This window comes from Bacillus sp. M5A3_1b (assembly GCF_053345335.1).
The window spans coordinates 170,642-285,984 of sequence record NZ_JBKEZY010000007.1; the positions used below are offsets into that span (position 1 = coordinate 170,642).

The 115,343-nt window shown below is 36.0% G+C and carries 124 protein-coding genes, 2 pseudogenes and 3 riboswitches (2 of these 129 running past the window's edge); of the genes and pseudogenes, 42 read left to right on the forward strand and 84 right to left on the reverse strand.

All coding sequences use genetic code 11. The features are described 5' to 3' along the window. From ACLBWW_RS20560 to ACLBWW_RS20570, 3 genes are all read right to left on the reverse strand, one after another. Window positions 1–405 carry the beginning of a coproporphyrinogen III oxidase gene (locus ACLBWW_RS20560; RefSeq protein ID WP_002007015.1) on the reverse strand. It extends 1,086 nt beyond the left edge of the window, so 405 of the gene's 1,491 nt are visible here — the first part of the coding sequence; it begins with the start codon at window positions 403–405; its stop codon lies beyond the left edge, outside the window. Between the two features lie 142 nt (window positions 406–547). Continuing rightward, window positions 548–3,418: a SpaA isopeptide-forming pilin-related protein gene (locus ACLBWW_RS20565; protein ID WP_447614208.1), complete on the reverse strand. Its 2,871-nt coding sequence runs from the start codon at window positions 3,416–3,418 to the stop codon at window positions 548–550. Window positions 3,419–3,811: 393 nt separating this feature from the next. Further along, complete coding sequence (locus tag ACLBWW_RS20570) at window positions 3,812–4,684, reverse strand: Cof-type HAD-IIB family hydrolase (protein WP_098079886.1); 873 nt, start codon at window positions 4,682–4,684, stop codon at window positions 3,812–3,814. A 134-nt stretch (window positions 4,685–4,818) separates the two neighbouring features. Here ACLBWW_RS20570 and ACLBWW_RS20575 point away from each other — a divergent pair, with 134 nt between their 5' ends. Next, window positions 4,819–5,436, forward strand: coding sequence for a DNA-3-methyladenine glycosylase (locus tag ACLBWW_RS20575; protein WP_048545626.1), 618 nt, complete (start codon window positions 4,819–4,821; stop codon window positions 5,434–5,436). A gap of 152 nt (window positions 5,437–5,588) precedes the next feature. Here ACLBWW_RS20575 and alsD read toward each other — a convergent pair whose 3' ends face one another. Both alsD and alsS read right to left on the reverse strand, forming a co-directional pair. Then, window positions 5,589–6,347 (reverse strand): alpha-acetolactate decarboxylase, encoded by a 759-nt coding sequence (alsD, locus tag ACLBWW_RS20580; protein WP_048545628.1) that lies wholly within the window; start codon window positions 6,345–6,347, stop codon window positions 5,589–5,591. A 16-nt stretch (window positions 6,348–6,363) separates the two neighbouring features. Then, window positions 6,364–8,052 carry an acetolactate synthase AlsS gene (alsS, locus tag ACLBWW_RS20585; RefSeq protein ID WP_048545630.1) on the reverse strand — a complete coding sequence of 563 codons (1,689 nt, stop codon included), beginning with the start codon at window positions 8,050–8,052 and terminating at the stop codon, window positions 6,364–6,366. Window positions 8,053–8,451: 399 nt separating this feature from the next. Here alsS and ACLBWW_RS20590 point away from each other — a divergent pair, with 399 nt between their 5' ends. Together ACLBWW_RS20590 and ACLBWW_RS20595 are read left to right on the forward strand one after the other, a co-directional pair. Further along, window positions 8,452–9,009, forward strand: coding sequence for a DUF1700 domain-containing protein (locus ACLBWW_RS20590; RefSeq protein WP_048545633.1), 558 nt, complete (start codon window positions 8,452–8,454; stop codon window positions 9,007–9,009). A gap of 24 nt (window positions 9,010–9,033) precedes the next feature. Next, entirely contained in the window at window positions 9,034–9,630 is a 597-nt protein-coding gene (locus ACLBWW_RS20595) for an NDxxF motif lipoprotein (protein ID WP_048545635.1), read from the forward strand. A 41-nt stretch (window positions 9,631–9,671) separates the two neighbouring features. On the opposite strand, the gene ACLBWW_RS20600 is transcribed toward ACLBWW_RS20595, so the two are convergent. After that, the gene (locus tag ACLBWW_RS20600; protein WP_048545636.1) at window positions 9,672–10,028 is read right to left on the reverse strand and encodes a YlbF/YmcA family competence regulator; all 357 of its coding nucleotides are present in this window, start codon (window positions 10,026–10,028) and stop codon (window positions 9,672–9,674) included. A 141-nt stretch (window positions 10,029–10,169) separates the two neighbouring features. Continuing rightward, the gene (locus tag ACLBWW_RS20605; RefSeq protein ID WP_053078528.1) at window positions 10,170–11,306 is read right to left on the reverse strand and encodes a DUF445 domain-containing protein; all 1,137 of its coding nucleotides are present in this window, start codon (window positions 11,304–11,306) and stop codon (window positions 10,170–10,172) included. A gap of 134 nt (window positions 11,307–11,440) precedes the next feature. Between ACLBWW_RS20605 and ACLBWW_RS20610 the strand changes: the two genes are divergently transcribed. Together ACLBWW_RS20610 and ACLBWW_RS20615 are read left to right on the forward strand one after the other, a co-directional pair. After that, a complete protein-coding gene (locus ACLBWW_RS20610; protein WP_048545641.1) occupies window positions 11,441–12,493 on the forward strand; it encodes a YheC/YheD family protein in 1,053 nt (350 codons plus the stop codon). A gap of 20 nt (window positions 12,494–12,513) precedes the next feature. Further along, window positions 12,514–13,974, forward strand: a complete 1,461-nt coding sequence (locus ACLBWW_RS20615; RefSeq protein ID WP_048545643.1) for a YheC/YheD family endospore coat-associated protein — start codon at window positions 12,514–12,516, stop codon at window positions 13,972–13,974. Window positions 13,975–13,990: 16 nt separating this feature from the next. Here ACLBWW_RS20615 and ACLBWW_RS20620 read toward each other — a convergent pair whose 3' ends face one another. After that, window positions 13,991–14,236: a hypothetical protein gene (locus ACLBWW_RS20620; protein WP_000510463.1), complete on the reverse strand. Its 246-nt coding sequence runs from the start codon at window positions 14,234–14,236 to the stop codon at window positions 13,991–13,993. 437 nt (window positions 14,237–14,673) lie between these two features. On the opposite strand from ACLBWW_RS20620, the gene sasP reads away from it, so the two are divergent. Then, entirely contained in the window at window positions 14,674–14,877 is a 204-nt protein-coding gene (sasP, locus tag ACLBWW_RS20625; protein ID WP_000013349.1) for a small acid-soluble spore protein, SasP family, read from the forward strand. A gap of 51 nt (window positions 14,878–14,928) precedes the next feature. Here sasP and ACLBWW_RS20630 read toward each other — a convergent pair whose 3' ends face one another. The 5 genes from ACLBWW_RS20630 to ACLBWW_RS20650 form a co-directional block, all read right to left on the reverse strand. After that, entirely contained in the window at window positions 14,929–15,663 is a 735-nt protein-coding gene (locus tag ACLBWW_RS20630) for an amino acid ABC transporter ATP-binding protein (RefSeq protein ID WP_000623593.1), read from the reverse strand. Between the two features lie 28 nt (window positions 15,664–15,691). Beyond that, complete coding sequence (locus tag ACLBWW_RS20635) at window positions 15,692–16,390, reverse strand: amino acid ABC transporter permease (RefSeq protein ID WP_033657688.1); 699 nt, start codon at window positions 16,388–16,390, stop codon at window positions 15,692–15,694. Beyond that, on the reverse strand, window positions 16,377–17,174 hold the full coding sequence (locus tag ACLBWW_RS20640) for an amino acid ABC transporter substrate-binding protein (protein WP_046957228.1): 798 nt from the start codon (window positions 17,172–17,174) through the stop codon (window positions 16,377–16,379). Before ACLBWW_RS20640 ends, ACLBWW_RS20635 begins: the two co-directional genes overlap by 14 nt. A gap of 271 nt (window positions 17,175–17,445) precedes the next feature. Continuing rightward, complete coding sequence (locus tag ACLBWW_RS20645; RefSeq protein WP_098222788.1) at window positions 17,446–19,446, reverse strand: ABC transporter ATP-binding protein; 2,001 nt, start codon at window positions 19,444–19,446, stop codon at window positions 17,446–17,448. Next, a complete protein-coding gene (locus tag ACLBWW_RS20650; RefSeq protein ID WP_048545647.1) occupies window positions 19,443–21,203 on the reverse strand; it encodes an ABC transporter ATP-binding protein in 1,761 nt (586 codons plus the stop codon). Before ACLBWW_RS20650 ends, ACLBWW_RS20645 begins: the two co-directional genes overlap by 4 nt. A gap of 590 nt (window positions 21,204–21,793) precedes the next feature. Here ACLBWW_RS20650 and gapN point away from each other — a divergent pair. The 5 genes from gapN (at window position 21,794) to ACLBWW_RS20675 (ending at window position 27,754) form a co-directional block, all read left to right on the forward strand. After that, complete coding sequence (gapN, locus tag ACLBWW_RS20655; protein ID WP_087985762.1) at window positions 21,794–23,233, forward strand: NADP-dependent glyceraldehyde-3-phosphate dehydrogenase; 1,440 nt, start codon at window positions 21,794–21,796, stop codon at window positions 23,231–23,233. Between the two features lie 178 nt (window positions 23,234–23,411). Beyond that, window positions 23,412–23,599, forward strand: a riboswitch (Lysine riboswitch). A gap of 146 nt (window positions 23,600–23,745) precedes the next feature. Then, a complete protein-coding gene (locus tag ACLBWW_RS20660) occupies window positions 23,746–25,170 on the forward strand; it encodes an amino acid permease (RefSeq protein WP_098721468.1) in 1,425 nt (474 codons plus the stop codon). A gap of 60 nt (window positions 25,171–25,230) precedes the next feature. Next, a complete protein-coding gene (locus ACLBWW_RS20665) occupies window positions 25,231–26,430 on the forward strand; it encodes an ABC transporter permease (RefSeq protein WP_098068540.1) in 1,200 nt (399 codons plus the stop codon). A gap of 280 nt (window positions 26,431–26,710) precedes the next feature. Beyond that, window positions 26,711–27,226: a type 1 glutamine amidotransferase domain-containing protein gene (locus ACLBWW_RS20670; RefSeq protein WP_098068539.1), complete on the forward strand. Its 516-nt coding sequence runs from the start codon at window positions 26,711–26,713 to the stop codon at window positions 27,224–27,226. Window positions 27,227–27,550: 324 nt separating this feature from the next. Next, complete coding sequence (locus ACLBWW_RS20675) at window positions 27,551–27,754, forward strand: hypothetical protein (RefSeq protein ID WP_001063863.1); 204 nt, start codon at window positions 27,551–27,553, stop codon at window positions 27,752–27,754. Between the two features lie 51 nt (window positions 27,755–27,805). Here the strand turns inward: ACLBWW_RS20675 and ACLBWW_RS20680 are convergent, their stop codons facing one another. Then, window positions 27,806–29,068 carry an MDR family MFS transporter gene (locus tag ACLBWW_RS20680; RefSeq protein WP_447614209.1) on the reverse strand — a complete coding sequence of 421 codons (1,263 nt, stop codon included), beginning with the start codon at window positions 29,066–29,068 and terminating at the stop codon, window positions 27,806–27,808. Window positions 29,069–29,173: 105 nt separating this feature from the next. Between ACLBWW_RS20680 and ACLBWW_RS20685 the strand changes: the two genes are divergently transcribed. Continuing rightward, complete coding sequence (locus ACLBWW_RS20685; RefSeq protein ID WP_048545660.1) at window positions 29,174–30,913, forward strand: SgrR family transcriptional regulator; 1,740 nt, start codon at window positions 29,174–29,176, stop codon at window positions 30,911–30,913. A 21-nt stretch (window positions 30,914–30,934) separates the two neighbouring features. Here the strand turns inward: ACLBWW_RS20685 and ACLBWW_RS20690 are convergent, their stop codons facing one another. Continuing rightward, window positions 30,935–31,480, reverse strand: a complete 546-nt coding sequence (locus ACLBWW_RS20690; RefSeq protein WP_048545661.1) for an NAD(P)H-dependent oxidoreductase — start codon at window positions 31,478–31,480, stop codon at window positions 30,935–30,937. A gap of 23 nt (window positions 31,481–31,503) precedes the next feature. Continuing rightward, on the reverse strand, window positions 31,504–32,043 hold the full coding sequence (locus tag ACLBWW_RS20695) for an ester cyclase (protein WP_048545662.1): 540 nt from the start codon (window positions 32,041–32,043) through the stop codon (window positions 31,504–31,506). A 169-nt stretch (window positions 32,044–32,212) separates the two neighbouring features. Between ACLBWW_RS20695 and ACLBWW_RS20700 the strand changes: the two genes are divergently transcribed. Next, a complete protein-coding gene (locus ACLBWW_RS20700) occupies window positions 32,213–32,551 on the forward strand; it encodes a winged helix-turn-helix transcriptional regulator (RefSeq protein ID WP_000997915.1) in 339 nt (112 codons plus the stop codon). A 186-nt stretch (window positions 32,552–32,737) separates the two neighbouring features. Here the strand turns inward: ACLBWW_RS20700 and ACLBWW_RS20705 are convergent, their stop codons facing one another. The 5 genes from ACLBWW_RS20705 to ACLBWW_RS20725 all read right to left on the reverse strand — a co-directional run bounded on the left by ACLBWW_RS20705 (window position 32,738) and on the right by ACLBWW_RS20725 (window position 36,318). Continuing rightward, window positions 32,738–33,940 carry an MFS transporter gene (locus ACLBWW_RS20705; protein ID WP_048545666.1) on the reverse strand — a complete coding sequence of 401 codons (1,203 nt, stop codon included), beginning with the start codon at window positions 33,938–33,940 and terminating at the stop codon, window positions 32,738–32,740. A 211-nt stretch (window positions 33,941–34,151) separates the two neighbouring features. Further along, window positions 34,152–34,730, reverse strand: coding sequence for a TetR family transcriptional regulator (locus ACLBWW_RS20710; protein WP_001993037.1), 579 nt, complete (start codon window positions 34,728–34,730; stop codon window positions 34,152–34,154). A 151-nt stretch (window positions 34,731–34,881) separates the two neighbouring features. After that, entirely contained in the window at window positions 34,882–35,196 is a 315-nt protein-coding gene (locus ACLBWW_RS20715) for a DMT family transporter (RefSeq protein ID WP_000539670.1), read from the reverse strand. Between the two features lie 2 nt (window positions 35,197–35,198). Next, window positions 35,199–35,543 (reverse strand): DMT family transporter, encoded by a 345-nt coding sequence (locus tag ACLBWW_RS20720; RefSeq protein ID WP_447614210.1) that lies wholly within the window; start codon window positions 35,541–35,543, stop codon window positions 35,199–35,201. Between the two features lie 415 nt (window positions 35,544–35,958). Further along, window positions 35,959–36,318, reverse strand: coding sequence for a MerR family transcriptional regulator (locus tag ACLBWW_RS20725; RefSeq protein ID WP_048545671.1), 360 nt, complete (start codon window positions 36,316–36,318; stop codon window positions 35,959–35,961). A 137-nt stretch (window positions 36,319–36,455) separates the two neighbouring features. Here ACLBWW_RS20725 and ACLBWW_RS20730 point away from each other — a divergent pair, with 137 nt between their 5' ends. After that, complete coding sequence (locus ACLBWW_RS20730) at window positions 36,456–37,226, forward strand: SDR family NAD(P)-dependent oxidoreductase (RefSeq protein ID WP_447614211.1); 771 nt, start codon at window positions 36,456–36,458, stop codon at window positions 37,224–37,226. A gap of 65 nt (window positions 37,227–37,291) precedes the next feature. Here the strand turns inward: ACLBWW_RS20730 and ACLBWW_RS20735 are convergent, their stop codons facing one another. Together ACLBWW_RS20735 and ACLBWW_RS20740 are read right to left on the reverse strand one after the other, a co-directional pair. Beyond that, window positions 37,292–37,747, reverse strand: a complete 456-nt coding sequence (locus ACLBWW_RS20735) for an N-acetyltransferase (RefSeq protein WP_098068535.1) — start codon at window positions 37,745–37,747, stop codon at window positions 37,292–37,294. A 128-nt stretch (window positions 37,748–37,875) separates the two neighbouring features. Beyond that, a complete protein-coding gene (locus ACLBWW_RS20740; protein WP_048545677.1) occupies window positions 37,876–38,370 on the reverse strand; it encodes an Lrp/AsnC family transcriptional regulator in 495 nt (164 codons plus the stop codon). A 205-nt stretch (window positions 38,371–38,575) separates the two neighbouring features. On the opposite strand from ACLBWW_RS20740, the gene ACLBWW_RS20745 reads away from it, so the two are divergent. Further along, a complete protein-coding gene (locus ACLBWW_RS20745) occupies window positions 38,576–39,487 on the forward strand; it encodes a DMT family transporter (RefSeq protein ID WP_447614212.1) in 912 nt (303 codons plus the stop codon). Window positions 39,488–39,520: 33 nt separating this feature from the next. Here the strand turns inward: ACLBWW_RS20745 and ACLBWW_RS20750 are convergent, their stop codons facing one another. From ACLBWW_RS20750 to ACLBWW_RS20790, 9 genes are all read right to left on the reverse strand, one after another. After that, window positions 39,521–40,006 (reverse strand): PRK06770 family protein, encoded by a 486-nt coding sequence (locus ACLBWW_RS20750; RefSeq protein WP_048545679.1) that lies wholly within the window; start codon window positions 40,004–40,006, stop codon window positions 39,521–39,523. Beyond that, window positions 40,006–40,407 carry a nuclear transport factor 2 family protein gene (locus tag ACLBWW_RS20755; protein WP_048545680.1) on the reverse strand — a complete coding sequence of 134 codons (402 nt, stop codon included), beginning with the start codon at window positions 40,405–40,407 and terminating at the stop codon, window positions 40,006–40,008. Before ACLBWW_RS20755 ends, ACLBWW_RS20750 begins: the two co-directional genes overlap by 1 nt. A 155-nt stretch (window positions 40,408–40,562) precedes the next feature. Then, a complete protein-coding gene (locus ACLBWW_RS20760) occupies window positions 40,563–40,967 on the reverse strand; it encodes a DoxX family protein (RefSeq protein ID WP_001077749.1) in 405 nt (134 codons plus the stop codon). Between the two features lie 160 nt (window positions 40,968–41,127). Beyond that, the gene (locus tag ACLBWW_RS20765; protein WP_447614213.1) at window positions 41,128–42,192 is read right to left on the reverse strand and encodes a DUF871 domain-containing protein; all 1,065 of its coding nucleotides are present in this window, start codon (window positions 42,190–42,192) and stop codon (window positions 41,128–41,130) included. Window positions 42,193–42,240: 48 nt separating this feature from the next. Then, window positions 42,241–43,605: a PTS transporter subunit EIIC gene (locus ACLBWW_RS20770; RefSeq protein ID WP_447614214.1), complete on the reverse strand. Its 1,365-nt coding sequence runs from the start codon at window positions 43,603–43,605 to the stop codon at window positions 42,241–42,243. A 24-nt stretch (window positions 43,606–43,629) separates the two neighbouring features. Beyond that, window positions 43,630–44,514 carry an N-acetylmuramic acid 6-phosphate etherase gene (gene murQ, locus ACLBWW_RS20775; protein ID WP_048545685.1) on the reverse strand — a complete coding sequence of 295 codons (885 nt, stop codon included), beginning with the start codon at window positions 44,512–44,514 and terminating at the stop codon, window positions 43,630–43,632. Between the two features lie 156 nt (window positions 44,515–44,670). Beyond that, complete coding sequence (locus ACLBWW_RS20780) at window positions 44,671–45,534, reverse strand: MurR/RpiR family transcriptional regulator (protein WP_048545687.1); 864 nt, start codon at window positions 45,532–45,534, stop codon at window positions 44,671–44,673. A gap of 29 nt (window positions 45,535–45,563) precedes the next feature. Continuing rightward, window positions 45,564–45,878: a hypothetical protein gene (locus ACLBWW_RS20785; RefSeq protein ID WP_001223248.1), complete on the reverse strand. Its 315-nt coding sequence runs from the start codon at window positions 45,876–45,878 to the stop codon at window positions 45,564–45,566. Window positions 45,879–46,003: 125 nt separating this feature from the next. Continuing rightward, complete coding sequence (locus tag ACLBWW_RS20790) at window positions 46,004–47,227, reverse strand: cation:proton antiporter (RefSeq protein ID WP_052767423.1); 1,224 nt, start codon at window positions 47,225–47,227, stop codon at window positions 46,004–46,006. Between the two features lie 180 nt (window positions 47,228–47,407). Between ACLBWW_RS20790 and ACLBWW_RS20795 the strand changes: the two genes are divergently transcribed. Then, complete coding sequence (locus ACLBWW_RS20795; protein WP_048545688.1) at window positions 47,408–48,811, forward strand: amino acid permease; 1,404 nt, start codon at window positions 47,408–47,410, stop codon at window positions 48,809–48,811. A gap of 28 nt (window positions 48,812–48,839) precedes the next feature. On the opposite strand, the gene ACLBWW_RS20800 is transcribed toward ACLBWW_RS20795, so the two are convergent. The 3 genes from ACLBWW_RS20800 to ACLBWW_RS20810 all read right to left on the reverse strand — a co-directional run bounded on the left by ACLBWW_RS20800 (window position 48,840) and on the right by ACLBWW_RS20810 (window position 51,769). Beyond that, a complete protein-coding gene (locus tag ACLBWW_RS20800; RefSeq protein WP_001174844.1) occupies window positions 48,840–49,010 on the reverse strand; it encodes a hypothetical protein in 171 nt (56 codons plus the stop codon). A gap of 12 nt (window positions 49,011–49,022) precedes the next feature. Beyond that, window positions 49,023–49,226, reverse strand: coding sequence for a hypothetical protein (locus ACLBWW_RS20805; RefSeq protein WP_000391503.1), 204 nt, complete (start codon window positions 49,224–49,226; stop codon window positions 49,023–49,025). An 80-nt stretch (window positions 49,227–49,306) separates the two neighbouring features. Then, a complete protein-coding gene (locus tag ACLBWW_RS20810; RefSeq protein WP_048545690.1) occupies window positions 49,307–51,769 on the reverse strand; it encodes a LamG-like jellyroll fold domain-containing protein in 2,463 nt (820 codons plus the stop codon). Between the two features lie 308 nt (window positions 51,770–52,077). Between ACLBWW_RS20810 and ACLBWW_RS20815 the strand changes: the two genes are divergently transcribed. Continuing rightward, window positions 52,078–52,545: an S-Ena type endospore appendage gene (locus tag ACLBWW_RS20815; protein WP_048545694.1), complete on the forward strand. Its 468-nt coding sequence runs from the start codon at window positions 52,078–52,080 to the stop codon at window positions 52,543–52,545. Between the two features lie 101 nt (window positions 52,546–52,646). Here the strand turns inward: ACLBWW_RS20815 and ACLBWW_RS20820 are convergent, their stop codons facing one another. The 5 genes from ACLBWW_RS20820 to ACLBWW_RS20840 all read right to left on the reverse strand — a co-directional run bounded on the left by ACLBWW_RS20820 (window position 52,647) and on the right by ACLBWW_RS20840 (window position 55,054). After that, window positions 52,647–53,000: a DUF3992 domain-containing protein gene (locus ACLBWW_RS20820; RefSeq protein WP_048545696.1), complete on the reverse strand. Its 354-nt coding sequence runs from the start codon at window positions 52,998–53,000 to the stop codon at window positions 52,647–52,649. A gap of 16 nt (window positions 53,001–53,016) precedes the next feature. Then, entirely contained in the window at window positions 53,017–53,397 is a 381-nt protein-coding gene (locus ACLBWW_RS20825) for a DUF3992 domain-containing protein (protein ID WP_048545698.1), read from the reverse strand. A gap of 108 nt (window positions 53,398–53,505) precedes the next feature. Continuing rightward, a complete protein-coding gene (locus ACLBWW_RS20830) occupies window positions 53,506–54,111 on the reverse strand; it encodes a DedA family protein (protein ID WP_000435010.1) in 606 nt (201 codons plus the stop codon). An 11-nt stretch (window positions 54,112–54,122) separates the two neighbouring features. Beyond that, window positions 54,123–54,404 (reverse strand): YkvA family protein, encoded by a 282-nt coding sequence (locus ACLBWW_RS20835; RefSeq protein ID WP_000733852.1) that lies wholly within the window; start codon window positions 54,402–54,404, stop codon window positions 54,123–54,125. Window positions 54,405–54,691: 287 nt separating this feature from the next. Next, window positions 54,692–55,054 carry a VOC family protein gene (locus ACLBWW_RS20840; protein ID WP_000446755.1) on the reverse strand — a complete coding sequence of 121 codons (363 nt, stop codon included), beginning with the start codon at window positions 55,052–55,054 and terminating at the stop codon, window positions 54,692–54,694. 108 nt (window positions 55,055–55,162) lie between these two features. Between ACLBWW_RS20840 and ACLBWW_RS20845 the strand changes: the two genes are divergently transcribed. From ACLBWW_RS20845 to brnQ2, 4 genes are all read left to right on the forward strand, one after another. Next, window positions 55,163–55,378 carry a spore coat associated protein CotJA gene (locus ACLBWW_RS20845; RefSeq protein ID WP_048545701.1) on the forward strand — a complete coding sequence of 72 codons (216 nt, stop codon included), beginning with the start codon at window positions 55,163–55,165 and terminating at the stop codon, window positions 55,376–55,378. An 8-nt stretch (window positions 55,379–55,386) separates the two neighbouring features. Beyond that, window positions 55,387–55,650: a spore coat protein CotJB gene (locus ACLBWW_RS20850; protein WP_048545702.1), complete on the forward strand. Its 264-nt coding sequence runs from the start codon at window positions 55,387–55,389 to the stop codon at window positions 55,648–55,650. A gap of 12 nt (window positions 55,651–55,662) precedes the next feature. Next, window positions 55,663–56,232: a spore coat protein CotJC gene (gene cotJC, locus ACLBWW_RS20855; RefSeq protein WP_000265283.1), complete on the forward strand. Its 570-nt coding sequence runs from the start codon at window positions 55,663–55,665 to the stop codon at window positions 56,230–56,232. Window positions 56,233–56,450: 218 nt separating this feature from the next. Continuing rightward, window positions 56,451–57,767, forward strand: a complete 1,317-nt coding sequence (gene brnQ2, locus ACLBWW_RS20860) for a branched-chain amino acid transport system II carrier protein BrnQ2 (RefSeq protein WP_098068529.1) — start codon at window positions 56,451–56,453, stop codon at window positions 57,765–57,767. Between the two features lie 38 nt (window positions 57,768–57,805). Here brnQ2 and ACLBWW_RS20865 read toward each other — a convergent pair whose 3' ends face one another. The 3 genes from ACLBWW_RS20865 to ACLBWW_RS20875 form a co-directional block, all read right to left on the reverse strand. Continuing rightward, on the reverse strand, window positions 57,806–58,810 hold the full coding sequence (locus ACLBWW_RS20865) for an ABC transporter permease (RefSeq protein WP_098123739.1): 1,005 nt from the start codon (window positions 58,808–58,810) through the stop codon (window positions 57,806–57,808). A 1-nt stretch (window position 58,811) separates the two neighbouring features. Continuing rightward, on the reverse strand, window positions 58,812–59,678 hold the full coding sequence (locus tag ACLBWW_RS20870; RefSeq protein ID WP_447614216.1) for an ABC transporter permease subunit: 867 nt from the start codon (window positions 59,676–59,678) through the stop codon (window positions 58,812–58,814). An 88-nt stretch (window positions 59,679–59,766) separates the two neighbouring features. Beyond that, on the reverse strand, window positions 59,767–60,501 hold the full coding sequence (locus ACLBWW_RS20875) for a YwaF family protein (protein ID WP_098633624.1): 735 nt from the start codon (window positions 60,499–60,501) through the stop codon (window positions 59,767–59,769). Between the two features lie 211 nt (window positions 60,502–60,712). On the opposite strand from ACLBWW_RS20875, the gene ACLBWW_RS20880 reads away from it, so the two are divergent. The 4 genes from ACLBWW_RS20880 to entC all read left to right on the forward strand — a co-directional run bounded on the left by ACLBWW_RS20880 (window position 60,713) and on the right by entC (window position 65,517). Next, window positions 60,713–61,816 carry an efflux RND transporter periplasmic adaptor subunit gene (locus tag ACLBWW_RS20880; protein WP_048545709.1) on the forward strand — a complete coding sequence of 368 codons (1,104 nt, stop codon included), beginning with the start codon at window positions 60,713–60,715 and terminating at the stop codon, window positions 61,814–61,816. Further along, window positions 61,813–62,487: an ABC transporter ATP-binding protein gene (locus tag ACLBWW_RS20885; RefSeq protein WP_000609100.1), complete on the forward strand. Its 675-nt coding sequence runs from the start codon at window positions 61,813–61,815 to the stop codon at window positions 62,485–62,487. The genes ACLBWW_RS20880 and ACLBWW_RS20885 overlap by 4 nt, the downstream gene beginning before the upstream one ends. Window positions 62,488–62,489: 2 nt before the next feature. Continuing rightward, a complete protein-coding gene (locus ACLBWW_RS20890; protein ID WP_098068394.1) occupies window positions 62,490–63,668 on the forward strand; it encodes an ABC transporter permease in 1,179 nt (392 codons plus the stop codon). Window positions 63,669–64,125: 457 nt separating this feature from the next. After that, window positions 64,126–65,517: a cell wall-binding protein EntC gene (entC, locus tag ACLBWW_RS20895; protein WP_447614217.1), complete on the forward strand. Its 1,392-nt coding sequence runs from the start codon at window positions 64,126–64,128 to the stop codon at window positions 65,515–65,517. A 100-nt stretch (window positions 65,518–65,617) separates the two neighbouring features. On the opposite strand, the pseudogene ACLBWW_RS20900 reads toward entC, so the two are convergent. From ACLBWW_RS20900 to ACLBWW_RS20935, 8 genes and pseudogenes are all read right to left on the reverse strand, one after another. Continuing rightward, window positions 65,618–65,740: pseudogene (locus tag ACLBWW_RS20900) on the reverse strand (HEAT repeat domain-containing protein); the annotation flags it as partial. A 92-nt stretch (window positions 65,741–65,832) separates the two neighbouring features. Further along, a complete protein-coding gene (locus ACLBWW_RS20905) occupies window positions 65,833–66,918 on the reverse strand; it encodes a DUF871 domain-containing protein (protein WP_048545715.1) in 1,086 nt (361 codons plus the stop codon). Further along, window positions 66,908–67,186, reverse strand: coding sequence for a hypothetical protein (locus ACLBWW_RS20910; protein ID WP_000900031.1), 279 nt, complete (start codon window positions 67,184–67,186; stop codon window positions 66,908–66,910). The genes ACLBWW_RS20905 and ACLBWW_RS20910 overlap by 11 nt, the downstream gene beginning before the upstream one ends. Continuing rightward, window positions 67,162–68,472 (reverse strand): PTS sugar transporter subunit IIC, encoded by a 1,311-nt coding sequence (locus ACLBWW_RS20915; RefSeq protein WP_002063903.1) that lies wholly within the window; start codon window positions 68,470–68,472, stop codon window positions 67,162–67,164. The genes ACLBWW_RS20910 and ACLBWW_RS20915 overlap by 25 nt, the downstream gene beginning before the upstream one ends. An 82-nt stretch (window positions 68,473–68,554) precedes the next feature. Then, entirely contained in the window at window positions 68,555–68,860 is a 306-nt protein-coding gene (locus ACLBWW_RS20920; protein WP_000275649.1) for a PTS sugar transporter subunit IIB, read from the reverse strand. Between the two features lies 1 nt (window position 68,861). After that, complete coding sequence (locus ACLBWW_RS20925) at window positions 68,862–69,182, reverse strand: PTS lactose/cellobiose transporter subunit IIA (protein WP_048545720.1); 321 nt, start codon at window positions 69,180–69,182, stop codon at window positions 68,862–68,864. A 110-nt stretch (window positions 69,183–69,292) separates the two neighbouring features. Beyond that, the gene (locus tag ACLBWW_RS20930) at window positions 69,293–71,233 is read right to left on the reverse strand and encodes a BglG family transcription antiterminator (RefSeq protein WP_447614218.1); all 1,941 of its coding nucleotides are present in this window, start codon (window positions 71,231–71,233) and stop codon (window positions 69,293–69,295) included. Window positions 71,234–71,309: 76 nt separating this feature from the next. Then, window positions 71,310–72,398, reverse strand: coding sequence for a DUF871 domain-containing protein (locus ACLBWW_RS20935; RefSeq protein WP_001253361.1), 1,089 nt, complete (start codon window positions 72,396–72,398; stop codon window positions 71,310–71,312). A 473-nt stretch (window positions 72,399–72,871) separates the two neighbouring features. On the opposite strand from ACLBWW_RS20935, the gene ACLBWW_RS20940 reads away from it, so the two are divergent. From ACLBWW_RS20940 to ACLBWW_RS20950, 3 genes are all read left to right on the forward strand, one after another. Beyond that, window positions 72,872–74,074, forward strand: coding sequence for an MFS transporter (locus tag ACLBWW_RS20940; RefSeq protein WP_048545727.1), 1,203 nt, complete (start codon window positions 72,872–72,874; stop codon window positions 74,072–74,074). Between the two features lie 182 nt (window positions 74,075–74,256). Continuing rightward, window positions 74,257–75,246: an NAD(P)-dependent alcohol dehydrogenase gene (locus tag ACLBWW_RS20945; protein ID WP_048545728.1), complete on the forward strand. Its 990-nt coding sequence runs from the start codon at window positions 74,257–74,259 to the stop codon at window positions 75,244–75,246. A 510-nt stretch (window positions 75,247–75,756) separates the two neighbouring features. Beyond that, complete coding sequence (locus ACLBWW_RS20950) at window positions 75,757–77,412, forward strand: Na/Pi cotransporter family protein (RefSeq protein WP_048545730.1); 1,656 nt, start codon at window positions 75,757–75,759, stop codon at window positions 77,410–77,412. 33 nt (window positions 77,413–77,445) lie between these two features. Here ACLBWW_RS20950 and ACLBWW_RS20955 read toward each other — a convergent pair whose 3' ends face one another. Next, window positions 77,446–78,444: a YhdH/YhfP family quinone oxidoreductase gene (locus tag ACLBWW_RS20955; protein WP_048545732.1), complete on the reverse strand. Its 999-nt coding sequence runs from the start codon at window positions 78,442–78,444 to the stop codon at window positions 77,446–77,448. Between the two features lie 314 nt (window positions 78,445–78,758). Here ACLBWW_RS20955 and ACLBWW_RS20960 point away from each other — a divergent pair, with 314 nt between their 5' ends. Both ACLBWW_RS20960 and ACLBWW_RS20965 read left to right on the forward strand, forming a co-directional pair. Next, the gene (locus ACLBWW_RS20960; protein WP_048545734.1) at window positions 78,759–79,967 is read left to right on the forward strand and encodes an LCP family protein; all 1,209 of its coding nucleotides are present in this window, start codon (window positions 78,759–78,761) and stop codon (window positions 79,965–79,967) included. A 148-nt stretch (window positions 79,968–80,115) separates the two neighbouring features. After that, complete coding sequence (locus ACLBWW_RS20965) at window positions 80,116–80,556, forward strand: hypothetical protein (protein ID WP_000642361.1); 441 nt, start codon at window positions 80,116–80,118, stop codon at window positions 80,554–80,556. Between the two features lie 33 nt (window positions 80,557–80,589). Here the strand turns inward: ACLBWW_RS20965 and ACLBWW_RS20970 are convergent, their stop codons facing one another. From ACLBWW_RS20970 to ACLBWW_RS21015, 10 genes and pseudogenes are all read right to left on the reverse strand, one after another. After that, window positions 80,590–81,354 (reverse strand): sulfite exporter TauE/SafE family protein, encoded by a 765-nt coding sequence (locus tag ACLBWW_RS20970; RefSeq protein ID WP_048545736.1) that lies wholly within the window; start codon window positions 81,352–81,354, stop codon window positions 80,590–80,592. Window positions 81,355–81,387: 33 nt separating this feature from the next. Then, the gene (locus ACLBWW_RS20975) at window positions 81,388–81,867 is read right to left on the reverse strand and encodes a DsrE/DsrF/DrsH-like family protein (protein ID WP_048545738.1); all 480 of its coding nucleotides are present in this window, start codon (window positions 81,865–81,867) and stop codon (window positions 81,388–81,390) included. 72 nt (window positions 81,868–81,939) lie between these two features. After that, on the reverse strand, window positions 81,940–82,236 hold the full coding sequence (locus tag ACLBWW_RS20980; RefSeq protein WP_048545740.1) for a rhodanese-like domain-containing protein: 297 nt from the start codon (window positions 82,234–82,236) through the stop codon (window positions 81,940–81,942). A 14-nt stretch (window positions 82,237–82,250) separates the two neighbouring features. Then, window positions 82,251–82,610, reverse strand: a complete 360-nt coding sequence (locus ACLBWW_RS20985) for a rhodanese-like domain-containing protein (protein WP_048545742.1) — start codon at window positions 82,608–82,610, stop codon at window positions 82,251–82,253. Between the two features lie 30 nt (window positions 82,611–82,640). After that, complete coding sequence (locus ACLBWW_RS20990; RefSeq protein WP_048545744.1) at window positions 82,641–82,871, reverse strand: sulfurtransferase TusA family protein; 231 nt, start codon at window positions 82,869–82,871, stop codon at window positions 82,641–82,643. 26 nt (window positions 82,872–82,897) lie between these two features. Next, window positions 82,898–84,028, reverse strand: coding sequence for an MBL fold metallo-hydrolase (locus ACLBWW_RS20995; protein WP_048545746.1), 1,131 nt, complete (start codon window positions 84,026–84,028; stop codon window positions 82,898–82,900). Between the two features lie 101 nt (window positions 84,029–84,129). Continuing rightward, window positions 84,130–84,261: pseudogene (locus ACLBWW_RS21000) on the reverse strand (sulfurtransferase TusA family protein); the annotation flags it as partial. A 241-nt stretch (window positions 84,262–84,502) separates the two neighbouring features. Next, the gene (locus tag ACLBWW_RS21005; protein WP_000456206.1) at window positions 84,503–84,766 is read right to left on the reverse strand and encodes a metal-sensitive transcriptional regulator; all 264 of its coding nucleotides are present in this window, start codon (window positions 84,764–84,766) and stop codon (window positions 84,503–84,505) included. Between the two features lie 191 nt (window positions 84,767–84,957). After that, complete coding sequence (locus ACLBWW_RS21010) at window positions 84,958–85,542, reverse strand: DUF3238 domain-containing protein (protein WP_048545749.1); 585 nt, start codon at window positions 85,540–85,542, stop codon at window positions 84,958–84,960. Window positions 85,543–85,672: 130 nt separating this feature from the next. After that, window positions 85,673–86,257, reverse strand: a complete 585-nt coding sequence (locus tag ACLBWW_RS21015) for a DUF3238 domain-containing protein (protein ID WP_447614219.1) — start codon at window positions 86,255–86,257, stop codon at window positions 85,673–85,675. Between the two features lie 143 nt (window positions 86,258–86,400). Between ACLBWW_RS21015 and ACLBWW_RS21020 the strand changes: the two genes are divergently transcribed. Then, the gene (locus ACLBWW_RS21020; protein ID WP_048545753.1) at window positions 86,401–86,874 is read left to right on the forward strand and encodes a MarR family winged helix-turn-helix transcriptional regulator; all 474 of its coding nucleotides are present in this window, start codon (window positions 86,401–86,403) and stop codon (window positions 86,872–86,874) included. A gap of 62 nt (window positions 86,875–86,936) precedes the next feature. On the opposite strand, the gene ACLBWW_RS21025 is transcribed toward ACLBWW_RS21020, so the two are convergent. The 5 genes from ACLBWW_RS21025 to ACLBWW_RS21045 all read right to left on the reverse strand — a co-directional run bounded on the left by ACLBWW_RS21025 (window position 86,937) and on the right by ACLBWW_RS21045 (window position 91,906). After that, window positions 86,937–87,323 (reverse strand): DUF2606 family protein, encoded by a 387-nt coding sequence (locus ACLBWW_RS21025; RefSeq protein ID WP_048545755.1) that lies wholly within the window; start codon window positions 87,321–87,323, stop codon window positions 86,937–86,939. Further along, window positions 87,289–88,260, reverse strand: a complete 972-nt coding sequence (locus tag ACLBWW_RS21030) for a trypsin-like serine peptidase (protein WP_048545759.1) — start codon at window positions 88,258–88,260, stop codon at window positions 87,289–87,291. Before ACLBWW_RS21030 ends, ACLBWW_RS21025 begins: the two co-directional genes overlap by 35 nt. Before the next feature lie 175 nt (window positions 88,261–88,435). Further along, window positions 88,436–89,707, reverse strand: a complete 1,272-nt coding sequence (locus ACLBWW_RS21035) for a neutral/alkaline non-lysosomal ceramidase N-terminal domain-containing protein (RefSeq protein ID WP_098630966.1) — start codon at window positions 89,705–89,707, stop codon at window positions 88,436–88,438. Window positions 89,708–89,815: 108 nt separating this feature from the next. Continuing rightward, window positions 89,816–91,231: a stage V sporulation protein SpoVR gene (spoVR, locus tag ACLBWW_RS21040; RefSeq protein WP_001202729.1), complete on the reverse strand. Its 1,416-nt coding sequence runs from the start codon at window positions 91,229–91,231 to the stop codon at window positions 89,816–89,818. A 114-nt stretch (window positions 91,232–91,345) separates the two neighbouring features. Beyond that, window positions 91,346–91,906 carry a nitroreductase family protein gene (locus ACLBWW_RS21045; protein WP_048545762.1) on the reverse strand — a complete coding sequence of 187 codons (561 nt, stop codon included), beginning with the start codon at window positions 91,904–91,906 and terminating at the stop codon, window positions 91,346–91,348. Between the two features lie 232 nt (window positions 91,907–92,138). Between ACLBWW_RS21045 and ACLBWW_RS21050 the strand changes: the two genes are divergently transcribed. The 9 genes from ACLBWW_RS21050 to ACLBWW_RS21090 all read left to right on the forward strand — a co-directional run bounded on the left by ACLBWW_RS21050 (window position 92,139) and on the right by ACLBWW_RS21090 (window position 98,840). Beyond that, window positions 92,139–92,735: a hypothetical protein gene (locus ACLBWW_RS21050; RefSeq protein WP_048545764.1), complete on the forward strand. Its 597-nt coding sequence runs from the start codon at window positions 92,139–92,141 to the stop codon at window positions 92,733–92,735. 125 nt (window positions 92,736–92,860) lie between these two features. After that, entirely contained in the window at window positions 92,861–94,378 is a 1,518-nt protein-coding gene (locus ACLBWW_RS21055) for a spore germination protein (protein ID WP_048545766.1), read from the forward strand. Beyond that, the gene (gene gerYC / locus ACLBWW_RS21060; protein WP_048545768.1) at window positions 94,375–95,457 is read left to right on the forward strand and encodes a spore germination protein GerYC; all 1,083 of its coding nucleotides are present in this window, start codon (window positions 94,375–94,377) and stop codon (window positions 95,455–95,457) included. The genes ACLBWW_RS21055 and gerYC overlap by 4 nt, the downstream gene beginning before the upstream one ends. A gap of 12 nt (window positions 95,458–95,469) precedes the next feature. After that, window positions 95,470–96,579 (forward strand): GerAB/ArcD/ProY family transporter, encoded by a 1,110-nt coding sequence (locus tag ACLBWW_RS21065; protein ID WP_048545770.1) that lies wholly within the window; start codon window positions 95,470–95,472, stop codon window positions 96,577–96,579. A 45-nt stretch (window positions 96,580–96,624) separates the two neighbouring features. Further along, window positions 96,625–97,134, forward strand: a complete 510-nt coding sequence (locus ACLBWW_RS21070) for a PCYCGC domain-containing protein (RefSeq protein WP_048545771.1) — start codon at window positions 96,625–96,627, stop codon at window positions 97,132–97,134. A gap of 120 nt (window positions 97,135–97,254) precedes the next feature. Beyond that, a complete protein-coding gene (locus ACLBWW_RS21075) occupies window positions 97,255–97,503 on the forward strand; it encodes a YhdB family protein (RefSeq protein WP_001195461.1) in 249 nt (82 codons plus the stop codon). A 164-nt stretch (window positions 97,504–97,667) separates the two neighbouring features. Further along, window positions 97,668–98,087: a disulfide formation protein C gene (locus tag ACLBWW_RS21080; protein ID WP_048545773.1), complete on the forward strand. Its 420-nt coding sequence runs from the start codon at window positions 97,668–97,670 to the stop codon at window positions 98,085–98,087. Window positions 98,088–98,099: 12 nt separating this feature from the next. Continuing rightward, entirely contained in the window at window positions 98,100–98,552 is a 453-nt protein-coding gene (locus tag ACLBWW_RS21085; RefSeq protein WP_000738449.1) for a thioredoxin family protein, read from the forward strand. 72 nt (window positions 98,553–98,624) lie between these two features. Continuing rightward, the gene (locus ACLBWW_RS21090) at window positions 98,625–98,840 is read left to right on the forward strand and encodes a DUF1540 domain-containing protein (protein ID WP_001115398.1); all 216 of its coding nucleotides are present in this window, start codon (window positions 98,625–98,627) and stop codon (window positions 98,838–98,840) included. Between the two features lie 33 nt (window positions 98,841–98,873). On the opposite strand, the gene ACLBWW_RS21095 is transcribed toward ACLBWW_RS21090, so the two are convergent. From ACLBWW_RS21095 to ACLBWW_RS21105, 3 genes are all read right to left on the reverse strand, one after another. Then, window positions 98,874–99,125: a hypothetical protein gene (locus tag ACLBWW_RS21095; protein WP_000834190.1), complete on the reverse strand. Its 252-nt coding sequence runs from the start codon at window positions 99,123–99,125 to the stop codon at window positions 98,874–98,876. Between the two features lie 102 nt (window positions 99,126–99,227). Continuing rightward, window positions 99,228–99,992, reverse strand: a complete 765-nt coding sequence (locus ACLBWW_RS21100; protein ID WP_098048703.1) for a L,D-transpeptidase — start codon at window positions 99,990–99,992, stop codon at window positions 99,228–99,230. 68 nt (window positions 99,993–100,060) lie between these two features. Beyond that, on the reverse strand, window positions 100,061–100,927 hold the full coding sequence (locus ACLBWW_RS21105) for an SDR family oxidoreductase (RefSeq protein WP_048545777.1): 867 nt from the start codon (window positions 100,925–100,927) through the stop codon (window positions 100,061–100,063). Between the two features lie 201 nt (window positions 100,928–101,128). On the opposite strand from ACLBWW_RS21105, the gene ACLBWW_RS21110 reads away from it, so the two are divergent. Next, window positions 101,129–102,430, forward strand: a complete 1,302-nt coding sequence (locus ACLBWW_RS21110; RefSeq protein WP_048545779.1) for an NCS2 family permease — start codon at window positions 101,129–101,131, stop codon at window positions 102,428–102,430. Between the two features lie 111 nt (window positions 102,431–102,541). Here the strand turns inward: ACLBWW_RS21110 and ACLBWW_RS21115 are convergent, their stop codons facing one another. After that, a complete protein-coding gene (locus ACLBWW_RS21115; protein ID WP_048545781.1) occupies window positions 102,542–103,396 on the reverse strand; it encodes a patatin-like phospholipase family protein in 855 nt (284 codons plus the stop codon). A 128-nt stretch (window positions 103,397–103,524) separates the two neighbouring features. Further along, window positions 103,525–103,986, reverse strand: coding sequence for a MarR family transcriptional regulator (locus ACLBWW_RS21120; RefSeq protein WP_048545782.1), 462 nt, complete (start codon window positions 103,984–103,986; stop codon window positions 103,525–103,527). A 142-nt stretch (window positions 103,987–104,128) separates the two neighbouring features. On the opposite strand from ACLBWW_RS21120, the gene ACLBWW_RS21125 reads away from it, so the two are divergent. Next, the gene (locus ACLBWW_RS21125; RefSeq protein ID WP_048545784.1) at window positions 104,129–105,310 is read left to right on the forward strand and encodes an MFS transporter; all 1,182 of its coding nucleotides are present in this window, start codon (window positions 104,129–104,131) and stop codon (window positions 105,308–105,310) included. A 22-nt stretch (window positions 105,311–105,332) separates the two neighbouring features. On the opposite strand, the gene kdpDN is transcribed toward ACLBWW_RS21125, so the two are convergent. The 12 genes from kdpDN to thiS form a co-directional block, all read right to left on the reverse strand. After that, the gene (gene kdpDN, locus ACLBWW_RS21130; protein WP_088110144.1) at window positions 105,333–106,487 is read right to left on the reverse strand and encodes a KdpD-like non-kinase potassium sensor; all 1,155 of its coding nucleotides are present in this window, start codon (window positions 106,485–106,487) and stop codon (window positions 105,333–105,335) included. Window positions 106,488–106,543: 56 nt separating this feature from the next. After that, window positions 106,544–107,125, reverse strand: coding sequence for a K(+)-transporting ATPase subunit C (kdpC, locus tag ACLBWW_RS21135; RefSeq protein ID WP_048545788.1), 582 nt, complete (start codon window positions 107,123–107,125; stop codon window positions 106,544–106,546). Between the two features lie 16 nt (window positions 107,126–107,141). Further along, window positions 107,142–109,232: a potassium-transporting ATPase subunit KdpB gene (gene kdpB, locus ACLBWW_RS21140; protein ID WP_048545790.1), complete on the reverse strand. Its 2,091-nt coding sequence runs from the start codon at window positions 109,230–109,232 to the stop codon at window positions 107,142–107,144. Window positions 109,233–109,245: 13 nt separating this feature from the next. Then, the gene (kdpA, locus tag ACLBWW_RS21145; RefSeq protein WP_048545791.1) at window positions 109,246–110,913 is read right to left on the reverse strand and encodes a potassium-transporting ATPase subunit KdpA; all 1,668 of its coding nucleotides are present in this window, start codon (window positions 110,911–110,913) and stop codon (window positions 109,246–109,248) included. A 19-nt stretch (window positions 110,914–110,932) separates the two neighbouring features. After that, the gene (gene kdpF, locus ACLBWW_RS21150) at window positions 110,933–111,013 is read right to left on the reverse strand and encodes a K(+)-transporting ATPase subunit F (RefSeq protein WP_048545792.1); all 81 of its coding nucleotides are present in this window, start codon (window positions 111,011–111,013) and stop codon (window positions 110,933–110,935) included. Beyond that, window positions 111,010–111,114, reverse strand: coding sequence for a SipW-dependent-type signal peptide-containing protein (locus ACLBWW_RS21155; protein ID WP_000887892.1), 105 nt, complete (start codon window positions 111,112–111,114; stop codon window positions 111,010–111,012). Before ACLBWW_RS21155 ends, kdpF begins: the two co-directional genes overlap by 4 nt. A gap of 94 nt (window positions 111,115–111,208) precedes the next feature. After that, window positions 111,209–111,354, reverse strand: a riboswitch (cyclic di-AMP (ydaO/yuaA leader). A gap of 261 nt (window positions 111,355–111,615) precedes the next feature. Then, window positions 111,616–111,846: a hypothetical protein gene (locus tag ACLBWW_RS21160; protein ID WP_048545794.1), complete on the reverse strand. Its 231-nt coding sequence runs from the start codon at window positions 111,844–111,846 to the stop codon at window positions 111,616–111,618. Window positions 111,847–111,860: 14 nt separating this feature from the next. Further along, complete coding sequence (locus ACLBWW_RS21165) at window positions 111,861–112,247, reverse strand: hypothetical protein (RefSeq protein ID WP_048545796.1); 387 nt, start codon at window positions 112,245–112,247, stop codon at window positions 111,861–111,863. A gap of 94 nt (window positions 112,248–112,341) precedes the next feature. After that, a riboswitch (cyclic di-AMP (ydaO/yuaA leader) is annotated at window positions 112,342–112,489 on the reverse strand. Window positions 112,490–112,574: 85 nt separating this feature from the next. Then, window positions 112,575–113,396 carry a bifunctional hydroxymethylpyrimidine kinase/phosphomethylpyrimidine kinase gene (gene thiD, locus ACLBWW_RS21170; RefSeq protein ID WP_095205734.1) on the reverse strand — a complete coding sequence of 274 codons (822 nt, stop codon included), beginning with the start codon at window positions 113,394–113,396 and terminating at the stop codon, window positions 112,575–112,577. Between the two features lie 6 nt (window positions 113,397–113,402). Then, on the reverse strand, window positions 113,403–114,422 hold the full coding sequence (gene thiF, locus ACLBWW_RS21175) for a thiazole biosynthesis adenylyltransferase ThiF (RefSeq protein ID WP_048545799.1): 1,020 nt from the start codon (window positions 114,420–114,422) through the stop codon (window positions 113,403–113,405). Next, window positions 114,415–115,185, reverse strand: coding sequence for a thiazole synthase (gene thiG / locus ACLBWW_RS21180; protein ID WP_000931990.1), 771 nt, complete (start codon window positions 115,183–115,185; stop codon window positions 114,415–114,417). Before thiG ends, thiF begins: the two co-directional genes overlap by 8 nt. A gap of 2 nt (window positions 115,186–115,187) precedes the next feature. Then, a protein-coding gene (thiS, locus tag ACLBWW_RS21185) for a sulfur carrier protein ThiS (protein WP_048545801.1) crosses the window boundary here: on the reverse strand, window positions 115,188–115,343 show its 3' portion. The gene runs 48 nt beyond the window's last position; the window shows 156 of its 204 coding nt (coding positions 49–204); the start codon falls outside the window, past its right edge; it ends in the stop codon at window positions 115,188–115,190.

Genomic DNA, 115,343 nt, shown 5'->3' on the forward strand with positions numbered 1-115,343 from the left:
TTGGTGTGCTTCTTCTTTTGACATACCACTTTGAAGCATTTTATGAAGGAGTTTCGTCGGACGAACTCCTGTTAAAATGCCCCAACTTTGTTCAAGACCAGTTAACTGCTGAAGAACAGAAAGATATACATAAGAAACAACGTGCTTCACTTGCTTCATACGCTCTTTTTCATCTGTGAAAGCAGATAAATCTTTTGCGAAAGTTTCTTCATACACATTTCCAGTAGCAACATCTGTTAAACGAGCAGATGCTTTCACATTCTCTTCAATGTGTATATCAACAATAAGATTTGCTTCCTCTTGTTCAAATCCAATCGTACTATCTTCAAAAAATAAGCCGCCAATATTTTGCAGCGGACGTAAAAAACGATCATCTTGTAGCGTTTTAATTGAAATTAACAACATTATCACCTTTTCATTTGCAAACTCTCTTTAGTTTACTTGAAGGGCGTTTGCAGGTCAATACAGAAGGTTTTACCTTATTTCTTCTATTTAAAAACTTAAAGGCAGAAGAGATGACATTTCTCTTCTGCCTTTTATAAATCTATTAGCTATTTTTAGTCATAAATCTTAAACGCATTCCTAATAACACAAGAATTACACCTATAAATGGAAGGTAATTTGTATTATGCCCTGTAGCTGGAAGTTTTTGATCATTGGAACTGCCTTGCTCTTTTTCTGGTAAGTTAGGCTTTCCTACTTCTTCACCCGGCTTCTCTGTTTCTTCACCTGGTTTCTCTGTTTCTTCGCCTGGCTTTTCTGTTTCTTCACCTGGCTTTTCTGTTTCTTCACCTGGCTTTTCTGTTTCTTCACCTGGCTTTTCTGTTTCTTCGCCTGGTTTTTCTGTTTCTTCGCCTGGTTTTTCTGTCTCTTCACCTGGCTTTTCTGTTTCTTCGCCTGGTTTTTCTGTTTCTTCACCTGGCTTTTCTGTCTCTTCGCCTGGTTTTTCTGTTTCTTCACCTGGCTTTTCTGTTTCTTCGCCTGGTTTTTCTGGACCTTTTTCTTGTTCTTTTTCATTTGTAATTTCAAGATTTTTAACTTCTACTTTTTCATTAGAAATCTTAAATTTAATTTCCTTATCAGATAATTTATATCCTTCTGGTGCATGAACTTCTTTTAAAATGTAATCTCCAGGTTCTAACTTCTTAGAAATTGCTTTACCATTCTTATTTGTTGTTAATGTGTCTATTTTTGTTCCATCTTTCCAAATTTCAAACACTGCGCCAGCTAATGTTTTACCTGTATCATTAGCATCTACTTTTGTAATTTCTAATTGACCTGTAATTTCTTCTTTCACTTTTTCATTCAATACTTCTCGTTTCGCTACTTCATTCGCTACTACGTTTACTTCCACTTTTACTTCTACTGCTTTATAGCCTTCTGGCGCTTTCGTTTCTTCTAACGTGTACTTTCCTGGCACTAAGTTTTCGAATTTCACAACGCCATCTTTATTCGTTGTCTTCCCTTCTCCAACTACTTGACCAGTTTCATTTTTTAGCTTAAATTCTGCACCTTGTAGAACTTTTCCACTCTCTGCATCCTTTTTGATTACTTGTAAGCTTCCTAGTTCTTTTGCGTTTTCTATTTGTACTTGTACTACTTTGTTCGCTTCCACAACGACTTCAATTTCTTCTTTTAACAACTTATATCCTTGTGGTGCTTTCGTTTCTTTTAATGTGTACTTTCCTGGCTCTAATTTCTGAGAGATTACTTTACCTGTTTTGTCTGTTCGTAATGTCTCTATTTTTTTACCATCTTTGTACACTTCGAATTCTGCGTCTGATAATACTTTCGTTTTATCTTCTGCATCTACTTTTACGATTTCGAATTGACCTGTAGCTTTTTCAACAATTTTTTTATTCAACACATCTACAGTCACTGTATTATTAGCAGCTACATCAACATGAACTAAACTAGATGATAGTTCGTAACCTTTTGGTGCTTCAACTTCTTTTAATGTATATGTTCCAACTGGAAGTTGTTTTGATAAAGCTTCACCTTTACCATCTGTAATAATTGTTTCGACAACGTTCCCATCTTTATCTATAACATCAAACTTTGCACCTGGTAAAAGTTGACCAGATTCACTATCTTTTTTCAATAATTTAAATTGACCATTTTCTACTTTTTTCGTATTCTTCATAACAATTTTCATTACGTTTGTATTATCAATTGTTACTTTTACTGGTGTATCAACTTTTATATATCCCTCTGGTGCACTAATTTCTTTTACAAAATAATCACCAAATGGTAAATCTTTAACTTCCGCAATACCCTTTTCGTTTGTTGTAACAGTAGCCACAACATTATTATCTTTGTCTATAACATCAAATTTTGCGTCTTTTAAAACAATGTTTTCATCGTTTTCATCAACTTTTTTAATTTGTAAATTTCCTTTTTCAGCTGCCGGCTTTTTCCACTTTGGCCAGTTAAATTTAAAATTATGAACCTCAAATCCATCTCTTTGGTGTAATCCACCAACATAGGCTTGTCCGTTAATAGATCCACCCTTTGTATCTACAACTGCATTAGGTGCAAATACACTTCCTACTACACCATATCCTTTAGTTGTTATCTTTTTAGCATTAGGGAACACCCAAATGACTTTACTAGCTAACTCAGTAAAGAAGGAATTAGGGTCATATGCTTGAGAGGTATTAACTAATGTGAACCCGCCCTTATCTGTCGTATCATACAGGATTGCACCGCCACCAAAATTAACTTCTTCTGCATCTGAATGAATAACAATAAAATCTTTGTTACTTACATTTGGAAGATAAACATCACTTACATTAAATGTTTTCTTTCCATTTTGGCCTGAAGAAACATAAATATTAGGGTTATTTACATCTTCACCGATTCCAAAAGTCATACCAGGTTTTGGTTTATCAGTGTGTAATTGGCCCGCATCCTCAATTACGCTATCAACATCTTTTCTAAACTCTTTAAATTTAGCATCAATCTCCGCTTGCTCTTTATAAGAGATACGGTCATATGATGATTTCATTGCCCCTTCTGGATCACCATCTTTTGTCATCGCCACTGTTCCATCTTGAATAATTACTTGTCCTGTTCCCGCTTTCGTAAATTGACCACCTAGTAATAATGATGGATATCCTTCCTCTACCCATGTCGCTCCAGCTAAATTATTCGCTCCAGTTGCAGCCGCTAAGACTGTATAACTTGATGCGTTCATATTTTTTTGAATAGCCATCGCACCCTCAATATCCGCACTCGTTGCACTATGATCTCCAAAAATGATTGCATTGTAATAAGATACATCACCTAAACCTTTTAACTCTGTTGTAGCTGCCTCTGCTTTATCTGGTAAATGGATTAAAAAATTCATACATACTAGTAACATAACTATAAAACTACTACTTAATTTTTTTATTTTTTGATTAAATGATTTCCTCAAAAAATTCATTCCCCCTTTTATGATTCCTAAATTTATGAAAAGAAGCTCATTTCATATGTACCAAGCCTTACTCACATTAACTTAAAATAATCCATTTAAATAAACCAAAGAAACTCTACAACGAATTAATAACATTACTACAATTCATTTTTGAAATAATACGTGAACGAAACTATCATGCGGAAATGTTTTTACTTATGGGAGCTCAATAAAATTAATCTGAAGAATATTTCATGTGGTGTAACTTTTTTGGCAACATCATCCACTTTACAACAGTTTTCTAAAGGATTCAAGTGAATTGTATAGATTTCAGACACAATTAACTCGAGTAAAACGCTTTCAACCTTAGGATAAAACCAAAAGAAAAACGTAGCAAAAAGCTACGTTTTTCTTTCATCGTTTCGGTGTATTTTTATGATTCTTCAAAAATGGAAGCGGAAATTGCTTACGGAAATGTTCTTTAATCATATACTCTACACCGTTCTCACTATTTGAACGTGTAATCCAGTCAGCTGCTTGTTTTAGCTCTACAGGTGCATTTCCCATTGCTACTCCGAGCCCTACATTTTCAATTATTTCTAGATCTTCTAAACTATCTCCAATCGCAACCATTTCGTTTAGCGAAATATTTAAATGCTCTCCAAGCAATTGTAATCCGCGTAATTTTGATACATTTTGCGGCAAGATTTCTATTCGTTTTGAATCACACTCAATATACTCTATATCTTGGAATGCTTTTCGTAATGTATTTAGCCCTCGTTCTTTTTCACCTTTACTTTGGAAAATCACATCAATTTTCGGAGCAGCTACTGGATGATCACGAAGCGCATCACCTAACGAGTCTACAAATTGAACCGGATAAAATAACGGATCTGCACTCGATAATACAGTACGCGCAATTAAGTTTGGTGTATTTCTCTCCCGATTTCCGATTGAAAACCGTTCATGAGAAATGCGGACGTTACAATCGAAGTGCTCTAACACTTGCACAATGTTAAACGTCTTCTCTTCCGATAACCTTCTTTGAACGTACGGCTTATCTAACGTTGCTGAAACGAAAGCACCGCCATGTGTCACTAATATAGAATCTAATTTTAAAGCCTTTGCTACTTTATGAGCAGACTGAAAATTACGGCTCGTAAATAATGTAACGTATACGTCTTTTCTTTTCACAAATTCAATTGTTTCTCTTAATCCTTTTGCAATTTTTCCGTTGTTGTATAGTAGTGTCCCATCTATGTTAAGAGCTAGTAAGCGATAAATCATGTCGCACTCCCCCTCTTCGCTGTTGTACTCTATCCATAATTTATGAAATAAATGTAGCAAATAGAACGAGTTAGAATTACTACTGAAAATTTGGTTTACTATATACATATACACTCAGTAAAGGAGATAGTACAATGCAGGCACCTCCTTCCTTTTATGAAGGCGATACGTTAGAAATAGCAAAGAAATTAATTGGGCAGAAGCTTGTTCATATTGTAGACGGAATAAAGCGAAGCGGAATCATTGTTGAAGTAGAGGCATATAAAGGTCCCGATGATAAGGCCGCACATAGTTACGGCGGCAGACGGACGGATCGCACGGAAGTCATGTTTGGTGCACCAGGGCATGCTTACGTATATTTGATTTATGGTATGTATCATTGTTTTAACGTCATTACAGCGCCAGTTGGCACCCCACAAGGTGTTCTCATTCGAGCCCTTGAGCCAGTAGACGGGATTGAAGAAATAAAACTTGCACGATACAACAAAACCGACATTACAAAAGCGCAGTATAAAAATTTAACGAACGGCCCTGGTAAACTATGCCGTGCCCTCGGAATTACTTTAGAAGAACGAGGTGTATCGTTACAAAGTGATACATTACATATTGAACTCGTCCCAGAAGAAGAACACATATCATCACAATATAAAATAACAGCAGGACCTCGTATTAACATCGACTACGCAGAAGAAGCTGTGCATTATCCGTGGCGTTTTTATTATGAGGGGCATCCGTTTGTTTCAAGGAAATAAACGATATCAACGATTTTCCGAATATATCTATCGTAACTTACAATATATCAACGATTTTTCAAATATATCTATCATAACTCAAAATATATCAAAGATTCGACAAGCAATATTAATAAAAGAAGACTGTTCCACAATGGAACAGTCTCTCCCTTTTACTCCGCACCTTCCGCAGTCGCAATATTATCCTCTAAGTTTTCTCTTGATAATTCAGCCGTCATAAAGTCAGCTGTTTCTGGAAGTGCTAAATGCATATGAGCCTTTTGGCAAATTTGGATCGTACAGTTTTCAACAACATAATCGAAAACATGTCCGCCTCCGCTTCTTGCATCATCAATGTAATGTAAATGGAAACCAGCTACACCAATACCTTGCGCGTAATCTGGTGTCCAAAATCCAGCAAGCGTGCCTTCTGTATGTTTAAATGAAAAGATTGGTTGTGATTTCGTCACTTCAACGAGCGGTGTATACGGTTTTTCTTGTCTTGGAACAGTTCTCGTTCTTACTTCACGGAACGTACCGTCCATTCTAATAGCGTAAAATAAGTTTTTACTTGGCATTAATTCATGTAATAATGCCTCAACTTCTTCACGATTCATCGGACGCTCTACTGTATAACTCATTTCTTTTTCAAAAAATGTTACCGTCGCGAACGGTGTTGTTTCTTTCGGTTCTACTTTTTCTGCTGAACCGTCTGAACGTAAATGATAAAATTCGTTATCAAATGCAATCATTTCTCCATCTAATTGATCAAATGTGCCGATGCCGAAATCACCACGTTCTTTTAGTTCCTCAAAGCTAATCACACCATCGTATATACCATCTAATAGCGCAAGCATTGTAGATGTTTGATATACTTCATTACTCGTTTTCGTTCTTTTTGCATCAATATCAATGAATTGTGCAACAGTCATCTCAATCATGCCTCCATTAGTTTAATTGATTTGGTAATAATTTTTCGCTTAATTTAATGTTGTCACGGTAGTCAATTGGAATATCAATAATGACAGGACCTTCTGCTTCTAACGCTTCTCTCAATACACCTTCTAATTCATCTGGTGTATTGACACGAAGACCTAACGCCCCGAAACTTTCCGCATATTTCACAAGATCAACATCGCCAAACTCAGTAGCTGATGTTCTGCCGTATTTCATCATTTGTTGGAACGCAACCATATCGTACGTACCATCTCTCCATACGAGATGTACAATTGGAGCATTTAAACGTACCGCTGTTTCTAATTCCATCGAAGAGAATAAGAAACCACCATCACCTGACACGGAAACAACTTTCTTGCCCGGTTCAACTAAAGTAGCAGCAATTGCCCAAGGAAGTGCAACACCTAACGTCTGCATACCGTTACTAAATAATAGTCTACGTGGTTCATAAGAACGGAAACATCTTGCCATCCAAATAGAATGGGAACCGATGTCACATGTAACGGTTGTATCGTCACTAATTAAAGAACGAAGTGTACGAATCACTTGAAGCGGATGCGTAACACCTTCTGAAGCACGGTTTGGAACTTCTGCTTGTTCTGATAATTTCGCACGTAATCGTTCTAACACTGCTTCTGATTTCGAACTTAATACAAGTTTCGGTAATTTTTCTGCAATGCTATTTACAGTTAAAGCAATATCACCAATTAATTCGCGCTCTGGTTGGTAATCATGGTCGATATCTGCTTGATGGTCATCAAGATGGATAATCGTTCTGTCTCCAAGTTTATTCCAGAATTTCGGATCATACTCAATTGGGTCATAACCGATCGAAATAACAAGGTCTGCTTCTTCTAGTAAAATATCACCTGGTTGGTTACGGAATAATCCAACACGGCCGAAGAAATGATCTTCTAACTCACGCGAAATTGCACCAGCTGCTTGATATGTTTCAACGACAGGAAGTTCTGTATCCGCAATTAATTCACGAACGGCTTTCGTCACTTCATTTGTGCTCGCTCTCATACCGAGTAAAATAACTGGTAATTTCGCCGATTTTATTTTTTCTACTACATATGTAATTTCATGTGTGGGAGCGATTCCAAGCTGTGGCTTAGAAAGCGCACCGATAGACTCTACAGTCGTTTCAGCTGTCATAACGTCTTGCGGCAGACTTACTAAAGTAGCGCCTGGATTAGTGGAAGTCGCACTTCGGAATGCATTTGATAGTGCTTCTGGCACATTATCAGGATGCTCTACTTCTACGCTATATTTTGTGATTGGTTCGAATAGTGCAGCATTATCCATAGATTGATGCGTACGTTTTAATCTATCTGTACGCGGAACTGCACCAGCTAAAGCAACAACGGGATCACTCTCCGCATTCGCAGTAACAAGACCTGTCGCTAAATTTGATGTCCCTGGTCCTGAAGTTACAAGACATACGCCCGGTTTCCCTGTTAATCTACCAATAGCAGCTGCCATAAATGCTGCATTTTGTTCATGACGACAAACAATTAACTCTGGTCCTCTTTCTTGCAGTACATCAAATACAGAGTCAATCTTCGCTCCTGGAATACCGAAAACATGTGTAACACCTTGTTTAATTAAACAATCAACAACAAGATCTGCTCCTTTTGTTTTTGTCTTCACGTCGTTTGCTTTTACACCTGTACTCAAACTAATCATTCCTTTATTTCATAATGTGTGTAATAAAGATTTTTAATTTCACCTGGTTAATTAATGTGGTGAAGTATTATTTATCATTATATTACAAATGCATTATTTTTCCAACAATATGAATTTGACATCATTTTGACAACCAGTAAGGAATACGCTTACAACCCTTTATTTATCCTAAAATAATATTTTTAAAACTTCTCTAAAAATGTACAAAAAACTTCCATCTTGTCACAGTATTAAAAACATCACAGTACCTTGCAAAGAACACTAGTAAATGATATATTTGTAAATATTGGAATACCCATTAATTGGAACGCACTTTGTAATTCGTATCCCCCTTTCAAAATATAGCATTCTCAACTTTAATCCATCATTCTATAAAGGAAAGTGATTGTTATGAAGAAAAATGAATTTTTGGAACAACTTAGTTCTTCCCTGCAGAATATGCCTAATGCAGAAAAGAAAGATATTATTTCAGAGTATGAAACTCATTTTATCAGTGGTAAACAGGATGGGAAATGTGAAGAAGAAATTGCTAGAAAACTAGGAAACCCTAAAACGATCGCGAAAGAACTTACTGTTTCCTATGCAATACATAACGCTGATAATAAACGAAGCTTTAAAAATATGATAACCGCACTATTTTCTGTTATGAGTTTAAGTGTTTTAAACTTTACCTTTATCATTATCGCCTTTTTCGTACTACTCTTTTTATTACCGATTCTTCTAGCACTTATCATTGCTACTCCATTATTAATCATGTCACCTATTTTATTAATAGGGTTAGGGTTTTTTAAAGGGTTTCATCAAATAAGTTATTCCGATGTTTATAATGTGTTCATCGCTTTTTGCAGCGGTTTACTCATATCCGTCATATGTTATCAAATGATAAAACACCTATACGCAGCTTTAGTTAAGTACTTGAAATGGAATATAGCTATTTTACAAAGATAATAATGAATATAAAAGGAGATTAAAATGAAGAAGTATACTTTATATCTACTCATGTTACTTACAATTTTATTTCTATCAGCTTGTTCAAACAGTGCGCAACCTAAGGAAGAAAACGATGTACAATCTATTAAAGATGTTACGATTAAAATTCCAGAAACTATATTTAGTTCCTCAAAAAAGAATGAAATTATTGATGAAGATGAAATGAAACAAAATATAAAAACGTATTTAAATTATAGCGGAGAGTTATACGAAAACATCGTTCAACTTTCGTCAGCCATGTCTGATGAGAATGTCATGGAATCCGACCGAAAGAAATTACAACAACTTGTAGATTTAGCGCAACAAAACGATGCGAACTTCCATGATTTTATTAGTAACAATACGATCCCTGATGATTACAAACAGCCTTCGAAGGAAATTCATGATTACATTTCAGCATCTACAGCACTTTCAGTAGAGCTAGAGCAAGAATTAGATAAACTCGCGCAAGATGGTAACTTATTCAAAACTGATTTTTCTTTTACAAAACGCTTTGAGAAAGTGAATGGTAGGAAGCAAAAAGAAATTGAAACATTTTTGAAGGAAAAGAATATTAAGACGGAGTATTTCCACAAATAACAAACAAAAAAGACGCCCCTATACAGGGGCGTCTTCCACTATTACGCTTGTTGTTGCGCGTTATATAATTCTTCAAGTGGCTGCATGATAATTTTGTTAACGTCAGTGATAACGATGTTTAGGCGTTGTTCAGTTTCCATTAACTTTGTGATTTTAGCATCTTGTTGAATGCGAGCTACCACTTCTTGTGCTTTTTGGTTATCTTCTTCAGTGATTTCTTGACCTTGCATCATTTTTTGTTGTAGGCCAAGTTGCATTGTGCGGAACTCATCGAATAAGTTCTTTGAATTTGCATCACCTTGTACTGCTGCGTAGCTTGCTTTTAATGTTTGGAAATCTTCGTTTTCAGCGATTGCTTTTTGTAATTCATATGCAACATCATGAATGTTTTTTGTCATTTTATTTTTCCTCCTTTAGAAGGCTAGCGCTTGTCATGCGCACTGCCTTTTCAGTGCATTTACATACGCACTCTTCTTACCATATCAAACTATGCAAGAGATGTGAAGAAATTTCACTTTTATTTCTATGTACTTACCTTATTATTTAAGAAACAACAGTAATAATCCTTGCACAATTCCAATCATTCCGCCTAATAAGGCACCTAAATACGTAATCATTTTTAGTTCATTTTTTGTAATGGACAGCACTAAACCTTCTAGTCTCTCCGTTGAAAATGTGGAGACTTCTTGCTGGACAATTTCAGCCAAGTGGAGATTATTTAGTATACTCGCTACGTTTTCTGCTCCCCACTTCAAGCCTTTCGTTACTGCACTTGGAACTACCTTTTCCATAATTGTTTCTCGAACTGGCTCACATACTTGCTGCACAGATTGATTTAAAAATTTACTCACTGTTTCTTCAACTTTAACCGCTGACAATATGGAGCTTACAATCATTTCTTTTTCTACAAACGTTTCTACTTCTTTTACATCTCTTCCTTTTAACTTTTCCCACTCTTTTTGCAGTACGTCAGTTAAAAGCTGCTTTGTTCCATCTTGCCCTAAAAACTTAATGACTTCTGGCTGCACACGATCCACTACACTTACATTCCCTAAAAACATTCCGACTAAGTTAAGTAGCGTTCCCCTAGAAGCAAAGAAATCATCAATCATTTTTGAAAGACGTGCTTTCCCTTCTTCACTCTCAAAGAAATTAATTCCTCGCTCTAAAATAAATGCCGAGACATTTGGGATTGTATTCTCTATTTTTTCATGAACAGAATGAGGTAAAGCCTGTTCCCATGTATATGTATAATACTCTGCTAAAAATGCCTCTATTTTTTCTGTAATCACATGTTCGATTTTCCCGGTCGCCTCTTTTTCTACATACGCTACATTCCATTTTTCTAACATATGTCGTAACGACTGTTCATTCGTAATTACTTTATCCACTTCTACTTGTGTCCATTGAATTAAACCTTTTTGAAACTCTTCATTTGTTAATTTCTTTCCGATTCCTTCTGGCGTTAACAAATGTTCGACAACCATTTTTCCTAATTGAACAGCAAGTTCATCACGGCGCTTCGGAATTAACCCTGGTGTAAATGGAACTTGAAATTTTCCAATATAAATAGGGCGATGAGGACGAAATAACATTTTTATCGCTAAATGATTTGTAAATCCTCCAATAATCGCTCCGAGCCCTGTCGTCGTTAACATACTTAACCATATATTCATTACAATCAACCTTTCGCTTCTCCAAAACTATAGCATATCATCATACGGACAAAAGTATAATGGTATAAAAACGTATTTGCAATATATAGCTCTGCTTATTATGCCAACATTTTGTTAGTAAAGGAGTGATTTCGTTGGTTCTCGGTATTTTAACTTCTCACCCTCATTATGAGCAAATGTATTACACCGAAATCGCTAAACGCGCTCGGCTTTATCATAATGTCGTTGCCCAGTTTACGCCATTTGGTATTGATCCTAAAACAGACCTTGTCTCTGGTCTGATTTATGATACAGATACAGGAAAATGGAAAGAGCAAATATTCCCTATTCCTTCTTATATTTACGATCGTTCTTCTTTTAACGAGGAAACAGACTTCAATAAAGCACAATCAATTATTCACTCATTACACAACCGTCCTACCACTACCTTTTTAAATAACACACTCATTGACTTAAGCGAACTTCATGATTTATTTCTCACGAATAAAAAATTATCTCCTTATATACCAAAATTTGAAATAGCAACGATACAAAACATTTTCAAACTGTTATTAAAAACAAAAGATATTATTATACGGCCTACTAGCACACATTCCAATGAAAGTCTGTACCGGATCGCTTATAAAAATAAAACGTTTCATATCGATACGATAAATGATGACTATCATACTTCTACTCCAATCAAACGGACAGATGAATTTATATCTTGGTACAAATCTAACATACGATCAGCACGTTACATCACCCATACAATGCTACAACCACCCAATCAATTAACATACCCGCTTCATATTCGAACCATTTTGCAAAAAAATAAAGAACAGAAGTGGACTGCTATCGGCCAATTTATACAAAAAAGCTCATTTCCGAATCAACTTTTACTTTCGGCAACAGATGATTCCTCGCTGCATTCATTTTCAAAAATTAAATACGTACTATCTAGTACAGGTGTACAATTATTACAAGACGCTTTACATGACATTATAAATGAAGTGTTTCAAACATTAGATGAATCTTATTCTTCGTTATTCGAGCTAGAGCTTTCCACCATTATGGATCAAAAAGGGGCAATTTGGCTTATGTATGTCAACACGATTCCCCCGTACGAACATTACATTCGTCATAGTGATGCACTAGCCGAAAAAATATATCACGGACCACTAAAGTTTAGTCGCTTCACACCATAATGAAAGGAGGTAACACCATTTTGAAAGAGCACATATATACATTAAACATTTCAGATGAGCATCCAAATAGTATTACTTTACCTTATATTTTTTCCATTACACCACCAATTGCATCTCTTTCCTTCGGCGTACGCCATGTTGCAAGTGAAGAGGTGAAAATTCATTATTCCTTTACTCGCGAAATCATTATCGGAAAACAAATTGCAGAGAAACTTTTACTTCCTCATTCCACTACTATCCATGCATTCACGCAAAATGAAACCATTATTTTCGGACCATTAATCGGGATTTTTACAACTGGTTTTAACGATGACTCTTCTAATCCTTTAGGAAACCGTTCAACTTCTCTTGGCGAGTTACTAACGCCACCATTCACCTTACGACCATTTGTATTCGTTTTTGGTGTGCAACATATAAACTGGGAAGACGAAACAATTGAAGGATATTTCTTTCAAGAGGAACAGTGGATAAAGAAAAAAGTCCCTTTACCGAATGTCATTTACGATCGATTACCAAATCGGAAAGCCGAAAATTATAAACCGATCGTAAGAGCAAAAAGAAAGTTAGAGCATGACTATGCTATTCCATGGTTTAATCCAGGCTTTTTCAATAAATGGGAAGTGCATCAACTTCTTATGAAAGATGAATCCATTATTCCCTTATTACCAAATACGGAAGCTTTTCAACACTTCGAACAAGTAGAACGCTTTCTTGGCACGTATAAATCTGTTTACATGAAACCGATACACGGTAGCTTCGGGAGAAACATTCATCAAATATTTTACTCTCAAACAGAGAATTGCTACTACTGTCGTTATCGCGAAAATGAAGAAAATAAACTAAGAAAGTACCAATCATTAGAAACGCTTCTGAACCATGTATTAAAAGGACATGATTTAAAAAAGTTTATCGTACAACAAGGTATTTCCTTACTTCGCTTCGATGGGCAACCTGTTGATTTTCGCATTCATACAAATAAAAATCATTTTGGCCAATGGATGGTCAGTGCAATCGTTGCAAAAATTGCGGGCAAAGGTAGCTTAACAACGCATGTAAATAGCGGTGGCGATACGAAATTACTGCAAGAACTTTTTCCGGATTCAACGAAACAAGTTCAAATTGAAAATAAATTAAAACATACAGCCTTACAAATCAGTTACGCGCTCGATGAACAAGTAACCGGAAATATTGGAGAAATTGGTTTTGATATCGGCTTAGACTCGCAGGAAAACCCGTGGCTCTTTGAAGCAAACTCTAAACCTGGGCGAACTGTATTCCAAGATGAAAAGTTAAAAGAACAAAGTGAACTGACGCGCCAATTATTTTACGAATATGCCATCTACTTAACTGAACATTCTTTGCGCGATGCAAAAGAAAAAATGGCTCAAATAAAATCCGGAACTCCATCAAACACCGAACATATCCCATCCCCTATGATTCACTCACAAATACGAAAACAAAAACTTCCACCTCATTCATAAGGTGGAAGTTTTCTATTTACACAAGTTTCACTACAACCTCTGTTTCCACATTACACATCCCGCAATAAAAAACATGATTGCAGTACTCTTGTGAATTACTATGTGTTAAACCATCTACTGCACTTAATAATTCTTGATCCATATACGCACTATAATCGTCTATGTAATCTACAGTTTTCCCATAATCTTGGAGTATACCTTGGCAATTTTGACAAGAATATGTTTGTGATTCTAATGCGTTGCAAAGCGGGCAAATTCCCATCACGATTCCTCCATACGTTATCATTTACAAGCAGATTGAAGAGAGCATCTAGCCGTGCATAGGAGCGTCCTGTCCCCCTACTTAAAATAGAACTATAAAGTTGCTACCGATTTAATTTTAGTAAGTCATAAATAAGAAGTTAATGATTTGCCCCACAATAGCGGGATACAAAAAGAAAAACATATTTCATATCGCTCTTAGTTTAGCCTTCTTTCTAAAAAATACAACGATTACTCTTATTTCATAATTTACGAAATCACTAAGATTTTTTTACAAAATTTACAAATTATTATTTCGTATATCTTTCTAGGTAACATCCATACTATGAGTACAAACTTAATTACCGATGGATTAGCGCCAAACGGGGCGATAATCTGGTTCAAATCCAGCTAGTCCAACCAAAAAAATTTTTCTAACTCTAAGGAGGATATATTCCTATGGCAAACCAAAGTTCTTACAATCAATTAGTAGTACCAGGAGCAACAGCTGCAATCGATCAAATGAAGTACGAAATCGCTCAAGAATTTGGTGTACAATTAGGGGCAGATTCTACGGCTCGTGCTAACGGTTCTGTTGGTGGAGAAATTACAAAACGTCTAGTTGCAATGGCTGAGCAAAGCCTTGGCGGATTCCAAAAATAAATATATATGGCAAAAAGGTCTCAAGGCATATGCCTTGAGACCTTCCTTCATTTATTGCAACATTTGTAAAAACTTCTTCGTACGTTCTTCTTTTGGATTTGTAAATACATCTTCTGGTGTACCTTGTTCGACAACGACACCGCCATCCATAAAAATAACACGGTTCGCAATTTGATGTGCAAAGCGCATTTCGTGCGTTACAATCACCATCGTCATGCCTTCTTTAGCAAGTTCTTTCATTACTTTCAGAACTTCTTGAACAAGTTCAGGATCAAGTGCTGACGTCGGTTCATCAAATAGTAATACTTCCGGCTCCATCGCAAGCGCGCGAGCAATTCCAACGCGCTGTTGTTGTCCGCCTGATAATTGGAACGGATATAAGTCTACTTTATCTGCAAGACCAACTTTTTCAAGGAAATAGTTTGCTTTTTTCTTCGCTTCTTCTTTCCCCATCTTTTTCACTGTAACGAGCCCTTCCATTACATTTTGAAGTGCTGTTAAATGCGGAAATAGATTATGGTGCTGGAATACCATACCTGTTTGCGTACGAAGATTGACAATATCTTTCTTCGATACTTTTTGAGAGAAGTCGAGCTCTTTATTACCGATGCGAATATTACCAGCGTTCGGCGTTTCTAACACGTTGAGACAACGCAGGAATGTCGTTTTACCAGATCCCGATGGCCCGATAATAACAACAACTTCCCCCTTCTCAACTGATAAATCTATATGTTTTAGTACGGTATTATCTCCGAAACTTTTTTGTAAATGTTGAATTGAAATCATAAAAACAAAAACTCCTTTTATGAAAGGGTTATTTTAGAGTGTAACGTTCTGAACGTTTTTCTAATATTTGTTGCACAATAGATAATAAGAAGCAAATTGCCCAATAAATTAGACCTGCTTCGAAATAAACAATTAAAAACTCATAGTTCATTGCCGCAATTTCCTGCGCTTTTCGGAACATTTCTGTTACTAAAATTAACGATGCTAATGAAGTATCCTTCACTAAACTAATAAATGTATTCGAAAGCGGCGGAATAGATACTCGCGTTGCTTGCGGTAAAATAACACGTTTTAATGCTTGCGGGTATGTCATCCCAATTGTGTAAGCTGCTTCCCACTGTCCTTTCGGGATTGAAAGGATAGAAGCACGAATAATTTCAGATGCATACGCACCAACATTTAACGAAAATCCAATAACTGCTGCTGTATATGGCTCAACTTCAATATTAAGAGTTGGAAGACCATAGAAAATAATAAATAACTGTACAAGAAGTGGTGTTCCGCGAATGATAGATACATAGATACGAGCAATCCATTGTAAAATACGACTACCTGAAATACGTGCAAGCGCTGTTAACGTCGCAAGTATAATCCCGATAATAAATGTAATAAGCGTTAATGGAATTGTCGTAAATACAGCTTCCTTCAGCATAGGCATGAAGGAAGACTGCATAATATCTATCCAAGTAGACAATCGATCTGAAACCAACGCACTACTTAGATACATTTTCACCGAACCATTTTTTCGCTATTTTATCGTACGTACCATCTTTTTTCATATCTTCTAACGCTTTATTTACTTCTTGTACTACCTTGTCGCTACCTTTACGGAATAAGAATCCACTTTGTGACGCTTCTTTTTCTGTATCTACAATTTTAATTTTTGCATCTTTTTTCGTTTCTAAATAATTTAACACTGATAATTTATCATTAATTGTGAAATCAACACGGCCAGTGTTTAATAATTCTGCAGCTTGGCTAAAGCCTTCTACATTCGTAATTTCTGCACCATTTTTCTTAGCAATATCTGCATAGTTACTTGTTAAAGATTGTGCTGCTTTTAATCCTTTTACATCAGCAAATGTAGCAGGTTTATCTTTATCCTTCGCAATAACTAATACCGCTGAAGATGAAACATATGGGCTAGAGAAGTCATATTTCTTTTGACGATCTTCACGAATACCAACTTCATTCGCAACCATGTCGAAACGTTTTGCATCTAGACCAGCAAGTAAGCTATCCCATTGTGTTTCTTTAAATACAGGTTTTACTCCTAAACGTTTTGCAACTTCTTCTGCTAATTCAACGTCAAATCCAGTTAATTTATTACTTGAATCGTGGAATGTGAACGGTGGATATGTACCTTCTGTTCCAATTACAAGTTCACCACTTTGTTTTATCTTTTGTAACGCATCTTGATTAGCTGTATCTTTTTTCTCTTCTTTACCGCAGCCCGCTACAATCCCGATTGCTAATGTAGTTACTGCAAGTACTGAAAATAATTTTTTCATGATGGTAATCCTCCAAGTATTCTGATAGGAATTTAAAAACTATATTGATTGTATGCAATCTTGAACAATTTTTCAATGAAAATGTTCTTATTTAGTTTATCCTTTTTCTTCATAATCAAACAAAAGGGGAAAATAACGCTACATACAAAAAATAAGTAACATTTTTTAATATAGCATTTATAAAGAAAAAGGTAAAACAATACTTCTTATTTAACTGCCCTGATTCACTAAAAAAGAACTTGTGAAAATCACAAGTTCTCCTCCATACATATTAAGCGCTCTGGTTTCCTTCCATTTGCGTTTTGTACATATCGTAATAACGCCCGCGCTTTTTCATTAGTTCATCATGAGAGCCTTTTTCTAAAATCGTTCCTCTATCAAGCACAATAATTTGATCTGCGCTTTTAATTGTGGAAAGACGATGAGCGATAATAAATGTCGTTCTTCCTTTTTTCACAACTTCTAACGCTTGTTGGATCATCGCCTCTGTTTCTGTATCAATACTAGACGTTGCTTCATCTAAAATTAAAATGGCTGGATCAAAAGCGAGTGCTCTAGCAAACGAAATAAGCTGACGTTCTCCGGTTGAAAGTGTGCTTCCTTTCTCCGTAATTTCTTCATCTATATTGTTCGCAAACCGTTCAGCGCCAACATCACGCAATGCTTTTACGATGCGATCTTCTGAAATTTTTTCATTCTCTAAGCTTACATTAGAAGCGACCGTCCCGCTAAATAAAAACGGATCTTGCAGTACGATTCCCATATGTTCACGCGTTGCTTGTTTTGGCATCGCTTTTACATCGTGACCATCAATCGTAAGCTTCCCTTTTTCAAACTCATAAAACTGGAAGAGTACATTCATAATAGAACTTTTTCCTGATCCAGTATGACCGACAAGTGCCACTGTCTCTCCTTGTTTCGCTTCAAAAGAAATATTTTTTAGCACTTCATCTTTTCCATTATAAGAAAACGACACATTATCAAACTTCACATTTCCTTGTAGGCGAGGCATACGTTCCTCTTCTACTGCTTCCCCTTTTTCCTCTAACAATTCAAAAACACGTTCTGATGCAACACGCGATTGTTCTAAGTTAGCAAGCTGATTTACCATATTTGTAATTGGCGAGAACAATCGTGTTAAATAATCAACGAACGCATACAATATCCCTAGAGAAATGACGCCTGAAGCACTTAATGAAGCACCACCAAAATACCAAATCACACCTGTGAAAGCGATATTTCTTAATACAGACACTAAATTATGAGAAGTTGCTGCATTTAAATTCAAAATTTTATTTTGATACTTAAAATAATCGCCATTTAATTCTTCAAACTCTTTCTTCGTTTCACGCTCTTGACGAAACGCTTGAATAATCGGCATCCCTTGAATAGATTCATTCACTGTTCCGTTAATATCAGATAAACGTGAGCGCATTTTATGATTGTATACAGACGCATACTTTCTATAAAGAATTGCCCAAACAATTAAAATCGGGATGATAAGTAAACATAACGTCGCCAACTTTACATCGAGTAAAAATAGCGCAGCGAATATCCCGATAATATAAATGATACTAGAAACGAATGTCGCCAGTACCGTTACGTATAAATCACGAATGGCTTCCGTATCATTCGTAACACGCGATACAATTTTCCCTGCTGGTAAATGATCGAAATAACGAATCGGCAACGTTTGAATATGAGAAAAGACATCTTCCCTCATAATTTGAATAATTTTGTTCGCTGCCTTCTGTAGGAAAAATTGCTTTCCGTATGCAAATAATGAGACAACTACTAATAAAGCGAAATAACCACCACCAAGTAATAATAGGGGGTTTATTTCTGGTTTATAAAACGCAAACACTTCTTCTTTCGTTAATGCTTTCGCTTTATACACTTGCACTGCCTTACCATTTTGGACGGTAATCATATCATCTTTTACAGTACGTGACCCTTCATCATTCACTTTATTCGGTACAAAGTAATATTGAAAACCGACTTGCATCACGCGTACTTCTTTTCCTTTTTTCTCACCTTCCTGGAAGCGATCACTTCGCTTATAAAAGGCGCCATTATACGAAACAGCCTCTTCACTCTTTTCTGTTTCATACCAAGGTTTCTCTATCCCGACGATATGATCGTCAATCATCGTTTTCGCGACGAAAGGACCAGCAAGCTCTGCAATAACGAAAATAAATAACATTAGCATCGCTGCAAAAATTGTCCCTTTTACTTTCATCGCATATTGAAACAATCGTTTTGAAACGCTCATATTTTCACCCCACTATCCGCACTTTCATTTTCCCCTTGTTGTCTTTCAAACTGCTCAGCATACCAGCCTCCGCTTTGAATAAGCTGTTCATGCGTACCCTCTTCCATTACTTCTCCTTCATCCATAACGAGAATCCAATCCGCATGTTGTACGGCAGATAAACGGTGCGTCGTAATAATCGTCGTTTTTCCGCTTCTTTCTGTTCTTATATTTTCAATGATCGCTGCTTCCGTACGAGCATCAACAGCTGATAAAGAATCGTCCAAAATTAAAATTTCTGGATTTTGAATGACAGCTCGCGCAATTGAAATCCTTTGTTTTTGCCCTCCTGATAAAGAAACACCCTTCTCTCCAACGAGCGTTTCTAACCCTTCTGGTAAAAACTCTAAATCCTTTGTAAACGCCGCAATTTCAATCGCTTTCTCGAGTTCTTCTTCCGTCGCTTCTCGGTTTCCGAATAAAATATTTTCCCTCGCTGTTTTTGAGAACAAAATATGTTCCTGAGGTACATACCCAATCCATCCGAGTACATTTTCATTCGTTATGTTATCTAACGTCACATCAGAGACTGCAATATCCCCATCTCCAAGTGGGTATTGACGAAGAAGCTGGCGTACGAGCGTCGTTTTTCCGCTTCCTGTTTTTCCAACAACCCCAAGCGTTTCCCCTTGTTTTAATGTAAATGAAACCTTTTTTAAATTTGTTTCAGTTGATGAAGGATATGAAAAGGTAACGTCATCGAACTGAATATAATCCGGCTCTTGTACAAGCTTTGGATTTTTCGGATCCTTGACATCCGGTTCATACGCTAACGTTTCATTCACACGGTCTAATGAAGCATTTCCTCTTTGCATAACATTAATTAATTCGCCAATTGCAAACATCGGCCAAATCATCATCCCTAAATACACGTTAAATGAAACAAGTTCACCAAGTGTTACCTTTGATTGAAATACAAGATACGCGCCATACACTAAACCAATTAAATAACTAAGACCAACAAGCATTTTCACAGTTGGCTGGAATAATGCATCGATTCTAGCTACTTTCATATTTTTTTCGTATACGTCATCTCCTAAATGATGAAATCTTTCCTGATCCGCGTTCTCTTGTACGTATGCACGAATAACGCGCACACCAGCGATCGATTCAAGTACTTTATCATTCATATCTCCGAACGCATCTTGCGCAACTGTAAATCTCTCATGCAATTTCTTTCCATATATGTTCATCGCATACGCCATAATCGGAAGCGGTATAAGTGCCGCAAATGTAAGCTCCCAACTAATTGTAAATCCCATCATAAAGACAATCGTAAGCATATATAAACTCGAATCCACGAGCGTTAATATACCGAAACCAGCTGTCATAGCAATTGCTTTTAAATCATTTGTCGCTCTCGCCATTAAATCACCAGTACGATTTTTATGATAAAACGTCGGTGTCATCTTAAGTAAATGCCCCATAAATTTAGAGCGCATCGTCTTCTCCAGTACGAATGCTCCCCCAAACAATTGATGTTGCCAAACGAAAGTAAGACCATATCCAATTACCGTAACCCCTATTAAAATAAGAATAAATTGCATAATTGCTGCATTCGTTAACGTTCCTGTTTTTATATTATCAATCGTAACCCCTAACACTTTCGGGGGAATGACTTCAACTATATTTACAATTAAAAGAGCTCCAATGGCGATACTATATCTCTTCCAATGCTCTTTAAAAAACCATTTTAACTTTAGTAATACTGATAACAATGTAACCTCTCCCTTCTCGTTCTCGTTTCACTCCCATTTCTTTACCCACTATCCAGATCCATCACATTTACATTTCGTAATCCATACAGTCTCATCACATTTTTCCACCTTCCAAATTTTTATATAGTAACGTGGAAAATAAACAAAAAAAAGCATACCGCCGCTTGACGATATGCACAAAAATGCATAAAAGCGTACGTTACGATATACGCAACGTACGCTTTTTATAAGACAAAGATGCCTTATATATCCGCACGGGTTGCGTAATGATATGAATGTTTTCTGCCATTTAACAGAGCTAAGCCCATCACATTTACGATTACAATCATTACGCACACCCCCTTCATTTATTTTCCATTTATAATCTTACAACTTTATTGAGTATTCTGTCAATTGTTTTTTTTACAAACCGAATAAAAATATACGCTACATCATTTTGAAATAAGGGAATCTTCTGTAAGAAAGGGCATACAAAATAAAAAAAGAATAAGAAATCGTTTTCACAAACATTTCATTTGAAAAATGTTATCAAACACCCTACAATCACCTTATACTCACTCTTACAAGTTGCTATTTTAGGAGGACTAATCATGACAACTAGCAATACGTACAAATTTTATTTAGACGGAGAATGGAGAGAAAGCTCTTCAGGAGAAACAATCGAAATTCCATCTCCATACTTACACGAAGTAATTGGACAAGTACAAGCAATTACTCGCGGAGAAGTAGATGAAGCAATTGCATCTGCAAAAGAAGCTCAAAAATCATGGGCGGAAGCTTCTCTACAAGATCGCGCAAAATATTTATATAAATGGGCTGATGAGCTCGTAAATATGCAAGATGAAATTGCCGATATCATTATGAAAGAAGTCGGTAAAGGTTATAAAGATGCGAAGAAAGAAGTTGTTCGTACAGCTGATTTCATTCGTTACACAATCGAAGAAGCTCTTCATATGCACGGAGAAAGCATGATGGGCGATAGCTTCCCTGGCGGAACGAAATCTAAACTTGCGATCATCCAACGCGCACCCCTTGGTGTTGTATTAGCAATCGCACCATTTAACTACCCAGTAAACTTATCTGCTGCAAAACTTGCACCAGCATTAATTATGGGTAACGCTGTTATTTTCAAACCAGCAACTCAAGGTGCAATTAGTGGTATTAAAATGGTTGAAGCACTTCATAAAGCTGGCCTTCCAAAAGGTCTTGTAAACGTAGCTACAGGACGCGGTTCTGTAATTGGTGACTACTTAGTAGAACACGAAGGCATCAATATGGTATCGTTCACAGGTGGTACAAACACAGGTAAACATTTAGCGAAAAAAGCTGCAATGATTCCACTTGTATTAGAACTTGGTGGTAAAGACCCTGGTATCGTTCGTGAAGATGCTGACTTACAAGATGCTGCAAACCATATCGTAAGCGGTGCATTCTCTTACTCTGGTCAACGTTGTACTGCTATTAAACGTGTACTTGTACACGAAAACGTAGCGGACGAGCTTGTTAGCTTATTAAAAGCGCAAGTAGCTGAGCTATCAGTTGGATCTCCAGAACAAGACAGCACAATCGTTCCATTAATCGACGACAAGTCTGCTGACTTCGTTCAAGGCTTAGTTGACGACGCTGTTGAAAAAGGTGCAACAATCGTTATCGGTAACAAACGTGAGCGTAACTTAATTTACCCAACATTAATCGACCACGTAACAGAAGAAATGAAAGTTGCTTGGGAAGAGCCATTCGGCCCAATCCTTCCAATCATCCGTGTTTCTTCAGATGAGCAAGCAATTGAAATTGCTAACAAATCAGAGTTCGGCTTACAAGCAAGTGTCTTCACAAAAGACATTAACAAAGCATTTGCAATTGCTAACAAAATCGAAACTGGTTCTGTTCAAATTAACGGACGTACAGAGCGCGGCCCTGACCACTTCCCATTCATCGGTGTAAAAGGTTCAGGTATGGGCGCACAAGGTATTCGTAAGAGCCTTGAGTCTATGACACGTGAAAAAGTAACTGTATTAAACTTAGTTTAATCTTATATGTAGAAGCTGATCTAATTTTGGATCAGCTTCTTTTTATATCAAATAATTATTCATTCCTAATAACAAACTCTTCTCTATAATCTGATTATTACTATATCCATTGACGTATAAAAATTCATTTGTTACTCTTAAAGACGTTAATTTAATATTTAAATCCTCATTCGTATCTCGGTGAGGTAGAGGTTGCAGTCATTAAGAGTATCATTTCAGGAGATGTAGTGGCATTGATGAAGGAATGAGAAAGGAATGATTGCCGAAGTAAGCCCGTGTCCACCATGCACGCTTGCTGGGTCTGCATTTAATAAGTGCAGAACTGTCACAAACGAAACGTTTCGTTTGTGGAGAGCTATCGAGAGGTATGTCGTGGGTTTCTTATAAGATAGAAAGCATGTAGCGGCAAATTACGTGCTTTTTTTGTTTTGTTTGGGACTTCTCTTCTCTACTAAGAAGACATACATATCTCCTCGCTTGACTTGGTTATACTAACTTTGGAGGTATTTTCTATGCAACAAAAAAAATGGGGCTTTTGGGTATTAACAGCTTTCGTTGTCGGTAACATGGTTGGCGCTGGTATTTTCATGGTGCCAAGTACGTTGGCACAAACAGCAAGCCCTCTCGGTGTCACTTTAGCTTGGTTAACAACAGGGTTTGGTGTTTTAATGCTAGCTCTTGTTTTCGGTAATTTAGCAATTCGTCGTCCTGATTTAACGACAGGACCACAAAGTCATGCATATGCTTTATTCTCAACACCAAAAAAGAAAAAAATGGCTGGTTTCAGTATGGTATGGGGATATTGGGTTGCAAACTGGGCAAGTAACGTTGCCATCATTACATCTTTCGCGGGATATTTATCACTCTTTTTCCCAATTATGAAAGATACACGACTACTCTTTTCAATCGGCTTGTTCGATATAGAAGTCGGAAAACTAATTACATTTACGATTTGTTCCATCTTACTTTGGGGAACTCATATTATATTAACAAACGGTGTAAGCGGAGCTGGAAAGCTAAACTTCTTAGCAACAACAACGAAAGTAACTGGATTCCTTTTATTCATCGTCGTTACTTTATTTGCATTCGAAGCTTCTAAGTTTGGACAATGGTACACACCGATGATCGATAAATCAGGTGTATCACACGGCCTTCTTTCACAAGTAAACTTAGCTGCTCTTACAACGCTTTGGGCATTTATCGGAATTGAATCGGCAGTACTTTTATCAAACCGTGCTACCTCTCCTAAAACAGTAAAACGCGCAACAGTTGCAGGATTACTTATTACAGTTGCGATTTACTTAGGAATTACAATTTTAACAATGGGTGTACTTCACGTTGATAAATTACAAGCTTCTGAACGTCCATTAGCAGATGCATTAAACGCTGCAATGGGTCATGGCGGCGGGAAACTGATGGCATTACTTGCTCTTACTTCCCTATTCGGTTCTATATTAGGCTGGATTTTATTAAGCTCAGAAGTACCGTATCAAGCAGCAAAAGAAGGTTTCTTCCCTTCCTTCTTCACAAAAACAAATAAAAAAGGAAGTCCAATTTACTCATTACGATTAACAAACATTATGTCGCAAGTGTTCTTATTCTCAACATTATCAGGAACTATTGCGGAAGCTTATACATTCGTTATTACCGTATCAACACTGGCCTACCTCATTCCATATCTCGTTTCACCAATCTTCCAGTTAAAACTAGTCGCAACTGGTGAAACATATAAAAATGAAATGCGGGCAAGAATTACAGATGGCATAGTCGCAGTGATCGCACTTTGCTACGCACTATGGGTTATTAAAACCGGCGCATCCGATATAAAAACGTTCCTTCTCGGAATTGGTTTATTCGTAATCGGCTTTGCCTTCTATCCATTAATGAATCGTGATCAGAAAAAAAATAACGAAAAGAAAAACGAGCAAGTTGCATAACGCAATTTGCTCGTTTTTTCTTTTATAAAACATATATAATAGAACAAAGAGGTGAAAAACATGTCAATCGAATCGCTATGGAGCAGCCGCTTCCAACAACATATTCAAAATATCATTACATACTTTGCACGTATGATTAACGGTTTACTATATAGCTTTATCTTCGTTGCCTGTATAGGTGCTTACTATTATGCAAAGTTTCTTAAAACAGCTCCTTCTAAAGGACTATCTTTATTACTTATTACAATCGTCCTAACAGCGATTATAACGAGATGTCCTATCCGTACATTTATTCAAAAACCTGATGCTGTCTATTTACTTGCATTAGAAGAGAAACTAACGTCTTATTTTAAAAAATCTCTTCTATATAATTACATCATTCAGCTTTTTCCATTATTATTTACGTTCCTTATTCTCGTTCCACTTGCCCTGCAATCATTACAATTAACGGTACCTTTCTTATGTACAATCTTTATCATTTTAATGATTACGAAAGCTTGGAATATGTACATACATTGGATGTGGCGTGATAGCCATGAAAAAAACATATGGTTCATTATTCGTATTGCTTGTAACGCACTCATTATTTACATGCTGTTTTACTCAGCACATGTTCTTATATTAGGCGGATTACTCTTACTACTTGCTTTCCTACTTCTATATACGAAAAAACAGCCTACAAAACGAGTACCGTGGGATTACATAATTGAACAAGAAGAAAAAATGAACGTTCGTTTTTATCAATTTGCTAGCATTTTCACCGATGTTCCGCAACTGAATAAGCAAGTAAATAAAAGAAAATGGCTTACAAATTGGATTGAACCTTTATTACATAAAAAACGAGCAACTTTCTTCTATTTACATACACTCGCATTTTTACGCGGGAATGATTATTTCGGTATATATATCCGCTTAGGGGTAATCGGTGCCTTCGCCTTATATTTTATACCAAACATATACGCAAAAGGTGCTATCTCTTACATCGTCCTATATATGATTTCTATGCAGCTCCGTTCCCTGTGGAAATATTTTTCGGGAAATATTATTGTAGCATTATATCCAATTAATACTGAAAAACAAATGAATGAATTTCTTCGCTTAATCTTTATATTACTAAGCATTCAACTCATTGTATTTTCAATTGTTATACTCATTGCTACAGGTCAATTTTTACATAGCCTTATCATTATGATTATCGGGGTACTCTGGATCAAATTTATTATTGTACCAAAAACGAAGCAACGCGTTTCTGCGTTTTAACGAAAAGAATTATCTTAAAGCCAAGGAGAAAATAAATTATCTCCTTGGCTTTTTTATTTTTCTTCCTCAAACAAGAATCACCGGCATAACCGATATTTTATAATTTCACATAAAAAAACGATAATACATGTTTACGTCCTAACAAAAAGGGTATGTATTAAAGTAACAGGGCAAAGGAACTGGAGGGAATGAAAAAATATGAATTAAAGTTTCACTTTATAAAAGACATTGCTCAAGGATGATTCTGAAACCGATAATATAATGTAAGGAGCGGATTAGAATGAGTAAAAAAATTGCTACTTTAATAACAGATTATTTCGAGGACACAGAATACACAGAGCCAGCAGAAGCTTTTAATCAAAAGGGATATGAATTAACAACTATTGAAATGGAAAAAGGTAAAACAGTACACGGTAAACAAGGAAAAAGTGAAGTTGTAATTGATAAAGGTATCGATGATGTTTCTCCAGAGAACTTTGATGCCCTCTTCATACCAGGCGGATTTTCCCCAGATATACTTCGTGCAGATGAACGTTTCGTTCGCTTTAGCAAAGCATTTATGGATGCGAAAAAACCTGTTTTTGCTATTTGTCACGGCCCCCAATTACTCATCACTGCCCAAACGCTTGAAGGACGTGATGTGACTGGATATAAATCCATTTCGGTCGATTTAAAAAATGCCGGTGGAAATTTCCATGATAAAGAAGTCATCGTATGCCAAAATCAATTAGTTACAAGTAGACAACCGGAAGACATCCCAGCGTTTATTGAAGAATCGTTGCGTATATTAGGATAGCTACTTTGGTTAACTAACCTCCTTTTATTTACATGAAAATAATTAATCAGTGGAGTTTTATTCATCCCCCACTGATTAATTAGCCCTCACCAACTGGTCGTTTACAGAAAATCCGACCACCACAAATAGCGGGATAAATAAAAAGAGTGTAATCCAAAAGTGTAGTTTTAATGGCCTTTTGGGTTACACTCTTTTCTCATCCCAAAATTTCTTATCACTTTTCATAGGCAGTTCTCATATAGTGAAAATGACTATATAATTCCTATCCATAAGTTAAATAACGATTTCGCACATATATAAATACAAAAGATGGGAGCCTTATTTATGAATAACAATCCACCTTCAACGCCCCCAAATCCAACGGAAACGAATAATAATGAAGTGAGCTTACAAACGTTACGCGTCATCGGACTTATTGTACTGATTAGTGGCTACATATTAGTCGCTCTTTCTGAAGTAGGCACATTAAAGAATCTTTTGCTACAGCCTAACACTACTCCAAATTTAGCTGAAGTAGATCCGTTCTAAAAATTATATAAAAAGCGAGTCCCAGTATAACTGGTTCGCTTTTATATAGTTTCATCCAATTTGAGAAACATTTCTCTCATCCTCATACTTCTCTTTCCCTATCGCCTTCATAAATAATAAAATACTGCTCATGCCAACGATAAAGTACAGAGCACTCATGCCCCAAGATGCAAGAAATGAGCCTATCATAACACCTAATGCCCCGTTCATTTTTGCCACTTGAAAGACCATTCCGTTAATCGCCATATAAGAACCTCTTGCCTCGTTTGGCACCATATCTGCCATTATAGATTGACGTACTGGCACATACATCATCTCTCCTACCGTTTGGAAAAGCCCTGCGATTAATAAGATCCATAAACTATTGCTCGTTCCGAGTATTGTAAAGCCAATCGTATAAATGAATAAACCTACATATAAGATTTTCAAATCATTGAAGCGTTTCAGCATTTTAATAAGAAGCGCCGAACATAACACAACTAAAATTGTATTCTCTGCTGAAATCCAGCTCATCATTCGAATACCTGTTAAATCAAACGTAACACCATTCCAAAAGAAAAAGTGCACCGTTTCAAATTCCTGCTGCAAACGTACTCCTAAATAATTATTAACCTGAAACTCTAAAGATAATGTGCATATACTTGCTGCACAAAAAATTAGAAATGCTCTATCTTTCATCACGGCTTTATAACTATCCGCCATATCTTTTAATACATTTTTCTTCTCTACCGTTTTTCGTGCTACATACACTTCTTCCATATATACGGCCATCACATATAATGTAATAACTGCAATAACTGTTAATCCGATAAACAATTGTAATCTATAGTTCTCAAATAGTAATCCGCCAAATATCGCTCCAATCGCAATGGATAAATTAATTGCCCAGTAGTTAATGCTGTACATCACTTTTCGGTTTTCCGGTGTACTCACATCAATTAACATCGCCTCTGTCGCAGGATTCATAAGTCCAGATCCTAAACTATTCACTAACATAAATATAAATGTTAGCCACGGTGAGTCTACATAATCCGAATTCGCACCCCCCATACAAGCGATTGAAATGACTTGTATACTTTGACCGATAATCATCACTTTTTTACGACCGAGCCGATCTCCCACATATCCACCGTATAAACCAATTACTAATGAAGCTATGACATTAATGAGTAATAACGCACCTGCAATCGCACTACCTAACTTTATTGAAAAGTAAATCGCCATAAATGGAAAAATCATCGTGGACACAGTACGTGTTAAAAACGAAGTTATAATTCTAATTTTTATATTTCGATGCATACTCCAAAATCCCATTGTTTCCCCCTCCTTATGCTTACTTATTTTACTTTGAAAAAAAGGAAGAAAAAGGTTAGAATATTCTAAAGAGTTTCCCCTTTTATTATAGAAGGAAGTGTATATATGAAAATTATGGACTATTACATTCGGTTAAGATTACATGCGCAAGATCAACAACATATGCGAAATAGCTTACAAGAGTTAGCAGATATTTTATATTGCAGTACGAAAAACGTAAAAATTTTATTAAAGAAGATGAGTGAGGAGCAATTAATTCGCTGGACTCCCGGGCGAGGCCGCGGGAATAAAACGGAAATCCTATTTATACATAATTTCGTAGAAGCGATTGAGTCCTATACAGATGAACTGTTAACGCAAGAAAAGTTAAAGGATATTTTTCTTCTTTTAAAAGAGCCCCTACCCTTTACACTTCAAAAAAAAATAGAAAATAAACTACATCATCATTTTGGATACGAACCTTCAAATGATATGTACGACATATTAAAGATTCCTATATCGAGAAAGATATTCCCATTAGATCCGGCTTTTGTGGCTGTAACTACAGAGAGCCATCTTACGAGTCAAATTTTTGATACGTTAGTCGTCTATAACGATGTTACTGAAAAAATGGAACCACACATTGCGCATACGTGGGAATTAAGTGAAGACGGACTTACGTGGACTTTTTATTTACGAAAGGATGTATATTTTCATAACGAAACAGTTTTAACTTCTAAAGATGTACAATTTTCATTTGAAAGACTAAAAGAAGTTCACTCTCCTTTCGAATGGTTAACAGAAGAAATTGTTCAAATTGAAACGCCATCACCACTGCAAATTCGATTCCATTTAGCGAAACCAAATTTATTTTTCTTACACTATGTAAGTTCAATGCAGCTCGCAATTTTACCGCGTGATACGAGTATTCAAAATCATCATTATATAGGTACTGGACCTTTCAAACTTGCTCATTACTCGGAAGATAATATCGTACTCGAAGCGTTCACCCATTATTTTAAAGAGCGCGCGTTATTAGACCGTATTGAATTTTGGGGTATTCCTGATCATGTGCAAATAGATGCTGATTATGAACTGCCAAATGAAGAGGAAAATGAAAGGCATGATATACAAATAGAAGAAATAGGTTGTATTTATGCTAGCTTCAACTTTACAAAACCTGGTCCTCATCACGACATTTACTTTCGAAAAGCTTGGAGAGAACTATATGACGTTGAAACGATACTTCGTAGCATAGAGGGTAGACGAACAATTGCTGCTTCAAGCTTTTTCCCTGAAAGAAGCCGCCAAGTTCCTAAAAGATCCTACTCTTTAGAGAAGGCAAAAGAGTATTTAAAAAAGAGCACCTATAATGGAGAAACGATACATATTTACTTCTTCGCATTTAAAGATAGTGCAAATGACGCTCATTTCCTAAAAGAACGATGTGAAAGTTTAGGTATACAAGTAGAGCTTCACCCATTTCCCGTTTCAGATTATATGGATCGCTCTATTGATAAACATGCCGATATTATTTTCATGGGAGAAGTGTTTGCTGCCGATCATGAACTTGCATTCTTAAATGTATTTAAAAATAAAAGTTGCTTCGTAAACCGGTTCATGGACCCGCACTATGAAAAACAAATTAACTGTTTACTTGATACATTTTTATTAGAAGAAAATAAAGAAAAGCGCTACGAACTCATGTATGAGATCGAAGAATTTTTACAAACAGAACACATCATTTTATTTAACTATCACGTTTTAAAAAGAAAAACATACCCTTCTTCTTTGAAAAACGTAACAATTGATTCATTCGGTTGGGCAAATTTTGCGAAATTATGGATACAGCCATCCCCGCATTAAATATGGGGATGGCTGTAATTATTAAATGATTTCTTCTAAATGATTCTTCAAGTTCTCTAAATACTTATCAATTGTAGGATGCTTCACCACATCATAACAAGCAAAGCTCTTTAACGGACTCATGCCAAGAAACTTTTGCACGCGGTGTAAATGGCTAAGCGTTGACTCTAAACTTTCCCCTTCAAAGAACTTCGTCTTATCTCCAAATGCCTTTTCAGGTGCATTCCAAGTTGTAGAAAACATATACGCTTTCTCTTTTAATAAACCGCCTGTTCCATATTCATCAGCACCTTTAAAGAACAAACCATATTCATATACTTCATCCATATACGTTTTAAATAAGCCCGGTACACTAAACCAGTAAATCGGTGTTTGATAAATCACAACATCCGCCCATAAAAACTTCTCTTGTTCTTCTTTAATACTATAGCCATCTTGAATCGTTGTTGTTTTCACATGATGCTTCTCACTTAATACCGTTACCATATAATCAACTAACGTTCTATTTAATCGTCCTTCTTTCGTACCGTATTTTTCATGTCCATTTATAATAAATATATTTTTCATTGCTTTTCTCTCCCCTATATAATTTACTCTTCAGCTATTAACCCAAGTTGTTGTTTCAGCGTAAGATTATCTTCTAAATGCCAGTCTTCCGTGATCTTTCCATCTTTCACATGTAAAATATCAATGGCAAAAAAATTGATTTTCTTATCATTGTGCGTTCCTGTAAAAGAAAGACGAGCTGTTACTTTATCACCAACGACTAATAAATCTTCAATCTCGCAATGTATATTAGGAACAACTTTACGAAAATTTTGTGCCGCAAACTTTAATCCTTCAGTTCCTTGTGGTCGCCCTTTCGGCAATGTATTATCGGAAAAATTTTCAGAAACAGTTTGCAGAATAAGTTCCTCTTTACCTGTATCCCAAAATGCATAAAAACGCTGCGCTGCATGAACCATCTCTGTCGCTTCTTTTTTACTTAGTGAGGGATCAATTGTCATTGCTTTTGGCTTCGGCATTTCTTTTAATAACTGGATTTCCGTTTTTTGTTCCCAGCTACATGCTACAAGTACAATACAAATAACAAACAAACTAAGAAATCCAAATAACTTTTTTATCCCCATGGAAATCACCACCTCCTTATATAAATCCTTTTTGTTTCGTATTTCTATTGTATATGCACTAACTTCCTTTATGGAAGTAGTGATATTTTTTTCATATAGTTACCAAAAGTATAATTTTGTGATACTATAAAGCAAATTCATCCAAAAAAATTTTATGGAGGCTAGTTCCATGAACGATATAAATCCAGTTGAATTAACGAAAGGTTTACCTGGCATACCTTGTCCCATCGCTAAAACACTTGATGTAATTCGTACAAAATGGACGTTTTTAATCATTCGTGACCTTCTTATCGAAGGAACATTACGCTTTAGTGATTTACAAAAATCAATGGACGGGATTAGTCCAAAAACATTATCGCTTCGACTAAAAGAATTAGAATCTCAAGGAATTATAACGAGAAAAGTATATCCAGAAGTTCCTCCTCGTGTAGAGTACACATTAACGGATAAAGGAAAGCAATTAGAGGGGATTTTTATTGAATTAAAACGGTTTGGATTAAGCTTATAAAGTGAAACTTTAATCAGTGGGGGTTTTCTTCATCCCCCACTGATTATTAGCCCTCACCAATCGGACTTTAATGGGCAGCCCGACCCCCACCTAAATTCTTTGCTTTCAGTGAATTTTGAGGTGGGGGTCTTACTGCCCATTAAAGCGGGATAAAACAAAAACCCCTTACCGTCGTAAGGGGTTTTATTACTTCGCAAAACTTTCAGCTAGCTGTTTCTCTCTCCACATAAACGTAATGCCGAGACCAACTATTAAAACAACTCCTGAAAATGCATATGGATAATGAATATTCATATCAAATAATATTCCGCCCATCGCTGGTCCTGCGATATTTCCTAAACTCGTATAAGTCGAGTTCATACCAGCAACGAATCCTTGCTCTTTTCCAGCTGCCTTTGATAAAAATGTCGTTAAAGCTGGACGAAGTAAATCAAATGCTAAGAAAATAAAGCAAGTAACGAGAAGTACAATCCAATAATTAAAGACTACAGTTGAAACGAACGCTAATACTGCACCTACAATTAAACATATTTGAATTAACACTTTTTCACCGAACATGTCGACTAATTTGCCAAACATAAATACTTGCACAACTACCCCAAAGATTGAGCTAATCGTAATAATTGCCGCAATATCTTTCGGGGTGAATCCAAACTTATGATCAGAAAATAGACTAAACACAGTTTCATACGCTGATAATCCGAATGCGAGTACAAATACGATAATAAATGCAATTGCATACATTGGATGTAATGATTTCTTTAAATCACCAATAAAACTTGATTCTTTCGTGTTAGCAGAAATCTCTGCAAGTTCTTCTTTCGTTAACGGTTCTTTTAAAATAAAGATCGAAATTACACATGCTATAAAGGCAATTGCTGCTGCAACGAAAAACGGCACACGTATACCGTATTCTGCAATAAACCCACCAATTCCAGGCCCTATAATAAAACCAGTACTAATCGCCGCTGATAAATATCCCATCGCCTTTGGACGTTCCTGCATAGATGTAATATCCGCAACATATGCCGTAACACCAGGCATAATAAACGCGGCACTAATTCCGCCTAACACCCGTGCTGCATAAAGCATCCACACATCTTTTCCTAATCCAAAAAGAAGTTCTGAAACACCAAAAATAAATAATCCAATGATGATCATTTTCTTCCTACCGTAAAGGTCAACCCACCGGCCTGTAATAGGTGACGTAATGAGCTGAGCCATTGCGAATACTGCAACGAGATATCCCATCGTCTTCCCTGTTAAACTCATGTCATTCATAAAGGACGGCATAACCGGAATGATTAATCCAATCCCTAAAAAAGCGATAAATATATTACTCAAAAGAATGACCAATACCATCTTTTGTTCTTTTATCGGTTTCTTCACTTTTTAACACCTCTTCCCGTAAGTTCCTCAAAAAAATAATGCCCAAGAAGCTTTTTCTTTATCCTGCTATTTGTGGGCTAGTCATGAGTAGAGATGCCCCCACTCATTAGAATTTCACTCTATCCTTTCACACATACATACGCATTAGGTGAATGACTATCATTCAGTTTTCCTCAAAAATGAACCTACCTTTTCAGACAGGTTCATCTTACTACTTCTTTATATGTAGTGCATGTGTTAAAAAATCTAGTACTTCTGCCTTTTGTAGCTCGACTTGCTCATCATCTTTATGGTCATATAAATAAACTTGTTCCGCTGCAGATTCAACAAGAGCGATAAATAACTTAGCCGTTCTTTCCGCATGAACCGAATCACGAATTTCACCAGCTTCTTTCGCCGCACTTAAAAACTCGCTTAGCCACATATAAAGAGGCTCATACACAGCTTCCCATTCTTTTATATGTTCTGTAGATGCAAGACCCGCATACATTAAAGCTTGTATTTCACGATATTCCGCTATAAAGTGAAACACCGCATCTATTACTTGCGTCACTTTACTTGAGAAAGGCGCATCATTTTGCACTTTTTCTTTCACTGCAAGTATCATCTTTTCAACCATTACTTCTGCTATTGCAGGCATAACAGATAACTTAGAAGGAAAATATAAATAGAAAGTTCCTTGTGCAATGCCAGCCAATTTCACGATATCAGAAATCTTCGTTTTTTCAACGCCCTTTTCCTGAAACACTTCAATAGCTGCATAGACAATTTTTTCTTTTTTATTCATCATCTAAACCCTTTCACACACATATTGAATGACTGTCACTCATTTTATAAGATAATCGATTGTACTGTCAATGATAGTGAACTCTAAGAGGAAATCATTTTTTAATAATAAAAATCTCCTAATAAACCATTAGGAGATAAAATACAATATATCTTTAAGAAAGAGCCTTTAATCCTGTCACTCCGCATACAATAAGAGCCACACTAATGATACGTGCTTTACTTTTCGACTCACCAAACAGGAACATGTTTAATAAAACGGCACCTGCTGTTCCAATACCAATCCAAACCGCATAAGCGACACTTACTTGTAAAAATAAGAAAGATGTATACAAGAATGCGAAGGATGTAGCAAATCCACCTATATAAATTGCACCATTTGCTAACGTTTTATCTTTACTATACATTTTAAGACCAATCACACCGACTATTTCACTAATTGCAGCACAAAATACGAAAAACCAACCCATCTTTAAGCAGCTCCTTCCACAGTTTCTTCTTTATTATCAGCTAACTTTAAACCGATAACGCCAGCTACAACCATCATGATAAAGAATAGTTTCCCTACGCTAAAACTCCCGCCGAAAAGGAATACATCCATTAAGAAAGTCCCTACCGTACCAGCTCCGGCAAAAATGGCATATACAGTCCCTGTCGCAAGATGTTCACACGCTTTAGAAAGGAAGTGAAAATCAACAGCGATAACTCCTAAAATAATAATCCAATGCCACCAAGTATGGGCGGTATTAAAACCAAACACCCAAAAAATTTCAAAGATACATGTTAATATGACATATAACCAAGCTCTATTTTTCATACCTCTCACCTCTTATGACTGACTATCAGTCATTTTTGTTTTAAAAAAATATACTCCTTCATCACTACTATATATAAACAACTATCATCCTCATTTACCATTTATATTTGTTCCATTGCCAAGATAACTAAATCCTGCCATACGAAAATGACTGAATGTCATTCATATGTATTGTACATGAATATTTTAAAAACTGTCAATACCGAAAGATTATTTGAAATTTCTTTCATCCGATTTGTATATTTCCTAATAACCTGTCAATACTGCTAGTAACATAATATTTTCTCCACTCCCCCTTGGAGAGATCCCTTGAATAGAGCAGTTAGCTTTTGCTAGCTGCTCTTTTTTATTTGCCGGCACACTATGAGATCAAATCCATTTTTATCATAAATAATTAAGGGTCGGATTATGTTTTCTATTTACTTTCCAAAGAGGCCTTATATGCAATAATTTTATTCTCAAGCATCTTTTCTGTAATTACTAAGGTTTCTCTTTGAATCTGAATAGATTTCCTATGATCTTCTAGGAGCTGTAAACGAGCTTCGGTTGTATGCTCCCCTTCTAAATATAACCTAGCGTATTCTCTTATTTTCGCTATTGGCATTTGCGTTTGTTTTAATTTCATGACAAACTGCAACCACTTTATATGTGACTCTTCATACATTCGATTCCCATTTGTATCGCGATTTGCAATTAATATATTTTCTTTTTCATAATAACGTAGTGTATGTGTACTCACTCCTATTAATTTAGCCGCCTCGCTAATTGTGTACATACTCTAACTCCCTCCACGTGCTTACCCGCATATATTTTATAGCCTTATCAACTTCATAAAAAACATTTGACTTAGAGTATACTCTAACAAATAAAATCTAACCATAATATATTTATTTGAATTTAGGGGGATTTTATATGAAATACACTGTTATTACTGGTGCTAGTTCTGGAATTGGCTATGAATCGGCTTTAGCCTTTGCAGCTCGCGGAAAGAACTTAATACTTATAGCTCGAAGACAAGAAGAATTAGACGGATTAAAATTAAAAATTAACGAAATGAATCCAGAATTGGATGTTGTTATTCGAAGAACAGATTTATCTATTACGGAAAATGTTTATAAGCTGTATGAAAGCCTACAAGCCTTTCAAATTGAAACGTGGATTAACAACGCAGGGTTTGGTAATTTCGCCTCAATTGCTGAACAAAATTTAAATAAAATAGAAACGATGTTACATGTAAATATAGAAGCACTAACAATACTCTCCTCTCTTTTCGTTCGAGATTATTCAATGGTTGATGGCACACAACTTATTAACGTTTCATCAGGCGGTGGATACACAATCGTTGCTGATGCTGTTACGTATTGCGCTACGAAATTCTATGTAAGTGCATTTACAGAAGGTTTATCTCACGAATTGAAACAACAAGGTGCAAAACTGCAAGCAAAGGTTTTAGCGCCTGGTGCAACTGAAACAGAGTTTGCAAAACGTTCATTTGATATTGATGAATTCCAATACGATAATGTTGTACCGAAATTCCACACCGCAAAACAAATGGCACAATTTATGCTTGATCTTTACGAAAGCGATAAAGTTGTAGGGCTTGTCGATGGTTCTACTTATAACTATGAGCTTAAAAATCCCATTTTTAATTTTGCGGTAAGAAAAACGAATTCAAGTTCTTAAATTCCCCTAAAATATAGAGGCCCACTATTACGTAAATAATAGTGGGCCTTTTTTCTCTGAAAACTTCACCCAACATATCGAATCATCGCCATCTCATCACAATAATCCACCTTTGGACAATGTCTACAATCGATCCATACTTTCTCTGGTAACGCATCTCTATTCACAAAATCAAACCCGCACTTTTGAAAAAATTCCGTTTCATATGTTAAAGAAATGACTCTATTCACTTTTATTTTCGCTGCCTCATTTATTACATGGTTCACTAACATACGCCCGATTCCTTTCCCTGCATATGTATGCGAGACGACTAACGACCGGACTTCTGCAAGGTCCTCCCCTAACACATGTAAACCAGCAACCCCAACAATCTCATCGCTTTCTTTCACAACATATAAACACTGTAAATATTGATAGAGAGATAAAAGAGAACGTGGTAAAACTACTCCTTCTTTTGCATAAGCTTCAATAAGACTATAAATTTCTTTCACATCACTCGTAACCGCATTAAAGATTTTCATATTATATCCCCTTGTCCCCGATATTAATATTTATAACCTAAATTGAATTTTAATACATATTTTTATATAATAATACATCTCTCTTTTCTCCCCGTCAATCACTTTATACAAACAAAAAACCAAGCAATCTAATCGATGCTCGGTTCCTCATTTCGTATCGGCAATACCGTCGAATATTTAATTTCACGAAGTGCTAAACTCGTCTGTATCCTTGTAATACCAAGCTTATTCAGCTTTCGAATAAACTGCTCCAGCTCTTTACGATCACGATTTGCAACTTTTAATAAATAATCATATTCTCCTGTTAAACAGTGACATTCTAACACTTCTGGCATCGACTCTAATTCTTTCTCCAACACGTCAAGTTTATCCGATTGATGAATATTTGTACTCATAAAAATGAAGCATAACAAATCAAAACCAAGCTTTTCTTGATTTAAAATGGCTACTTGCTTATCAATGAACCCTTCTCCATCTAATCTTTTTATTCTCGCATGCATCGCAGCTGGTGATAAATTAACGCGGCGTGCTAGCTCTGCATTACTTACTTGTGACTCCTTCTGCAATATATCTAAAATTTGTACATCTAAATCATCTAACACTTTAATAACAGACGACTCCATTACAATGCCCCCTTTTTTCTTACCGATGATTATTCGAAAAAACACCTTACACCTTACATAAAACTGAATATCATTCCGTAAATATTATTCAAAACAAAACATTTTATCAACTTTTATCCATTATACAAAAGAATATATTACACAACAAAGAAAAATGCTAAAATTATTTACAATTCATATTGATTACAACAAAGGGGATTTTAATATGCCTTATTTTTATGTCTTTTTACTATTACTAACGAGCTTATTATGGGGGGGAAATTTCGTCGTTGGAAAGTCACTCGTTGATCACGCGTCTCCGATGACACTAACAAGTTTAAGATGGATGATTGCGATCGTTTGTTTATTACCGATGGTATGGTTTAAAGAAAAGAAAATCATTCCACCTCGCGCGGCAATACTTCCGTTAATACTAATGGGAATCTCAGGGGTCGCTCTTTTTAACATCTTTCAATTTTTAGCACTAGAAAAAACATCCGCAACGAATGTAGGGCTTATTTCTACATTAAATGCGATTTCAATTGCATTATTTTCTGTTTTATTTCTAAAAGAAAAAGTAAATACACTTCAAATCCTATCCATGGTTCTTTCATTCTTTGGGGTTATTCTTGTCCTATTAAAAGGTAACTTTGCACTTTTATTTTCACTACATTTTAATAGCGGCGATTTATGGATGATTGCGGCTGTTTGTATTTGGGGAATCTATTCTGTTTGTAGTAAATGGGCAACAAAAACAACGACACCGCTCATGGCAACATTATACTCAGGAATTTTCGGCGTTATTTTATTACTACCATTTAACATAGGGAGCTTCACTGTTACAAACATAAATACTTCTTTCCTAACATCCCTTTTATATACTGGGCTTATTTCCACAGTTCTTTGTATGGTGTTCTGGAATATTGGCGTGCAAAAATTAGGGGCTACGACATCCGGTATTTTTCTAAACTTCAATCCAATTTTCACAGCTATTTTAGCATTTCTTTTCCTCGGAGAAGAACTAACGTGGATACAAATTTTCGGGACAATGATCGTTGTGATGGGATGTTATTTATTTTCTCATTTCAAAACGGTTACCGTTCAGCCTGTTAGACCTTTAATGCGAAAACATTATTAATGAAAAAACATCGTCATCCGAGTGGCGATGTTTTTATTTACTCTTCATTTCTTTTATATACTGCTTTTCCTCTTCTAGTGATAAACGTTCCGTCGCCTTGCCAGTATCTCCACCTTGAAGGCTCCATAAAAAGTTGTGCTCCTCAACAGTTTGAGAAAAATCTCCTTTTTCCCATCTATTTATAATAGAGAATAACTTCATTTTATATTGAAAACCTGTACTATTTTCAATATCTCTTTTTACATTAAAAATTTCCTTTTTTGTCATTTCTAAAAATCCCCATTTTTCAGAGGATTTTACTTTTTGGTGCACCATTTTATGCATAGTAGAAATAATTTCACCTTCACTAGCTTGTGGAGATTCTTCTACAACTTTCTTCTCTTTTTCGTTTTCCGCTTGCTGGGTTTGAATATTTTTATTCTCTTTTTCCACATATGCAAGCAATTTCTTTCCGCCAACTATAGACGAGATGATTACTATAATTGTAATACATATTCCTACAATCCATTTAAAAAGCATTAGCTCTTCATCGCTTCCTTAACAATATGACTATCTACATACTGCTTAAACTTCACGATTTTTCCATTCTCTAGTTGCCATACATGAACAAACTCTGCTTCAAATGATTTTCCCGTTTCTTTATAAACTCCTGAATAAACACCTTCAGCAATAATTACATCTTTTCCGTTTACTTCATGGTACATATTTACACTCGCTTTATAATCATGCCATTCTGATCCTAATCGGCTAAATACATTTTCCATTATTGCTTCTACACCTATATAAGTTCCCCCATAAGGGAATCCTTTTGCCTCTGTCCATTCTACTTTTTCAGAGAGGGCTTCTACTAAATGTTTTGCATTTGAAGAAGCTGACCCTTCATACGTGCTTCGAATAATTTCTAAATTTGATTTAGGCATATTACTTCCTCCCGTTTTATTTATTTTTTACACAAGATGTAACCAATAACGTTACATCTTGTGTAAAAAAATATTTAAATTGTTTTATTCTTAATCCACTAGTTGTAATCATTATAGTTACAATTATGATTCAAGTCAACAATTTATAAATAAGTTTACTTCGCTTTCATTACTTTCTCTTTTACGAAGCGATCTACATATCCTTCTGCTTTTACAACGAATAAATACGCACCCATTGCTAATAATGCAAGATCTAATTCATACCCTGGATTCTTTCCATCTCCTAATAAACCTGCTGCTCCATTTACCTTTACGATAGCTCCAGCTAAAATAAGAGCGAATAATAGTCCTACATATCTTACGCCTAAACCGATAATTAATAATATACCACCAACTAATTCAACTGTTGCTACGCCGTATGCAAGACCACCTGGTAAGCCGATGCTTGTAAACCATCCTGCTACGTTATCGATACCTGATTGAAACTTCGCTAAACCGTGCGCAAAGAATGTCACTCCTAACACGATACGAATAATTAAATTCCCAATATATTGGTTCATTTTGAACTCTCCTTTTTGTTTCGTTATGGTGAACTTTTATTTACAAGTCAAAACAATACGGTATTTCATTTCATTCGTCAAATACTTTTTTTAAGAAAACAAAAAACATTATCCCTTTTACGGATAATGTTTTCCTACAAAATAGTGCTAATTCAAGCTTTTACTCTATCGCATAAAAAAGTTGAAACATTTTTCCAGCGCCAACATACGGCAATAAAGACAAGTCCTCTTCTACAACCATGCCAACAACATTCACTTTCTCATCTTTAGGCAAATCATGTGTGGCAACTTGCATCTCTCCTGCATATCTACCGTACAATTCATTATCAATTGTAATGCTGCCTTTCTTTCTTGCAATTGTATGCATCGGCTTTAAAATCACTCTATTTCCTTCTCTTGATTCAACTGAACGAATGACATCACGAGCTGGATCTAGTCTATTTGTATGCACTCGCTCCACCACTTTTAATGCTTCTTTATCGCATATAAACGATTTATACCGCAGTGAAATAATTCCTCTACTCGCACTCGCTATCTCTTGTACACTTTCTACACTTCCGCTTATATCCCCGATTAACACCTTATCGACACCACAATGTTGTACAAGTTCTAAGTACGCTTCAAGCGGGCGCATATTGCGTTGCTTTTCTAACGTTGGTAAGCCTTCATATAACGGGCCCCGTCTCTCCCCATCCCCTGAAATAAATGCCATCGTTTTTATTCCGCACTCATGTAAATATTGATTTTGCTTTTGCAAGAAGGACTTTGCTAGTCCTGTTTCTGGACGCGGATAAAAATTATGCCACGCTTCTACATTCTCTACCCGTATCTTTTCAGTGATTAACTCTTTCCAAAATGATTCTGTAATCGTACTCGCGTTTAAAGCTACTTTCATTTTATGGGATACACGTGCAATTTCTTTCGGCGTGATGCCATAGTCCATTCGTAAACCAGTAATGCCCCAGTCTAATAGCTCCTCCACATTTTCATACGTCATCCCTAAATGATGTAACGATTTTGGAGAAACATCGACCATTAATTCCATGTCATTTTCAAGAGTTTGTTTCCCAAGTATTTGAATTAACTCTTTATACGTACCAGGATCATCTTCAGGAATGTGAAGTGATGTAAAAATAGATGAAAACCCGTTTTCCTTCGCTACTTTTAGCCACTCTTCTTGCTTCTTTACTCGTTCTTTTGAAAGATAAATTGAAACTCCTATCATATGAATCTCCCTTTCTATGAATAGAAAAAGAGAAAGGAATCCCTTTCTCTATATGCTTTCTGCCATTTCTTCTTTGAATCCGAAGAAGTACGTAAAAATGAATCCGAACGTATATGCCACTACTAATCCAAGGAAATATAATAAATATTTATTATCAGCAATTAACGGAATTAATGATAATCCTGATACACCGATTCCAAGTGCAGCTGTTTTCATAACTGCTTGGAATGCACCGCCAACAGCTGCACCTAAACAAGCTGTAAGAAACGGTTTCCCAAGTGGTAATGTAACCCCGTATAATAACGGTTCGCCAATTCCTAAAAATCCAACTGGTAATGCACCTTTAATTACGTTACGAAGTCGTTTGTTTTTTGTTTTTACAAAAATCGCAATCGCTGCTCCTACTTGCCCAGCTCCAGCCATTGCTAGTACTGGTAATAAAGGCGTTACGTGCGTTTGATTAATAAACTCCATATGAATCGGTGTCAAACCGTGATGTAATCCGACCATAACGAGTGGTAAAAAAGTTCCCGCAAGCACTGCTCCCGCAAATGCGCCGCCAATACTTAAAATACCATTAATTCCGCTTGTAATTCCTTCAGATAAGAAACCTGCTACCGGCTGAATGGCTAACATCGTTACGATACTTACGACTAACACAGTAATGAGCGGTGTCACGATAATATCAACTGCATTTGGCACTGCTTTTCGAACTTGTCTTTCTACTACAACCATAAGCCATGCTGCAAAAATAACTGCAAACAATCCGCCCCGTCCGGGTACGAGCGCTTCACCGAATAATTTTACATTCGCCATCGCTGGGTTAAAAATTAAAATTCCCGCAATCGCCCCAAGAACTGGTGTCCCGCCAAATTCTTTCGCTGTATTCCAGCCGACTAAAATGCCTAAGAATGTAAAGATACCGCCACCAATGAGTAGTAGCATTTGTAGCCACGTTGCATTCGGATCGGCACCTGCGTTTTTCGCAAAGTTAGCGACCCCGTTTATAATTCCTGAGGCAACAAGACCTGGAATTAACGGAATGAAAATACTTCCTATTTTTCGTAAAAAGTTTTTCACTGGTGTATTATTTTTCTTCTTAATCTCTGACTTCATTTCTTGCCCAAGGTCTTCAAGGTGATGATCTGCCACCTCACCGATTCGCAGTCCCGTTAATCCTTCCATTTCAGCTGCTACTTTATTTACTGTCCCTGGGCCAACAACAACTTGAAGCGTCTCATCTTCAATAACGCCCATAACCCCTTCAACCTTTTTCAAAAGGTCCATATTCACTTTACTTTCATCATGAAGCGTTAATCGTAGCCTCGTCATACAATGAGCAATGCCACGAATATTTTTTACTCCCCCAAGTTGCTCTGATATTTCTTTGGCCATTTTCTCTTCTTTCTTCATAATAGAATCCCCCTCCCTATTATTTTATAGTGCCTTCTTCACAAACCCTTTCGCTTCTTTTAATTTCTCCAGTGCTTCCACATACTCACACTGTAGTAACACCATAACAATCGCGGCTTTCACATTACGTTCTGCTTTTTCATAACACTCTGCTGCTATTTCATAGCTCACACCTGTTGCTTCCACAATAATGCGTTTTGATCGTTCTACTAACTTTTCATTTGTAGATTGAACATCTACCATTAAGTTTTTATATACTTTCCCCACACCAATCATAGAAGCTGTTGAAATCATATTAAGTACTAATTTTTGCGCTGTACCAGCTTTCAAACGCGTTGAGCCTGTTAAAATTTCTGCGCCTGTTTCTACTTCCACATTTAGTTTTGCATATTTACTTATTTCAGCATTTTTATTACAAGAAATACTCGCCGTGCTCGCTCCCACGCTAGCTGCGTACTTCAAACCGCCAATTACATAAGGAGTTCGACCACTTGCCGCAATTCCAATCACTGTATCTTTCTCGTTTAATCCAATACTTTTTAAATCTTCTTCTGCTAACTCTTCGCGGTCTTCTGCACCTTCCACTGCCTTAGTAAACGCTTTCAATCCACCTGCTATAAATCCTTGCACCATTTTATCATCTGTGCCAAATGTCGGCGGACATTCCACTGCATCCAAAATACCTAAACGGCCACTCGTACCAGCACCAATGTAAATTAAACGTCCCTCTTCTTCAAAAGATTTAATAACAGTCTGTACAACCTTTTCAATTTGTTCTATCTCTTTTTCAACTGCTAACGCAACAGTTCGATCTTCTTCATTCATACTTTGCAACACTTCTTTTATGCTCATTTCATCCAGATTCATTGTTTTCTCATTACGATGTTCTGTCGATAAATTTTCTAACATATTGCCACCCTCTTTGAAATTATATTTCACACTTTTATTATAACTTTAAGAAACTAAAAATCAATAACTCTTTCTTATTTTATGAAATGAAATTTCACGACATGACATATTTTTGTCAAAGATAATAAAAAAAGATGAGTCTCCTCATCTTTTCTTCTACTTTAACTTCCGTAACCGCAACGCTTCTTCTCGCGTCTCCATAAATTGATCCAATACGTTATTACCAATTCGGTTGAAAGTAATCACATATAAAGCATCTATCATATTCAGTTGTGTCATTCTCGAAGCAATACTTGCAATACGATGATCTTGCTCTACATCTGGCATACAAAGACGAATATCCGCTTCTTTATATAAAGGTGATGATTGGTCAAGCTTTGTAATCGCAATAACTGTTGCACCTTGTCTCTTCGCATATTGCGCCATTTCAAGTACATCTTTCGTACGACCAGATGTTGAAATGGCAACAAATATATCGCCCTCTTTTAAATTCGTCACAAGCGGCAACATCATATGAAAATCTGATAGCATCATCGCTGTAAATCCGAGCCTTGTAAATTTATAAGCCCCGTCCATCGCAGGAGTAGCTGATCCGCCTACTCCATAAAATATAATTTTATCTGCATTTACAATACGATCTGCAGCTTTCTCAAGTTCCTTTTTATCTATCGCAGTAACGCTCGCCTCAATTGCAGCTTTATTCACATACGTAACTTTATTAAACAAGTCATACGGTCCATCTTCCGTATTCATAACTGAAAAATCATTAATATTATAATCAGCAATCGTCAATTCACGAACGAGCGCGATTTTAAATGCTTTAAAGCTTCCAATCCCAATCGACTTACAAAAGCGAACAACACTCGCCTCACTTGCGCCCGCATTCGTTGACACTTCTTTCGTCGTTAAGTTCGGAACAATTTCTGCATTCCCCATTATGTACATGGCAACCTTCTTTTCAGCTGGTGAAAATTGATCCATATTACTTTCAATTTTAAATAGTAATGTTGAAGCTTTCACTATTTAACCTCCACTTCTTACGGTTGCTTTCACTTATTTTCTCTTGCTTCAAAAAGATAAAAACCATCATCGCCAGGAGGATGGTGAACAATTACAGTTCGATCCCCTTTTTTATATGACGTTATTTCACCTTCAGATCGCTGTTTTTCCCATCCATGTATCCAAATTGCAAAGTCAGGTACAAAAGCAGTGTAATTATAGTCTTTCGGGTTTTCGTCTTCTACATAGGAAGAAAAAATAGAAACAGGAAAGTCTTTCACTTTTGACTCTTTCCATGCAGTAAATGGTATACATAGCGCAATAAGTATGATTACACCGATAACCTTCCCCTTCGTAATCCTCAAACATTTTCTCTCCTCGACTTATCATATACGTAGATTTTACCATAATTACAACCTATTCATGCTATATGACTATTGCTTTTTCCAATAAAAAAAGAGCTTACCTACATCAGATAAGCTCTTCCTCTCTATACAAAATATTTTTTCAAAAGCGGCGGCGTAATAATCGTCGTTAATATAACAACAATAACAATCGCTGTGAAATTTTCTTTCGCTAATAAATTCGCCGCAAGTCCATTCGCTGCGATAATAAGCGCCACTTCTCCGCGCGAAACCATCCCCGCACCAATACTAATAGAAGATTGAAGGTTGAACCCTGTCAGTCTTGCTCCTAAACCTGATCCGATTAACTTTGTAAAAATTGCAATAAGCGTCATGATGATAATGAACCAAAGCTGGCTTCCGATACCTTGAAATGTAATTTCCATTCCAATACTTACGAAGAACACCGGTACAAATATTGCATAAGCAATCGGTTCAATTTTATGTTCTACTTCGTGCTTATACTCTGTTTGCGAAATGGCAATTCCGGCTGCAAATGCCCCAATAATACCTGCGATCCCCATCATTTCACTGTAATACGAAAATGAGAAACAAATAATAAGAGCTGCACTAATTAACGCTTCTGTTACGCGAAGTGGTACGAGCATTTTCATAATCCATGGAACAACTTTCCAAGAGATGAAAACGATACTGACAAAAAAGATAATTTTCTTTGCAATGACAAGCGTTACATTTACATCTTGTGTGCCTAAAAAACTCATCACAAATGCTAATAAAATAACAACAATTACATCATCAAATACAGCTGCCCCTAAAATCGTCGTACTTTCTCTCGTATTCATTTTCCCTAAATCTCTTAGTGTTTGAACAGAAATACTAACCGAAGTGGCACAAAGTAATAACCCTAAAAAGATCGCATGCGACTGTAACATTCCAAATGCAAGTCCCGCTAAATACCCACCAAGGAATGGGAAAATAATTCCTCCCATCGCTACTGCGAATGCAGATTTCAAATTTCGATTTAACTCTTCTAAATCTGTTTCAAGTCCTGCCATAAACATAAGTAGTAAAACACCAATTTCACTCAGTTCATCGATCAATTCAGAACTATTAATAATACCAAGCACAGCCGGACCGATAATAATACCAACGATTAATTTACCAAGTACAGAAGGCTGGCCAAGCCTAACGCTAATATCACCAGCTAATTTCGTACAAAGTAAAATGACGACAAGTTCAAAATAAAATAACATAACATCTTCTCCTACTTTATAAAGTAAAACTTTTATGAGTGGTTTTGTCACTCTGTTAACCCTCGTCCATTCCTGCCAGTAGTTTCCCCTATTCATTCGCATTTTATTTGTCACATTTTTATTTGACAAAATATTCTGAATTATAATAAAATTAATCCAGCAATTTTAAAAAACAACCTACCATAACTGTACCTCCATTTACTTACATACTCTTTTCTAGTGGGCTCATACTATATTCGCAGTTATGAAAATGAAAAAACGGGGGGAGAGTCCAAAGTGAAGTCATTATTACGAAAAAAACCGCTTAGTACTGAATCACCACGGCAGTTAGATAGAACATTAACTGCACTTGATTTAACGTTTTTAGGAATTGGCGCCGTAATTGGGACAGGGATTTTTGTATTAACAGGTATTGTCGCAGCGAAACATTCTGGTCCTGGTATTATGTTATCATTCCTTATTGCTGCATTTACTTGTGCTTGTGTAGCCTTTTGTTATGCTGAATTTGCTTCTTCTATTCCTGTCTCAGGAAGTGTGTACACTTACGCATATATGACAGTCGGAGAAGTCGTCGCCTTCATCGTCGGCTGGTGTTTAATGCTAGAATATTTACTTGCAGTCGCGGCAGTAGCTGTCGGTTGGTCTGGTTATTTACAATCTTTACTACAAGGGTTTAACGTTCATCTGCCCGCCATAATCGCCTCGGCCCCTGGCGTAGGAAAAGGTGGTCTTATCGATTTACCGGCTGTTTGTATTTTACTACTCATTACAGGTCTTTTAAGTTTTGGTATACGCGAAAGCGCACGCATTAATAATATTATGGTTCTTATTAAGTTAGCTGTTATTATCGCCTTTATCGTAGCAGGGGCAAAATATGTAAAACCTGAAAATTGGACGCCGTTCATTCCATTCGGATACGACGGTATCATTACTGGGGCTGCCACTGTATTCTTCGCCTTCTTAGGCTTTGATGCAATCGCAACCGCTGCAGAAGAAACGAAAAAACCACAGCGCGATTTACCAATTGGCATTATCGGTTCCCTTCTTATTTGTACTGTTTTATACATGATTGTATCTTTCGTTTTAACAGGTATGGTTCCGTATACACAATTAGATGTTTCTGATCCAGTTGCGTTTGCCTTACATTTCGTTGGCGAAGATACAATTGCAGGACTACTCGCTGTTGGAGCGATGACTGGAATGACAACCGTTCTCTTAGTCGTTATGTATGGACAAGTTCGCGTTTCGTATGCGATGAGCCGCGACGGTTTACTTCCAAAAGCGTTAGCACGTGTGAATAAAAGAGTAAAAATCCCTTTATTAAACACGTGGATCACTGGCGTTGTTGCCGCTTTATTAGCAGGACTGTTAGACTTACATTTACTAGCGAATTTAGTAAACATCGGTACGTTAACAGCATTCACATTCGTTTGCTGCGCTGTACTTATTTTACGAAAAACACATCCTGATTTAAAACGTGGATTCCGCGCACCTTTCGTACCTGTACTACCAGTTGTTGCAATTCTTTGCTGTTTATATTTAATGATCAATTTGTCTAAAACGACATGGATAAGCTTTGCAGTTTGGCTTCTAGTCGGCTTATGCTTCTATTTCTTCTACTCTAGAAAACATAGCCATTTAGCTACTGAAAAAACAAATGATGAAGAGAAAAAAGCATAACAAAATAGCTCACCGATAAAACGGTGAGCTATCTTTCTGTATTATTATATTTTTTCGTTAACGATTGTAAAATGAAAAATATGCCGATGCAAGCTGTAAACGATGCCCAATTTCCTATCGGTGTAGCGTATTTAAAAACGCCAATACCTACAAGCAATAGGAAAATAATCACCTGATATATAAGCTTCCACTTTTGCATATATTCCCTCCTTTACTTCGTTCCCTTCTTTTTCTTCTTCCATGCATTTAAACTATCAAAGAAGAAATTAATAAATAACGTGCCTAAACCCGCTAATAAAAACGTCATTAAAAATAAAATCCATATACTTTTCTCTTTTAAGAAATAATATCCTACAAGGAGCACAACCGCGATCCATACATATTCAAGAATTCTTTTTAGCTTTTTCTCTTCCAAATTATTCGCTCCTTCATTCTATGCTACTTTTAGTATAACAAAAAAGAAGCCTATCATGATAAGCTTCTTTTTCTCCTCTCTTATTTGTTTATGCTTTTTTCAACGAGTGAAATCGCATATTCCATCGTACGATTCATCGTTTCTACTTGTGTATCTTTTACTTTCGCATCTTTTAACACAGATTCTGCCACTGTAATTTTTTGACTCAATGATTTCACTGAACCGTCCGTTACATTTGCAGCTTGTGCTTTTTTCACCACTGCTTTTGCAGATTCAATATTGATTTGTAATTTTTCTTTCAGTGTTTTCGGTTTTTCTTCTGCTACTTTAGATTGTACAAATGTTACATTAGCTGCTTTTAATTCGTTATACGCTTGAACGATCTGCTCTCCCGTACTTCCTACATTTTCAAATGCTTGCTTTGCAGTGTTATAGCTTTTCTCTAGTGCTTGAAATGCTTCCTTTGAATATTGACCTGGTTTGTCACCAAACTCATACGTACCAGCTAACACTTCTTTCACTTTCCCAAGCTCTTCATATAACGCGTTTACTTGCTCTAATTTTGTACGATTAGAAAACTCATTATACGCTGCTAATACTTCTGAAGAACTTAATGCTTTACTATATAATTTTGCAAGCGCAATTTGTCCATTTAGCGGGATACCACCATTCCCATTACTATCAGGGTCTGCCCCAAGCGCAAATGGTACGTTCGGGTGATATACTTTCCCTGTAGCTGGTTGGCTATTTACTTTTTTACCATCTACGTAAATTGCTACTTCACTTCCGTTATACGTTCCTGTTAAATGATACGTTTTATTTGCCTCTAATTGAACGCCAACACGTTTATAACTTCCACCAATATGAGCCCATAATTCTACATAACCACTTCCTGTAGATTCAAAACCAATTCCGCCGCTCTCTGTATTTTGTAAAATACCTTGTCCGCGAATTTCATTCATTGAAAACACAGTTTCTAATGTAAATGTATTTGCTACTTTCTCTTTTTGTGCTGCTGAAAACGGAAGATATCCAAATGTATTTGCTTTTCCGTTTAGCTTCATAACATTCTTTTTCAATGCTTTATCATATTCAATAGTCACATTGCCCTTAACATCACCTTTTGTACCAAATGATGAATTGTCTTTAAATGTACCATCTGCAAAGTTTACATCAAAAACATCCGCTTTTGGTACTTTCACATTCGGGTCAATATTATCTTTTTTCGTAGTGATTTCTGCTGTTAACGGCTGTACACTTTCATTGCCGAATGAATCAATCGCAACGACTTCAAGTGTATATGTTTTCCCGCCATCTAGTCCTGCCAGTGTAAATGTTAGTTCTTTCGGCACTGGGTCACGATAAAACTCTGAGAATGCTAACAATTTATTTTTTATTTCTCCAGTTTGCTTATCTCTAGCTTGTACACGATAAGAATGAACAAGAAGGTTGTCCAACGCTTGCATGAATGTTACTGTTGCTGCATTTTCTGTTACATTTGATACTGATAACTTTGCATCTTTTGCAAAATAAGGCTTTTCTTTATCACGATCTTCTACATGTGTAAAAGTTTCCTTCTTTGATGGCAACTGAATTTTCCACGGTTCACCTGTCCAAGAATTCGTATGGAAGTCGCGGCGATTAATTGTTACCTCTTTATCATCCACTTCTACTAATAAACCTTGACTTAACGTGCTAGCTCCTGGCGGGATAGTCCCTTGTACTTTACCACCTTCAACTTCCATATAACTTACAGAAGATGTACCAACTGATGTAAAGTCTTTTTGATGAATCGATCTCGGATCATCTAACGGATAGTGTGAATGGCCAGAAAACGTAATAACTTGTGGGTATTGTTTTAATACCTCATTAATTTTTGCACTATCTTGCGTTCCCCATTCTTGGCTACCGTATACTGTATCTTTAATATGTTGGTGTAAAAATACGAAAATTGGTTTTTCTGGATCATCTTTTTGCGCTTTTGCCATCTCTTCTTTTAGCCAATTAATTTGCTTGTCCGAATAATATCCATGAGTTGTTCCATCCTCTGGAGACATAACAAGGAAGTGATACCCTTTCACCACTTTATGGTAGTAAATCGATTCCATTCCTGTTTTTTCTAAGAAACGCTTCTGTGCTCCCTCTACAGATAAACCGTTCCAATAATCATGGTTTCCTAGAGAATTCATTCGTACTGCATCTTTATTTGCATTTTCATTATATACTTGCATGAAACGATCATATTGCTGCACTGATCCTGTATCTGTGAAATCACCTACGATAACAAAGGCATCTTGCTTTGGTGCAAGCGTATTGAACTGTTCAATCGCTCGTTTCCAGCGAAACGTATCATCCGTTCCACTATTTTTAATATGTACATCACTTACAACTGGAAAAACGATCTTCTTTTCACTTGGTGCCTTTTCTTGCTTTTTCTCTTCCGCTTTGACTGATGTACTCCACGGAAATGATACGAATGCTAATACAAAAACCATTAATAATCCAATGAGACCTTTTACTTTTCGTAAAGCTGTTCTTTCCACATGAATCCTCCTCATATAATAAATTAATTACACTGGTTATTGTATCGAACATATATTAACTTCATTTAAACTAAAAATGTATTTTGTTTAAATTTTGTAAATATAAAGTCAATTTCATATTAAGTGCCACATTTACATAAAACAAGTACTTTTTGTCTAATAGATAACTAATTTTTTCCTATAAAAATTATTAAGAGATATGAGCCTATGAAACTATCACGATTTTATTTTTTTTGTTCATTCTTAACACATCGGCCATGCTGTTACATTTAATAATAATAAATACCTTTTTAAAAGGAGGGATTCCATTGAAACCCCATAAAAACATCGGTTGTTTTGCTCCTTTATCTATCATTTGTCAACCTATTTGTCCCTGTCCTCCTCCTATTCCGCCACCTGAAAGATGTGATGCTGAACTCATTACTAATGAATTTGCTGGGGATATTCTTATCTCCAATGATTTTATTCCAATTTCTCAAAAACAACTAAAACAAACTTACTCCACAGTAACCATTTGGAAAAACGGTGGAATTGTTTCATTATCTGGTACTATCTCCATATATAACAATAGGAATAGTACTTCTGCATTATCAGTCCAAATAATCGGTTCTACCACAAATATTTTTACAGTTTTACCCGGAAACACCATTTCATACACAGGGTTTGATTTACTATCTGTTTCTATTATCGATATTCCATCAGATCCTTCTATTTACATTGAAGGGCGCTATTGTTTCCAATTAACTTATTGTAAATCAAAGCTAGATTGCCTATAACTACAAAAACTATTCTTTTGAATCTAATCAAAAGACTACAAAAAACGTGCAAACTAATAAATCGTTTGCACGTTTTTTTAAAATTAAAAAATCTATATACACTAAGATAAAGAGTATCGAATTGTCATACAAAATTCCCCAGTTTCAGCTGCTGCTGTTCCAAGAATCGTAACAGTATCAAAACGACGAACTGTAAAAGATGCGCTACTTCCAGTTGCTACAACAATCGTTTCCAATGCTGTTCCTGCTATACCCCCACTATAAAACACAAGTGTAACAGGTCCCGTCCCAGTATCTACTTTCAAATACCCCGATGCATAAATATCTTGAGAGATATTATCTGCATAAATTACTTCAGCTGTTGCTGATGCAGTCCAGTCAATACAAACTTTATCTTGAACAATCGTTTTTTGCGAATTTGCACAACATGAAAGATTAGTACTACAATTCCCCATCTTATTTTTCCCCTCTCTATGAAATTAAATAACGTGTAGTAATACAAAACTCTCCTTGGTAGGTTCCTAACGGAGTAGCCGGTGTCGTAATTTGAATAATATTAAAACGGCGGAACGTAAACGCAATACTTGTACCTTCAGAAACGGTAAATGATTGAATCGTTCCTCCGCCTGAATCGAGCACTGCCACTGTAATTTGGTTTGCAGGGCTCACACCCGGCCCGACATCATAAGTTAAATAACCTGTTCCAACGATATTTTGATTCACATTATTCGCATACACAGTAAATGTACTAGCAGCGGCACTAGACCATGAATTACATACTTTATCTTGGACGAAGTTACTACTATTATCCGAACAACACGTTAAAACTGTTCCTGAGCACTCACAAGCCATAGTCTTTCCCTTCTTTCTTTTTTATTCCTTATATGTGTATGTCCTTCAGAGTCTTTTGCCTGTACTATTCATCTATTTTCAAAAATAAGACAACTCCTGTACTAATGACTAGATAGATTCCGTTCTGTTTCTTTTTTTCATAAATTTATAGATTAAAATACCACCTACAACAATAACTACGACTAGTAATATCGGTAGCATATATTGTCCAACAACATCCGCCGCTTTTGCCCAATGCGGACCTAATTTCATCCCAAAATAAATATACAAAGTCGTTAACGGGAACATTGCTACAAATGTATATATACTAAATTTCCATATGTTCATTTTTGCCATACCACATGGAACAGAAATAAGCGTTCGAACTCCCGGTACAAAGCGTCCAACAAATGCTACAACTGGTCCATATTTCTCAAAGAAATCATCTGCTTTTTGAATTTGTTCTTCTTTAATAAAGAAGTATTTCCCGTACTTTATTAATAGAGGACGACCACCGTAATAACCGAGTGCGTATAGCGTTAATGGTCCTGTCGTTCCCCCCAGTGTTCCAGCTAATACAGCTAGCCAAAAATTCATATCCCCCTCGTACACCCAATATCCAACCATGGGCAACACTACTTCTGCTGGAATAAATTCAAACGTTAATGCTAACACAACTCCAAAATAAGAAAACTGCTTTAAAAACTCAATTATATCTAAAATAATTTGCTCCATATTTTTAACTCCTATCCTACGTTTACGTTATGCTTTTCTTGTAATTGAACTGGCGCCATTTTTACAATTCGGTTCAAAATGAATAACACAATTCCAATATCATCTAAAATACCGATAAACGGCAGGAAGTCTGGAATTAAATCAAGCGGCATCGCAACATACCCAACTAAAAAAGCAACAGATAAAATTTTCTTCTTTATTGAAACCTCTTTTGAAGTAAAAAAGTCAAATAGAAATGGAACGAAACGACGGACATGAAATACAACTCTTAATCTACTAATAAGTTTTTTCATTTTTATTTCTCCTCTCTTTGTATACAAAAAGGACCCTACCAAATATGGTAAGGGTCCTAAAAAAGACAATAAGGGGCCTTTACCATTGCTGGTAAAGGTCTCACTAACAACGAAACGTTGCCAATAAAGCCGAGGGTTTCTCCCTGTAATGACGACTTTACTGTAATAAGTTACTCCCCTTTATACACAATTTTATACACTCACATTAAAATATTTGCCTAAGCTTGTCAATATTTTTTTCATTCACCATTCAGATTATTCCATTATAAAAAGCTCTATTCCATATTTTATATTGAAGTAAATTGGAGTGTATAACCATCTGGATCATGAAATATTATTCTAACTTCTTCACCATGGTGCTCTTCTACAAATGATATTTGATAAAACACTAACTTTTTCTTTAACCGCTCGATATTTGTAGTTTTTAACAATAGTTCTTTCACTGATGATATAACGGTCTCTCTATGTTCTCCTAGTCCCCTATTTACAACAAAACAAATTCTCGTTGAACCGATATCATACCACACACCTGTTACACGTATTTGTGGCCTCTCCTTGCTCGGTTTAAACCCTAGAATTCCTTCGTAAAAATATAATGTTTCCTTTAAGTTTTTAGATTCTAATACAATACATGTTGTAACACTTTCCATCCGCACTCCCCCTGCCTCTTTTAGTTTTCTATATGAGTCATAATTTGCAATTATGTACGAATACAATACGTAGTGATGAATATTTCATTTATAAAGGAGGCGTGTAACATGGATGAATTTATGAAATCCTACATACCTTTCCATGGCCCAAACGACCCTTGCCCTCCAATTGGAAAAAAATATTACTCAACTCCCCCACACCTATTTATGGGCTTTCAACCACCTAACCTACCACAATTCCCACCAAAAGAAGCTTTACAAAAAGGAACTCTGTGGCCTGCTTTTTATGATTTTTATGAAAATCCTTACAAAAAAGGACGGTGAATAAAAACGTGACACAGACATTGCCTGATGAATATTACAAATGGATTCAAGAACTACAAGAACTAGACTTTGTATTAGTTGAACTTACCCTCTATTTAGATACGCACCCAAACGATACTGCAGCTATAAATCAATTCAACGATTTCTCCTATAAACGAAGAGTATTACAACAAAAAATCGAAGAAAAATACGGGCCACTCCAGCAGTTCGGAAATAGTTATTCTAACGCTCCATGGGAATGGAGCAAAGGACCGTGGCCATGGCAAATATAAAGGAGAGAGACTATGTGGATTTATGAAAAGAAATTACAATATCCAGTTAAAGTGAGTACTTGTAATCCAGCACTCGCCAAATTATTAGTTGAACAATATGGCGGTGCGGACGGCGAACTCGCTGCTGCTCTTCGCTACTTAAATCAACGTTATACCATTCCTGACAAAGTAGTTGGCTTACTAACCGACATTGGTACCGAAGAATTCGCGCATCTAGAAATGATTGCGACAATGATTTATAAATTAACAAAAGATGCAACACCAGAGCAAATGAAAGCTGCTGGATTAGACGCACAGTACGCTAATCATGATAGTGCTTTGTTTTATCATAATGCTGGTGGCGTTCCTTTTACTGCTACTTATATTCAAGCAAAAGGAGACCCTATTGCAGATTTATATGAAGATATTGCTGCTGAAGAAAAGGCAAGAGCAACTTATCAATGGCTCATTGATTTATCTGACGATCCTGACATAAATGACAGCTTACGCTTTTTACGCGAACGAGAAATTGTCCATTCACAACGTTTCCGAGAAGCAGTTGAAATTTTAAAAGAAGAACGTGATAAAAAAATATTTTTTTAAGACACGTATCCTAGCGATATGTGTTTTTTTTACGTTTAAAGTTAAATCCTTCCTATTAAAGATATAAATAGTATATTTATTCGATTTAATGTATTATTTTTTAATATTTTCAAAATTCCCTATTGCTTTCTAGTCATCAGACCTTTAAAATAGTAACAGTTACTCGACAAATTATTTGAATTTTCGACAAAAACACTCATTAGGAGGATTTTCTTTATATGCGTACAACTTTAAAACCAGCGCAAATACTTTCGATTAGTTTATTACTATTCGCAGTTTTCTTCGGTGCTGGTAATATGATTTTCCCGCCCCTTCTCGGTCTTTCATCCGGAGAAAACATGTGGATTTCCATTACAGGATTTATTATTACAGACGTCGGTTTATCTTTACTAGCTATCGTCGCTGTTGCCCTTGCCGGTGGTAGTTTTAACACTTTAGCAAGCCGCGTTCATCCAAAATTCGCAGCAATATTCGCTATCATTATTTATCTTTCAATCGGCCCACTATTTGTTATTCCACGAACTGGATCTGTATCTTACGAAATTGGGATTGCACCACTTTTCCCGGACCAATGGTACTCTATGTTAATCTTTAGTGCGATTTTCTTTACAGTCGTCTACTTCTTATCATTAAATCCATCAAAATTAGTAGATCATATCGGAAAAATATTAACACCCATTTTACTTGGAATTATTGCAATTATGGCAACAAAAGCGATTCTTTCACCAGGAACGTTTGCAGAACCTGTTGGTGACTATAAAGAAATTCCATTTTTCAAAGGATTTCTTGAAGGATTTTTAACGTTAGATGCAATTGGTGCTCTCGTATTATCAACAATTGTTGTAAATGCAATTCGCCAAAACGGTATACAAGAGAAAAAATCGATTGCGAAATATACAATTATTTGTGGGAGCATTGCAGCCCTATTCTTAACAATTGTTTATTTCTTACTCGGTTATATCGGCGCTTCAAACGGAAACTTAGGACAATTCGAGAACGGTGGTCAACTATTAGCTACTGTTATGTACCAATTCTTTGGGACAAGCGGTAATGTTTTATTAAGTATTGCCATTATCTCCGCTTGTTTAACGACAGCAATTGGCGTTGTAAGTGCATTCGCCAACTATTTCGCAACAGTATTAACAAATGTTTCATATAAGAAACTCGTACTATACGTTTGTATCTTTAGCTTCGTTATTTCAAACTTAGGATTAAGCTTATTAATCAAAATTACATTACCTGTATTAATCATTTTGTATCCAATTACAATCATTTTAATTTTCGTATCATTTATTGATAAATATACGAAACGTAAACCTTCTGTCTACATCGGATCAATGCTCGCAGCATTCATTATTAGCTGTATTCATGCACTTGATAATGTGGAATTGATACCAAGTTTTATCGCTAATATCGTACACACCATTCCTTTTTATAACTTAGGAATCGGTTGGATTATTCCAGCAATCATTGGTGGTATAATCGGATACTATATTCCTCAAACAGAAGCTGAAGGTGAAGTTTCTACAAAATAAAGAAAAGAAGCAAGCATGAAATCCATGCTTGCTTCTTTTCACATCGTATGTTTAAAAGTAAATAACTCTTCTTTTGACTGCACAGCAGATTGTTCCTCTTCTATAGCGTCCTTCTTTATCTCTCCCCCTAATCTTACTTTCATCATCGCCTCTTCGATACTTTTTACAATCATATTTCCTGAAAAAATAGTAAGTCCAAAAAATGTAATCGGAACGAGAGGGATCCACGGATTCACTGTTAATGACCTAAAGTATACTCCAATTAAACCTGACCATTCATGCGTATAAGATTCCACCTCTTTTATTTGTCCACCAAACATTACAGTCCCACCAAAGAACACTTCAAGTAATCCTAAGTGGAGTAAAATAGTAAGAGTTTGCGTAAACTGCTGAAGAAATACGAGTATAAACGGCATATAGAGATGCGGAAAAATATGTTTTATAACAATATGTCTTCTCGATCCACCTAATATGCGCGCGGCATCAACAAATTCTTCCGTTCGCAATTTACGAACTTCCTTCGCAACATACAGTGCAATAACTGGCATTACAAGCAGTACAAGTAATACCACTTGAAACGAAGCCCTTTCAAAAAAGGTTGTTGTCTCCTCTCCGCTTCCAAATGCATTTGCAGATTGAAGAAAAAAATACGCAATCATAACTGTCGGAATAACTGTAAAACTATCAAAGAAAGCCTCAATTTTTGAAAATCCTCTTTTTATATACGTTCCGAGTACGACACCGAAAAACACACCTATTACCATTCTAAGTGCCGCAATTAAAATAGATATACCAATCGTCCACTTCGCGCCCTCAATGACTAAATGTAACAGGTCATACCCTTTCCGGTCTGTCCCGAGTAAAAATTGTAATGAAGGTGGAAACGGTGGCACTTGTGGATTTTCATCCGCATCATATTGCAATGTAACTTGTCTAATATGTCCATCATTCCATATCGTATTTCCGATGCTCAAAAGAACTAATAGGAGAAGAAACCCAATGCTTATCCAAAATCTTTTATCGCGTTTTATATACGTCCACATATTATAATCTCTCCTTCATCGCAGCCGGAATGAGATAATGAAACAATTTAAATAAAATAAAAATCGGAATATATATAAGAAGCACACTAACGATGAAAACCTCAACTCTAATACCGAAATACGATTTCAAAAACATAAAAATACCACCCGTATTAAAAATCCATTCTATAATATATAAATTAGATAACATAAAAAAGATATTCGTTTTCGCAAAGAATAATGTACTAAGCAACACATTTCGTAAAATATGACGATTTAAAATATGAAAGCGCCCCAGCCCTTTCGCCTTAGCAAATAGTACATAATCTTTTTCTAGTTCATTTTCAAAACGAAGCACGACCATTTTTACAAACATAATCGTAGTCGGGATGCTCAAACACAATATTGGCAACCCCCTAATCGACTCGCCTCCAATTGAAGCAATTTGAAAAGGTAAAAAGCCTGTTTGTTTAAAAACCCATACAACTAAAATTTGCGATACTAAAATAAGTAAAATGTCTGGAATAGATTCTAGGAAGATAAGAAATGATTTAATTCGATGTTGTATACGCGGTGAACTACTCATAATGACATAAACAATACAAAATGCTACAAATAATGAAATGAAAAAAGCAGCTAAAAATATAACAATTGTTTCTTTATAGTGGACAAACAACTGCGGAAATAAAAATTTATCTCCCACATATTTAAAATTGGAGATATCCATTAAATTCACAAACACTTCTTGTAAACTCTTTATGTACTGTGATGCATGCAGCTCAAATCCGTAAAATAACTTTGGCAGTGCCCCTAAACAAATAATACCAAAAATTGAAATAATAAATTGAACCGTCACTTCCATCCCATTCAGAAAAACTTTTTTGACCACGTTTTCCCTTCTCTCTTTATATAATTTACCCCTTAATTTTATTCTCAATTTTCTGAATTGTAAATATTTATATGAAAAAATCACTAGGTTATGATCCTAGTGATTCTTTATGCGCATGCCCTTCTCTTTTCGCAAACGGCATATACAAAATAAAACATCCAATAAGCGCAGCTATTTCTAATGAAATAATATAGTAAGGGTGTGGCCCTAACATATCGAGTAATGAAGCAGTTTCTGGCTTACGAGCTAAAAACATATAATTGCCACCTGTTTTGTAGTTCACAAAAGAAACGATTGGAATTATTATGTTTAAAAATATCATCGTACGCTTAATTGATTGCAAGGTCGGTCTATATCCTTCTACCCACGTCATAAAGAGTGGTGCCCAAATGAGTAATACATGTGCACCGAAGAATTCTATAAAGCGAAAATGCGGAAAAGCATATTGCACGTTCGGCGTTAAAATAGCTTGTGATGCACCGATAATCCCTGTAAAAAATACAATCTCATATATGCGGTAACTTTTCGTTACAATCATAATCGATGCTAACAATAAACTAATCGTACATAGCTCAAATGGTAATGAAGTGCCAAGTTCAAAAATCCCCGCTTTCCATTCCCACATATGGAGCCCAATTTCACTCCCAACAAATAAAAATGCAATCGCATATCGAACCGTTATATTCCACTCACTTTGCCGTAATATACCTTGGTATTGATACAGAAAAAATATCCCCACCAACATAATAAATAATATAAGGACGTGTTGCCTTGAGTATGGAATAAATGGTTTTAATGGATGCGCACTAAAATAAGCTTCCATCTTACCTCCTCCTCTCTTTCATACAATATTATTGTAAGAAAGAAACGACGAGTCAATTCATTTGCTTACACTAGGACAAGCTCTACCTTACATTTACATATTCATACCTTACAAAACTGTAAGGTTATTGTAAGCTAAAACGATTTGTCAGATTCTTCACCTCTTCTATACTGAATGTAGATACTAAAACGAACGAAAAGGTGATAAATAGATGAAGAAGAAAAATAAAGTGTTAATTACTAGTGTAGTAGCAATCGGTATTGCAGCTGGATCATACTTTGCATTTGCTGGCGGTAGTTCAGAAGTAGCAATGGCATATAGCGGATATAAAGTAACAGAAAAACAAATTGAAAACGCGCAAAAATTTGGCGGTGAAGTCATTCCAAACGGCATCGAAACAATTTCATTTGATCCAACAAAAGGTACGTATGAATTAGCTGTAAAAAAAGGGGATGAAGTAAAAAAAGGCCAGCTCCTTTTTAAATATAATGACCCTACTGCGAAACAAGGCATAACAGAAGCAGAAATGCAAAAGAAAATCGCACAAAAAGAAGTAACATTGTTCCAAAAACAAATTGATGCGGCGAAACAAAAATTACAAAAAGATAAAAATTCAGGTCTTCCTGCTGAAGCATTAAAAGCATCAGAAGTTGAAGTTGGGCAATTAGAATCACAAATTGAAATGAAAAAGTTTGAAGTTGAAAAAGCTGATGAAATGATTAAAGCAGCAAAAGAGAAAGTAAACACACTTTCTGTAACAAGTCCTGCTGATGGCGTAATTGATGATATCGTGAAAACTGCTGACGAAAAAACAGGTATGAGCGGAATTACTCTTCGTCACGCTGGTCAATTTAAGGTAAAAGGTCAACTTTCTGAATATGAGCTTGCTAGTATGAAAGTTGGGCAAGAAGTAACTGTTTCATCAAAAACTGTCGCTGGTAAGACTTGGACAGGAAAAGTAACAGAAATCGGTTCTACACCATTAAAGAGCATGGATGAAAATAAAACTGTTTCTAACTATCAATTCACTGTCACTTTAGATAATAGTGACGAGCTACAAAACGGCTTCCACGTTTACGTAACAAGTAAATCTGGCGAAGCAACTGGTACAATTGTTCCGAAAAGCAGTATCGTGAAAAAAGGTGACAAAAATGTTGTCTTCGTTGTAAAAGACGGTAAAGCGAAAGAACAAGCAGTTACTGTTGAATTCGAGACTGATAGCGAAGCAAAAGTTTCTGGAGTGAAAAAAGGAGAGGAAATTATCTCTAAACCTGAAAAAGACTTAAAAGATGGTATGGAGGTTGTCGCCCAGTGATTAACTTAAAAGGCATCACGAAATCCTTCCAAAATGGTGCAGAATCCGTTCAAATATTACACGGAATTGACGTAACACTGAACCAAGGAGAATTCACTTCTATTATGGGACCTTCTGGTTCTGGTAAATCAACATTAATGAACATTATCGGTTGCTTAGATAAACCGACGACAGGTACGTACGAACTCGCTGGACAAAACATTTCAAACATGTCTGAAACAGAACTTGCACATGTTCGTAATAAAGAAATCGGATTCGTATTCCAAAACTTCATGTTATTACCGAGACTTACAGCACTTCAAAATGTAGAGCTACCTCTTATTTACGCTGGAGTCGATAAAAAGGAAAGACGTGAGCGCTCATTAGCTGCTTTAACAAAAGTCGGTTTAGCTGATCGCGCTACTCACTTACCGAATGAATTATCAGGTGGACAAAAGCAGCGTGTCGCTGTTGCACGTGCAATCGTAAATAACCCAAAATTCATTTTAGCCGATGAACCGACGGGAGCACTTGATACGAAAACAAGTACACAAATTATGGATCTCTTTTACGAATTAAATAAACAAGGCTCAACAATCATTATGATTACCCATGACCGTGAAATCGGAGAAGCTGCAGCACGTCAAATTGTAATTCGTGACGGAAATATCGTCCAAGATTGGAGAGGTTGATTTTGAATACGAGTGAAAATATACGCATGGCCCTTTCCTCTATCTTTGCTCATAAAATGCGTTCCATCTTAACGATGTTAGGTATTATTATCGGTATTAGTGCCATTATTACTATCATTTCAATGGGTGATGGTACAAACGCAAAGTTTAAAAAAGAATTAGGCCAAGGAAAAGATAACGAAGTAACGATTTACTACAACAATCCTGATTACGGAACAGATAGTGCCAAAATCACACCTGATATGCTAAAACGTCTGCAAACTATACCAGGCGTAAAAGATGTGTATCCAGACGTAAGTATGAAAGTAAAAGCATCTGCTGGTTCAAAAGATGTAAATCTTGATTTAAAAGGTGGAACAGGCGCCTTTATGACAGATTCGAAAATAAAATTAGTTCACGGTCGTGAATTAAATGACAGTGAACTAAACCAAGCAATCCCTGCTGTTATATTAAATGAAGAAGCTTTCAACAAATTATTTAGTAGTGGTTGGGAATCAAATCAATACACAGATATAAAAGGAAAGCCGTATAAAATAGTCGGTGTATACGAAACGAAAAACGACTTTGGAATGCCTATGCCTGAAGGTTATACATCACTTGAAAACGCGCCTGTCATTTCCGGAGTAAATGAGTATGACTCTGTAAGATTAACAATGACCTCTCCGACTGAACGTAAGAGTGTAGAAAAACAAGCTGTTTCTGTTTTAAACGAAATGAAAGCTCCTAAATTTGAGCACAAATTCGAAGCACAAGACTTAGGTGAATTTACGAAACAACTAGACGAATCAATCGGTATGATGAAAATGGTATTCGGTGGTATTGCTGCTATCTCCTTACTTGTTGGTGGTATCGGTGTAATGAACATCATGCTCGTATCTGTAACAGAACGTACACGAGAGATTGGTATTCGTAAAGCTCTTGGTGCAACACGTGGTAAAGTATTAACACAATTCTTAATCGAATCTTGTATTTTAACAGGACTTGGTGGTTTCATCGGATTCATGCTCGGTATTTTCTTCGCTTGGATCGTCTCAATCTTTGCTGGATGGCCACTCGTTGTCTCAAAAGAACTTGGACTTCTTGCAGTAGGTATTTCAATGCTAATCGGTATTGCATTCGGACTACTACCAGCTAACAAAGCTGCAAAACTTGATCCAATTGAATGTTTACGATATGAATAAACAAAAACGTAGGAGTTTACACTCCTGCGTTTTTTATTTACCTATTAAATCGTGTTTCTTCTATTATATATGTTTCACGTTACAACTATCATTCTAATGCGCTTCATTATTTATAGGTACTAAGGCTATTATCAAATTCTATTATTGCAAAAATACCATGTAATAGATGAAAATCAAGGCGTAATTTTTTCCATACTTCGACTGATTTTGTAACAATTATATCGATATTTCATTAAATTTCACCTCATTTATATCTTTTTACGTCTAAAAAGATTATTATTTCATAACTATTTTTTCATTTAAACAGTAAAACGCACTACTTTTGTAACAATATAGATATCCACAAGAAACATTGCTGTAATATTATTAATGTTACAGCAATTGAAATACTACTCATTTTGTGTTCCATATGCCCTAATACGCCAAAAAACAACAAGGAAGCGTTATCAGGATATTTATGGAATTGTTACAGAATATTAATGCCCCGTTACGAAAGCTTTGTAATTTTATGTTTTTCGCAAATAAGAAAATAACGGTTGCTATAATGAGGTCAACGAAAACAAATGCAATGGAGGCTATTATGAAAAAATTTATGGGTATAGCAACAGCAGCGGTTTTTGGTCTTGGGATTTTCACAACATCTGCTAAAGCAGAAACAATCGTAACGACTGATGTACTAAATGTACGAGAAAACCCAACTACTGAATCAAAAGTTGTAGGAAAATTATTAGATGGATATAAAGTAAATGTTTTACATACAGAAAACGGATGGTCAAAAGTGAAATTGAATAGCGGTAAAGAAGCTTTCATTAGCGCTGACTATACAAAAGACACTTACTACGTAACAGCAAACGTATTAAACGTACGTGCTGGTGCAAACACAGACTCAGAAATTCTTGGTAAATTGAAACAAGATGATGTAATTGAAACAACACACCAAGTACAAAATGACTGGATTCAATTTGAATATAACGGAAAAACAGCTTATGTTCACGTTCCTTACTTGACAGGTAAAGCTCCAGTTAAAGTTCAGCCAGCAGTTAAAGTTGAAAAAACAACTAAAGTTCAAGATACAGCTAAAGTTCGTGAAGCAGTTAAAGCCGGTGAGGTAGCTGAAACTCAAGCAAAAGCTAAAGCACAAGAAGCAACTAAAGCTCGTGAAGCAGCTGAGGCTCAAGCAGAAGCTAAAGCACAAGAAGCGGCTAAAGCTCGTGAAGCAGCTAAAGCTCAGGCAGAAGCTAAAGCTCAGGCAGAAGCTGAGGCTCAAGCAGAAGCTAAGGCCGAGGCAGCAGCTAAAGCTCGTGAAGCAGCTAAAGCCGAGGCAGCAGCTGAAGCTCAAGCAGCGGCTAAAGCTCAAGAAGCAGCTAAAGCTCGTGAAGCAGCTAAAGCCGAGGCAGCAGCTGAAGCTCAAGCAGCGGCTAAAGCTCAAGAGGCAGCTAAAGCTCGTGAAGCAGCTGAAGCTCGTGAAGCGGCTAAAGCTCAAAAACCTGCTACACAACAACCTGTTGCAAAAGAAACTGAAACAAGTGCACCATCATCTTCTCGTGAGTTACGTGTTGTAGCAACAGCTTACACAGCAGATCCACTTGAAAATGGTTATAAAGCAGGCGACCAAGTAAAATCAGCTTTAGGTCACAACTTAACAGCTAATCCAAATATGAAACTTATTGCAGTTGACCCAAGTGTAATTCCATTAGGTTCAAAAGTATGGGTTGAAGGTTACGGAGTAGCAATCGCTGGTGATACTGGTGGAGCTATTAAAGGAAATAAAATCGACGTTTTAATGCCTGATAAAGGTACATCTAGTAACTGGGGACGTAAAACAGTTACAGTGAAAGTATTAAACTAGTTCGTATAAAAAGAGTCAGTCTCATTGAGGCTGACTCTTTTTTTGATTCTCGCATTCTAACTTTCTCTTGAAAGTAACTAATATGATCCCGAAGCAACTTTCACTCTGACATAAATAAGTTCCCTCGGTTTTTATATACTTTATCAAACGCCTTTAAAACTTCTTCATGATTAACAAACTTATGTAAAAAACGAAGAGCGATGACAATCTCCTTCTCTCCCGTCCAAATTAAATCTATCTCTTTGCATTCTATATACGGTAGATTACTATTTCAACAAAAAAAGAGGATGCCATAGCATCCTCTCCTGCCCTTTCCTATTCCACACAAGTAAACTGCGTCCAAGCTCCTACATAATCTAGTAAGAATAACTCTTCTTCTGCAATTGTACCGACAATATTTTTCCGTTCATCTATCGGCATTTCTTTTAGAATGATTTGCAATTCGCCTTTATACTTACCAAATAAGTTGTTTCCAATTACAACTTGCCCTCTTTCCTGTAATACACTTTCGCGCACTGGGAAATCATAGTCTTTATACTTTTTACGCACTTCTGTAGAACGTACCATATATTCTGTTATATCGCCGCGTCTTACGTGTAATTCTTGCAGTGTCGCTTTCTTTTCTACTTCAGTCGCTTCTTCTACAAAGTGTACTTTCAGCTGTAACATGTAACGATTTAAGTTTCCTAGTTTCTCTAACTCTTCTTCACTCGCATAAGCATTTCCGATAATCACATCATCAATAAGCCCTGTCGCCCATAAATGTTTCGCTTGTACTTCAATCGGTAAATTACGATGCTCTTCTAGCGTACATAATCCGTCATTAATATCCCATGGACCGATATTAGCTGCATGTGACGTAATAAATGCTGCCGTGCGAATACCATGCTTTTTAAAGCGTTCACTACAGCGAATGAAATAATCATACGGAAGACCAGTGAACTTTTGCGGATAGAAGTTATGACAACCAATTAAAGCTGGCTTATTCGCCTGATGCGAAAGAATATTTTCTAAGTATGCAATATCATTACTTACGTTTAGTTCAATTTTTAAGCCGTACGGATTATTCGTCATTTTTGCTTCTGTTAATCCGTCAAAACCTAAATCTAAACGAATACCGTCTGCACCTAACTCTGCAAAGAATGATAGATCACTATAGCTAATACCAAGTTGATCGAATACTGCCGGAGCTACATCTAAAATAACTTCCATATTGTTATCTTTTGCATGATTAATAATTTCTTTAAATTCAGCTACAATTTCTTCTTTTGGACGATTCACAGATAATAGACATGTGAATATTCTTGAAAAACCGTGGCGTGCCGCTGCCGAAATGTATGCCATATCTTGTTCTTTCGTTGAATGCTCTGGATAAAGTGAAATTCCTAATTTACGCTCCATGCTTTTGCATCTCCTTCACACGTTGTATTAATGCCATGCTCGTAAATCTATATTTTGCAGATAAACATGTTGCACATAAAATCGTTGGTACAATAATTACGTATGGTGATTGTAATCCCAACATTACATAAGCACCCATTGAACAACCGATAAATAAAATTGATACGAGTAGTAAAACTAATAAAGATTTACTTTGTACCCATTTTGAATAATGTGCAATACACTGCCCCGCTACAAATGTAATTAAGATGATAATTGCTCCGAGCATTCTGTTTTCTCCTCTCCTGCTAATTGTTGTTTTTCATACATTTTGAAGAATGGATAGTAAATAACAAATGAGATAACAAAGTTAATAAGTACAAGTACACCAGCCATAATTGTCCAGTCTGTACTAATAATCGCTGCAATTGGAGCTAACATCGTAAATGGCAATTTCGCCATCATCAGCGGAATCATACCTGAAACAACTGCGAAATATGATACTGTCGTTGTCACTAACGGTGTAATAACGAATGGAATAATTAAGATTGGGTTCATTACAATTGGTGCCCCGAAAATAATCGGTTCGTTAATATTGAATAAACCTGGTACGAATGATAATCTACCTAACTCTTTTAGGAACTTAGATTTAGAGAACATAAACATAATAACTAAAGCTAACGTTGAGCCTGATCCACCGATCCATACGAACCATTGAATAAATTGCTCTGTAAATAAGTTTGGTAATTGATGTGCATTTCCTGTAGCTGTGAATACTTCCATATTTTCAAGAATTGCTGAATCCCACATCGGACGAATAATTGGTCCTAAAATGGCTGGGCCATGTATACCGAATGACCAGAAGAACACGATTAAGAATACTGTTAATAAACCGCCGAATAAATTATTTCCTACTAATACTGATTTTAGTGGTGCGATTAAATACGTGATTGTTGTATTCACATCGAATTTTAAACCGTAACGAATACCCCAGAATAAAAGAATAACGACTAAAGTTGGAATTAATGCTGCAAACGAGTTTGCAACTGCTGGTGGTACACTATCTGGTAATTTAATCGAGATATTATGCTTAATCATAAAATGATAAATTTCTACTGCAATTAAAGCTGTAACAATTGCGCCAAATAAAGACGTTGCACTTAATGTTCCTACTGAAATATATCTTCCCGCATCAATAACACCTGGTACAGCTTTCGTAATTTGAATTGGTTCAACTGATGCTAGTAAAAAGGCGAGTACAGATAACAACCCTGCACTTAACTGATTGAGCTGATAAAAGTTTGCGAGTGAAGCTCCTACCCCAAATGCTGCGTATAACGCCATTAAACCTACTGTGAATCGGAATGGAATATCTAAAATATGGCGAAATGGTGCAATCCACTCCATATACGCATCAATTGGTAAATTTAAAAAGATAACGAAAAATGATCCGACAATCGTTAACGGCAATGTAGAAATAACTCCGTTTCGAATTGCTAATAAATGTCGTTGTCCTGCAATCTTTTGCGTTGTTGGCATAATTTTTTGTTCCATAAAACTCATAAAACCATTCATCAATACCCCTCCTCTTTCTCTTCACTACGAAAGAACAAAATAAAGTTATAACATTATAATGTTTATATTTAAAAAAATATAATTATGCTAAAACTAATTGTTCTGCTTGTTTCAGTACTTTTAAACCGTCACACATGCCATAATCTCGTTGTTCTATTATTGCAACCGGTATATCGTATGATTTCGCAAGAAACTGTACCGCTGGAAACAAATACTTCACCTGTGGCCCGATTAAAACAACATCAGCATTTTTTATTTCCAGTTTCACAAGTTCTGAATCAACTGCTTTAATTTTATAATCCTTCCCTTGTTTCATTGCCTCTTCTTGCATTTTTCTTACAACCATACTCGTTGACATGCCTGCTGCACAACATAATAAAATGTACATGTTATACTGTCACTTTCTCTTCCACTCGTTTATGAAGAGTAATAAATTCTTCAGCAAGTTCTTTCACTGTAATTGCATTCATTAAATGATCTTGTGCATGCACCAACAATAAACTGATTTCTGCATGATTTCCTCTTGCTTCTTCTTGAATTAAGTCTGTTTGAATGCGATGAGCTGCTGAAATCTCTTCACTAGCAAGCATCATCTTTTCACTCGCATTCTCAAAATCTCCTTGTCTTGCAAAAGCGATTGCTTCAAGCGCCGCGCTTCTCGCATTGCCACCATGTAAAATTAACGCAAATGGAGTTTGCATATCATTCATTTTAAATTCCCCCAAGCTATCTTTTTTCTATATTTTTATCTTATTATGAAAACGCATACAATTAAACATAAAAAACTTCCGTTGTGTAACGGAAGTTTTTATATACTTTTTCAAAACGATAGTAAAATCTCTTGAAATTCTTCAATCATTCCAGCCTGAGTTAATTTCTCTATCGTATGCTGACTAGACATAATATCATATAAAAAATCATAAAGCTTTTGTAAATCTTCATTATTATTGCGCTTTACACTAAATAAAATAATAACTTGTACTTTCTTATCTCCCCAGTCAACCGCTTTATTAAGTGTACAAAACATCAAAAATGTTTTCTCACTTAATAGCTGCATCGGATGTGGAATTGCAACTAAATTCCCAACAGCTGTAGGAGATGTATTCTCTCTTTCCATAACAGAATCATAAAAGTTTTCTGGTACATAGTTTTTCTCAGCAGCTTTCTCACATAAAAATTGGATAACCTCATCTTTCGTAGAAGCGCTATGATTTAAAAAGATCAACTCTTCCTTTATATACTGCTGTACACTAGTATTCACATGCGTAAACAACTGCTGACCGATGGACTTAATTTCTTTATCATCAAATATTGAGTTCACTTTTATAACTGGAACAGGCAAACCACTCGGTATATGAATCGTACTAATAATACAATCTATTTTATCTTTATAAAGGTCTTCCACTTTCAATTGATAATAACCTGTAATCCCTACAATCTCTAATTTATCTCGGAACTGTGATAAAATTTTATATTTCAATAGCTGGGCGCTTCCTTGACCAGTCGCACAAACTAATAAACATCTTTTCTTTTGATTCTTTTCCTGTAAACGACTCATCGCTCCGCCGAAGTGAATCGCAATATAACCAATTTCACTTTCCGGAATCGATTCTCCCGTATATTCACCAATTATATCTCCAACGAGAACCGCAATTTCAAAAGCATACGGATAATTCTTTTTCACTTCTGCCAAAAGAGGATTTCTCGTATTTAACTTATACTTCAAACGGTTTAATAACGTTTTTAAATGAACACCAAATCCAAATAATAATTCTTCATCATAATAAAAAATAAGATTCCGTTCTTCCGATACTTTAAAAAGAATATGTTGCATAAATGCATATAGATCTTTCCCTAATAGTTCTTCCACATTTTCATAACGCTCTCTCGCTATAACAGCAGTACTTAATAAATGCATCGTCACATATAAAACTTCTTCTTCTGGAAATGAAAGATGCAACTCTTTCTCTAAATCTCCTACAATCTGTTTCGCAATTGTATATTCTTTTTTTATGATAAGTTCTGATTGCTCCGCATTCAGTCCTTTCATATAATGTTGATCTTCACAACGCCTTATTGCAATTGCAATATGAATAACTAAATTATCAATTTCTATATCTGATAAATATATCGTTCCTCCCTCGATATACTTTAAGATAACCGAACGGATAAGCGGTATATGAGGTAACGATAAATATGTATCCCTCTGCTCAAATTGCTCATGAAACGGAGTATGATCATAGCGCGGTAAACCATATTGTGATAAACAAGACCGAATATGAAACTCCTCTCCCACAATACGTATACCATAATACGGTCTCTTTTCAATTTGTAATCGATAGCGACCACATATATCTGTCACATCTTTCATAATTAAATTTACAGTCGATTTACTCACATAAATCTCCTCAGCTAACTGTGAAAGCTTCACATACCCCTCTGTCGTTACAATACGTTGCAGAATGTACGCTATCCTTTCTTCATAAGAAGTCGGGATCTTTTCCGTCTGTTTTTGAAATAGACTCAAGCAAAACTCTTCAAATTTCTTCGCCTGTATAATTTCTAGTTCGTATCCAGTTCCTCTTTGCGATTCAATTTCCGCCCCGTTTTCTTCCAATATATCATTTAATAATTTTATATCTTTTTGAATCGTCTTCGTTGATACATGTAAACGGCTTGCTAAAAAAGCTCGATTTAACATCGATTTCTCTTCTAAAAACTCCTCTAAAATAGAAATTAATCGCTGATGCACTTTTGTCATAGCTCTTCCTCTCACAATTTATATATAAAAAGGAAAAAGCTGCTGAGGTCAGTAGTTTTTTCCTTTTTCATTTTATCTATTTCTTTAATGTAAATCCGAATTTATCCCATGCTTGTAAATAATCTAATAAGAAAATTTCTTCTTCCACAATTCGGCCAACTACATTTGTTTTTCCTGTATTCACCATATCTTTTAACGCAATTTGTAATTCACCTTTATATTGACCATACTGTTCATTATCAATTAAAAGATCACCGCGTTTAATTTCGCGTGTATTATGCGGTTTGAACTCTTCTTTCTTATATTTCACACGACTTTGTGTCGAGCGAATCATATATTCAGATACATCTCCGCGGTAAAAATGAGGCTCGTCTAATACGATAATTTTTTCTAGTTCTGTTGTTGTATCATATAATCCTATATCAAATGTTTGTTTCTCTTTATTTAATGCACCTAGTGCTTGTAATTCTTCTGCTGACGCATACGCGTTCGCAATAATAACATCATCAATTAATTCTGTCGCAAATAAATGCTTCGCTTGTGTTGTCATCGGTAATTCACGATGCTGCTCTAACGTACATAACCCTTCTGTTACTGGCCAAGGTCCGTACGTTGCATCAAATGATGATATAAACGCAGCCGTTCTCATACCGTAATCTTTAAATTGTTTCGAGCATTTAATGAAATGATCGTATGATAATCCTGAATAACGATGCGGATAAAAATTATGGCAACCAATTAAATTTTCACGATTTGGTCTATGGCTCATAATGTTATCTACATATTTCGTACCGTTACTCATATTAATTTCAATTTTTAAGCCGTATGGATTGTAAGTCATAATCGATTCTTCTAAACCAGAGAATCCAACATCTAAACGAATACCGTACGCTCCTAACTCATGGAAGAAAGATAAATCATTATATGAAATACCTAATTGTGTAAAAACAGACGGACTAATATCAACTAATACTTGGAACCCTAATGCATTTGCATGAGAGATCGTTTCTTTAAACTCTTCTATAATTTTCTCTTTTTCTCCATCTACAGACAATAAGCATGTGAATACACGTGTAAATCCGTATTTACTTGCTAATGTTAAATATTCCTTATCTTTCTCTACTGTTGAATGTTCTGGATAAATAGAAATACCTAATCGTCTCATATGTACACGCCTCTTTCTTCATTGTTTTGTAAACCTTTTCAAATATATGTAGTGAAAAAGTATGTATCCCCTTCTCATTCACTACTTTTTGAATCCGCTTTCTTTAAAGAAAAAACAATTTCTATCATTCATAACAACTACAAGTCTATACATCTATACTTTACAACTTTTTTTCATAGTTGTGTAGCTTTTACACAAATTTGTCAGTTTTTCCACCTCGAAAATTGTTATACGTTTTCAAGGCACCTTCCTTGACTGTTACATTGACCAATACATATACTCGAAAGAAAAGAGATAAAGTGAAACTTTAATCAGTGAGGGGGGTGTTCATCCCCCACTGATTATCAGCCCTCACCAATCGGGCGTTTACGGGCAGCCCCACTCCCACCTAACTTCTTTGCTCCAGCCGGATTTTGAGGTGAGAGTTTTACTGCCCGTTAATAGCGGGAAAATTTTATATAGGGGATGAATATATGGGAGAAGCAATACTCGTAAAACGAGAATCGTTATGGACGAAAGAGTTTGTCGCTTTAATTTTTGCAAACTTATGTATGTTTTTAGGGTTTCAAATGTTAATTCCTACTTTACCTGTTTATGTGAAAGAAATTGGCGGCACAAGTTCTAATATCGGATTTGTTGTAGGCATGTTTACCGTGGCGGCACTTTTTGTTCGACCACTGACTGGAAACGCCTTGCAAAAATTCAATAAAAAAATCATTTTAATGATCGGTACTGCTATTTGTTTACTCGCTATGGGTAGTTATCTTTTCGCTTCAACCGTCTTCCTATTGCTTGCCGTGCGAATTTTACACGGAGCTGGCTTTGGTATTACAACGACTACATATGGAACTGTCGTTTCAGATTTAATTCCGCAAGCTCGTCGCGGCGAAGGCATGGGATATTTCGGTCTTTCTGGAACGATTGCAATGGCGCTCGGTCCACTTATTGGACTTTGGCTCATGCAAACATATAACTTCACGATTCTTTTTTTATGTGCACTTTCATGTACAATTGTTTCATTAATATTAACGAAACTACTTCAAATCAAAAAATCGCCGCAACCACCACAGCAAACATCTGGTACTTTTCTCGATGGATTTATTGAGCGCAAAGCTTTACTTCCTTCATTATTAATATTATGTATTACATTAATGTACGGCGGAATCGGGAGCTTTATTACATTATTTGCTACGGAAGTCGGAATTGCTGATATAAGCCTCTTCTTCTTATTTAATGCACTTGCAATCGCTGTCACTCGTCCGTTTTCTGGAAAGTTATACGATGCGAAAGGTCATGCATTCGTTATTATTCCAGGGGTTATCATTACATTTACAGGTATTATTTTATTGTCGTATACAACTACAATTCCGAGTTTAATTATTGCAGCAGCATGCTACGGAAGTGGTTTTGGAGCGATTCAACCTGCACTACAAGCATGGATGATCGACCGAGTAGCACCACACCGACGGGGAGTCGCAACAGCTACATTCTTCTCAGCATTTGACCTTGGAATTGGTGCGGGAGCGATTATTTTCGGATTCATTGCACATTTTACAAACTATGCGACTGTATACCGTTATTCTTCTCTATTACTTATTGCTTTTCTGTTCATTTACATTACAAGCTTACGAAAACAAAAGCAGAACGATAAAACAAACGAAAAAGCCGTTGGATAGTGTTAAATCGTTCTATTTCAAAGTAATTAAACTAAAACATCATATATAAAAAAATGCAAAAGGCAGTGGATTCTCCAAAAATCACACTGCTTTTTGCATTGTATTGGAAGGTGAACCACCGTTCTATTTATTCATGTTGTTCGTATGCTATTAATATATACAACGAATTGGAGGAAATGTTGATGAAAGCAATAGTGTACACAAAATATGGTCCCCCCGACGTTCTTCAATTGAAAGAGATAGAAAAACCTGCTCCTAAGGACAATGAAATACTAGTAAAAATAAAAGCGACAACCGTAACAGCAGGAGATATTCGCTCACGAAGTTTTACGGTTCCCTCTTCTGTTTGGCTACCCGCTCGAATCGCACTTGGTATTAAACAACCGAAAAAACAAATACTTGGAATGGAATTGGCTGGTGAAGTTGAATCAGTAGGAAAAGACGTTACTCGATTTAAAAAAGGAGACCAAGTTTTTGCGGCTACCCAAGTAAATTTTGGTTCTTATGCTGAGTATATTTGTCTACCTGAAGTTGGAGCAGTGTGCATGAAGCCCTCCAATATATCCTATGAAGAAGCCGCAGCCATCCCAATTGGAGCACGTACAGCTTTGTTTTTCCTTAGGAAAGCTAACGTTCAAAGCGGTCAAAACATTCTTATTTACGGAGCTTCTGGAAGTGTCGGAAGTTATGCAGTACAAATTTCCAAGTATTTCGGCGCAACAGTTACAGGTGTGTGCAGTAGCTCCAATTTAGAATTGGTCAAATCTCTAGGAGCTGACGAAGTAATTGATTACACCACAAAAAATTTTTCTACTACAGACGAAACTTATGATGTTATCTTTGAAGCGGTAAACAGGAGCTCCTTTTCAGAGTGTATTAAAATGCTAAAGGAAGATGGTACCTATATAAATATTGTTGAACCGTTACCAAGTGCTCAAATGTTCTGGACTAAATTGACAAGTCGCGTGAAACTCATATTAAGTCAAAACGCACCTGAAACTTCCGAAGCATTAAATTTCCTTAAAGAACTTGTTGAGGACGGTAAAATAAAAGTGGTCATTGATAGGCAATACACTTTTGAGGAAATTATTGAAGCTCACATATATGTTGAAAAAGGACATAAGAGGGGAAATGTCGTCATAACTATGGAGCATAATGACGATTCTAAATAAAGAAAAAACACTTTGCATAATTGTTAAAATGCAAGGAACCGAAAGTTTTTAACATAAAAAAGCAGAGCAAATTCATATGCGAATTGCTCTTTTTTATTGTTGCGAGCACCTCAAAAGAAAACAGTTTAAAACAATTTAATCGTTTTTTACTTTCATTAAATAAATCCATTTCAAACCTCCCCCGTTTCCCTACATATTTTTCTAACTTTAATCAAAAAATATGCAAAGAACCATCATCATAACAAAATAAAATTCCAATCCGCATACCCAGTTGGGTAGTTTCCCTTCACCTATTTTTACTATCAATAAATAGTGTGACAAATGTGACTTCTTTACAAACCAATTAGATATATCATCTAAAAAGCCAATTAAATCCAGGTGTTTCTTTAAAGGTTTGTAAACTTTTTATCACTTTGTAAATTTAGTGTAAATTTTACTGATAAACCGTTTACAGTGCCTCAAGGTTTAGTTAATAATTACATCGTACATGAAATTTAAGGAGTGGAATGCGTGGAATACAATATTCAAGATATGATCTTCCAGTTCATTGGTGGATTAGGTATTTTCTTATTCGGTATTAAATACATGGGCGATGGACTGCAACAAGCAGCTGGAGATCGTCTTCGCGATATTTTAGATCGCTTTACAACAAACCCACTTATGGGTGTACTAGCAGGTATGTTAGTTACTGTATTAATCCAATCAAGTTCAGGAACAACCGCTTTAACAGTCGGACTTGTAAGTGCCGGATTTATGACATTAAGACAAGCAATCGGTGTTATTATGGGTGCGAACATCGGTACGACAGTTACTGCATTTATTATCGGAATTAAAATCGGAGAATACGCTCTCCCAGTTATGGCAGTTGGAGCAATTTTACTATTCTTCTTTAAAAATAAAAAAGTACATTCTGTAGGTCAAGTTGTATTCGGTTTTGGTATGTTATTCTTCGGTTTAGAATTAATGAGCGCAGGTATGAAACCTCTTCGTTCTTTAGAGGCATTCCAAGAGTTAATGGTTAGCATGAGTGACAATCCAATTTTAGGAATTATTGTCGGTACAGTGTTCACTTTAATTGTACAAAGCTCAAGCGCAACAATCGGTATTTTACAAGAACTATTCGGTCAAGGTGCTATTGATTTACAAGCTGCTCTTCCTGTATTATTCGGTGATAATATCGGTACGACAATTACAGCAGTATTAGCAGCAATCGGTACTTCAATTGCTGCAAGACGTGCAGCATTAGTTCACGTTATCTTTAATATTATCGGTACCCTTATCTTTACGATTATATTAATACCATTTACAAGTTTAATTCAATATTTCCAAACGTCATTAAATTTAAATCCAGAAATGACAATTGCATTTGCACACGGAACATTTAACGTAACGAATACAATTATTCAGTTCCCATTCATTGCAGTATTAGCATGGATCGTAACAAAAATCATTCGTGGTGAAGATTCATCTATTAACTTCAAACCGCAACATTTAAACCCAATCTTTATTGAGCAATCTCCAGCTATTGCTTTAACAGAAGCTCAAAAAGAAATCATCCGTATGGCTGAGTTTTCATTACACGGATTAAAAGAAGCGAATCAATTTTTAAATACACAAGACAAAAAACACGCTGATATGGCTACTCAATTAGAAGGAGCTATTAACAATTTAGATAAAAAAATTATCGAGTATTTAGTTTTACTATCAGAAAAACCACTTTCACCTACAGACTCTGAAAAGCATTCGGTGCTAGCAGGTGTCGTTGGAGATATTGAACGTGTCGGTGATCATGTAGAAAACCTTGTAGAACTTGTAGATTTCCAAATTTCACACCGTGTTTCACTATCAGACGAAGCACTAGCTGAATTAAATGAAATGCTTGAGTTAACAATTTCAACATTACAAGATGCAATCAATGCTTTAACTAACTTCGACACTGAACTAGCTCAAACGGTTATTGCAAAAGAACGTAAAATTGACCAAATGGAACGTGTTCTTCGTAAACGTCACGTATTACGTCTGAACGAACGTAGCTGTTCAGGTGATGCAAGTATCATCTACGTTGATATGGTAAGTAACTTAGAGCGTATCGGTGATCACGCTGTAAATATCGCTGATGGTGTTTTAGGTGAACAAGGTAAAATCAATTTAAAACAATCATTATAATAAAAAAGAGACGCTTAAGTTAGCGTCTCTTTTTTATTTCATATTTACAACCGTTCTTCCTTTTAACTTTCCTTGCAATATAAGTGTAAACTTTTCATCTAACTCTTCCAATGTACATTCTTCTGTATAAGATAGTAACTCATTATTTTCCCATTCACTTGCTAAGAGCGTCCACACATCTCTTCTCACATCCACTGGGCATTGCACAGAATCTATTCCTAAAAGACTTATGCCTCGCAAAATAAACGGATATACCGTTGTTTGTAATTCCTGGCCTGCCACATTACCGCATGTCGTTACACACCCGCCATACTTTACCGTTTTTAAAGCGGTTTCTAACATATGTCCACCTACAGTATCGATAACCCCTGCGTATATTCCTTTTAACATTGGTCTTCCTGATTCATCATTCAACTCCGTACGATGAATCACTTGTTTCGCTCCTAGACGTAGTAGCATCTCTTCCTCTTCCATTTTCCCTGTCGCTCCTACTACGTTAAATCCTAGCTTACTTAAAATACTAACAGCTACACTCCCTACGCCGCCTGTGGCACCCGTTACTAAAACATCTCCCATACTAGGCGTTATGCCTGCTCCAATAAGCTTATATACTGATAAAGCAGCTGTAAAACCTGCTGTCCCGTACATCATACTTTCCTTTAATGACATTCCTTCTGGTAAAGGAACAATCCAAGACGCCGGCACGCGAATATATTCTCCGAAACCACCCGAAGTATTCATCCCTAAATCATATCCCGTTACAATGACTTGATCTCCTACTTTAATGGTTGCATCTTCACTACTCACAACCACTCCTGCTGCATCAATCCCTGGCGTATGAGGATATGTTCTCGTAACACCTTTATTACCTGTGGCTGAAAGCGCATCTTTATAATTTAATGAAGAATAGTGAACCTGTATTAATACGTCCCCCTCAGGTAAACTACTTACTTCTCTCTCTACAACGTTTCTTACAAACTGCTTACTTTCTGTTTCGTTCACAACGATTGCTCGGAATGATGTATGATTCACTATGCCCGCTCCTTTATCCGTAAAATTCTTCTTTATTATATAGAAGAAACAAGTAAACCTACTCATTTCTTCTTGGCTATATTTCAACAAATCTTACTTCTCTATCACTTTCTCACAATACATGTTTTCATTTCCACTAAAACAACTTATACTTATTCTACATCTGAAAAATAAAATATAGAAAATCTGACTTTTTATAAATATATTGAATTTTTACGAAATGTAAATGATTTGTAATGTCTTTTTTCGTCAAATTTCATTATAATAAGTGGATATGAGTGTCGTATTTCAATCCAAATGAAGGAGTACAGGAAATGGAGCAAAACCCATCTTTGCAAGAAAATACACGCAGTAAACCGAAAAAAAGTAGGAAAAAAACAAAAATTATTATAAGCGTTATTCTATTCTTTTTAATAATAGGTGGCGGTTATACTTGGTTTTTAGTAAATAAAGCATCTTCTGCTGTTCGAAATGCCGCACACGATTTAGCGCGCGGTGATAAATCTGATTTACGTGATAAAGCTGTAAAACCTATCACAAATAACGTCTCCGTCTTAATCATGGGTGTTGATGAAAGCGATGTCCGCGGGAAAGAATATGGAGAAGCTATAAGAACGGATGCACTACTACTTGCAACGTTTAATAAAGATAGCAAAACTGTAAAACTATTAAGTATTCCACGAGATACATATACTTATATCCCAGTGGAAAAGAAAAAAGATAAAATTACACACGCTCATGCATACGGTTCTACTAAAAACGGAAAAGATGGTGGACCCCAAGCAAGCATTGATGCAGTTGAAAAATTAATGAATGTTCCCGTTGATTACTTTGTAAAGTTTAACTTCAAGTCATTTATGAAAATTGTCGACGATTTAGGTGGTATTGAAGTCGATGTACCAGTTGAATTTACTGAACAAGATAGTAATGATACTGCTGATGCGATTCACCTGAAGAAAGGTGTTCAAAAGCTAAATAGTGAAGAAGCTCTTGCCCTTGCTAGAACGCGCCACATCGATAGTGATGCAATGCGTGGCCAACGCCAACAGCTCGTTATTGAAGCTATTTTAAAGAAACTAACAAGCGTTGGATCTGTAACAAAAGTTGGTAACATCATTGATGATATTAACGGCCAATTCGTTACGAACTTAACATTCGATGATATGCTTTCATTCTATAAGTACGGATCGGATTCGGAAATTGAGAAATTACAAATTCAAGGTGAAGACTGCTATATGGAAAAAGGTGACGATACATGTAGCAAATCTGCTGGTGGCGGCCGAACATATTACTACAATCCAGATAAAAAAGAATTAGCAACTGTTACAAACGAACTTCGTACTCACCTTGGATTACCTGCATATACAAAAACAGACTCTGATTCAAAGAAAACAAGCACAGAGAAAACAAAAGAATCTAAGTCGGAAAATTCAAGTGAACGTGAATCAAGTAACAATGAATCTAAAAATAAGAATAAAAATAGCAGTGAAGATACAGAAACATCATCTAACGACAATGAATAAAAAAGAAGCAGTTCTCTATGGAGGTAGAGTACTGCTTCTTTTTATTTCTTCGGAATTAAAAATCAGAACTTTCTAACTATCTTTTTTAATATTTTTAAATTATAATAAATAGTAGCAATCTATTCCAATTATCAGGGGGCTCATACATATGAAAGCTGCAGTAAAACATAACATCTCAGATTTTAAAGACTACTTAAAATCCAACGATATATACATGGAAGAAAATATAGATGAAAATGACGGTTCTGTTCATTTTTCGGTAGGATTAGAGACCGAAGCTGGCGCAAAAATTCAACTTATCGCTGCATTCCAAAACGAACATCCTACTGTGGATATATACTGCTTCAATGTTGCTCACGTACCTGATGCAACATCAACAAATGATATTTTGCATGTCATCAATGAATTAAACACATCTTACCGATTTGCAAAATTCACGTTAAATAAGCAAAATGCAATTGATATTTCAGCATCACTTGCATTCTCAGAACCAAATTTCAATCCAGCACTTGTCTTTGAACATACGAGAATGCTATATAAATTAGCAAATGACGAATATAAAAACTTAATGAAAGTTATTTGGGCATAAATAAAAGGATGGGCTGCAAGCAGCGCCATCCTTTTATTTCGATAACATATCAATCCACATCTTAACAGCAGTGCCTACAATCAAAATCGATAACATATATTGCAATGCTTTTTGATTGATCCTCTTCCCAACTCGAGCTCCAAGCGGCGCAGCAAAGATACTTGCAATCGCAATAATAAGAGCTGGAATTACAACTACTTGCCCAGTTATCACTTTTCCAGTCGTAATCCCTATTGAGGAAATAAACGTAATAGCGATAGATGTTGCTATTGTTGTACGTATCGGCAATTTTAAAATAACTAGCATAATAGGAACTAATAAGAAAGAACCTCCAGCACCTATAATGCCTGATGCGCCTCCTACAATAAACGCTAACAAGCTTGCTAACCATTTATTATATGTCACTTCACCACTATTATTTCGTTTCGGTACGAACATCATAATAGCAGCTATTGTTGCTAACGCTGCATAAACAACATTGACCGTCTGTTCCGCTAATACGTTAGCACCAAAACTCCCTATGAAACTTCCTATTAATATACTTGCTCCCATATACACAACTAGCGTTTTATCCATATCATTACTTTTCCGATAGGCCCATGCCCCTGCAAAAGTTGCAAAGAATACTTGAACCGCTGTAATACCACTTACTTCATGTGACGTATAACTAGTAAATCCTAACAATACCGGAATATATAGGATCATTGGATAATTAATAATCGCACCGCCAATTCCAACCATTCCTGATATAAACGATCCTATAAACCCAATTATAAAAAGTAATACGACTAAGCTCATCTTACATCCCCTCCCTTCTAAAAAGAAGGTGAACTAAATGAATAAGTTTACATTCCCATCCGAAGCATCTGCTAAATAAGCTCCTACTCCTGCAAACTCTACCCCTTCCATAATCTCTTCCTCTTTTAACCCTAATAAATCTACTGTCATTTGACAAGCTACAAGTTGAATCCCCTGTTCTTTCGCCAAATCGATTAAATCTGGTAAAGACATAGCATTATGTTTTTTCATAATACCTTTAATCATCTTTGGTCCCATACCCGCAAAATTCATTTTCGATAATCCCATCTTGTCTGCACCACGCGGCATCATTTTTCCAAATACTTTTTCTATGAAAGTTTTCTTCACCTTCACATGCTCATCTTTCCTTAAAGCATTTAATCCCCAAAAAGTATGAAAAATAGTTACCTCTTGATCATACGCCGCTGCACCATTTGCAATAATATAAGCAGCCATCGCTTTATCATAATCTCCGCTAAATAAAACGATTGTTGTTTTCTTCTGTTGTTCCATGTTGTTCTCCCTCCGATTACCTATAGGGGTATTTTGCCATTTGTAAAAAGGCTCAAATCATTTATCTCTGTACTATACGATTTTACCTTCCCACGCTAACATACCACCTACCATATTGATTGCTTGAAAACCGTAGCTCTCTAAAAACTGAACTGCTCGTGCACTTCTTCCGCCAGAACGACAAACGATAATATATTCTTTGTTTTTATCCAACTCATGCATTCGAAACTCTAATAGTCCTAGTGGAATGTTACTTGCTTCTGGAATTTTCCCCTCGGCTACTTCTTCTACTTCACGTACGTCTACGATATTTACTTCTTCTTTACGTAACAATTTTTCTTCTAATTCTTTTACTGTCATTTCTTTCATTTTAAATTCCCTCCTCACAAACCATTCATACCACCTGAAACATTGATAACTTGCTGAAACCTTAATTTCTTTAATACTTTTGCTGCTTGCTTACTTCTCATCCCGCTCTGACAAATAACGATTACTTCCTTATTTTTATCTAACTGATTTGCTTTACTAACTAACTCATTTAACGGGATATTCTTAAACCCTTTCATATGATTTCCTCTATATTCACCTACTGTACGAACATCGATAAATTGCTTCCCCTTTTTTCCCGCTATACTCTTTAATTCTTTTCCACTTATATTTTGAACACCTTTTACCGGTAAAAAACGTGAAATAACAAATCCTCCAGCCAGTACAATGAAGAGCGTACTTAATATTGTATTCATATAACCAACCTCTCTACATTTATGAAACTACTACGCCTTCTTAATCCAAAACTTCAGCATATCAGCTTCTTCTACATGCTTTACGATGTCATGACCACCTTTATTTGCCCACGCTGGAATATCCTTAACTGACCCTTTATCCGTTACATGTACTTCTAACACTTCTCCAGTTTGTAAAGTATCCATCGCCTTCTTCGTTCTTACAATCGGCATCGGACATGCTAAACCTGTCGCATCTAATACTTGTTTTACATCCATCATCTATTCCTCCATTTTTTATTTATTTCTTATTCGTGAACAGCACAACGGTTTGGACCAATCTCCATTTCACGCTCTTCGTCTTGACTTGGATTTAATCGCCCCATATTTGTTTGACGAATTTCTTGATATGCATTCGGTTGAGGTGGTAAATTCTCTGTTACAACTTTACGAAACTCTCCCTCATCCTCAATATTTAATCCTGCATTATACGCAAATAAATCTTTTAATTTAGCACTAACAATGCCACTCTCATCCATTTCACTTATTTTTGAATAATGAGCTGGTAACACAATCAATTGTTGAGATAATACTTTATACCGGTTATATAAAGTTTCTCGCAAATCACTCACCCAATCTTCAGCCTTTCCAGCAAGATCTGGACGCCCGATTGAATCTACAAATAAAATATCGCCTGATAATAAATAGGAATCATCTACAATAAATGATGTACTTCCAATCGTATGCCCGGGTGAGTATAATGCATCAATTTCAATTTTAGTACCCCCCACCGTAATGACAGATCCTTCAACGAGCGGTTTATATGAGAAAACAACTTCCTCCGCATCTTTTGGCGGTAACCAATACGTACCATCTACTTTTTCCGCTAACTTACGTCCGCCAGAAATATGGTCTGCATGTAAATGTGTATCCATTACACTCGTAATCGTAACGCCATGCTCTTTCGCAAACTCTTCGTATGCTTCAATTGTTCTTACTGCATCAATAACTGCTGCTTCACCGTTGGAAACGACCATATAAGATAAACAGCCTTTTCCAAGGCGGTTAAATTGATATATACTCCCGCCATTTTTTAAATCTCCAACTTTTATAGGCTTTACATATTCACTCCATGCCTTCATACCACCAGCTAAATAATAAATATTTTCTAATCCAGCCTCTGTTAATTGCTCTGCCACAAATATAGAAGACCCTTCTTTTGCACACACTACTAAAACATCTTTATCTTTAGGTAATTCACTTACAATATGATCTACACCATCTAACAAATCAAAATACGGTTTATTTATAGAAGAAATTTGTTTCCCTTCAATTTTCCAATCTTCATAATCCGTCTCATTACGAACATCTAAAATAAATAACTCTCCGAATAAAACTTTCTCTGCAACATCTTTTGCTTGTAACGGTTTAACGTTCATTTAACTACCCCCATAGGTATATTTTCAGTTAAAAAATTTTATTTCCCCACATTTCCTTGCCACTCTAACATACCTGGAATGACATTTGTCACATTTAAATACCCTTTATCTGTTGCCTGAACTTCAATCACTTGCCCTGATGTCAAACCTTCCATCGCCTTCTTCGTCTTCACAATCGGCATCGGACAGGCCAAACCTTTACAATCTAAACTCATATCCACTTTTATACTCATAGTCGATTCCTCCATAATTTATCCCGCATTAACGGGCAGTAAGACCCCCACCTCAAAATTCAGCGAAAGCAAAGAAATTAGGTGGGAGTGGGGCTGCCCGTAAAAGCCCGATTGGTGAGGGCTGATAATCAGTGGGGGATGAACAAAAACCCCACTGATTAAAGTTTCACTTTATACACTTATACCTGTAGGGGTATATTAAAATGTTTTTGAAAATCTGTCAACACTTATGTTTGACAGATTATCGGCTTTTTACAAGTAATTGAACAGCTTCTTTAATTAACTCTTCATTTGAACCATTACCGCTTTCAAACTGCTCACGCAAACATTGCTCTAAATTCGTTCCCACAACAAGTCCAATTGTACGATCAAGTGCAGAACGAGATGCCGTTAACTGTGTAATAACCTCTCGGCAATCTTTTCCTTCTTCCATCATACGAAGCACACCACGAACCTGACCTTCAATACGTTTCAATCTATTTTTCATATCTTGATTATATTCCACTGTAGACCACCTCCGTATTTATAACTATATTATACATTACTTTGTAACTTTGTATAATACAATATACCCTATAGGGTACATTGTAAAGGGTTTTGTTTTTTGAAACCCTCTAAGGTATATTAAAAATACAAAAGCCACTGATTTTATTGACTTTTTCATTTCTCACCTACACTGCATTATTATCTTACTTCTTATAAACTCTTTGTAAAACTATAATCCATTTCTCCACCTAGTGCTGCAGCTGTATCACCAGTTTCTCTAAAATCATGTGTATATATTTTTTCAAATGAACCGAAATCTACTTGCTTATAAAATTCGAAACAAGGGAATCCATCATGCTCTCCTTGCATATCAATACTACCATCCTTTTTCACACATACATGTAATAAATAATCTACAGGAGGTGCATATATATTTAACGGATTACTTGCACTCGCACTCATTTTAAATTGCACACTATCAGGGTTCCATACGATATTCGTGCACACAATATTTTCAGTACTCGCTTTTCCTGTTCTTTTATTCACAGAACCATCTGGATTCGTAATCTTCTCTGTCGTAATACCTGTGTTCGCATATGAAAACACTTCTTCTTTATAAAAATCAACTACTACCTCTTGCTCCACTCTAGAGCGCATAGTATTTACCGCATGTGGTGTAAATTCGCGTGAATCACCTTCGAATTGTATTACTTTCCCTGTTTGTACATCCTTCTGTGGTTCTGTCCAAGACATTGGAATAAATACGTTAGCTCTAATTTTTACGATATTAGTCATAAGAAACACCTCTATAATTCTAATTTTATACACTGCATTATTTAATCAAAAACACTATTTCAGCCATATAATTAAAATCTTTCTCTTTTACGTTGGCTACTCCTTCTTACAAATGATGCTATATTTATAGCTAGATTTTCGTTTTAAAGCTATATTCCATTTCTCCAGCTAGTGCTGCTGGGGTATCATTCGTTTCTCTGAAATCATGAGTATATATTTTTTCAAATGAACCAAAATCTATTTGTTTATAAAATTCATAGCAAGGGAAACCATCATGTAAACCTTCAATATACACAATGCCACTTGTATTCACTCGTACAGCTAAAAAATAATCTGCTGCGGGTGCCGCCGCATTTAACGGATTACTTGCACTTGCTCTCATTTCAAAGGAAAACTCATCCTCGCCCCATGCAATATTAGTACATACAATGTTTTCTGTACTTGTTTCTCCTTTTTGATACTCAATTGAGCCATCTGAATTTGTAATTTTCACAGTAACGATGCAAGCATCTATATATATGAAAACTTCTCTTTTATAAAAATCAACAATCACTTCTTGTTCTAATCTTGAACGCTTTGAATTTACAGCGTACGGTGTAAATTCACGTGCATCTCCGGCGTATTCAAAAACTCTTCCTGTTGCAGCATCCTTAATAGGTTTCAGCAACGCATACGGTGCAAATACACTCCCTCTAATTTTTACGATATTAACCATATGAAACCTCCGTTAATTCTATTTATATAAATTATTATTTGTACTATACAGGATATAGTCAATTTGATTGACTATATCCTGTATAGTACAATAGGTTTCATATGTAGTCAACTTAATTGACTATAGTTTCGGAGGTTATATACATGAATCATCAAACATTTAACGAACTAGACCTTACTTCACTTTTATCATTATCTTTCAGTACATTAATTACTGAACTGCATGACAGATTAAGTGAATTGGGATTTGAAGATATTAGGCCAGCACACGGTTTTATGTTCAAGCGTATCCTTCCTAATGGAGCAACAGGTATAGAATTAGCTGAGTATTTAGGAGTTTCTAAGCAAGCTGTAAGTAAAATGATCGATTCTCTTGAAAACAGTGGTTATGTCACGCGCAAAAAGCATCCTACTGATAAAAGAGGCAAAATCATTATTTTAACCGAACGTGGTTTAGCCGTAATGAAAGCGAAAGAAGAAATAGTAGCTGAAATAGAGCAACGATGGATTGAAAATATAGGCGCTGAACGAATGCAAATGCTGAAAGAGGATTTAACAACATTCGTTACTAATGAAAATACAGGGAAATTATCATCAAATATACGACCTGTTTGGTAAACAAAAACTCCATATAAAAACGAATCCATTTTGATTATTCTTTTTCAAAATGGATTCGTTTTCTACAATACTATATTTATTACTCTCGTTTCATCTCTATCATTAACCCTAACTATTTGCGTCTCACCATTTGGAAAAAATATGATATAATTTCCCTTTCTCACATTCCTCCAAATAACTTTTCCTTCTTCATCCGTTCTCCCTATGGAAATCCCAATTTCTTTACTGGGCTCAGGTGATGCATCTTTCATAAGTATAATTTCAAAATCTTTTACCGACTGTTTCTCTTTATTTTTAACATGAAAAGTTACGGAATCAACAACCTTACTATCATTCTCCTCATTATTTGCTATAGAACCAGAAATTATGGTTATGACCAGTACACAACATAAAATCCATATAAGCTTACTATATTTATTCAGACCATTTTTTAAGATTATTAAAAACATTGTCTGTTACCCGATTTCCGAAATTCCAAGAATTACTTCCTGCTGTATGGACAGCTATTACTGTTGCACCCGTACGAGAATAGTCATGATATACAGGTGCTCCACTTTGACATCCATAAGTGTCCATCCTATACGTTAAAATTCTAGGACTTGTGCCTTCAATTGGCCCATAATCTGTCCACATAGTATATGCTTCATTTCCTAATTTATCACATGGATACCCTGGGACTACTGCAAGTAAATCTTTTGGTGATTCTACATTAGTAGTTCTATATCCTAACCAACCCGTATAATCCCCAGGAGATCCATCTAGCTTAATAGCTCCATAATCAAATTCCGAATCTCCGTCATCAGTCCATCCACTTACTGAATAGAGTTTTTTCCAACTAAAGGGTAGATACGGTGCCTGGTTTCCATTTCGACCAGGAGTCGCAATAACATTTGTTGCCCATCCACCAAGCTTTTTATCGTAAATACAGTGTCCAGCTGTAAGCACTGTATCTTTACTAATCAATGCTCCTGTACACCCATAAACCTCTTGTCCATTAAACTGAATTACTAAATGCACCATAGTCCGATAAGGATACAAAGTTGTATCAATAACTCTAATTCGATCATCTCTTCCTATTACAGAATGTGTAAGGATATTAGATGAATATTTAAAGTTAGTGTCTCTTAATAAATATCCCCAATCCTCTCCTCGATGTTTACGACCTTCAAAAGGATCTGAAATAAGCTCTCTCCTATCTTCATCCTTAATACGCAAAGAATGTTCTTCAAACAGCACCCTGTCTCTCTCATTTGAAACTGATGTCCAAGGTACATCTTCTGCATACACCTTCTGATTCACCAAAAATACTGTACAAAAAAAGATAAAAAGAACACCAAAACTATAAAGAGCCAACCTACATCTTATAGAAATAAAGCTATCCAACATAACTTACCTCCTATACAAATGATAGCGAACAATTGAAGATCCCCTTTATAAATTCTAGTTTTTCTTTTTTTAGAAGTCAATGTAATTAATAATGATTATCATTATTAATTATATTGACTTAACAAAATCAAACAATGAGTCATATTCTTTACTCTGCGTTCAAAAATATGTCTCATTAAAGGTTCCCTTTATTACATAAACCCGTAACCTTCTTCACAATCAGCTCCGCAGTATTCTCCTCTGGTGGCATCAACAAGTTTGTAACCGTTCCATACACAATAGGGTTTAATTCCACTTCATACCCACCATATGCAAACTCTTCCTTTGTCGGTAAATAACCAATATATCCATTCGTATATCCACAAAAGAAAGCTAGTTCATTTTCAAGACTCTCTTTCACTTCTAACGCAGTCTCTGAAAAAGGTTCCATCGGTATACCAAAGAACATACCATCATTAACTTGAAACAGTTGAACTTCTAAATCAATACGTAACTCCCGAATACCTTGCTTATATTTCTCTAAAACGATAGTAAGCCATTCATCCGTATTCACACCCCACTGCTTCTCTGCCAATTGAGCCATGCTTCGTATCTCATTCATTTCAGGAATATCTTTCAACTTCATTTGCATCATACTCGAAACTGTTCTTACATTTACAATTGGGCTGTATGTAACTGTTGGCAACATCGTTAATACATGTCCACTAAGCGTGTAAGCCATTTGCTTTAATGCTTCCCTTGAACCGCGATACTTCGCATTTACATTACCAGCAGCCCCTTGCACAATAATAACAGGACAGTTTACGATTTTTTCAAGAACCTCTCTCGTCATTCCAGGATAATCCGCTGATAACACATCACTATCACCTTTTAACACATTCGGATGAGCCGTACAAAATACTACAATCCCAGATAGCTCCTTCGTTTCAGCATTTCTTATGGCTAACATACCAATTCGTTTATCTACAACACCCTCTATATTTGTTCCCATCTTTGCTCTTCCATCAGATGTTCTCTCTCTTCGGTTTATCCCAATATCACCTGTCGTAACACCCCAGCCAACTTCACATAACTCCAAATTATTATTTGCAGTAACAGCACCGTGCACTACATTATTTACTAAACTCTTTTTATACGACTTTACTAAAGGTTGCTCACCAACCGTTTCCGGACCAGAGTGTGTATGTGTATAAACAACTGTTATTCGCTCAAATGGCACATGAAGCCTACTAGCTACTTGCTCACGAATCATATTCGTATCTTCTACTAACATTCCAATGTTATCAATACTTATAAACACAGTTTTCATTTCATCTTTTTCAAATACAAAAACCGTCCCATAAATACGTTCTTCAATATTATTTATTCCTGTCTCTCTATGGTATCCGACAAAATCAATACCTATAGGCGGCGTAATATCCACCTTACATACCCCTATTTTGCTCATTTGAATCGCTCCATTTCTATATATAACTCCCTTTTTTCAAGAATAGCATATTTAAACTTGTTTCAAATAAAAAAGAACGAACATAGCATTCTATGTCCGTTCTTTCCATCACACATACTTCCGATGCACCATCTTCCCATCATAAGAAAACACAACGCCCTTACTCTCCACAATCGACTCCATATGCACCGTTCTTCCCCATAATTGATGAAGGTATGGCAATACTTTTTCTAAGTATTTTAAATCGAGCTCGATCCCTTCGTAACTATGTTTAATGTACAATTCTCCGTTCTTTAAGTAGTCCCCGTCTTCTACTACTAAGTATGGGAAGCCGCCATTTGTTCGCATATTTACGAGCTGATCACGCACATGTTCCCACTCTTTATCTATTACTTTATATTCTTTTCCTTGGCGCTGGAATAAGTACATATCTTCTCTCATTACGAGATCTTTATTTAAATAGTTTCTTAAGAACGATACATCCCATTCGATTTCGCGTACTTCAAAGATTTTGTCACGACCAGATCCTGGTTTAACGCCTCTTCGTTTCATTTCTTCTGTCGGATTGTTGTAGCGCTCTTCAATATCTTCGAACATTTTAATACCGAGGTAGTATGGGTTAATACTTGTTTTTGATGGCTGAACTACACCTGCATTAAGCTTTGCGAATTCAATCGCTTCAGAAGATGTTAAGTCCATTTCACGGAGTATGCGTTGATGCCAGTACGAAGCCCAACCTTCGTTCATGATCTTCGTTTCAAGCTGCGGCCAGAAATATAACATTTCCTCGCGCATCATCGTTAATATATCGCGCTGCCACTCTTCTAGCTCACGGCTATATTCTTCAATAAAGAGAAGTAAATCTTTTTCTGGCTGCGGTGGGATTTTCTTCTTTTTATGCATATTAGGTCGTTCCCTCTTTTTGTTTCGATCATCTAAATTCCATAAATCATCGTACTGTGATATCTTTTTCTTTTCTACATCCTCTTCTAAATCTCCAATACTCCAAGCAAGTTTCGGACGCATAAGCGATGGATCAATATGTTCTTGAATGGCAAGCACTGCATCCAAGAACGTTTCTACCTCTTCTCTTCCATACTTATGTTCATACGCCTTCACACGATCTGCTGTCGCTGCCATACTCTCCACCATATCGCGTTTCGTATTAGAGAAACGAATATTATTTTTGAAGAAATCACAGTGCGCTAAAACGTGCGCCACGATTAATTTATTTTGAATTAAAGAATTCGTATCTAATAAAAAGGCGTAACATGGATTAGAGTTAATAACGAGTTCATAAATTTTACTAAGTCCTAAATCGTATTGTAATTTCATTCTGAAAAATTGCTTTCCAAAACTCCAATGCGAAAACCTCGTCGGCATCCCATATGCACCAAATGTATAAATAATTTCCGCTGGACATACTTCATAACGCATTGGATAAAAATCAAGCCCAAATCCAGTCGCAATTTCCGTAATTTCCGCAATCGCATATTGCAGCGCTTTATCTTCACTTGCTCTCATTATTTTCCCTCCTTACACTTTCCCTTAAGAAAGTGTATGATGAGGAACAAGCTTTCATGAGGATTGATTGCATAATAAAAAGACATCCTCATAAAAACGAGAATGTCTCATCTATTAACCTTCAATAATCTCCATCTTCTCCGTAATCGATGTACGAGCTTTTCCTTCTGGTGCTTTATCGAAATAGCCAAGGTGAAGAATTCCAACGATGCGTTGACCTCTTGTTAAACCAAGTCCTTCTATAAATAATGGATTGTAGTTTAATCCGCCTGATTTCCAAACGCAACCTAAGCCACGTTCCCAAGCAAGTAGTTGGAAGTTTTGCATAAATGCACATGTTGCAGCGTAATCTTCGTCGCGTTGAATTTGACGTGGATCTTCATTAATATAAACAACAATTTGTGCAGGCGTGCTTAAGAAACGATCTGATAAAATTTTACCGCGTTTCGCTCTTTCTTCTTCTGTGAAAGAGTTTAATACTGCGTCTACTAATTTTTTGCGACCTTCTCCAATGTATAATTTACAATTCCATGGTTCACGGTGTTTATGATTTGGTGCCCACGTTGCGTCGTTTAATAGTTCAATTAATAACTCTTTATCTACAACTTTATCTGTGAATGTACGTACAGAGCGTCTTTCTTTAATCACATTTGCGATGGAAGTATATGTAGTCATATTTTTCTCTCCCTTATTTTCATCTATATGTATACGTTTGTTATTGATATTGATTTTCAATTTCGATTATACCTTAGTTTTTTACTATTAATCAATGTTTTATGTTGGAAAACTTCCAAAAACGTCATTTTATACTGTGAATAAAAAAACTTAACTTATTCACAAGTATTTCACATTTTATGGAAATGATATGTGTACAGTTTTCCACATTATCCATCTAGGAGGAGTTTATATGTACAAAAAGATCGCAGTAAGTATGACCATGGCAACATTATTATTCGGGGCAACCGTCTTCCCTACTTTCGCTGCCACGCCAAAAGAAGTAACATTGCACCACCATAAGCCTATTTCAGAAGAAGAAATGCAGTCGCTCGAAAAGCTCGGCTATAACAAACATGAAATTTGGAAAGCTGCTCATATTGCAAAAATGAGTAAAAAAGAAATAAAAGACGTTTTAGCTTACTATAAACAAAATAAATCTTGGGAGAAAACAGCCCAGCATTTCGGTGTAGATCCAAGTAAGTTGAAAAAGCATCATATGAATAAAGAGACAAAAAAAGCACTGCTGCAAGAATTAGCAAATATGCAAAAAGCTACACCAGACGGACTCAAACAAAAAATGAAAGAATATAATATCGGATTACGTCAACTCACAGTATTAACAATCATCTCTCAAAAAAGTAATACCCCTCTCGATGATGTACTAAAAATGAAAAGAGATGGAATGGACATTAAGCAAATTGCAGAAAAACTAAACGTGAAAAAAGAAGATATACGAGCAGAAATGATTAAATTAGTGAAGTCTATTAAAGAAAAGAACACAAATTAACATGCCAAAAAGGAAGAGATATTTAATACTCTTCCTTTTCTTTATGAACTTTCAATTTTCAAGTATAAATTCCCGTCTTTCCCAAAAACTAACATAAGTAAATGATATATGTCAGGGGTGAGAAAATGTTCGGTTTATCATCTAAGAAATCCAAAAAGACTAATACAAAAACAATTTGTTCTATTCCAGAATTTATAAAAACCATGAAAGAATCTAGCGATTTTTCCTCTTATAATGTCATAGAGGATGGGGCATTATGTTTGTTTTATTATAAATCCACAGTAGAATCACTTATTATTAATCGATTCATTTTAACACCTATCAAAAAAGAATTAGATCGCATTCAAAATATAAATGACATAGCAAATATCGTCACACTTGAGGAGATTATCATCAATCCTTCTATTGATGATATACGTGAAAAACTATTAGGTGGCCATGTACTCTTGCAGCTAAAAGTTGATTCCCAAACAGCCGAATATGCACTGATTCGTGCTGAAAGTTTAGCTTTAGGTACACGATTATATAACGACACAGAAAATGAATATAGTGTCATCGGTCCCAAAATTGGATTCGTTGAGAATATTGATACGAATATACATTTACTTCGGCGAAGCATTGTAACAGAGCAATTGGTTTTCAAAGAAGTTATAGTTGGCTCTATATCAAAAACAAAGGTGATAGTTGCTTACATCGAAGGCATTACAAATGAACAACACATCAATACTGCAATGCAGCGCTTACAAGATGTTGACTTTGATGTTCCTTTTGATGCAACTATGATTGAACAGTTTATTAGCGATAATAGTAACTCACCCTTCCCTGTTTTACTACCTACAGAGCGGTTAGACCGCTCTGTGTACGCATTACTGAATGGAGGCGTTGTTATTTTAACAGACGGTTCACCTTACGCATTAGCTGGACCAGCGACGTTACTTGATTTCTTCGTCTCGCCAGAAGATTATTATTTACCATGGATAGCAGGCTCATTTCTTCGAATGGTTCGCTTTTTCGGAGCAGCATTCTCGCTATTTTCATCAGCTATTTATACAGCTGTATTAACGTATCATTATCAAATGATTCCTGTGGATTTACTAGGTCCGATTATTTTTTCAAGAGCTAATGTACCCTTTCCGCCCATTTTAGAAGCACTTTTTTTAGAAATCACAATCGAATTGCTCCGTGAAGCTGGAGCACGATTACCTACAAAAGTTGGACAAACAATCGGCATCGTTGGCGGTATTGTAATTGGCCAAGCATCTGTTCAAGCTGCTTTAACGAGTAACATTTTATTAATTGCAGTTGCTTTATCAGCACTCGCTTCTTTTACAACACCAACTGTAAAAATGTCTTCTACTATCCGGATACTACGATTTCCACTTATTCTTTTAGCTGGTGCATTTGGGGGCTTAGGTCTTATTGTAGGATTCGTACTCATATTAGCTCATTTAATTCGCTTAAAATCACTTGGATCACCTTATTTATTACCTCTATATCCATTTCGCGGTTTAGGGACAGCAGAAGGACTCTTTCGTCTTCCATTTAGTCAAACTGCAGGACGTGCATCTTTTCTAAGACCAAAAAAGAAATGGCGCTATGACCCAAACAAAGCGAAAGAAAAACATGACGGTGAAGAGAAATGAAAAATATTTTATTATGCTTTTCCATTATCATTTTAATTTTTCAATCTGGTTGTACAGAAACAAATATAGTTGATACACAGCGAATGATTCACGTAGGTGGATTCGATATAATGAAAGATAAAAAATTTCGCGGAACAATTTTATATCCCGATTACACAAAAGGAGTACAATCGAAACCAGAAACTCAATCAACTCATGCAGGTACAATTGAAACAATCTCTTCCCTTCTAAACGCCAAATCTCCACATACGATCGCTGTAGGTCAAATGCGTGTTGTCCTATTTGGACAAGCATTTGGTGAACATGGACTTGGAGATGTTATTAACAACTTACAACGTGATCCTAACATTGGCCGTGATGTGCAGCTAGCACTTGTAGATGGTTCAGCAGAAGAATTACTGAAACATGTCAGAATAAATGGATCACTTTATTTATCTGATTTATTGGAGCAAAATATAAAAAACGAGACAATCCCGCGGACAGCTTTAAATATTTTTTTATATAACTTCTATTCATCTGGATGCGATCCATTTCTTCCTTACATTCAAGTATCAGAAGACAAATCTGCTTCCATTAAAGGACTAGCTTTTTTAAAAAAGGATAAAGTGGCTATGTATACAGATAAAGCAGGATCTTTTTTATTTAAATTGCTCATTAATCCAACGAAAAATGGCCGTTACGAAGTCCCAATACGTCAAGGTAAACATAAAGGCTTAATCACAACCCAAAACTTATCTGGAAATAGTGTTTGTTCCCTTTCCGACCCCGGTGACATTCCGAAAGTTCACATTCGCCTGAAATTAAATGGACTTATAAAAAATGCCCCTGACTGGCTTGATTTATCAAAGAGTAAAAATGTAACTTACGTAAAAAAACATGTAGAAAAAACGCTTGAGAAGGATTTAAACGAATTAATAAAACAATTCCAAGAAAAAGAAATTGATCCAATCGGTATACGTGAAGAAATTCGTAGTCACTCAAGAAAATGGAGCATGAAACAAATTCAAGATATGTATCCTAACGTAGACGTTGCTGTCAATGTAAAGATTAATGTCGTACAATCTGGTATCGGAGAATAGTGAGGTGCTATCATGGCTGAACAAGATAAAACACATACTGTTTCCCCTTATTTCACATTTCTTCTATTACACTCCCTTCAAATTGGGGTAGGTGTGTTAGGATACCAAAGGATTATTGCGCAATATGCTGGGTATGATTCTTGGATTTCCCTTATCGTTGCGGGCATTGCAACTCATATCGTACTATTTTGCATGCTTAAAATGTTAGAAAAAGATAATGATTTAATGAATATTCATACGACATGTTTCGGAAAGTGGATTGGAAAAATTTTTTCCGTATGCTTTGCCGCATATCTTTTATTATTTTGCCTTACTGTTCTTCGTACATATATTGAAGTGATTCAAGTTTGGGTCTTTCCTACAATTAAACCGTGGAAATTAACCTTACTATTTTTACTTGTAGCTTATTACATAATTAGGGGTGGCTTTCGTTCTGTAACAGGAATGTGTTTTTGGGGCGTCATAATACCGATTTTCGTCCTGCTTTTCTTAGTTTTCCCAATGAAATATGCACATGTTCGTAACATTTTTCCAATTCTTACTCATTCACCTTTAGACATTTTAACTGCAGCGAAAGCATCTGCATTAGAATTTCTTGGATTTGAAGCAATCCTTGTCTTTTATCCATTTATTAGAAAAGGAAAATCGTTAAATAAATGGGCACATGGCGGTATTGCTTTTACAACAATTCTATACGTAATACTAGCCATCGTTTCCCTTATGTACTATAGTCAAGGGCAACTACACCATACCATTTGGCCAACATTAACGATGCTAAAAATCATTAAAGTTCCTTTCATCCAAAGGTTTGAGTACATTATTATTTTCTTATGGTATCTTATTATTTTACCTAATCTTTGTTTAACCATTTGGTCTTCTTGTTGTATTAGTAAAAAATCGTTTCACATACCATTTAAAATCACACTACCATTATTTATCGCAGTCATATTTATTTCATCCTTATTTTTCACAAACCGCGAAAGTATCAATGCATTAAATACGGTACTATCTCAAGCTGGTTTATATATTGTATACGCCTATATCCCAATTTTATTTCTATTCCATTCAGTACGATGGCGTTTCAAAAATCCGTCGAAAAAATCTTCAACCGATACACCATAATCTCTGATACAATTTGAGTAATACATTTGTAAAGGGGACAAGCGTATGAAGAAATATGTATTTTCTTTACTTGCAGTACTAAGTTTAATTCTTGCTGGTTGCGGAGCTACTAGTACAAATGAAAAAAAATCATCTGAATCAAAAGAAGAGCATGACCACGCATCGCATACTCAGCAAGCTGACATTCAAGAAAAAACAAAAGGAGTCGACACACTTCCTACCTTCCTAGACAAGCTTGATCCACAAATGAAAGATATATACACTGTCGCTGGACAAAATGCAGAGCTATTAGATTGGATTCCATGTTACTGCGGTTGTGGTGAGAGTGTAGGACATAAAAATAATAAAAACTGCTTTATTCGTGAAATGAAAAAGAATGGTGAAGTTGTTTGGGATTCCCACGCAACGACCTGTGTCAATTGCCTAGAAATCGCAGTTGAATCTGCTTCCATGAAACAAAAAGGAAAATCAACGCTCGAAATTCGCAACTATATTGACAATAAGTATAAAGAAGGATACGGAAAACCAACACCTACGCCAATGCCAAAAGCTTAAAAACGAGGATACACCTCGTTTTTTCGTTTCATTCACTTTTTTTCTTAACAAATTCTTTCAAGTGTATTTCTCCTTACTTGTCACACACTATATATAACTCCTCAGTAAGGAGGGTACACAGTGCAAACATATAACGACTATGACAAAGCTCTCTATTACACGTATAGCTGTAATTGGGATAAATTACTCGTTCTTATGGTTCAAACGAACGATCAACTATTTTCTAAGCGTATTGAACATTTTTTACACGCTTATCAATACAGTAAAGAAATGCCAGAAGTTGATAAACAATTGCAGCTCCTATTTCAATATATTGACCATGCATCCCAAAAGTCACATATAGAAGAAGTAGAGCAAATTCAAATGTAAAATATAGCGCTATTCTCTTCAGGAGAATGGCGCTTTTTTAAATATCGATATCAATAAAAGTTTTTCCTTATAAAACTTTTATTGATAAACATATTTTTTCTTTCTTTTCTGTGCCACTTCATACTATAATTTAGTATGTAACTATTATAAGAGAGGTATAAAATATGGGACGAGAAAAAAAGCAAGAATATGCTTTACTTACCGCATGGGGAGCTTCTTTTATCGCTACACTAGGAAGTCTTTATTTTTCCGAAATCATGAAATTTGAGCCTTGTGTACTTTGTTGGTATCAACGTATTATTATGTATCCATTCGTTTTATGGCTTGGTATCGCTGTAGCAAAGAAAGATTATCGCATCGCAAGTTATTCTTTACCAATTGCAAGTATTGGTGCTTGTATTTCTTTATATCACTATGCAATTCAAAAAGTCGCTGCATTTTCAGCAGCTGGAGCAGCTTGCGGCCGTGTACCTTGCACCGGAGAATTCATAAACTGGTTTGGTTTTATGACAATCCCGTTTTTAGCACTTATCGGCTTTATTACAATCGCTGTTTGTAGTTTTATTGTAATAAAAAACAAATAAGGAGATGAACAAATGAAAAAAATGCTTATATTTGGTGGTATTATTATCGCCTTGTTTGTAGCAATTTTCGCTGTCACACAGATGGAAGAAAAAAACGCTACTAGCCAAAAAATTGATAATCCTACTGATAGTAAGACCAATGGCCCTGACTACTACACAAATAAAATCTCTCTTTCAGATCTTCAAAAGAATTTAAAAGAGAAAAAAGAAGAAACAGTATACTTTTATCAAACATCTTGCGTTCATTGTCAAAAGCTATCTCCTGTCGTAGTACCAATGGCTAAAGATTTGAACGTCGATATGAAAGTTATGGATATTGAAAAACTAGATGTTCCTTGGGATGAATATAAAATTAAAGGAACTCCAACAATCATTCACTTTAAAGATGGCAAAGAAGTAAGCCGTATTAGTGGTGAACAGCCGGAAGACAAATTAAAAGAATGGCTTGAGCAAACGAAGAAATAACGAGAAAAGGAAACTCCTTCTACACATGAAATGGGCGTAAAGTCCCAAACTAATGTATAAGGAGGGGGTTTTATGCCAGAAGTGAAATGCTCTGTTTCCAATTGCTCATTTTGGGGACAAGGTAACTTTTGTCAAGCTAGTGCAATCATTGTTCAACCAGATGCACAAGAAACTGGTTCAGATACAAATGATTCATATACAAGCGCGGTTTTAACAAACGAGACGCTAGAAAGTTCTGTAACAACGAGTGTAGAGACTTGTTGTCATACATTTAAGCCAAAATATTAAGCAAAAAAAGCATACGAGTACTCGTATGCTTTTTTACATTCCTCTCCAAAAATCATGCATGATAAAAAAGTACAAAATAACGAGAACAACTGTCCCACATAAGGTAATGCGCCGATATATACTCTTCTCCCCTTCTCTTGCTTTCACAAATGCCCAAATAAATCCGAAGAACAATATTAAATCAACATATGGAACATAAAAAGAAAAAACGAGAAACGCATACAAATACACGATAAATAAACAGGTCGTTACTAAGAAAATTTTAAAAGCAAATTCACTTTTCATAATGTAACCGTCCCCCTATCTGTACTGTATTATATTCAGCAAAATACAATAGTTGCAGTTAAACTCGAAGTAGAAATAAGCTACCGTCTATAATACGGTAGCCTATAACGGAACATTATATTTCCGTTTATATATATTACTTAAAACCGAAGAAGGAATTTGCTCATAACGAATTTTTTCTCCTGTTTCATCCACAATATACAAATTGTTTCCTATATAATATATTCCATCTTTTCGTTTTGAATACACTGGATATCTTTCGTTTGGCAATACCGTTTTCACTTTTGTTAACTGCCCATTTGGTTCTTGCCAATATATATCGGCACGGTCTACTAACGTAAGCATGCCAATTTGCTCTTCTTCTACTTTACGACCATTCCAGCTCACAACGCGGTAACCAAGCTTATTCGCTTCATATTCGGGGCTCGTCTGAAAGCGAGAAATGATCACTTTTGTTTGCAATTGGACTCGGTCATATAACCATTGTATATCCCTGTCATGCATGCGAATACAGCCATTCGATTCTCGGCTTCCAATCGTCCATTCCCGATTTGTTCCATGAATCGCGTACTCCTTTTTATCCAAACCTAACCAACGCGTACCGAGAGGATTATTCGGTGCACCCCCAGCTATTTTTTTTCGATGATATTCTTTATTTTTAAATTTAGTTATAATACAAAAACTACCTTCAGGCGTAGGTGTACGGTCTCTTCCAGTTGTTACGGAGAATGTCTTTGTATAATTTCCATTTTCAAAAAAAGATAATTGGTTTGTCGTAAGATTCACTAATATTAGATGATCTGTATCAGCAAAAGCACTAACCGGTAGGATGAAAAATAATAGTATGACGAAACATAATTTTTTCATCTATATCCCTCCCCTAGCGCTCAATATAATAAGTGGAATTAGCTTTACTTTGCTCTTATAAATGAAAACTATCCATTTACAATAACGCCCCCATTTACATGTATCATTTGTCCGGTAACATAGGATGAATCGCCAGACGCTAAGTATACGTATGCTGGCGCTAATTCATATGGTTGACCAGGTCTTTGCATCGGGACATTGCTTCCAAACTGAGAGACTTTCTTCTCATCAAAGCTTGACGGAATAAGTGGTGTCCAAATTGGTCCCGGTGCAACACCATTTACACGAATTCCTCTTTGCACTAACGACTGAGAAAGTGATCTTGTAAAAGCTACGATTGCTCCTTTCGTTGCCGAGTAATCAATTAATGTTTCATTTCCTTCATATGCAACGATAGACGCCGTGTTTATAATGACATCGCCTCGCTTTAAATGAGAAAGTGCTGCTTTCGTAACGTGAAAATAAGAAAAAATATTAATACGAAAAGTCTTTTCTAGCTGTTCTGCTGTAATATACTCTAATCCTTGCTGCGGATATTGCTGCGCGACATTATTTACTAAGACATTCAAACTACCTAGCTGCCGAACGGTCTCTTCTACAATATCTTTGCAATGCTGTTCATTACTTAAATCACCCGGCAACAACACACACTTTACCCCTTCTTGTTCTACATGTTGTTTCGTCTCATTTGCATCTCCATCTTCATCTAAATAAGCAATCGCGATATTTGCTCCCTCTTTTGCAAAAGCGATGGAAACAGCTCTTCCAATCCCACTGTCTCCTCCTGTAATTAATATATTTTTTCCTTTTAACTTTTCACTTCCTTTATAATTTGGATCTTCAAACTGCGGAAGTGGATTCATTAATGATTCAATACCAGGCTGTTTATTTTGATGTTGCGCAGGCATTGTTACAAAGTTTTTTTGCTGTGGCATAGCTTCTTTCAACTCCTTTTCCTTATAATGCGCACAATAAAAACTGAAATTCGCACATCGGTTTACGATTAATATTCGAATTTAAGACACAAAATATGAATTGTTATAAACTTTTTATGCAAAACTATTGCAAAATAGTTAAAAAACGAATATTATATATAACTGTTGTGAAAATTATTCGTAAACAGAAAGGATGTTTATATGTTTAACCTTTCAAAACATAAAACTTCTATTAAAACTGAAATTATGGCAGGTATTATTACCTTCTTAACAATGGCATATATCATTGTGGTAAACCCTGTTATCCTTGGGGATGCAGGTGTTCCATTTGAACAAGCATTTACAGCAACAATTATCGCTGCTGTTGTCGGAACATTATTTATGGCAATCTTTACAAACTTACCAATCGCAATCGCACCAGGTATGGGATTAAATGCTTACTTCTCTTACTCTGTTGTAAAAGCTCATGAAGGCATGACTTTCGCAATTGCATTCTCTGCTGTATTCGTAGCAGGTATGATTTTAATTTTGTTATCATTCACATCTTTCCGTACAAAATTAATGGAAGCAATTCCTGAAAACTTAAAACATGCAATTACTGCTGGTATCGGTCTTTTCATCGCCTTTATCGGTTTACGTTTAACAGGTATCGTTACAAAAAACGAAGCAAACTTAGTTGGACTTGGTGATCTTCACTCTGCTCCAGTACTACTAGCATTAGCTGGACTTGGAATTACAATTGTCCTTATGTCTTTAAATGTAAATGGTGCACTATTTATCGGAATGCTATTAACTGGTATTATCGCTTTCTTCACAGGACAATTAACATTCTCAAACGGTGTTACATCAATGCCTGGATTACCAGAAGGAATTATCGTTTCAAATCCAATAACTGCTGTATCTGATGTAATTAACTACGGATTGTATGGCGTTGTATTTTCATTCTTCCTTGTTACATTATTCGATACAACAGGTACATTACTTGGCGTAGCTCAACAAGGTGGATTTATGAAAGATGGAAAGCTTCCAAAAGCTGGACGAGCTCTTCTATCTGACTCATTCTCAGCAACAATCGGTTCTATGTTCGGAACAACACCATCAACAGCTTACATTGAATCATCTGCTGGTGTTGCAGCTGGTGGTCGTACTGGTTTAACAACTGTTACAGTAGCTGTTTTATTCGCACTAGCAGCATTCTTCGGACCATTAGTAAGTGCTGTTTCTGGTGTATCAGCTATTACTGCACCATCATTAATTATCGTTGGTAGTCTTATGATGGGATCAGTTCGCCACATTGATTGGGATGCATTTGATGAAGCATTCCCAGCATTCTTAGTAATATTAAGCATGCCACTTACATCAAGTATCGCAACAGGTATCGCACTTGGATTTATTTCATACCCACTTATGAAAGTCGCAAAAGGTAAATTCCGTTCTGTTCACCCACTTGTGTATGTATTCGGAATCTTGTTCGCTTATCAATTAGTTTTCTTACCACATTAAAATCCCTCATAAAGAGGGATTTTTTCATAAATAAAAAAGTAGAGCATCGAATTCGATGCTCTACTTTCCTTTTGCAACAATCATACGAAAGTCTTCTCCACAGCCTAATTATTATTGTTGCAAGAACGCCTGTAAATCTACAAATTGTCTCTTTGCATCTTCATAGCCTTGCTCATATAAACTTTGTAATTTTGCTGTATCTTTTTCCATACGATCTACTTGAAGCGGCACTTCTGGGCGAATAACAAATAAATTCCCGGCTTGCTCTTCTTTTTCAATGTAGTGAAGTGTTTCATTATATACTTCATAACGATTCAACATCGTGTTCACAAGGTTCGGATATTTTTTATATGCTTTCGCTGCCACCCATCCAAACTTTGACTTTTTCTTCGCGTAACCATGATTTCTCGTTAAAATAACGACTGATTTTTCAAACCCATCTTCCTGTGCTTTACGAACTGGAATTGGATCAGAAATCCCGCCATCTAATAACTGCTTACCACGGTAATTTACTACCGGTGCAATGAAAGGTAATGAACTAGATGCTTGTAATAAATTTAGTGCATCATCATTCGTTCCTTCTTTTTCAAAATAAACAGACTGTCCTGTTTCACAATCTGTTGTTCCCACAAGGAAACGCTCTGGGCTATTAAAGTATGTTTCAAAATCAAACGGTACATGCTTTTCTGGAATTTCATGAAAAATGAAATCCATATCAAATAGCTGACGTTTTTTCCATAAGTTTTTATATGACAAATATTGTGGGTGTGATGCATAATCAATATTGACCGTTTTATTTCTATTTCTTTGTCTGGAAAGATACGACGCTGCATGACAAGCACCAGCTGATACACCAATTACATATGGAAAATATAAATCTTGTTCCATAAAGTATTCTAATATCCCGCCCGTATATACACCACGCATACCGCCGCCTTCTAATACTAACCCCGTATTTTCAAGCATGTTATTCTCTCCTCTTTATATATTGACTCTTTAATTATTCACCATGTTAAGTATCTTTTTCTATTATATATGAGTTTTTTTAGAAATTATATTCAAAAGTCTTGAAATAAAGGAGTTTTTTCTTCCAATTATATTTCCAAATGACCGGAGACATCCTTTATAAACCTTTGAATAAGATCTTGTTCTTCTTTCGTATATCCATCTAAAAGTAATAGCCACTTTTCTTCAGCTTGTTTATGCAATTTATCATGAGCTTTATATATTTCATTTCCGCTTTCCGTTAAGCGGAAGAAAATTTCTTTTTGATTATCTAACATTTGCATCTTCTCAACGAATTGCTTTTGAAACAACTTTGTACAAATTTTAGAGATTGCACCCTTCGTCATTCCCATTTCTGTCGTAATAGCAGTTACATTCATCAGAGCATTTTTTCCGATACACTCGATAACATGTAATTCAGATAAAGACATACCACTTATACCTGTCTCACGAAGAAATTTTTCATTTTGTCCTTTCAAATGTTCTTCTTTTTTATGCAAAAGTGTACGAATGTCCGAAAGTATTTCCATTTGTTTCGTTGCATGATCCAATCCGTTCGCCCCCCCTAAGTTTCTAAAGAAACAATTTAACTATATACCATTTTAAAATCATTTTTTCATATTTACAAGGGAGAAAAACATGTTAAAATAAATTTAGTTTCCTAGGAAACTAAATAACAAGGAGGTTAATATGATGAAAAAATCCAAACTCAATTTCATTTTATATGTTGTCTGTATGAGTGCCTTACTCGGTTCCTTCGCTCAAAATATTTACACACCTATCTTGCCTATGATTCAAGCTTCTTTTCACACTTCTCTTTATCTTGTAAATGTAACAGTTTCACTTTTCACATTCGTTCTTGCAATTATGCAGCTCATATATGGACCTTTAATCGATACAAAAGGGAGAAAATATGTCCTTATCCCTAGTTTAATCATTAGTACAATTGGTTCAATCGGATGTGCTTTTTCGGCGAACGTTTATTTATTTCTATTTTTTAGGGCTGTTCAAGCTATAGGAATAGCAGCTATCCCTGTAGTTGCAGCAACGATTATCGGTGATTTATTTGAAGGAAAAGAGCGCGGAGAAGCGATGAGCCTATATCAAATGTTACTTGCTCTCGCACCTGCAATTGGCCCTCTTATAGGTGGTTATCTCGGCAGTATAAATGGCCATTTATCCGTATTTTTGTTTCTATCTACACTTGGCATTCTCTTATTAATTATAAACATTTCACTACTTCCAGAAACAAAACCAACTGTAATTAAGCAACCGCAAGCAAAAAAGAAGTACTCGTTTATCTTAAAAAATAAAACTGGATTTTCTATTACTCTTATTGGCTTCATTCAATTTTGTATTTACTTTTGCTTCCTCGTTTTTTTACCAAGCATTTTAACAAATTCATTTCACTTAACTGCAAGTAAAATTGGTCTTATATTTGTACCGATGTCCCTTTCTATTATGTTAGGAAGTTATTGCTACAAGCTTTTGCAAAAACGCCTCACAACAAAGCAAGCTTTATTCATCACTAGTTTCTTCAATATTATATGTGTCACTTTATTCTCTTTCACATATAGCATCAATATCTCATTCATCATTATCGTTACATCTTTATACGGTTTTAGTATGGGACTTTCTATGCCAACTCACACTACTTTATTAACGGAAGAATTCGTACAAGAACGCGCAACTGCTATCGGTATGTACAACTTCATCCGCTATCTCGGTATGGGCACAGGGCCAGTTGTAGGTGGATTTCTTGTATTTAATCAAAATTACTTTTGGATTTTCTTCCTAGGTGCAATTACATTTCTATTTATCATTTTATGCGCAATGAAAATGCTACGTTTTCAGGCTGTACAAAAAGCAAAATAGAGACCTATAGATGGTCTCTATTCTAAACTCTTTGATCCGCAACGATATGAATATCAATGTACCTCGTTTCTCTCATAATTTCATTTACAATTGAACCTTTTCGAATTTCTTCCCATCTTGTTCTTGCTGATTGTCCGAGTAAAATTTGCGTTACTTGTAGTCTTTTCGCGACTTCAATAATAACATCCGCTGGCTTTCTTCCTTTTGCCTCTTCTAAAACAAAACTCGCATCGAATTGATTCGTTAGCAACTTCCACTCTTCAATCGTTTGCCTTTTCCCTGCTGAAAGGGACTCTATATTTTCCCTTTCAACATTTAATACATACAATTCAGCATTTAACCGATCCGCCATACGCCAACCTCTTCGTATTAACTTCTCTGCTGTTGAACTGTATTGTACACAAACGAGAATTTTTTCTTTCACACCAATCGGTTCTATAACGGTTTGGCTAATTTTCTCGTCCATATCATCGGCAACTTCCCGAAGTGATAATTCTCTTAGTGCCCCTAAATTATTAAGCGTGAAGAAATTTTGTAAGCTTTGCTCTATTTTTTCTTCCTTATATATCTTCCCGTCTATTAATCTCTTCCTTAATACTTCCGGGGTTGCATCAACGAGCTGAATTTCATTTGCTTTTTGTAAAATAAAATCTGGAATACGTTCTCGCACTTTAACATTCGTAATTTGAGCTACAATGTCATGTACGCTTTCTAAATGTTGAATATTAAACGCTGATAATACGGATATACCAGCGTCTAGCAATTCCTGTACATCCATATAACGTTTCTTATTTTTAGATCCAGGAATATTACTATGCGCAAGTTCATCCACAACAACTACTTGTGGTGCACGTTTTATAATTCCTTCTACATCGAGTTCATAAAATACTTTCCCTTTATAATCTATTTCTTTTAAAGGAACTTTTTCTAAATCAGCAATTGCTTCTTCTGTCTCTTTTCTTCCATGCGTTTCAATTAAACCAATTACAATATCCATACCGTCTTTTTTCATCTCTCTGGCATCAAAGAGCATTTTATAACTTTTTCCTACTCCTGGAGCCGCTCCTACATATAACTTTAACTTCCCACGATTTTGCTGACGAATATATTCTAAATACTCTTCTGGTGTTCGCCTTTGAAAAGTTGGTTTATAGTCATCCGCATACAAAATACTCACAACCTTTCTTTTGAAACAACACTACCTCAATCCGTTAGATTGAGGTAGCACTGTTACTATTTCAGTAATTTCTGTAATTCTAAATTTAACTTTAAAACGTTCACGCGGTTCTCTCCAAATAAGCCAAGTGCCGCACCTTCCGTTTGATCTTTAATCAACTGATTTAACGTTTCTTTCGGAATATTCGTTATTTTCGAGATACGGTCCACCTGTACCGAAGCTGCCTGTGGGCTAATGTCAGGATCAAGCCCTGAACCTGAATTCGTCACTAAATCGATCGGTACTTCTGTCACTGGAACGCTCGGATTTTGTTTCTTCCACTCTTCCATACTTTTTTCTACTCGTTTCTCTAAATCTGGATTAGACGGTGCATAGTTATTTGAACCAGATGCTTCTGCCTTATATTCAATACTTGAAACACGCCCATGAAAATAACGTGGGTCTGTGAAATTTTGACCGATTAATGTAGAACCAATCACTTCGTTTTTATCATTATATATTAGACTTCCATCCGCATTATCCTTCATTACCGCTTGTGCAATACCAGTTACAATAAGCGGGTATACAAGGCCGCACAACACTAAAAATGTAAAAGTAATACGGATGATTGGTGATAGTATACTTTGTTTCTTCTCCATCTTTTTCCCCTCTTCCTTATATGAACAAACCGACAATTATATCAATTACTTTAATTCCAATGAACGGTACAATAACCCCGCCAAGTCCATAAATAAGTAGGTTTCGGCTAAGTAGTGCATTCGAACTCATCGGTTTATATGCGATACCTTTCATCGCTAATGGAATAAGTAACGGAATAATAACTGCATTAAATATTAATGCTGATAAAATCGCTGACAGCGGTGATGTTAGTTTCATAATGTTTAATGCTTCCATTTGCGGAATCGCAAGTGTAAACATTGCTGGAATAATTGCAAAATATTTTGCGATATCATTCGCAATACTAAACGTCGTTAACGCACCACGCGTCATTAACAATTGCTTACCAATCCCTACAACCTCAATAATTTTTGTCGGGTTCGAATCTAAATCAATCATATTCGCTGCTTCTTTCGCAGCTGTCGTACCACTATTCATCGCTAATCCAACGTCAGCCTGCGCTAATGCCGGCGCATCATTTGTACCATCACCCGTCATCGCTACAAGTTTCCCTTTATCTTGCTCTGCTTTAATAACCGCAATTTTATCTTCTGGCTTACACTCAGCAACAAACTCATCTACCCCTGCTTCTTTTGCAATCGTTGCTGCTGTTAACGGGTTATCACCTGTACACATAACCGTTTTAATCCCCATTTGACGCAATTGCTCAAAACGCTCACGCATACCTGGCTTTACTGTATCCTTTAAATAAATTAAACCGTAAATACGATTATCCACTGCAACTACAAGTGGTGTCCCGCCCTCTTTGGAAATGAAATCCGCTTTTTGATTTACATCTTTTGGAATTATTCCACCTTGGGATTGAACCCATTCAATCACGCTACCTACAGCACCTTTTCTCACTTTCGTTCCGTCCTGTAAATCGACACCACTCATTCTCGTTTCTGCTTTAAACGGAACAAACTCACCTTGTTCTGCAATTTCTCGATTATATGATATAGATTTCATTTTTACATATTCTATAACTGATCGACCTTCTGGTGTTTCATCTAAAACTGAACTAATCGCAGCCCATTTTCCTACTTGCTCAATCGTTTCATTTCCTACAGGAAGCAATGTATGAGCCATTCGGTTCCCGAAAGTAATCGTACCTGTTTTATCTAAAATGATTGTATTAATATCACCCGCAGCTTCTACTGCTTTACCCGACATCGCTAACACATTGAACTTTGTCACGCGATCCATCCCGGCAATACCAATTGCTGATAATAAACCACCAATTGTCGTTGGAATTAAACAAACTAACAACGCTACAAGTACAGCTGTATCAATTTGAAACCCTAAATAGTTTGTAAAAATCGGCAACGTCACAACAACGATTAAGAAAATAAGCGTTAAACTCGTTAATACTGTATTTAAAGCAATCTCATTCGGCGTTTTTTGACGAGCAGCTCCTTCTACTAACGAAATCATTTTATCAATAAATGATTCACCAGGATTACTCGTAATGACAATTGTAATCTCATCACTGACGACCATCGTCCCGCCTGTTACGGAACAAAAATCGCCGCCCGCTTCTTTTATTACAGGAGCTGATTCCCCTGTAATCGCAGATTCATCAACAGACGCTAATCCTTTAATTACTTCCCCATCACTCGGAATCATTTCTCCTTGTTTTACAATAACAACGTCATCTTTTCTCAGATCAGTTGCTGAAACTTGAACAATTTCTCCATTTTCTTTTACAACATTTGCAAACACATCTTTCTTCGACTGTTTTAAAGAATCGGCTTGCGCTTTACCGCGACCTTCTGCTAATGCTTCTGCAAAATTCGCAAATAAAACTGTAAATAATAGAATAAGAGAAACTGTTATATTAAACCATCCTGGTACACTACTAGAACTGCTTGGAAGAAAAGATAAAATGAACGTAATGATAAACCCAATTTCCACAACGAACATAATCGGATTCTTTATCATGACTTTCGGATTCAATTTCGCAATGGATTGCTTCATCGCATGTGTTACGATATCACGATCCATCGTTTTCGCTTGTCTAACCTCATCTTCTACAGCATGTATTTGTGAATCATTTACTCTCTTTTCTTTTACTACTACCGGTCTCATCATTTACCCTCCATTACTTCAATGTAAGAAATTCTGCAATTGGGCCGAGTACTAACATCGGGAAGAATGTTAATGCACCGACAATTACAATTGTTCCGATGAAAATGCCGCCAAATAAACTATTATCCGTACGGAACGTTCCGACTGTTTCTGGTACTACCGTCTTTTCTTTCAATGAAGCTGCAACAGCTAGCATCGTAATTAAACTGAAATAGCGCCCTAAAAACATAACTAAGCCAGTTGTAATATTCCAAAACGGTGTATTATCCGCTAACCCTTCAAATCCAGATCCGTTATTCGCAGCTGACGATGTGTATTCATATACCACTTGCGTTAAACCGTGGAAACCAGAATGAGAAATGGCATCCGTTCCTAAACTTGTTGAAAGAGCTAATGCTGAAAACCCTAAAATAAGCAGTGGATGAAATAGTATCGTTACCGCAATTAATTTCATTTCCTTACCTTCAATTTTCTTACCTAAAAACTCTGGTGTCCGTCCAACCATCAATCCAGATATAAAGACTGCGATAATCGCATACATAATAATGTTCACAAAACCTGCCCCAACGCCGCCATACACTGTATTTAACATCATATTTACGAGTGGTACTAACCCGCCAATTGGTGTTAACGTATCATGCATCGTATTAACGGCTCCTGTTTCAGCAGCTGTCGTCACTGTTGCGTATAGGGAAGAAAATACTGTTCCAAATCGTACTTCTTTTCCTTCTGTACTCCCTTGTACATGTTCGATGCCCATTCCATTTAACGCTGGATTCCCATGTAATTCAGATGTAGTAATCGTTATAAATCCTAGTAAAAACACCATGAATAGTGATACGAAAAGGATACGACCTTGTTTTTTATTTCCTACCATTCGTCCGTACGTAAATGGAAGTGCTGTTGGCAATAACATCATAAGCATCATTTGTAAAATATTACTCATTTGCCCTGGATTTTCGAAAGGATGTGTAGAGTTTGCTCCGAAAAATCCACCGCCGTTATTTCCGAGTTCCTTAATGGACACGAATGATGCAACAGGCCCACGTAATATACTTTGCTTTGCCCCATCGATTGTTTGTGCTGTAACGGCCCCGTCTAACGTTTGTGGTACACCAAGTGCGACAAAGACTAGTGCCGCAATAAATGCGATAGGAAGAAATACTCTCGTTAGTGCTCTCGTAAAATCAACGAAAAAGTTACCGAGTTCCTTCCCAGCAAGCCCTCTTATAAACGCCATTACAAGTGCTAACGTCGTTGCTGGTGCTGCAAACATTAAAAATGTAATTCCGATTAATTGTGATAAATAAGATAAACCATTTTCACCGCTATAATGCTGTAAGTTTGTATCAGCCATAAAACTAATTGCTGTATTAAAAGCAAGCGTAGGCTCCATCCCTTCAATGTGTGCTGGATTTAATGGCAATACTCCTTGTAGTCTGAAAATGAAATATACGACAACAATCATAAATCCATTTAATAAAACTAATGACAATGCGTACTGTTTCCACGTTTGATTGTATTCTTTTACACCCGTAATTTTAAAAATAAGTTTTTCAAAAGGCCCGAATACTTTATCTAACTTTTTACTACCTTGAAAGGCTTTCTCTAAATAAATCCCCATTGGCTTTGCCACAAGAATAAACAACAGCATGGTAATAACAACTGCGACCCAAATCATAATGAATGATTCCCCCTAATTAAAACTTTTCTGGATTTAATAATGCATACACTAAGTACACCGTAATTGCTGCAACAATAGCCGATAAGGCAACCGTCATGATTGCTTCCCTTCTTTCACAACTTTATCTGACCAACTTGCAAGACTTACCATCGATGCAACTAACACAACAAAAATCCCGATCATTACAACATCTAACATAGCCACTCCTCTTTTCTGTAAAAATTTACCATCTAATTATCAAAAAAAGAACACTAAGCTCTACTTAGTGTTCGAAATGAACAACACAAAGTAAACCTCCTCTCTAAACGCTTACGAGGTTAGCTGTCGGATTCGGGCCTAAAGAGTAGCCCTACTTTCAAAACTGAAAGATTCACCCCAAGTGACGATGCACAAAATTGGTTCCCCCGCTCCATTTCTGGAACTCAGCGATTTTAGGTTTTTTTGGAAATTTTATGAATAATCTATGAGAGTAAATATACTCCTCTATATTTCACTTGTAAAGAGGCAAATTACTGAAAATAAGAAAATATCCATCTATTTAAACGCTTACATTGAGTATTATTAATATTCTTTCATCTATTTTCTCGTCTTTTCTTTCTTTTTCACAGAAATGATCTTTTAAATACGAAATAAAAAGAGCGAATGACATGAAGTGCATAGCTTGTTGCACTTCGCATTCGCTCTTTTTTCACTCACTATTTATTCCCCTCGTAAAAAAGCACGTAAATTTCTCCCACGAATATAAACTTGTGTCAATTCTGCATGTAGCTGCTCATATTCGATAACATCTGTTTTTAAATATAAAGCATCTTTCGATGGCAATATGATATAGGGCCTTGGAAAAATGGGATCAAGCACCACCAATTCTTGAACTCGCTCTACTGATACCGCCCAACGATTTGCTATATCTCCTAGTAACAACACCTTCATCTTTTTCCCCCGCCCTATTCAAAAAATAAAAAAGAAATATTATCACAATTCGTAAACACGACAAATGTAGCTCCAATTGTTTCATAGAGCCTCGCTGGATATCGTTTATTCCTTGTAACAACAGTAATAGGTGCTTGAAAAGAAAAGTGAATGTGTTCTGTGAAGAAACTAATGATTGGAAGCTCATCCCCTAGTAAAATCACCTTCTTAATACACTCACAAATACTAGTAAAATCTTGCGCCTTACTACAGCTATAAGTCCAATCAAACCCACAATTCCTAACTTCAGCAGCTATCTCTTCATTTGCTGTAAAAATAATTAACTCATGTTGAAATGCTACTAAATCTCTTAAACTATTTACCTTGCTTTCTTCCCCAACACAAATAAGTGTTAGTTCCATGTACCTCATCCTCCTTAGCATAAAAGAAATCCAACATAGATTGATATTCTCCCTATACTAATCAGATCGATGAAGTGATGTATCCATCATGGCACCGTCCTCTCTCAAGACGCTTACGAAGTTAGCTGTCGGATTCGGACTTTGAGAGTAGCCCTACTTTCAAAATTGAAAGATTCACCCCGAGTGACACTGCACAAATTGGTTCCTCCGCTCCACATAATTGGACTCAGCGTATTACAAAAAATATATTCTGGCTGATATATTACTCCTGTAATTGGAAAAAGTAAATAGAAAAAAAGCCAGTTACAAAACTGACTTTCCACTTACTTATACACGCGTTTTATTCACTTTATATGCAAAATGATTCGTCGGCCCATGACCACTTCCAATATTCAAAGGCTCTTCAATTGCTATACTAATAAATCGTTTAGCTTCTTGAACTGCCTGTTCAATCGAGTATCCTTTCGCAAGTCCTGCTGTAACCGCTGAAGCAAATGTACACCCGCTTCCATGCGTTTGCTTTGAAGGAATTCGTTCACTTCTAAATTCAATAAACGTTTTCCCATCAAAGAGTAAATCAATTACTTCATTACCTTGATACTCTGCATGGCCGCCCTTCATAAGCACGTATTTCGCACCTAATTCATGCAATACTTTCGCAGCTTCCTTACTATCTTCAACATTATGAATTTCCATCCCAGTTAACACTTCTGCTTCAGGAACATTCGGCGTTACAACTGTTGCTACTGGTAATAAATGTTCTTTTAATGCTTGTACTGCTTCTTGTTGTAATAATGATGCACCGCCCTTGGCAATCATAACAGGATCTAGTACAATATTATTCCACCCAAACGTATTAATATGTTCTGCTACAATTTGAATAATTTCACTGCTAAATAACATTCCTAGTTTCACAGCATCTGGTGTTAAATCCGTACCAATTGAATTCAGCTGTTCCGTAATACCTTCTAACGGAACTGGATACACTCCTTGAACTCCAAGCGTATTTTGAGCAGTAATTGCCGTAATAGCCGTCATCCCATACACACCAAGCTCTTGGAAGGTTTTTAAATCTGCTTGAATGCCGGCACCGCCTCCACTATCAGATCCTGCAATCGTTAAAGCTTTATTCACTTTCATCCCACTCATCCTTTTCTATCCAAAATAGCGATGATAAATTGTTTTTGCTTCGCTTATATCTTTCGTTCCATGTACAAGTACCCGGCCATCTTTAAAAGCAACTAATCTCTTTTCCTCCACAGAAAATGATAATAAATATGGATTTACATTCAAATCATTCACACGATCTTTCAGCAACTCTTTATATCGTTCAAAATCCATTTCTTCTTTATGAGGTGGTCTAATTTGAACTGTATTTCTCCCGCATAAAACCGCTGTTTTCGATGTATTTTCTTTATTTAAATACGGGTATATTGCATTCTCTCCGCACGAAGGACAATTATGCTTACGAAGCTTTTGCACATTCATACATGAGTATTCATTCTTCCATACATCAAACGACACAAGTCCATCTCGAATTGATTCGTAATCTTCCACTAACAGTTTAAGAGCTTCCGTTACTTGATGAGAAACGACGAGAGATACAGCAGGAGATATAATGCCCGCTGTATCACATGTCGCCCCGCCAAGCGGAATCGATTGTAATAAACAAGATAAACATGGCGTTTTACTAGGAAGAATTGTGTAAGAAAGGCCGTAACTCCCTACACATGCTCCGTAAATCCATGGAATGGAATACTTTTGTGCTATATCATTCACAATAAAACGCGTTTCGAAATTATCAGTTGCGTCAATAATTACATCAACCTTTGTCACGAGTTCTTCTAATTCCTCAGCTGTTACATCTTGAACGAGAGCTTCTACTCTTACTTCACTATTAATTTCTTCTAGACGCTTCTTTGCCGCTACAGCCTTCGGTAGATTATTCTCTACATCGCTCTCTGCATACAATTGTTGCCTGTGTAAATTACTCCAATCGACATAATCTCGGTCAACAATCGTTACTGTGCCAACACCTGCTCTTACAAACATCTCTGCATTTGCACTACCTAATGCACCTGCCCCGATAATGAGTACATGCTTTTCTCTTATCTTTCGTTGCCCCTCTTCTCCAATTGGAGAAAATAATTCTTGGCGAGAATATCGATTATTCAACTACGCTCATTCCTTCTAAAGGACTACTTGCTGTTGCACAACGTTTACGTGCAATACGCCCCGCTTCAAATCCTAATCGTCCTGCTTCAATACTTAACTTCATTGCTTGTGCCATTTTTATTGGATCTTTTGCTCCCGATACAGCAGTATTTAATAACACACCATCCGCTCCTAATTCCATCGCAAATGCCGCATCAGCTGGACTACCGATACCAGCGTCAACGATAACTGGTACTGTCGCTTGTTCAATAATGAAGCTTAAATTTAACGGATTTACAATACCAAGTCCTGAACCGATTGGTGATGCTCCTGGCATAATTGCATGTACACCTAGTTCTTGTAATTTACGTGCTAATACAACATCATCAGATGTGTAAGGAAGTACGATAAATCCTTCTTCTAGTAACATTTCAGATGCCTTTAACGTTTCTACTGGATCAGGTAATAACGTTCTATCATCACCAATAACTTCTACTTTGATCATATCGCAAAGCCCCGAAGCTTTTGCTAATTTTGCAATACGGACAGCTTCTTCAGCATTTTTTGCTCCAGCTGTATTCGGCAATAACTTATATTTTTTCACATCAAGTTTCTCTAATAAATTAGGCTGCTTTGCATCAAATATATCCATACGACGTACTGCGAACGTTAAAACCTCAGCTTCAGATACATCAATTGCCTTTTGCTGTACATCAAAATCAGGGAATTTTCCTGTTCCTAATAAAAGTCTAGAATGAAATGAAAATGGTCCAATGTTTAACATAATCAACCGCCTCCTACGAAAGTTACAATCTCAATTTGGTCTCCATCAAAAACAGATGTATCTGTATGATCATTTTTTTGTAAAATATCTTTATTACGCTCTACTACTACAATTCTGTTATCTAACTCTAAATGTGTAAGTAGCTCAGCCACTGTTTT

Coding starts and splice junctions, on each gene's coding strand:
- ACLBWW_RS20570 (WP_098079886.1), bottom strand. CDS start 4,684: ATGATTTATCGCTTACTAGCTCTTAACATAGATGGGACACTACTATAC.
- ACLBWW_RS20575 (WP_048545626.1), top strand. CDS start 4,819: ATGCAGGCACCTCCTTCCTTTTATGAAGGCGATACGTTAGAAATAGCA.
- alsD (WP_048545628.1), bottom strand. CDS start 6,347: ATGACTGTTGCACAATTCATTGATATTGATGCAAAAAGAACGAAAACG.
- ACLBWW_RS20590 (WP_048545633.1), top strand. CDS start 8,452: ATGAAGAAAAATGAATTTTTGGAACAACTTAGTTCTTCCCTGCAGAAT.
- ACLBWW_RS20595 (WP_048545635.1), top strand. CDS start 9,034: ATGAAGAAGTATACTTTATATCTACTCATGTTACTTACAATTTTATTT.
- ACLBWW_RS20600 (WP_048545636.1), bottom strand. CDS start 10,028: ATGACAAAAAACATTCATGATGTTGCATATGAATTACAAAAAGCAATC.
- ACLBWW_RS20605 (WP_053078528.1), bottom strand. CDS start 11,306: ATGAATATATGGTTAAGTATGTTAACGACGACAGGGCTCGGAGCGATT.
- ACLBWW_RS20620 (WP_000510463.1), bottom strand. CDS start 14,236: ATGGGAATTTGCCCGCTTTGCAACGCATTAGAATCACAAACATATTCT.
- sasP (WP_000013349.1), top strand. CDS start 14,674: ATGGCAAACCAAAGTTCTTACAATCAATTAGTAGTACCAGGAGCAACA.
- ACLBWW_RS20630 (WP_000623593.1), bottom strand. CDS start 15,663: ATGATTTCAATTCAACATTTACAAAAAAGTTTCGGAGATAATACCGTA.
- ACLBWW_RS20635 (WP_033657688.1), bottom strand. CDS start 16,390: ATGTATCTAAGTAGTGCGTTGGTTTCAGATCGATTGTCTACTTGGATA.
- ACLBWW_RS20640 (WP_046957228.1), bottom strand. CDS start 17,174: ATGAAAAAATTATTTTCAGTACTTGCAGTAACTACATTAGCAATCGGG.
- ACLBWW_RS20645 (WP_098222788.1), bottom strand. CDS start 19,446: ATGAGCGTTTCAAAACGATTGTTTCAATATGCGATGAAAGTAAAAGGG.
- gapN (WP_087985762.1), top strand. CDS start 21,794: ATGACAACTAGCAATACGTACAAATTTTATTTAGACGGAGAATGGAGA.
- ACLBWW_RS20660 (WP_098721468.1), top strand. CDS start 23,746: ATGCAACAAAAAAAATGGGGCTTTTGGGTATTAACAGCTTTCGTTGTC.
- ACLBWW_RS20665 (WP_098068540.1), top strand. CDS start 25,231: ATGTCAATCGAATCGCTATGGAGCAGCCGCTTCCAACAACATATTCAA.
- ACLBWW_RS20670 (WP_098068539.1), top strand. CDS start 26,711: ATGAGTAAAAAAATTGCTACTTTAATAACAGATTATTTCGAGGACACA.
- ACLBWW_RS20675 (WP_001063863.1), top strand. CDS start 27,551: ATGAATAACAATCCACCTTCAACGCCCCCAAATCCAACGGAAACGAAT.
- ACLBWW_RS20680 (WP_447614209.1), bottom strand. CDS start 29,068: ATGGGATTTTGGAGTATGCATCGAAATATAAAAATTAGAATTATAACT.
- ACLBWW_RS20685 (WP_048545660.1), top strand. CDS start 29,174: ATGAAAATTATGGACTATTACATTCGGTTAAGATTACATGCGCAAGAT.
- ACLBWW_RS20690 (WP_048545661.1), bottom strand. CDS start 31,480: ATGAAAAATATATTTATTATAAATGGACATGAAAAATACGGTACGAAA.
- ACLBWW_RS20695 (WP_048545662.1), bottom strand. CDS start 32,043: ATGGGGATAAAAAAGTTATTTGGATTTCTTAGTTTGTTTGTTATTTGT.
- ACLBWW_RS20700 (WP_000997915.1), top strand. CDS start 32,213: ATGAACGATATAAATCCAGTTGAATTAACGAAAGGTTTACCTGGCATA.
- ACLBWW_RS20710 (WP_001993037.1), bottom strand. CDS start 34,730: ATGATGAATAAAAAAGAAAAAATTGTCTATGCAGCTATTGAAGTGTTT.
- ACLBWW_RS20715 (WP_000539670.1), bottom strand. CDS start 35,196: ATGGGTTGGTTTTTCGTATTTTGTGCTGCAATTAGTGAAATAGTCGGT.
- ACLBWW_RS20720 (WP_447614210.1), bottom strand. CDS start 35,543: ATGAAAAATAGAGCTTGGTTATATGTCATATTAACATGTATCTTTGAA.
- ACLBWW_RS20725 (WP_048545671.1), bottom strand. CDS start 36,318: ATGTACACAATTAGCGAGGCGGCTAAATTAATAGGAGTGAGTACACAT.
- ACLBWW_RS20730 (WP_447614211.1), top strand. CDS start 36,456: ATGAAATACACTGTTATTACTGGTGCTAGTTCTGGAATTGGCTATGAA.
- ACLBWW_RS20735 (WP_098068535.1), bottom strand. CDS start 37,747: ATGAAAATCTTTAATGCGGTTACGAGTGATGTGAAAGAAATTTATAGT.
- ACLBWW_RS20740 (WP_048545677.1), bottom strand. CDS start 38,370: ATGGAGTCGTCTGTTATTAAAGTGTTAGATGATTTAGATGTACAAATT.
- ACLBWW_RS20745 (WP_447614212.1), top strand. CDS start 38,576: ATGCCTTATTTTTATGTCTTTTTACTATTACTAACGAGCTTATTATGG.
- ACLBWW_RS20750 (WP_048545679.1), bottom strand. CDS start 40,006: ATGCTTTTTAAATGGATTGTAGGAATATGTATTACAATTATAGTAATC.
- ACLBWW_RS20755 (WP_048545680.1), bottom strand. CDS start 40,407: ATGCCTAAATCAAATTTAGAAATTATTCGAAGCACGTATGAAGGGTCA.
- ACLBWW_RS20760 (WP_001077749.1), bottom strand. CDS start 40,967: ATGAACCAATATATTGGGAATTTAATTATTCGTATCGTGTTAGGAGTG.
- ACLBWW_RS20765 (WP_447614213.1), bottom strand. CDS start 42,192: ATGATAGGAGTTTCAATTTATCTTTCAAAAGAACGAGTAAAGAAGCAA.
- ACLBWW_RS20770 (WP_447614214.1), bottom strand. CDS start 43,605: ATGAAGAAAGAAGAGAAAATGGCCAAAGAAATATCAGAGCAACTTGGG.
- murQ (WP_048545685.1), bottom strand. CDS start 44,514: ATGTTAGAAAATTTATCGACAGAACATCGTAATGAGAAAACAATGAAT.
- ACLBWW_RS20790 (WP_052767423.1), bottom strand. CDS start 47,227: ATGAATAGGGGAAACTACTGGCAGGAATGGACGAGGGTTAACAGAGTG.
- ACLBWW_RS20800 (WP_001174844.1), bottom strand. CDS start 49,010: ATGCAAAAGTGGAAGCTTATATATCAGGTGATTATTTTCCTATTGCTT.
- ACLBWW_RS20820 (WP_048545696.1), bottom strand. CDS start 53,000: ATGGGGAATTGTAGTACTAATCTTTCATGTTGTGCAAATTCGCAAAAA.
- ACLBWW_RS20825 (WP_048545698.1), bottom strand. CDS start 53,397: ATGGCTTGTGAGTGCTCAGGAACAGTTTTAACGTGTTGTTCGGATAAT.
- ACLBWW_RS20830 (WP_000435010.1), bottom strand. CDS start 54,111: ATGGAGCAAATTATTTTAGATATAATTGAGTTTTTAAAGCAGTTTTCT.
- ACLBWW_RS20835 (WP_000733852.1), bottom strand. CDS start 54,404: ATGAAAAAACTTATTAGTAGATTAAGAGTTGTATTTCATGTCCGTCGT.
- ACLBWW_RS20840 (WP_000446755.1), bottom strand. CDS start 55,054: ATGGAAAGTGTTACAACATGTATTGTATTAGAATCTAAAAACTTAAAG.
- ACLBWW_RS20845 (WP_048545701.1), top strand. CDS start 55,163: ATGGATGAATTTATGAAATCCTACATACCTTTCCATGGCCCAAACGAC.
- cotJC (WP_000265283.1), top strand. CDS start 55,663: ATGTGGATTTATGAAAAGAAATTACAATATCCAGTTAAAGTGAGTACT.
- brnQ2 (WP_098068529.1), top strand. CDS start 56,451: ATGCGTACAACTTTAAAACCAGCGCAAATACTTTCGATTAGTTTATTA.
- ACLBWW_RS20865 (WP_098123739.1), bottom strand. CDS start 58,810: ATGTGGACGTATATAAAACGCGATAAAAGATTTTGGATAAGCATTGGG.
- ACLBWW_RS20875 (WP_098633624.1), bottom strand. CDS start 60,501: ATGGAAGCTTATTTTAGTGCGCATCCATTAAAACCATTTATTCCATAC.
- ACLBWW_RS20880 (WP_048545709.1), top strand. CDS start 60,713: ATGAAGAAGAAAAATAAAGTGTTAATTACTAGTGTAGTAGCAATCGGT.
- entC (WP_447614217.1), top strand. CDS start 64,126: ATGGAATTGTTACAGAATATTAATGCCCCGTTACGAAAGCTTTGTAAT.
- ACLBWW_RS20905 (WP_048545715.1), bottom strand. CDS start 66,918: ATGGAGCGTAAATTAGGAATTTCACTTTATCCAGAGCATTCAACGAAA.
- ACLBWW_RS20910 (WP_000900031.1), bottom strand. CDS start 67,186: ATGCTCGGAGCAATTATCATCTTAATTACATTTGTAGCGGGGCAGTGT.
- ACLBWW_RS20915 (WP_002063903.1), bottom strand. CDS start 68,472: ATGAATGGTTTTATGAGTTTTATGGAACAAAAAATTATGCCAACAACG.
- ACLBWW_RS20920 (WP_000275649.1), bottom strand. CDS start 68,860: ATGTACATTTTATTATGTTGTGCAGCAGGCATGTCAACGAGTATGGTT.
- ACLBWW_RS20925 (WP_048545720.1), bottom strand. CDS start 69,182: ATGAATGATATGCAAACTCCATTTGCGTTAATTTTACATGGTGGCAAT.
- ACLBWW_RS20930 (WP_447614218.1), bottom strand. CDS start 71,233: ATGACAAAAGTGCATCAGCGATTAATTTCTATTTTAGAGGAGTTTTTA.
- ACLBWW_RS20935 (WP_001253361.1), bottom strand. CDS start 72,398: ATGAGACGATTAGGTATTTCTATTTATCCAGAACATTCAACAGTAGAG.
- ACLBWW_RS20940 (WP_048545727.1), top strand. CDS start 72,872: ATGGGAGAAGCAATACTCGTAAAACGAGAATCGTTATGGACGAAAGAG.
- ACLBWW_RS20945 (WP_048545728.1), top strand. CDS start 74,257: ATGAAAGCAATAGTGTACACAAAATATGGTCCCCCCGACGTTCTTCAA.
- ACLBWW_RS20960 (WP_048545734.1), top strand. CDS start 78,759: ATGGAGCAAAACCCATCTTTGCAAGAAAATACACGCAGTAAACCGAAA.
- ACLBWW_RS20965 (WP_000642361.1), top strand. CDS start 80,116: ATGAAAGCTGCAGTAAAACATAACATCTCAGATTTTAAAGACTACTTA.
- ACLBWW_RS20970 (WP_048545736.1), bottom strand. CDS start 81,354: ATGAGCTTAGTCGTATTACTTTTTATAATTGGGTTTATAGGATCGTTT.
- ACLBWW_RS20975 (WP_048545738.1), bottom strand. CDS start 81,867: ATGGAACAACAGAAGAAAACAACAATCGTTTTATTTAGCGGAGATTAT.
- ACLBWW_RS20980 (WP_048545740.1), bottom strand. CDS start 82,236: ATGAAAGAAATGACAGTAAAAGAATTAGAAGAAAAATTGTTACGTAAA.
- ACLBWW_RS20985 (WP_048545742.1), bottom strand. CDS start 82,610: ATGAATACAATATTAAGTACGCTCTTCATTGTACTGGCTGGAGGATTT.
- ACLBWW_RS20990 (WP_048545744.1), bottom strand. CDS start 82,871: ATGATGGATGTAAAACAAGTATTAGATGCGACAGGTTTAGCATGTCCG.
- ACLBWW_RS20995 (WP_048545746.1), bottom strand. CDS start 84,028: ATGAACGTTAAACCGTTACAAGCAAAAGATGTTGCAGAGAAAGTTTTA.
- ACLBWW_RS21010 (WP_048545749.1), bottom strand. CDS start 85,542: ATGACTAATATCGTAAAAATTAGAGCTAACGTATTTATTCCAATGTCT.
- ACLBWW_RS21015 (WP_447614219.1), bottom strand. CDS start 86,257: ATGGTTAATATCGTAAAAATTAGAGGGAGTGTATTTGCACCGTATGCG.
- ACLBWW_RS21020 (WP_048545753.1), top strand. CDS start 86,401: ATGAATCATCAAACATTTAACGAACTAGACCTTACTTCACTTTTATCA.
- ACLBWW_RS21025 (WP_048545755.1), bottom strand. CDS start 87,323: ATGTTTTTAATAATCTTAAAAAATGGTCTGAATAAATATAGTAAGCTT.
- ACLBWW_RS21030 (WP_048545759.1), bottom strand. CDS start 88,260: ATGTTGGATAGCTTTATTTCTATAAGATGTAGGTTGGCTCTTTATAGT.
- ACLBWW_RS21035 (WP_098630966.1), bottom strand. CDS start 89,707: ATGAGCAAAATAGGGGTATGTAAGGTGGATATTACGCCGCCTATAGGT.
- spoVR (WP_001202729.1), bottom strand. CDS start 91,231: ATGAGAGCAAGTGAAGATAAAGCGCTGCAATATGCGATTGCGGAAATT.
- ACLBWW_RS21045 (WP_048545762.1), bottom strand. CDS start 91,906: ATGACTACATATACTTCCATCGCAAATGTGATTAAAGAAAGACGCTCT.
- ACLBWW_RS21050 (WP_048545764.1), top strand. CDS start 92,139: ATGTACAAAAAGATCGCAGTAAGTATGACCATGGCAACATTATTATTC.
- ACLBWW_RS21055 (WP_048545766.1), top strand. CDS start 92,861: ATGTTCGGTTTATCATCTAAGAAATCCAAAAAGACTAATACAAAAACA.
- gerYC (WP_048545768.1), top strand. CDS start 94,375: ATGAAAAATATTTTATTATGCTTTTCCATTATCATTTTAATTTTTCAA.
- ACLBWW_RS21065 (WP_048545770.1), top strand. CDS start 95,470: ATGGCTGAACAAGATAAAACACATACTGTTTCCCCTTATTTCACATTT.
- ACLBWW_RS21070 (WP_048545771.1), top strand. CDS start 96,625: ATGAAGAAATATGTATTTTCTTTACTTGCAGTACTAAGTTTAATTCTT.
- ACLBWW_RS21080 (WP_048545773.1), top strand. CDS start 97,668: ATGGGACGAGAAAAAAAGCAAGAATATGCTTTACTTACCGCATGGGGA.
- ACLBWW_RS21085 (WP_000738449.1), top strand. CDS start 98,100: ATGAAAAAAATGCTTATATTTGGTGGTATTATTATCGCCTTGTTTGTA.
- ACLBWW_RS21090 (WP_001115398.1), top strand. CDS start 98,625: ATGCCAGAAGTGAAATGCTCTGTTTCCAATTGCTCATTTTGGGGACAA.
- ACLBWW_RS21095 (WP_000834190.1), bottom strand. CDS start 99,125: ATGAAAAGTGAATTTGCTTTTAAAATTTTCTTAGTAACGACCTGTTTA.
- ACLBWW_RS21100 (WP_098048703.1), bottom strand. CDS start 99,992: ATGAAAAAATTATGTTTCGTCATACTATTATTTTTCATCCTACCGGTT.
- ACLBWW_RS21105 (WP_048545777.1), bottom strand. CDS start 100,927: ATGCCACAGCAAAAAAACTTTGTAACAATGCCTGCGCAACATCAAAAT.
- ACLBWW_RS21110 (WP_048545779.1), top strand. CDS start 101,129: ATGTTTAACCTTTCAAAACATAAAACTTCTATTAAAACTGAAATTATG.
- ACLBWW_RS21115 (WP_048545781.1), bottom strand. CDS start 103,396: ATGCTTGAAAATACGGGGTTAGTATTAGAAGGCGGCGGTATGCGTGGT.
- ACLBWW_RS21125 (WP_048545784.1), top strand. CDS start 104,129: ATGAAAAAATCCAAACTCAATTTCATTTTATATGTTGTCTGTATGAGT.
- kdpC (WP_048545788.1), bottom strand. CDS start 107,125: ATGGAGAAGAAACAAAGTATACTATCACCAATCATCCGTATTACTTTT.
- kdpB (WP_048545790.1), bottom strand. CDS start 109,232: ATGAGACCGGTAGTAGTAAAAGAAAAGAGAGTAAATGATTCACAAATA.
- kdpA (WP_048545791.1), bottom strand. CDS start 110,913: ATGATTTGGGTCGCAGTTGTTATTACCATGCTGTTGTTTATTCTTGTG.
- kdpF (WP_048545792.1), bottom strand. CDS start 111,013: ATGACGGTTGCCTTATCGGCTATTGTTGCAGCAATTACGGTGTACTTA.
- ACLBWW_RS21155 (WP_000887892.1), bottom strand. CDS start 111,114: ATGTTAGATGTTGTAATGATCGGGATTTTTGTTGTGTTAGTTGCATCG.
- ACLBWW_RS21160 (WP_048545794.1), bottom strand. CDS start 111,846: ATGAAGGTGTTGTTACTAGGAGATATAGCAAATCGTTGGGCGGTATCA.
- ACLBWW_RS21165 (WP_048545796.1), bottom strand. CDS start 112,247: ATGGAACTAACACTTATTTGTGTTGGGGAAGAAAGCAAGGTAAATAGT.
- thiD (WP_095205734.1), bottom strand. CDS start 113,396: ATGAGTGGGATGAAAGTGAATAAAGCTTTAACGATTGCAGGATCTGAT.
- thiG (WP_000931990.1), bottom strand. CDS start 115,185: ATGTTAAACATTGGACCATTTTCATTTCATTCTAGACTTTTATTAGGA.